Source organism: Serratia sp. TSA_7 (genome assembly GCF_052692135.1).
In genome coordinates this window covers 57672-170349 of record NZ_JBQZFU010000009.1, presented here as the reverse complement: position 1 = coordinate 170349, position 112678 = coordinate 57672, and the positions used below count along the sequence as shown (strand labels likewise).

At 57.3% G+C, this 112678-nt stretch carries 110 protein-coding genes, 1 tRNA gene, 1 other RNA gene and 1 riboswitch (2 of these 113 only partly in view); of the genes, 57 read left to right on the top strand and 55 right to left on the bottom strand.

Annotation, left to right across the window (positions count from 1 at the left end; translation table 11 throughout):
* From aaeB to ACUTQW_RS22035, 3 genes are all read left to right on the top strand, one after another.
* A protein-coding gene (gene aaeB, locus ACUTQW_RS22045; protein WP_064799201.1) for a p-hydroxybenzoic acid efflux pump subunit AaeB crosses the window boundary here: on the top strand, nt 1-1050 show its 3' portion. Its footprint begins 918 nt before the window's first position; only the last 1050 of its 1968 coding nucleotides appear in the window; the start codon falls outside the window, past its left edge; the stop codon is at nt 1048-1050.
* A gap of 253 nt (nt 1051-1303) precedes the next feature.
* A complete protein-coding gene (locus tag ACUTQW_RS22040) occupies nt 1304-1753 on the top strand; it encodes a ribonuclease (protein ID WP_004948611.1) in 450 nt (149 codons plus the stop codon).
* A 5-nt stretch (nt 1754-1758) separates the two neighbouring features.
* Entirely contained in the window at nt 1759-2058 is a 300-nt protein-coding gene (locus tag ACUTQW_RS22035; protein WP_004948609.1) for a barstar family protein, read from the top strand.
* A gap of 30 nt (nt 2059-2088) precedes the next feature.
* On the opposite strand, the gene yjgA is transcribed toward ACUTQW_RS22035, so the two are convergent.
* Complete coding sequence (yjgA, locus tag ACUTQW_RS22030; RefSeq protein WP_004948607.1) at nt 2089-2637, bottom strand: ribosome biogenesis factor YjgA; 549 nt, start codon at nt 2635-2637, stop codon at nt 2089-2091.
* A 177-nt stretch (nt 2638-2814) separates the two neighbouring features.
* Here yjgA and pmbA point away from each other — a divergent pair, with 177 nt between their 5' ends.
* Together pmbA and cybC are read left to right on the top strand one after the other, a co-directional pair.
* Nucleotides 2815-4155, top strand: coding sequence for a metalloprotease PmbA (gene pmbA, locus ACUTQW_RS22025; protein ID WP_004948605.1), 1341 nt, complete (start codon nt 2815-2817; stop codon nt 4153-4155).
* Between the two features lie 212 nt (nt 4156-4367).
* Complete coding sequence (gene cybC, locus ACUTQW_RS22020; protein WP_004948604.1) at nt 4368-4754, top strand: cytochrome b562; 387 nt, start codon at nt 4368-4370, stop codon at nt 4752-4754.
* Here the strand turns inward: cybC and ACUTQW_RS22015 are convergent.
* The gene (locus tag ACUTQW_RS22015; protein ID WP_037433689.1) at nt 4751-5536 is read right to left on the bottom strand and encodes an AraC family transcriptional regulator; all 786 of its coding nucleotides are present in this window, start codon (nt 5534-5536) and stop codon (nt 4751-4753) included. The genes cybC and ACUTQW_RS22015 overlap by 4 nt on opposite strands.
* A gap of 274 nt (nt 5537-5810) precedes the next feature.
* On the opposite strand from ACUTQW_RS22015, the gene ACUTQW_RS22010 reads away from it, so the two are divergent.
* The 3 genes from ACUTQW_RS22010 to ACUTQW_RS22000 are packed head-to-tail and all read left to right on the top strand — an operon-like array spanning nt 5811 to nt 8924.
* Nucleotides 5811-7265: an FAD/NAD(P)-binding protein gene (locus ACUTQW_RS22010; protein ID WP_020439861.1), complete on the top strand. Its 1455-nt coding sequence runs from the start codon at nt 5811-5813 to the stop codon at nt 7263-7265.
* Complete coding sequence (locus ACUTQW_RS22005) at nt 7262-8143, top strand: formyltransferase family protein (RefSeq protein ID WP_006328282.1); 882 nt, start codon at nt 7262-7264, stop codon at nt 8141-8143. Before ACUTQW_RS22010 ends, ACUTQW_RS22005 begins: the two co-directional genes overlap by 4 nt.
* Complete coding sequence (locus ACUTQW_RS22000) at nt 8136-8924, top strand: sulfite exporter TauE/SafE family protein (protein ID WP_006328281.1); 789 nt, start codon at nt 8136-8138, stop codon at nt 8922-8924. Before ACUTQW_RS22005 ends, ACUTQW_RS22000 begins: the two co-directional genes overlap by 8 nt.
* Nucleotides 8925-8965: 41 nt before the next feature.
* Here the strand turns inward: ACUTQW_RS22000 and rnk are convergent, their stop codons facing one another.
* A complete protein-coding gene (rnk, locus tag ACUTQW_RS21995) occupies nt 8966-9376 on the bottom strand; it encodes a nucleoside diphosphate kinase regulator (protein ID WP_004948590.1) in 411 nt (136 codons plus the stop codon).
* Between the two features lie 514 nt (nt 9377-9890).
* On the opposite strand from rnk, the gene ACUTQW_RS21990 reads away from it, so the two are divergent.
* The 10 genes from ACUTQW_RS21990 to ACUTQW_RS21945 all read left to right on the top strand — a co-directional run bounded on the left by ACUTQW_RS21990 (nt 9891) and on the right by ACUTQW_RS21945 (nt 18758).
* On the top strand, nt 9891-10238 hold the full coding sequence (locus ACUTQW_RS21990) for a glycine dehydrogenase (RefSeq protein WP_006328280.1): 348 nt from the start codon (nt 9891-9893) through the stop codon (nt 10236-10238).
* A gap of 35 nt (nt 10239-10273) precedes the next feature.
* Nucleotides 10274-10639: a glycine-rich SFCGS family protein gene (locus tag ACUTQW_RS21985; RefSeq protein WP_006328278.1), complete on the top strand. Its 366-nt coding sequence runs from the start codon at nt 10274-10276 to the stop codon at nt 10637-10639.
* Nucleotides 10639-10935, top strand: a complete 297-nt coding sequence (locus ACUTQW_RS21980) for a DUF4312 family protein (protein WP_004948579.1) — start codon at nt 10639-10641, stop codon at nt 10933-10935. The genes ACUTQW_RS21985 and ACUTQW_RS21980 overlap by 1 nt, the downstream gene beginning before the upstream one ends.
* A gap of 30 nt (nt 10936-10965) precedes the next feature.
* Nucleotides 10966-11742 (top strand): DUF4311 domain-containing protein, encoded by a 777-nt coding sequence (locus ACUTQW_RS21975; RefSeq protein WP_006317117.1) that lies wholly within the window; start codon nt 10966-10968, stop codon nt 11740-11742.
* 11 nt (nt 11743-11753) lie between these two features.
* Entirely contained in the window at nt 11754-12404 is a 651-nt protein-coding gene (locus ACUTQW_RS21970; RefSeq protein ID WP_006317116.1) for a DUF4310 family protein, read from the top strand.
* A 68-nt stretch (nt 12405-12472) separates the two neighbouring features.
* Nucleotides 12473-13612: an amidohydrolase/deacetylase family metallohydrolase gene (locus tag ACUTQW_RS21965; RefSeq protein WP_006328276.1), complete on the top strand. Its 1140-nt coding sequence runs from the start codon at nt 12473-12475 to the stop codon at nt 13610-13612.
* Nucleotides 13596-14714 carry a DgaE family pyridoxal phosphate-dependent ammonia lyase gene (locus ACUTQW_RS21960; RefSeq protein ID WP_020439858.1) on the top strand — a complete coding sequence of 373 codons (1119 nt, stop codon included), beginning with the start codon at nt 13596-13598 and terminating at the stop codon, nt 14712-14714. The genes ACUTQW_RS21965 and ACUTQW_RS21960 overlap by 17 nt, the downstream gene beginning before the upstream one ends.
* Nucleotides 14711-15451, top strand: a complete 741-nt coding sequence (gene dagF, locus ACUTQW_RS21955; RefSeq protein ID WP_004948565.1) for a 2-dehydro-3-deoxy-phosphogluconate aldolase — start codon at nt 14711-14713, stop codon at nt 15449-15451. Before ACUTQW_RS21960 ends, dagF begins: the two co-directional genes overlap by 4 nt.
* Before the next feature lie 123 nt (nt 15452-15574).
* Nucleotides 15575-16789: a lactonase family protein gene (locus ACUTQW_RS21950; protein ID WP_020439857.1), complete on the top strand. Its 1215-nt coding sequence runs from the start codon at nt 15575-15577 to the stop codon at nt 16787-16789.
* A gap of 52 nt (nt 16790-16841) precedes the next feature.
* A complete protein-coding gene (locus tag ACUTQW_RS21945; protein ID WP_006328272.1) occupies nt 16842-18758 on the top strand; it encodes a BglG family transcription antiterminator in 1917 nt (638 codons plus the stop codon).
* A gap of 200 nt (nt 18759-18958) precedes the next feature.
* Here ACUTQW_RS21945 and npr read toward each other — a convergent pair whose 3' ends face one another.
* The 11 genes from npr to ACUTQW_RS21890 all read right to left on the bottom strand — a co-directional run bounded on the left by npr (nt 18959) and on the right by ACUTQW_RS21890 (nt 27121).
* Nucleotides 18959-19231, bottom strand: a complete 273-nt coding sequence (gene npr, locus ACUTQW_RS21940) for a PTS phosphocarrier protein NPr (RefSeq protein ID WP_004948556.1) — start codon at nt 19229-19231, stop codon at nt 18959-18961.
* Entirely contained in the window at nt 19228-20082 is an 855-nt protein-coding gene (gene rapZ / locus ACUTQW_RS21935) for an RNase adapter RapZ (protein WP_004948553.1), read from the bottom strand. The genes npr and rapZ overlap by 4 nt, the downstream gene beginning before the upstream one ends.
* A gap of 131 nt (nt 20083-20213) precedes the next feature.
* Nucleotides 20214-20675: a PTS IIA-like nitrogen regulatory protein PtsN gene (gene ptsN / locus ACUTQW_RS21930; protein WP_004948550.1), complete on the bottom strand. Its 462-nt coding sequence runs from the start codon at nt 20673-20675 to the stop codon at nt 20214-20216.
* Between the two features lie 282 nt (nt 20676-20957).
* A complete protein-coding gene (gene hpf / locus ACUTQW_RS21925) occupies nt 20958-21245 on the bottom strand; it encodes a ribosome hibernation promoting factor (protein ID WP_004948547.1) in 288 nt (95 codons plus the stop codon).
* A 23-nt stretch (nt 21246-21268) separates the two neighbouring features.
* Nucleotides 21269-22702 (bottom strand): RNA polymerase factor sigma-54, encoded by a 1434-nt coding sequence (gene rpoN, locus ACUTQW_RS21920; protein ID WP_004948545.1) that lies wholly within the window; start codon nt 22700-22702, stop codon nt 21269-21271.
* Nucleotides 22703-22752: 50 nt separating this feature from the next.
* The gene (gene lptB / locus ACUTQW_RS21915) at nt 22753-23478 is read right to left on the bottom strand and encodes an LPS export ABC transporter ATP-binding protein (RefSeq protein ID WP_006317106.1); all 726 of its coding nucleotides are present in this window, start codon (nt 23476-23478) and stop codon (nt 22753-22755) included.
* Nucleotides 23479-23484: 6 nt separating this feature from the next.
* Nucleotides 23485-24024 (bottom strand): lipopolysaccharide ABC transporter substrate-binding protein LptA, encoded by a 540-nt coding sequence (lptA, locus tag ACUTQW_RS21910; protein ID WP_006328270.1) that lies wholly within the window; start codon nt 24022-24024, stop codon nt 23485-23487.
* Nucleotides 23993-24571, bottom strand: a complete 579-nt coding sequence (gene lptC / locus ACUTQW_RS21905; protein WP_004948534.1) for an LPS export ABC transporter periplasmic protein LptC — start codon at nt 24569-24571, stop codon at nt 23993-23995. The genes lptA and lptC overlap by 32 nt, the downstream gene beginning before the upstream one ends.
* The gene (gene kdsC / locus ACUTQW_RS21900) at nt 24568-25122 is read right to left on the bottom strand and encodes a 3-deoxy-manno-octulosonate-8-phosphatase KdsC (RefSeq protein WP_004948532.1); all 555 of its coding nucleotides are present in this window, start codon (nt 25120-25122) and stop codon (nt 24568-24570) included. Before kdsC ends, lptC begins: the two co-directional genes overlap by 4 nt.
* A gap of 18 nt (nt 25123-25140) precedes the next feature.
* The gene (gene kdsD, locus ACUTQW_RS21895; RefSeq protein WP_004948529.1) at nt 25141-26127 is read right to left on the bottom strand and encodes an arabinose-5-phosphate isomerase KdsD; all 987 of its coding nucleotides are present in this window, start codon (nt 26125-26127) and stop codon (nt 25141-25143) included.
* Nucleotides 26128-26143: 16 nt separating this feature from the next.
* Nucleotides 26144-27121: a calcium/sodium antiporter gene (locus ACUTQW_RS21890; RefSeq protein WP_004948527.1), complete on the bottom strand. Its 978-nt coding sequence runs from the start codon at nt 27119-27121 to the stop codon at nt 26144-26146.
* 313 nt (nt 27122-27434) lie between these two features.
* On the opposite strand from ACUTQW_RS21890, the gene mlaF reads away from it, so the two are divergent.
* The 7 genes from mlaF (at nt 27435) to murA (ending at nt 32248) form a co-directional block, all read left to right on the top strand.
* Nucleotides 27435-28250 carry a phospholipid ABC transporter ATP-binding protein MlaF gene (mlaF, locus tag ACUTQW_RS21885; protein WP_004948525.1) on the top strand — a complete coding sequence of 272 codons (816 nt, stop codon included), beginning with the start codon at nt 27435-27437 and terminating at the stop codon, nt 28248-28250.
* A 4-nt stretch (nt 28251-28254) separates the two neighbouring features.
* Nucleotides 28255-29037, top strand: a complete 783-nt coding sequence (mlaE, locus tag ACUTQW_RS21880; RefSeq protein ID WP_004948524.1) for a lipid asymmetry maintenance ABC transporter permease subunit MlaE — start codon at nt 28255-28257, stop codon at nt 29035-29037.
* A 4-nt stretch (nt 29038-29041) separates the two neighbouring features.
* Nucleotides 29042-29593 (top strand): outer membrane lipid asymmetry maintenance protein MlaD, encoded by a 552-nt coding sequence (mlaD, locus tag ACUTQW_RS21875; RefSeq protein WP_006328260.1) that lies wholly within the window; start codon nt 29042-29044, stop codon nt 29591-29593.
* 14 nt (nt 29594-29607) lie between these two features.
* Complete coding sequence (mlaC, locus tag ACUTQW_RS21870; protein ID WP_004948518.1) at nt 29608-30237, top strand: phospholipid-binding protein MlaC; 630 nt, start codon at nt 29608-29610, stop codon at nt 30235-30237.
* Nucleotides 30237-30539: a lipid asymmetry maintenance protein MlaB gene (mlaB, locus tag ACUTQW_RS21865; protein WP_004948514.1), complete on the top strand. Its 303-nt coding sequence runs from the start codon at nt 30237-30239 to the stop codon at nt 30537-30539. The genes mlaC and mlaB overlap by 1 nt, the downstream gene beginning before the upstream one ends.
* Nucleotides 30540-30679: 140 nt before the next feature.
* Complete coding sequence (gene ibaG / locus ACUTQW_RS21860; protein ID WP_004948511.1) at nt 30680-30934, top strand: BolA family iron metabolism protein IbaG; 255 nt, start codon at nt 30680-30682, stop codon at nt 30932-30934.
* Between the two features lie 54 nt (nt 30935-30988).
* Complete coding sequence (murA, locus tag ACUTQW_RS21855; RefSeq protein WP_004948506.1) at nt 30989-32248, top strand: UDP-N-acetylglucosamine 1-carboxyvinyltransferase; 1260 nt, start codon at nt 30989-30991, stop codon at nt 32246-32248.
* A gap of 74 nt (nt 32249-32322) precedes the next feature.
* Here murA and degS read toward each other — a convergent pair whose 3' ends face one another.
* From degS to zapG, 3 genes are all read right to left on the bottom strand, one after another.
* Nucleotides 32323-33381, bottom strand: coding sequence for an outer membrane-stress sensor serine endopeptidase DegS (degS, locus tag ACUTQW_RS21850; protein WP_004948503.1), 1059 nt, complete (start codon nt 33379-33381; stop codon nt 32323-32325).
* A gap of 89 nt (nt 33382-33470) precedes the next feature.
* Nucleotides 33471-34841, bottom strand: coding sequence for a serine endoprotease DegQ (gene degQ / locus ACUTQW_RS21845; RefSeq protein WP_006328258.1), 1371 nt, complete (start codon nt 34839-34841; stop codon nt 33471-33473).
* Between the two features lie 193 nt (nt 34842-35034).
* The gene (gene zapG / locus ACUTQW_RS21840; protein WP_004948498.1) at nt 35035-35436 is read right to left on the bottom strand and encodes a Z-ring associated protein ZapG; all 402 of its coding nucleotides are present in this window, start codon (nt 35434-35436) and stop codon (nt 35035-35037) included.
* A 231-nt stretch (nt 35437-35667) separates the two neighbouring features.
* On the opposite strand from zapG, the gene zapE reads away from it, so the two are divergent.
* From zapE to sspB, 5 genes are all read left to right on the top strand, one after another.
* Nucleotides 35668-36795, top strand: a complete 1128-nt coding sequence (zapE, locus tag ACUTQW_RS21835; protein WP_006328257.1) for a cell division protein ZapE — start codon at nt 35668-35670, stop codon at nt 36793-36795.
* Nucleotides 36796-37071: 276 nt separating this feature from the next.
* Nucleotides 37072-37500, top strand: a complete 429-nt coding sequence (rplM, locus tag ACUTQW_RS21830; RefSeq protein WP_004948491.1) for a 50S ribosomal protein L13 — start codon at nt 37072-37074, stop codon at nt 37498-37500.
* Between the two features lie 15 nt (nt 37501-37515).
* Entirely contained in the window at nt 37516-37908 is a 393-nt protein-coding gene (gene rpsI, locus ACUTQW_RS21825; RefSeq protein WP_004948488.1) for a 30S ribosomal protein S9, read from the top strand.
* Nucleotides 37909-38243: 335 nt separating this feature from the next.
* Nucleotides 38244-38885, top strand: coding sequence for a stringent starvation protein SspA (gene sspA / locus ACUTQW_RS21820; RefSeq protein WP_004948486.1), 642 nt, complete (start codon nt 38244-38246; stop codon nt 38883-38885).
* A gap of 5 nt (nt 38886-38890) precedes the next feature.
* The gene (gene sspB, locus ACUTQW_RS21815; RefSeq protein WP_004948483.1) at nt 38891-39388 is read left to right on the top strand and encodes a ClpXP protease specificity-enhancing factor; all 498 of its coding nucleotides are present in this window, start codon (nt 38891-38893) and stop codon (nt 39386-39388) included.
* Nucleotides 39389-39569: 181 nt separating this feature from the next.
* Here the strand turns inward: sspB and ACUTQW_RS21810 are convergent, their stop codons facing one another.
* Entirely contained in the window at nt 39570-40988 is a 1419-nt protein-coding gene (locus ACUTQW_RS21810; protein ID WP_004948480.1) for a glutamate synthase small subunit, read from the bottom strand.
* A 10-nt stretch (nt 40989-40998) separates the two neighbouring features.
* Nucleotides 40999-45459 carry a glutamate synthase large subunit gene (gene gltB / locus ACUTQW_RS21805; RefSeq protein ID WP_004948477.1) on the bottom strand — a complete coding sequence of 1487 codons (4461 nt, stop codon included), beginning with the start codon at nt 45457-45459 and terminating at the stop codon, nt 40999-41001.
* Between the two features lie 694 nt (nt 45460-46153).
* On the opposite strand from gltB, the gene ACUTQW_RS21800 reads away from it, so the two are divergent.
* The 4 genes from ACUTQW_RS21800 to mtgA all read left to right on the top strand — a co-directional run bounded on the left by ACUTQW_RS21800 (nt 46154) and on the right by mtgA (nt 51144).
* Nucleotides 46154-47080: a TIGR01212 family radical SAM protein gene (locus tag ACUTQW_RS21800; protein ID WP_006328250.1), complete on the top strand. Its 927-nt coding sequence runs from the start codon at nt 46154-46156 to the stop codon at nt 47078-47080.
* Nucleotides 47081-47184: 104 nt separating this feature from the next.
* A complete protein-coding gene (gene arcB / locus ACUTQW_RS21795) occupies nt 47185-49524 on the top strand; it encodes an aerobic respiration two-component sensor histidine kinase ArcB (RefSeq protein ID WP_006328248.1) in 2340 nt (779 codons plus the stop codon).
* 238 nt (nt 49525-49762) lie between these two features.
* Nucleotides 49763-50416, top strand: coding sequence for an isoprenoid biosynthesis glyoxalase ElbB (elbB, locus tag ACUTQW_RS21790; RefSeq protein ID WP_006328246.1), 654 nt, complete (start codon nt 49763-49765; stop codon nt 50414-50416).
* The gene (mtgA, locus tag ACUTQW_RS21785) at nt 50413-51144 is read left to right on the top strand and encodes a monofunctional biosynthetic peptidoglycan transglycosylase (RefSeq protein WP_006328238.1); all 732 of its coding nucleotides are present in this window, start codon (nt 50413-50415) and stop codon (nt 51142-51144) included. The genes elbB and mtgA overlap by 4 nt, the downstream gene beginning before the upstream one ends.
* Nucleotides 51145-51186: 42 nt before the next feature.
* On the opposite strand, the gene dolP is transcribed toward mtgA, so the two are convergent.
* From dolP to ACUTQW_RS21765, 4 genes are read right to left on the bottom strand one after another with little or no spacing between them, the layout of a single operon-like run.
* The gene (gene dolP, locus ACUTQW_RS21780) at nt 51187-51762 is read right to left on the bottom strand and encodes a division/outer membrane stress-associated lipid-binding lipoprotein (protein ID WP_004948464.1); all 576 of its coding nucleotides are present in this window, start codon (nt 51760-51762) and stop codon (nt 51187-51189) included.
* Nucleotides 51763-51771: 9 nt separating this feature from the next.
* Nucleotides 51772-52362: a DnaA initiator-associating protein DiaA gene (gene diaA, locus ACUTQW_RS21775; RefSeq protein WP_004948462.1), complete on the bottom strand. Its 591-nt coding sequence runs from the start codon at nt 52360-52362 to the stop codon at nt 51772-51774.
* A gap of 51 nt (nt 52363-52413) precedes the next feature.
* Nucleotides 52414-52767 (bottom strand): YraN family protein, encoded by a 354-nt coding sequence (locus ACUTQW_RS21770; protein ID WP_004948459.1) that lies wholly within the window; start codon nt 52765-52767, stop codon nt 52414-52416.
* Nucleotides 52764-54791, bottom strand: a complete 2028-nt coding sequence (locus ACUTQW_RS21765; protein WP_006328235.1) for a penicillin-binding protein activator — start codon at nt 54789-54791, stop codon at nt 52764-52766. The genes ACUTQW_RS21770 and ACUTQW_RS21765 overlap by 4 nt, the downstream gene beginning before the upstream one ends.
* A 62-nt stretch (nt 54792-54853) precedes the next feature.
* On the opposite strand from ACUTQW_RS21765, the gene rsmI reads away from it, so the two are divergent.
* Both rsmI and rnpB read left to right on the top strand, forming a co-directional pair.
* On the top strand, nt 54854-55717 hold the full coding sequence (rsmI, locus tag ACUTQW_RS21760) for a 16S rRNA (cytidine(1402)-2'-O)-methyltransferase (RefSeq protein ID WP_004948453.1): 864 nt from the start codon (nt 54854-54856) through the stop codon (nt 55715-55717).
* Between the two features lie 41 nt (nt 55718-55758).
* Nucleotides 55759-56137, top strand: an RNA gene (gene rnpB, locus ACUTQW_RS21755) — RNase P RNA component class A.
* An 84-nt stretch (nt 56138-56221) separates the two neighbouring features.
* Here rnpB and ACUTQW_RS21750 read toward each other — a convergent pair.
* Nucleotides 56222-56923 carry a pirin family protein gene (locus ACUTQW_RS21750; protein WP_006328234.1) on the bottom strand — a complete coding sequence of 234 codons (702 nt, stop codon included), beginning with the start codon at nt 56921-56923 and terminating at the stop codon, nt 56222-56224.
* Nucleotides 56924-57030: 107 nt separating this feature from the next.
* Here ACUTQW_RS21750 and ACUTQW_RS21745 point away from each other — a divergent pair, with 107 nt between their 5' ends.
* Nucleotides 57031-57936, top strand: coding sequence for a LysR family transcriptional regulator (locus ACUTQW_RS21745; RefSeq protein WP_004948447.1), 906 nt, complete (start codon nt 57031-57033; stop codon nt 57934-57936).
* Between the two features lie 108 nt (nt 57937-58044).
* Here the strand turns inward: ACUTQW_RS21745 and ACUTQW_RS21740 are convergent, their stop codons facing one another.
* The 11 genes from ACUTQW_RS21740 to ACUTQW_RS21690 form a co-directional block, all read right to left on the bottom strand.
* On the bottom strand, nt 58045-59031 hold the full coding sequence (locus ACUTQW_RS21740; RefSeq protein ID WP_006328233.1) for a glutathione S-transferase family protein: 987 nt from the start codon (nt 59029-59031) through the stop codon (nt 58045-58047).
* Nucleotides 59032-59105: 74 nt separating this feature from the next.
* Nucleotides 59106-59501, bottom strand: a complete 396-nt coding sequence (locus ACUTQW_RS21735) for a DoxX family protein (RefSeq protein WP_006328232.1) — start codon at nt 59499-59501, stop codon at nt 59106-59108.
* Between the two features lie 297 nt (nt 59502-59798).
* The gene (locus ACUTQW_RS21730) at nt 59799-60086 is read right to left on the bottom strand and encodes a YqjK-like family protein (protein ID WP_006328231.1); all 288 of its coding nucleotides are present in this window, start codon (nt 60084-60086) and stop codon (nt 59799-59801) included.
* A complete protein-coding gene (locus tag ACUTQW_RS21725) occupies nt 60083-60484 on the bottom strand; it encodes a phage holin family protein (RefSeq protein ID WP_006328230.1) in 402 nt (133 codons plus the stop codon). Before ACUTQW_RS21725 ends, ACUTQW_RS21730 begins: the two co-directional genes overlap by 4 nt.
* Before the next feature lie 2 nt (nt 60485-60486).
* Nucleotides 60487-60792, bottom strand: a complete 306-nt coding sequence (locus ACUTQW_RS21720) for a DUF883 family protein (protein ID WP_004948431.1) — start codon at nt 60790-60792, stop codon at nt 60487-60489.
* Nucleotides 60793-60956: 164 nt separating this feature from the next.
* Nucleotides 60957-61328, bottom strand: coding sequence for a DUF1090 domain-containing protein (locus ACUTQW_RS21715; protein WP_198640476.1), 372 nt, complete (start codon nt 61326-61328; stop codon nt 60957-60959).
* Nucleotides 61329-61539: 211 nt separating this feature from the next.
* Entirely contained in the window at nt 61540-61911 is a 372-nt protein-coding gene (gene mzrA / locus ACUTQW_RS21710) for an EnvZ/OmpR regulon moderator MzrA (protein ID WP_004948428.1), read from the bottom strand.
* A complete protein-coding gene (locus ACUTQW_RS21705) occupies nt 61911-62591 on the bottom strand; it encodes a DedA family protein (protein WP_004948426.1) in 681 nt (226 codons plus the stop codon). Before ACUTQW_RS21705 ends, mzrA begins: the two co-directional genes overlap by 1 nt.
* A gap of 139 nt (nt 62592-62730) precedes the next feature.
* Entirely contained in the window at nt 62731-63177 is a 447-nt protein-coding gene (locus ACUTQW_RS21700; RefSeq protein WP_004948424.1) for a hypothetical protein, read from the bottom strand.
* Between the two features lie 185 nt (nt 63178-63362).
* Nucleotides 63363-64139, bottom strand: a complete 777-nt coding sequence (gene exuR / locus ACUTQW_RS21695) for a transcriptional regulator ExuR (RefSeq protein ID WP_004948422.1) — start codon at nt 64137-64139, stop codon at nt 63363-63365.
* A gap of 112 nt (nt 64140-64251) precedes the next feature.
* Nucleotides 64252-65550 carry an MFS transporter gene (locus tag ACUTQW_RS21690; RefSeq protein WP_004948421.1) on the bottom strand — a complete coding sequence of 433 codons (1299 nt, stop codon included), beginning with the start codon at nt 65548-65550 and terminating at the stop codon, nt 64252-64254.
* A 385-nt stretch (nt 65551-65935) separates the two neighbouring features.
* On the opposite strand from ACUTQW_RS21690, the gene uxaC reads away from it, so the two are divergent.
* The 3 genes from uxaC (at nt 65936) to ACUTQW_RS21675 (ending at nt 69491) form a co-directional block, all read left to right on the top strand.
* Nucleotides 65936-67348 (top strand): glucuronate isomerase, encoded by a 1413-nt coding sequence (uxaC, locus tag ACUTQW_RS21685; RefSeq protein WP_004948418.1) that lies wholly within the window; start codon nt 65936-65938, stop codon nt 67346-67348.
* A gap of 20 nt (nt 67349-67368) precedes the next feature.
* Complete coding sequence (locus tag ACUTQW_RS21680; protein ID WP_020439855.1) at nt 67369-68859, top strand: UxaA family hydrolase; 1491 nt, start codon at nt 67369-67371, stop codon at nt 68857-68859.
* Nucleotides 68860-68933: 74 nt separating this feature from the next.
* Nucleotides 68934-69491, top strand: a complete 558-nt coding sequence (locus ACUTQW_RS21675; protein ID WP_006320511.1) for a YgjV family protein — start codon at nt 68934-68936, stop codon at nt 69489-69491.
* A 4-nt stretch (nt 69492-69495) separates the two neighbouring features.
* On the opposite strand, the gene sstT is transcribed toward ACUTQW_RS21675, so the two are convergent.
* The 5 genes from sstT to ACUTQW_RS21650 form a co-directional block, all read right to left on the bottom strand.
* The gene (gene sstT, locus ACUTQW_RS21670) at nt 69496-70731 is read right to left on the bottom strand and encodes a serine/threonine transporter SstT (protein WP_004948401.1); all 1236 of its coding nucleotides are present in this window, start codon (nt 70729-70731) and stop codon (nt 69496-69498) included.
* 268 nt (nt 70732-70999) lie between these two features.
* A complete protein-coding gene (locus ACUTQW_RS21665; RefSeq protein ID WP_006320513.1) occupies nt 71000-71974 on the bottom strand; it encodes a TerC family protein in 975 nt (324 codons plus the stop codon).
* Nucleotides 71975-72231: 257 nt separating this feature from the next.
* The gene (locus ACUTQW_RS21660) at nt 72232-72963 is read right to left on the bottom strand and encodes a glutamine amidotransferase (protein WP_004948394.1); all 732 of its coding nucleotides are present in this window, start codon (nt 72961-72963) and stop codon (nt 72232-72234) included.
* A gap of 1 nt (nt 72964) precedes the next feature.
* The gene (locus tag ACUTQW_RS21655; RefSeq protein WP_020439853.1) at nt 72965-73945 is read right to left on the bottom strand and encodes a Gfo/Idh/MocA family protein; all 981 of its coding nucleotides are present in this window, start codon (nt 73943-73945) and stop codon (nt 72965-72967) included.
* A gap of 100 nt (nt 73946-74045) precedes the next feature.
* Nucleotides 74046-74552 carry a M48 metallopeptidase family protein gene (locus tag ACUTQW_RS21650; RefSeq protein WP_004948389.1) on the bottom strand — a complete coding sequence of 169 codons (507 nt, stop codon included), beginning with the start codon at nt 74550-74552 and terminating at the stop codon, nt 74046-74048.
* Between the two features lie 149 nt (nt 74553-74701).
* On the opposite strand from ACUTQW_RS21650, the gene rlmG reads away from it, so the two are divergent.
* The gene (rlmG, locus tag ACUTQW_RS21645; protein ID WP_064799196.1) at nt 74702-75841 is read left to right on the top strand and encodes a 23S rRNA (guanine(1835)-N(2))-methyltransferase RlmG; all 1140 of its coding nucleotides are present in this window, start codon (nt 74702-74704) and stop codon (nt 75839-75841) included.
* 42 nt (nt 75842-75883) lie between these two features.
* On the opposite strand, the gene ACUTQW_RS21640 is transcribed toward rlmG, so the two are convergent.
* Nucleotides 75884-77905, bottom strand: a complete 2022-nt coding sequence (locus ACUTQW_RS21640; RefSeq protein ID WP_006328223.1) for an oxidoreductase — start codon at nt 77903-77905, stop codon at nt 75884-75886.
* Between the two features lie 427 nt (nt 77906-78332).
* On the opposite strand from ACUTQW_RS21640, the gene ACUTQW_RS21635 reads away from it, so the two are divergent.
* Nucleotides 78333-79952 (top strand): ABC-F family ATP-binding cassette domain-containing protein, encoded by a 1620-nt coding sequence (locus tag ACUTQW_RS21635; protein ID WP_020439852.1) that lies wholly within the window; start codon nt 78333-78335, stop codon nt 79950-79952.
* Here the strand turns inward: ACUTQW_RS21635 and pdxR are convergent.
* A complete protein-coding gene (gene pdxR, locus ACUTQW_RS21630) occupies nt 79939-81408 on the bottom strand; it encodes a MocR-like pyridoxine biosynthesis transcription factor PdxR (RefSeq protein WP_004948378.1) in 1470 nt (489 codons plus the stop codon). The two genes, ACUTQW_RS21635 and pdxR, sit on opposite strands and share 14 nt — an antisense overlap.
* Nucleotides 81409-81529: 121 nt before the next feature.
* On the opposite strand from pdxR, the gene ACUTQW_RS21625 reads away from it, so the two are divergent.
* The 3 genes from ACUTQW_RS21625 to ACUTQW_RS21615 are packed head-to-tail and all read left to right on the top strand — an operon-like array spanning nt 81530 to nt 85566.
* Nucleotides 81530-82795, top strand: a complete 1266-nt coding sequence (locus ACUTQW_RS21625; RefSeq protein ID WP_004948375.1) for a 4-aminobutyrate--2-oxoglutarate transaminase — start codon at nt 81530-81532, stop codon at nt 82793-82795.
* A 13-nt stretch (nt 82796-82808) separates the two neighbouring features.
* The gene (locus ACUTQW_RS21620) at nt 82809-84263 is read left to right on the top strand and encodes an NAD-dependent succinate-semialdehyde dehydrogenase (RefSeq protein ID WP_064799195.1); all 1455 of its coding nucleotides are present in this window, start codon (nt 82809-82811) and stop codon (nt 84261-84263) included.
* A 58-nt stretch (nt 84264-84321) separates the two neighbouring features.
* Nucleotides 84322-85566 (top strand): aromatic amino acid transport family protein, encoded by a 1245-nt coding sequence (locus ACUTQW_RS21615; protein WP_006328220.1) that lies wholly within the window; start codon nt 84322-84324, stop codon nt 85564-85566.
* 68 nt (nt 85567-85634) lie between these two features.
* Here the strand turns inward: ACUTQW_RS21615 and yfcF are convergent, their stop codons facing one another.
* Nucleotides 85635-86273 (bottom strand): glutathione transferase, encoded by a 639-nt coding sequence (gene yfcF / locus ACUTQW_RS21610; protein WP_006328219.1) that lies wholly within the window; start codon nt 86271-86273, stop codon nt 85635-85637.
* 171 nt (nt 86274-86444) lie between these two features.
* Here yfcF and ACUTQW_RS21605 point away from each other — a divergent pair, with 171 nt between their 5' ends.
* The gene (locus tag ACUTQW_RS21605; RefSeq protein ID WP_020439848.1) at nt 86445-87161 is read left to right on the top strand and encodes an HPP family protein; all 717 of its coding nucleotides are present in this window, start codon (nt 86445-86447) and stop codon (nt 87159-87161) included.
* A 426-nt stretch (nt 87162-87587) separates the two neighbouring features.
* Here the strand turns inward: ACUTQW_RS21605 and ACUTQW_RS21600 are convergent.
* Nucleotides 87588-87664: transfer RNA gene (locus tag ACUTQW_RS21600), tRNA-Ile, on the bottom strand.
* 148 nt (nt 87665-87812) lie between these two features.
* Between ACUTQW_RS21600 and mug the strand changes: the two genes are divergently transcribed.
* Nucleotides 87813-88301, top strand: coding sequence for a G/U mismatch-specific DNA glycosylase (gene mug / locus ACUTQW_RS21595; RefSeq protein WP_004948359.1), 489 nt, complete (start codon nt 87813-87815; stop codon nt 88299-88301).
* Nucleotides 88302-88371: 70 nt separating this feature from the next.
* Here the strand turns inward: mug and rpoD are convergent, their stop codons facing one another.
* From rpoD to rpsU, 3 genes are all read right to left on the bottom strand, one after another.
* A complete protein-coding gene (gene rpoD / locus ACUTQW_RS21590) occupies nt 88372-90210 on the bottom strand; it encodes an RNA polymerase sigma factor RpoD (protein WP_006328195.1) in 1839 nt (612 codons plus the stop codon).
* A 157-nt stretch (nt 90211-90367) separates the two neighbouring features.
* Nucleotides 90368-92116 (bottom strand): DNA primase, encoded by a 1749-nt coding sequence (gene dnaG, locus ACUTQW_RS21585; protein WP_006328193.1) that lies wholly within the window; start codon nt 92114-92116, stop codon nt 90368-90370.
* Nucleotides 92117-92252: 136 nt separating this feature from the next.
* Complete coding sequence (rpsU, locus tag ACUTQW_RS21580) at nt 92253-92468, bottom strand: 30S ribosomal protein S21 (protein WP_001144069.1); 216 nt, start codon at nt 92466-92468, stop codon at nt 92253-92255.
* A 326-nt stretch (nt 92469-92794) separates the two neighbouring features.
* Between rpsU and tsaD the strand changes: the two genes are divergently transcribed.
* On the top strand, nt 92795-93808 hold the full coding sequence (tsaD, locus tag ACUTQW_RS21575) for a tRNA (adenosine(37)-N6)-threonylcarbamoyltransferase complex transferase subunit TsaD (protein ID WP_006328191.1): 1014 nt from the start codon (nt 92795-92797) through the stop codon (nt 93806-93808).
* A gap of 34 nt (nt 93809-93842) precedes the next feature.
* Here the strand turns inward: tsaD and plsY are convergent, their stop codons facing one another.
* Nucleotides 93843-94481 carry a glycerol-3-phosphate 1-O-acyltransferase PlsY gene (gene plsY / locus ACUTQW_RS21570; protein WP_006328190.1) on the bottom strand — a complete coding sequence of 213 codons (639 nt, stop codon included), beginning with the start codon at nt 94479-94481 and terminating at the stop codon, nt 93843-93845.
* A 107-nt stretch (nt 94482-94588) separates the two neighbouring features.
* Between plsY and folB the strand changes: the two genes are divergently transcribed.
* Nucleotides 94589-94948: a bifunctional dihydroneopterin aldolase/7,8-dihydroneopterin epimerase gene (gene folB, locus ACUTQW_RS21565; RefSeq protein WP_006320572.1), complete on the top strand. Its 360-nt coding sequence runs from the start codon at nt 94589-94591 to the stop codon at nt 94946-94948.
* Nucleotides 94949-95079: 131 nt separating this feature from the next.
* The gene (gene bacA / locus ACUTQW_RS21560) at nt 95080-95904 is read left to right on the top strand and encodes an undecaprenyl-diphosphate phosphatase (protein WP_004948342.1); all 825 of its coding nucleotides are present in this window, start codon (nt 95080-95082) and stop codon (nt 95902-95904) included.
* Nucleotides 95905-95944: 40 nt separating this feature from the next.
* Here bacA and ACUTQW_RS21555 read toward each other — a convergent pair whose 3' ends face one another.
* Together ACUTQW_RS21555 and ACUTQW_RS21550 are read right to left on the bottom strand one after the other, a co-directional pair.
* Nucleotides 95945-97189, bottom strand: coding sequence for a multifunctional CCA addition/repair protein (locus ACUTQW_RS21555; protein WP_006328189.1), 1245 nt, complete (start codon nt 97187-97189; stop codon nt 95945-95947).
* Nucleotides 97190-97310: 121 nt separating this feature from the next.
* Complete coding sequence (locus ACUTQW_RS21550) at nt 97311-97931, bottom strand: TIGR04211 family SH3 domain-containing protein (RefSeq protein WP_004948337.1); 621 nt, start codon at nt 97929-97931, stop codon at nt 97311-97313.
* 279 nt (nt 97932-98210) lie between these two features.
* Between ACUTQW_RS21550 and ACUTQW_RS21545 the strand changes: the two genes are divergently transcribed.
* The 4 genes from ACUTQW_RS21545 to yjeH all read left to right on the top strand — a co-directional run bounded on the left by ACUTQW_RS21545 (nt 98211) and on the right by yjeH (nt 105200).
* Nucleotides 98211-99518: a CYTH and CHAD domain-containing protein gene (locus tag ACUTQW_RS21545; protein ID WP_006328188.1), complete on the top strand. Its 1308-nt coding sequence runs from the start codon at nt 98211-98213 to the stop codon at nt 99516-99518.
* A gap of 45 nt (nt 99519-99563) precedes the next feature.
* Entirely contained in the window at nt 99564-102401 is a 2838-nt protein-coding gene (glnE, locus tag ACUTQW_RS21540) for a bifunctional [glutamate--ammonia ligase]-adenylyl-L-tyrosine phosphorylase/[glutamate--ammonia-ligase] adenylyltransferase (protein WP_006328187.1), read from the top strand.
* A 93-nt stretch (nt 102402-102494) separates the two neighbouring features.
* The gene (hldE, locus tag ACUTQW_RS21535) at nt 102495-103925 is read left to right on the top strand and encodes a bifunctional D-glycero-beta-D-manno-heptose-7-phosphate kinase/D-glycero-beta-D-manno-heptose 1-phosphate adenylyltransferase HldE (RefSeq protein ID WP_006328186.1); all 1431 of its coding nucleotides are present in this window, start codon (nt 102495-102497) and stop codon (nt 103923-103925) included.
* 24 nt (nt 103926-103949) lie between these two features.
* Nucleotides 103950-105200 (top strand): L-methionine/branched-chain amino acid transporter, encoded by a 1251-nt coding sequence (gene yjeH / locus ACUTQW_RS21530; RefSeq protein ID WP_006328185.1) that lies wholly within the window; start codon nt 103950-103952, stop codon nt 105198-105200.
* A gap of 32 nt (nt 105201-105232) precedes the next feature.
* Here yjeH and ubiK read toward each other — a convergent pair whose 3' ends face one another.
* Entirely contained in the window at nt 105233-105511 is a 279-nt protein-coding gene (ubiK, locus tag ACUTQW_RS21525; RefSeq protein WP_004948322.1) for a ubiquinone biosynthesis accessory factor UbiK, read from the bottom strand.
* A 145-nt stretch (nt 105512-105656) separates the two neighbouring features.
* Nucleotides 105657-105818, top strand: a riboswitch (FMN riboswitch).
* 112 nt (nt 105819-105930) lie between these two features.
* On the opposite strand from ubiK, the gene ribB reads away from it, so the two are divergent.
* Complete coding sequence (ribB, locus tag ACUTQW_RS21520; RefSeq protein WP_004948318.1) at nt 105931-106584, top strand: 3,4-dihydroxy-2-butanone-4-phosphate synthase; 654 nt, start codon at nt 105931-105933, stop codon at nt 106582-106584.
* 67 nt (nt 106585-106651) lie between these two features.
* On the opposite strand, the gene ACUTQW_RS21515 is transcribed toward ribB, so the two are convergent.
* Both ACUTQW_RS21515 and zupT read right to left on the bottom strand, forming a co-directional pair.
* Entirely contained in the window at nt 106652-108184 is a 1533-nt protein-coding gene (locus ACUTQW_RS21515; RefSeq protein WP_445654965.1) for an alkaline phosphatase, read from the bottom strand.
* A 255-nt stretch (nt 108185-108439) separates the two neighbouring features.
* On the bottom strand, nt 108440-109207 hold the full coding sequence (gene zupT, locus ACUTQW_RS21510) for a zinc transporter ZupT (RefSeq protein WP_037431762.1): 768 nt from the start codon (nt 109205-109207) through the stop codon (nt 108440-108442).
* Between the two features lie 208 nt (nt 109208-109415).
* On the opposite strand from zupT, the gene ygiD reads away from it, so the two are divergent.
* The gene (gene ygiD / locus ACUTQW_RS21505) at nt 109416-110198 is read left to right on the top strand and encodes a 4,5-DOPA-extradiol-dioxygenase (RefSeq protein WP_006328180.1); all 783 of its coding nucleotides are present in this window, start codon (nt 109416-109418) and stop codon (nt 110196-110198) included.
* A gap of 57 nt (nt 110199-110255) precedes the next feature.
* On the opposite strand, the gene ACUTQW_RS21500 is transcribed toward ygiD, so the two are convergent.
* Both ACUTQW_RS21500 and ACUTQW_RS21495 read right to left on the bottom strand, forming a co-directional pair.
* Nucleotides 110256-111416 carry a glutathionylspermidine synthase family protein gene (locus ACUTQW_RS21500; RefSeq protein WP_006328172.1) on the bottom strand — a complete coding sequence of 387 codons (1161 nt, stop codon included), beginning with the start codon at nt 111414-111416 and terminating at the stop codon, nt 110256-110258.
* A gap of 3 nt (nt 111417-111419) precedes the next feature.
* A complete protein-coding gene (locus ACUTQW_RS21495) occupies nt 111420-112085 on the bottom strand; it encodes a DUF1190 family protein (protein ID WP_004948305.1) in 666 nt (221 codons plus the stop codon).
* 352 nt (nt 112086-112437) lie between these two features.
* Here ACUTQW_RS21495 and ACUTQW_RS21490 point away from each other — a divergent pair, with 352 nt between their 5' ends.
* Nucleotides 112438-112678, top strand: partial view of a glycerol dehydrogenase gene (locus tag ACUTQW_RS21490; RefSeq protein WP_004948304.1) — the start only. Its footprint extends 866 nt past the window's final position; only the first 241 of its 1107 coding nucleotides appear in the window; its start codon is at nt 112438-112440; its stop codon lies off the right edge, out of view.

Sequence of the window (112678 nt, the reverse complement as noted above, 5' to 3'; positions counted from 1 at the left end):
ACCATCACCAGTTGGGTCGGCGCGGCCACGCGTTACCTGCTGTTGGCCAAAGGCGTGCATACCAACAGCAGCATCAACGCAGTGGAAGAAGATGTGCTGAGCAGTGAAGTGGTGGTCAGACCGACCTCGGCGGAAGGGCATCACGCCATGATTAACGGCCTGCGCACCTTTGTGGCGACGACGTTTGGCAGCCTGTTGTGGCTGTGGACCGGCTGGACTTCCGGCAGCGGTTTTATGGTGATCATTGCGGTGATTACGTCGCTGGCGATGCGCACCCCGGCACCGCGCATGGTGGCTATGGATTTTGTGCTGGGCATGCTGGCGGCGATCCCGGTCGGTTCGCTGTTCTTTATGGTGATCCTGCCGGCGACCCAGCAGAGCATTTTATTGTTGTGCCTCAGCCTTGGCCTGCTGGCCTTTTTCATCGGCATCGAGGTGCAAAAACGGCGGTTGGGTTCGCTCGGCCTGCTGGCGGGGACCATCAATATTTTGGTGTTGAGCAACCCGATGACCTTTAACGTCACCCAGTTTCTCGATGGCGCGCTCGGCCAGTTCCTCGGCAGTTGCGTGGGGTTGATGGTGCTGCTGTTGATCCGTGACAACTCGCGTGAACGCACCGGCCGCACGTTGCTGAACCAGTTTGTCGGCAGCGCGGTCTCGGCGCTGACCACCAAGGCGTCGCGCCGTCGGCAGAACCACCTGCCGGCGCTTTATCAGCAGCTTAATCAGCTGTTGATGATGTTCCCGAACGATATCGCCAAGTACCGGCTGGCGCTGAACCTGATCATCGCTCACCAGCGCATGCAGCGGGCGGAAATCCCGGCCAGCGAGGAGCTTTCGGCCTTCCATAAGCAGATCCGCAATACTGCCGATCACGTGGTTTCAGCCAAGAATGACGTGAAACGCGCCTATTATTACGATCGGCTGTTGAGCGAGATGAACGACTATCAGCAGAAGTTGGTGGACTATCAGGCACCGCTCAGCGTCACCGGCCCGGTAAAACGCCTGGCCGACATGCTGCACCGCTATCGCCACGCGTTGATCGACTGATGCGCTGAGGCCCCTGATGCGCTCATCCGGGGCTATACTTGCCTGATAGAGCCTTGTTTCGGAGTTGCACTGAGTGCCAGGCATACGGGAAAATGGCATGATAAGCATGAATGGGTGATGCAGATTATTAAGGCATGGGTTCCCTGAAGTGAAAATGTTACCTGCCGGTCATCTCTGATTCATTCTTTTCATCTATAAATCCAACGGGCATGGGTGCTGATGCACCTCTGTCGGCACTCAGTCAGGGACAGTAATGAACAAGCGGATCCTCGTGGCGATCGTCATCGCCGTTGTGATAGCCGGTTTTAGCGCTTTGCGCGGTAACGATCGGGTGATTGCCAACGTGCCTGCGGTGGCCGAAGGCCAGAGCATCGACCAACTGACGCAGCAAAAAAGGGTGGTGAGCTACCTGCAGCAGCATCAGCGGCTGCCGGACTATTACATTACCAAAAAGCAGGCGCGTGAGCAGGGGTGGGATGCGCGCAACGGCAACCTGTGTTCGGTTCTGCCGGGCAAAGCGATTGGCGGCGATCGTTTCTCAAACCGTGAAGGGCAACTGCCTACCGCCCGCAGCCGGGTATGGCGCGAGGCGGACATCAATTATCAATGCGGCCGGCGCGGGGCCGATCGCCTGTTGTATTCCAGCGACGGCCTGATTTTTGTCACGCGTGACCATTATAAAAACTTCATTCGGGTGGAGTGAGCTTGATGGCAAAAGTAGAGTTCGATTTTAATCAGATCCACGATTTGCCGGCGTTCTATCGCGATTTTGCGCATAAGTTTGCGCTCGATGAAGCCTTCGGCGCCAATCTGGACGCGTTGTGGGACGTGGTGACCGTCGATATCGGGTTGCCGGTCGAGATTGAGTTTACCCATCTCGATGCCCGTAGCAAACGCCGCTTCGGCGCGATTATCCTGCTGTTTGAAGAGGCGGAGGAAGAGCTGGAAGGCAGCCTGCGTTTCAATATTCGCGAAAGCAGCGGTGAACCTGCACATCACCGGGGATGAAACGGGTTCATCCCATGGTGACGGCGGCGATCATTCGGCGGTCTCGGCCAGATCGCGCAGGTACTGGAAGATTTGACGGTAGGCTTTCGGCGGCTTGTTAGCGGCCTTCTCTTTCTGCGCGTTACGCACCAGTGCGCGCAATTGCTGGCGATCGGCTTCCGGGTACAGGGCCAGGATAGACGGGATCGCGTCATCGCCTTCTTCCACCAAACGGTCACGCAGCGCTTCCAGCTTGTGGAACAGCGAAACCTGCTGGTTGTGGCGGTTCTTCAGCTTGTCGAGCGCGGTTTGGATCGGCTCTACGTCGCGGGCGCGCAGCATCTTGCCAATCAGTTGCAACTGACGGCGGCGGCCTTCTTTCTTGATCTTCTGCGCCAGTTCAATGGCGGCGCGCAAATCTTCGTCCAGCGGGATGCGTTCCAGCGCGTTCTTACCCAGTTCGACCAGCTCGGTCCCCAGGTCTTTTAGTGCTTCGGCATCACGTTTAATTTCACTTTTACTGACCCAGATAATCTCGTCATCGTCCTCGTCTTTGTTCTCCGGGACATCGTCGAGCCAGTCTTCAGGCTGTTTGTTCATGGTAGGCTCCGTTAAAAAGAGGCTAATCCTAACAGGTTGCCGGCTTTATGCGAAATTCCACGCGGTTCCTGTTAGACTCAAAAGCATAAATCACATGATTTTTGCGCGTGACTCCGCGCGCAACCACGCCGCCACGGCACTTTTCTCAACGATTTTCTGATTAATTATGGCAGATTGATGAAAGTAGTCACTCAAGTTGCAGAACAGCGCAAGGCGCTGGAACAGGCCGTTTCACAGGCTCTGGAGCTGGCGCGCGCCGGTTCCGATGCGGCAGAAGTTGCCGTAACCAAATCTACCGGTATCAGCGTCAGCACCCGCTTTGGCGAGGTGGAAAACGTCGAGTTCAACAGCGATGGCGCGTTGGGCATTACCGTGTATCACCAGCAGCGTAAAGGCAGCGCGTCTTCAACCGATCTCAGCCCGGACGCCATTGCCCGCACCGTACAGGCTGCGCTGGATATCGCCCGTTATACTTCTGCGGATCCGAACGCCGGCCCGGCGGAAAAAGACCTGCTGGCGTTTGAGGCGCCGGATCTGGATCTGTTCCACCCGGCGGAGCTGGACGCGGAGCGGGGCATCGAACTGGCTGCCCGCGCCGAGCAGGCGTCGCTGGCGGCGGACAAACGCATCACCAATACCGAAGGCGGCAGTTTTAACAGCCACTACGGCATCAAGGTATTCGGCAACAGCCACGGCATGTTGCAAAGCTACTGTTCAAGCCGTCATTCGCTGTCGAGCTGCGTGATCGCCGAGCACGATGGCGATATGGAGCGTGACTACGCCTATACCATTGGCCGCGCTATGGGCGATTTGGCAAGCCCTGAATGGGTGGGCGAGGAGTGCGCCCGTCGTACCTTGTCGCGCCTGGCGCCGCGCAAGTTGTCAACCATGACCGCCCCGGTGCTGTTCGCTTCTGAAGTGGCGACCGGTCTGTTCGGGCACCTGGTTGGCGCCATCAGCGGCAGCAGCGTTTACCGTAAATCCACCTTCCTGCTGGACTCGCTGGGCAAGCAGATCCTGCCGGACTGGCTGACCATCGAAGAGCACCCGCACCTGCTGAAAGGGCTGGCTTCCACGCCGTTCGACAGCGAAGGCGTGCGTACCCAGCGGCGTGACATTGTCAAAGACGGCGTGCTGCAAACCTGGCTGCTGACCAGCTACGCGGCGCGTAAGCTCGGCATGCACAGCACCGGCCATGCCGGCGGCATCCACAACTGGCGCATTGCCGGGCAGGGCCATGACTTTGCCGGTATGTTGAAGCAACTGGGCACCGGTCTGGTGGTCACCGAGTTGATGGGGCAGGGCGTTAGCGGCATTACCGGCGACTATTCGCGCGGCGCCGCCGGTTTCTGGGTGGAAAATGGCGAGATCCAGTACCCGGTCAGCGAGATCACTATCGCCGGCAACCTGAAAGACATGCTGCGCAACATCGTCAGCGTGGGCAGCGATATCGAAACCCGCAGCAATATTCAGTGCGGTTCGGTGCTGCTGCCGGACATGAAAATCGCCGGCCAATAATACCTGCCAGGGCTGGCCGCTCCGGTTGCCAGCCTCTCTCCTTTCCCCCCGTTATAACCTTGCTTACAAATCTCTTGTTCCGGTTTTCAGCGCCCTTGCCTATGTTTAGGTTGAACAAAAACTTATGCCCTATGAATGTCGAGTTGCAGCCAACGACGCCGCAGCTCGAAAGGCGACGGGTAGATAAAATAATAACTGGAAGGTGAGCAAGCATGTCGAACAAACTGAAAGCATTGATGGCGTTGGCGCTGCTGGGAGCCAGTTCACTGGCGGTCGCGGCAGATTTGGCCGACGATATGGACACCATCGCCGGCAATTACAAAACGGTGCTGAGCACTGACTCAACGGACACTCTGAAGCAGAGTCTGCAGAACATGCGCGCCGCCGCGCTGGATGCGAAGCAATCCACGCCGCCGAAGCTGGAGGATAAAGCGGCCGGCAGCCCGGAGATAAAAGATTTTCAACATGGGCTGGACCAGCTTATCGGCCAGATAGACCAATCGCTGGCGCTGGCCAATCAAGGCAAGCTGGCTGAAGCCAAGCAGATCGCCCAGGGATTCAAGCAAACCCGCGACGTTAACCACAAGAAATTCCGCTAAGCCTTTTCGCGCCGTTCCGATCCCAGATAGCAGGACGGCGCCTGTCCCAACACGCGGCGAAACATGGTGGCAAAAGCCGCGCTGCTCTCATACCCCAACTCCAGAGCGACCTGCGTTACGCTGTTGCCCTCCGTCAACTGAGCCAGCGCCAGCACCACGCAGGCCCGTTGCCGCCATTGTGAAAATGACATCCCCGTTTGTGCGCGAAAGAATCGGCTGAAGGTGCGGATGCTCATATACAGGCGCGTGGCCCATTCCTGCGGCGAATCGTGCGCGTTGGGCTGAAGCAGGAACAGCTGGCACAGCTCGCCCAGCCGCCGATCGGCGGGAAGGGGGATGTGCAGCGGCAGGGATTGCAGTTGGGCAAGCTCATGCAGCAGCAGGAAAACCAGCGCGCCGTCGCGGCCGTCCGGATCGTACTCCAGCGGCATATCCACCGCCGCCATCAAGAGTTGGCGCATCAGCGGCGTAACGCTGACCACCTGACAAACCTGCGGCTGAGAGGCCAGCAGCGCGGTCGGTTCAATGTACAGGCTGCGGGTGGTGACGCCGACCATTCTCACTTCATGCGGCATCTGCGGCGGCAGCCACACCGCCCGCTGCGGCGGCACAATCCAGTTCCCCTGGTGGGTAAATACGTGCATTACGCCGGTAGCGCCATAGAGCAACTGAGCGCGGCGGTGGCTGTGCATGGGCAGTAAATGGCCCGACGGGTAGTCGGTGCCGATGGCAATCACCGACCTTGGCACATGGTCGATGTCATCAATGCGTACGTTGCGCATAATCCTTATCAGAGCAGTTTGGCCGAAATGCAATGATAGTTGGCCTTTCATGTAAAGCAAGCCACTGGTCATAGCTCTACTATCAGGGCAGAAAAATAACGCTGCCTTGGTGGCGAGGTATTTTTATTGTTGATTAACCCCTTTTTAATTTAAACGCCGGGGCCGGGCGGGTTATCTCGTCTGCATCATACAAGAAGTTAATAAGGAATTATTTTATTCCAACACCTGAAGCAATAGTTCTTCTTTTAATGCTGTAACTATAAGGTGATATTTCATGTATAAGATCGGTGTGATTGGTGGTGGGGCGGCAGGTATTTCTTTCGCTTACAACTTTATCAAGAATAAGTCTGTTAATAATTGCAATAAGCATCTTTCCCTGAAAGTGTTTGACAAACAGGGGTTCAATGGCGGTATGGCTTACAGCAGCGATTTTGACAGCCATATTTTAAATATGACGCCAGAGAATATGTCGGCGGATATTTTTGACAGCGCACATTTTTCCGATTGGATCACGACGCATTTTCGGCGATACAGTAAAGATCGCTACCCACCCCGCTGGCTTTATAAAGAATATCTCGATTTTATTCGCGACAGGGCGGTGTTTATGGCGGCTGCCAGCAACGTCACGCTGAATTTCGTGACCGCCGAAGTTGAGGAGATAGGTTCGCATCCAGGAGGATATTTGCTGACAACGGCCTGCGGGGCCGCGGAGCAGATGAATGCGGTAGTGCTGTGCTCGGGGCATAATGAGCCGGCGAGCCTCTACCCGATTGACGGGGTGATTGCCTATCAGGCCAATCGGGATCTGCCCGCCATCAATCCTGCATCGGCAGTTGGTGTGATTGGCTGTAGCCTGACGGCGATCGACGCCATTATTGAGCTGATTGAGCGGGTGGGGGCGAGCAATATTACCGCCCTGTCGCGTTCCGGGCTTTTCCCCAGCGTGCAGCCGGCGTTGATGCGCGCGCCACCGCCAGAATTCAGGCAGCGACTGAACCGTTTTGTCGCCGACAACAGCTATATTGATGCGCACCAGTGGGTTCAGGTGATTAACGCGGCGCTCGAAGAATATTACCCAGGGCAGGAACGGTTAACGGTGCTGTCTGCCATGGGCGCTGCCAGGGATTGCTATCGCGATCTGGCCGAAAGCCTGGATCGGGCGCGCTTTGCCCGTGAGCATATCTGTAGCTATCTGGCAGCGATTCATCCGGCCGTATGTGAAGCCTGGGTAAAAATGGATGAAAATAACCGACAGATCTTCATGCGCTTCTATAACTCTTCCTGGATGCGCCATCGGCACGCCATGCCACTAAAAAATGCCTATAAAATTATTGCGGCGCTAGAGAGCCAACGTTTGCGCGCCTTTGGTGGGGTGGTAAATATAGAAAAAGAGGGCCGGGGATTTAAAACCCTCTGCCACAATGCGGAGGTGCACAGCCAATATTTGCTTAATTGCACTACGCCCTCATACCAACTGAAGTTAAGTCGATTAAATAAAAAGATGCTTCAGGGCGGCCTGGTACAGGAAAATATCTTCGGTGGCGTAAAATGCAACCCGTTTACGTTAAAAGTGTCGGATGAAAAAGGCAATGAGCAGGATCTCTATTCCCTTGGAGCCCCCGCCAAAGGCGACCTTTTTTATACTTCCGCAATGGAATCCATCACCCGGGATATCAGCAAAATAGTTTTCAATAACAGCATATTTAATGGAAATAAGGCGGAAGCATGAAAAACGTAGCGCTATTTGTTGGCAACGATATTTTTTCCTGGCTGGCCTGTCAGGATGTTATTAGCGCCTTACACAAGGAATGCACCTTTACGGTTTATTTTCCACTGGCGAAAGCCGCCGGCCGGCTGCAAGAGCCTGAAATTCGCCAGCTTGCCTTGTATGAACGTGAAGTGCTGAATGACTTCGTTTTCCCCTTTGTCAGCAGAAATGCCGATGCCTGCGAGGGCGCTTACCAGCCGCCGCAGGTTTTCCTGGCTGGCGCAGGCATCACGGCGCACCGCATTGCAGACATCAATGACGCCACGTTTATCAGCAGCCTGGGTAATATGGACGCGGTGGTTTCTTTGCGCTGCTACCAGAAGTTTTCCGCGGATTACGTCCGGGCCTTCAGCCAGCGCGGCAAGCTGCTGTGGAATCTGCATCCGGGCGACTTGCCGCATTACCGTGGCGTGATGACGCTGTTCCGCGCCATGGTGAACGGCGAGAAAAACGGCGCGTTAACGTTGCACGAGATGGATGAACACTGGGATGCCGGGCCGGTGCTTGCCCGCTTGCCGATCGAATTGCGTTATGAGCTGTCGTTTTTGGAAAACATGATGCTGGCGGGCATGCGGTCCGGTGCATTTTTAGCGGGGCAGCTAATGCGCGCGGGCGAACGCAAGTCCCTTATTGTCGAGCGGCAGGGTAATTATCGCTATTGGGGATTTCCGGATGCGCTGACTCTGGCGCAGGCGGCGGAAGCCGGGATTGAGCTTATCGATCATGATGCCATTCGCCGGCATTATCTGGCGCTGTTTGTCGGCGACGAGTTCCATCCACTTGCCGGTCAGTTCTCTGCCGGTTTCGACGATTTCATCCGGGCGCATGGCCATGATTGAAACGTTGATTATTCTCGGTGCCGGTTTCATTACCGGCATCACCACCATCTTGTTCGGCTTTGGCGGCGGCTTTGTGGTGGTGCCCTTTGTCTATCATCTGGTGTCTTCCTCCGGCGAACAGCCGGGCCAGGCGATGCATATCGCCGTAGCGACCTCAACGGCGGTGATGATCCTCAATTCGGGTTACGCCACCCTAACCAACTGGCGCAGCGGCAACCTGCTGCGTGAAACCATCATCCCGCTGATCTTTTTCATCTGCATTGGCGCCGCACTGGGCGCTTTTGCCTCTACGCTTCTGGCGGACAATGTGGTCAGGCTGCTGTTCGTGATTTATATGCTGGTGACGATTGCGGATTGTCTGTTCAGGCAGGGTTTTTTGGTCAAACCGGCGCGCGCGGCGCTGTCAAAGATGACGTTGTGGGTCGGTGGCCCGCTGATTGGGGTGATCGCCACTATGCTCGGCGTGGGGGGCAGCGTGATGACGGTGCCTTTGTTGCGTCGGCATGGCTATGAAATGAAGCACTGCGTCAGCGCGGCCAATCCCTTGTCGATTCCGGTCGCTGTCATCGGCGCACTGATGTATATCGGTTTGGGCTGGCAGGAAATGAGCGAGCCGCACTATCTTGGCTACGTCAACCTGACCATTCTTGGGCTGCTGGTGGCGGCCGGCATTGCGGGGATCGTCTTTGCCAAAAGGGTGTTGCCGAAGGTCAATGACAAGCTGCACGCCAGAGTTTACGTGTTGCTGCTGGTGGTGGTACTGATCGCCATCAGCCTGTAAGGCTCAGAAAGGGCGGCATGTTCACCGCCCTGAATTACCGCTTAGCGGTGGTATTCACCTGCCGCTTCCGGCTGGTACAGCAGTTCCAGCACTTCGATCCGCGCTTCTTCGCCGTTCGGCAACTGCCAGGTAATCTGGTTGCCTACATGCATGCCCAGCAGCGCTGCGCCCAGCGGCGCCATCACTGACAACTGCTCGTGGCTGTCCTTCAGCGAGGCCGGGTATACCAGCGTGCGCACGTGCTCTTCTGCGGTATGCAGATCGCGGAAACGCACGCGGCTGTTCATGGTCACCACGTTGGCCGGGATCTGGGCCGGCGGCAGGATTTCGGCGCGATCCAGCTCGTCGTTCAGCGCGATGGCGACGTCGGTGTTGGCAAAGGCCGGTTGTTCCAATAGCGCATCCAGGCGTTCCGCATCCAGCTCATTAATAGTAATGGTTGGTTTGGTCATTCCACTCTCCAGTCAAATCAAAGGGCGCCCGTTTTCGCGCCCATAAATTCGGAAAAACAGCACAAAAGCAACGCCCCCGCGCCAGAGGAGCGGGGGCGTTGCTGATGTCGAATTGTCTTACCGATAGTAGGCGGTTAAGCGGTGAAAAGAAAGAGATCCCGATCACGAAGCTTTTCACTGCGGCGGGGAGAACCGGAAACCCTTTGTGGCATTAACTTTCTGTAATGTCATTAAATTATCTTAAAAGCGCTTATTTTGCGAAATGGATCCCTGACAATCATTGAATTTCCACTTTAAACTGGAAAAAAAGCGGCTACACAGAAATTCTCCCCGGGGTTAGGGTAAGACATCAAAGAAAGCGGGAAATACCCACCGCCTTTCAAGCTGCAGCGTTGTTGGCTGCTTTACAAGACCCACGAGCTGAGCGCCTGGCTGTAACTTGAAATTCATAGGGTATATTCAGGTGATGCATTCTGCGACTTACGAATAATGTTGGAACCAGGGGTATTGAAAAGTGAATGAAGGATCTGTTGCGATAGAAAAAAATGAGCGGTCTGACCTCGGCGAGGCCGGGGCGATCACCGATAAGGTGCTGGCCGATATTACCGCCATGCTGAATGCAGAAAACATTTATACCAATGCAGTACAGCAACAGATGCTGGAATCGCATATTCGTGCCATGGTACTGCGTTCAATGACCGGTGAACCCTTGCCGGAAGTCGATAAATCGCTTTTTGATGAGATTTCAGCGGAATCGATGCAAATGGCTGAGCGAGTTGTCGATAATTTTCCGGCTCTGCCGATCGAAGAAGCTTATTTGCTTTCTGTGCATTTTGAAGTGGCAAAAGACAATAACCAATAGCGATTAACGCATTCATATCATCAGGAGAAAATACCATGGGTCAGATTACCGTAGTGATTGGCGATCGTTTGGGCAAAGGCCAGAAAGTCGGCCAGGGCATTGAAACGGCTGGCGGAAAAGCCATCGTTATCCCTGGAGTAGCGGCGGATATGAAGCTGGGCGACGTAATGAAATCGGAAGGTGCGCAGTTGGGAATTTCCTTCTGCGGCAGCGGCGGTGCCGGAGCAATTACCGCGCAGACCAAATACGGCTACAAAGCGAAATACGGCATGCGCTCCATTGATGAAGGCGTGACGGCAATCAATGAAGGTTATATCGTGCTGGGTTTTGGCTTTATGGATAAAGAAGAATTGGGCCAAAGACTGGTGGAAGCCTACATCAAAAAACACGGCAACCCGTAATGAAAGAACACTATACCACATCGGTAAAGGTGGAGGGCAAGGGTGACAGCAAAGCGAAAGCTTTTGCTTCCGCCTTGGCTAATGTGCAGGGCACGGTATTAAAATCCACCAGCAATATTCTGCTGCGCATTGAACCGCAGGATGTCAGCGTATTAAAAGCGGAAGAGAAAATAACAAAAGAGAAATTTCTCTTTTTCTTTTTACCGCGAGAAAGAAAAACCTACACCGTGACTCTGGAAATAACCGTGAACGTGACAATGATTAATACAGAAAAGGTTGTCTTCGTCACGAAATAAAAACGTTAGCATAAATCTAAGGGTATACTGATGTTTTTAATCATCTTATTTAAGTCGCTTATTATTGGCGGACTGGTGGGGGTTGGCGTAGGGGCTGGCGCCGCACGCATGTTCCATGCTCCGACGACGCAGGGCATGGGCGCCTTCCGCACCTTGGGCGAGCTGAATTCTTGCGAAGGCGATCCGGCTTCCCACTTCTCATTCGGCCTGGGTTTCTTCTTCAACGCCTGGGCGTCTTCCGTGGCGGCGGGCGCCTTCACGCAGGACGTTGACCACCGCATCATCCCTCACTGGGGCGCGGCAGCCTTGATGGTCAAGAACCGCAACCTGGCGCAAACGCTGCATGACCCGAAAAAAATGGCTATCGCCTGCGGCGTTATCGGCATGCTGGTGGTGGCGTTCCTCAATACCACCGCTTCCGCAGTGCCCGCTGCGCTGCAGGTTACGGCAATCAAAGTGCTGGTGCCGGCGGCTAACCTGCTGGTGAACACCGTGATGCCGGTGATCTTCTGGCTGGCGGCGATCGACGCCGGGCGTCGCTCCGGTTTCTGGGGCACCATTTTCGGCGGCCTGGCGCAGCTGATCATGGGCAACGCCGTGCCGGGTCTGGTGCTGGGCATTCTGATCGGTAAGGGCGTGGAAGAGAGCGGCTGGAACAAAATCACCAAGATCATGATGGCGGTGATCGTGCTGCTGTTCGTGCTGAGCGGTTTCTTCCGCGGCTTCGACATGAAAGTCCTCGAGTCCTTCAGCCTCGGCGTGCCGGGTTGGCTGGACACCATTCACAACACCCTGAGCGGTAAATAAGGAGCGGGATGATGGAAGAACAAACCCAAAAAGGCTTCTGGTACGCCGACTGGTCATTCCCGATTTTTGTTGGCCTGCTCTCGTCCGGTGTGTTCGCCGGGACGCACATGTACTACCTGTATGGCATCGGCGCGTTTAACGAAGTGGCCTTCGTTTCCATGCTGCGTGCCGGGATGGACACCGGCGTTTATGGCGCGGTGGCGGCATTCGGCGCCAGCTTCCTGTTTGCGCGCATCATTGAAGGCTCGCTGGTGGGCATTCTGGACATCGGCGGCGCGATCCAGACCGGCGTGGGGTTGGGCGTTCCGGCGCTGTTGCTGGGCGCGGGGATCATCTTCCCGGTCGCCAACTTTGCCGCCTCGCTGGTGACCGGCCTGGTGATTGGTCTGGCGATTGGCTACCTGATCATTCTGGCACGCAAATTCACCATCAACCAGAGCAACTCCACCTACGGCGCAGACGTAATGATGGGGGCAGGTAACTCCTCAGGTCGCTTCCTGGGGCCGTTGATCATCCTGTCGGCGATGACCGCATCCATTCCGATTGGCGTAGGTTCGCTGCTTGGCGCGCTGCTGTTCTATATCTGGGGCAAGCCAATCACTGGCGGAGCGATCCTTGGCGCAATGCTGTTAGGGGCCATTTTCCCTGTCGCCATTGCTTAATCACTGTTCCAGAGCCGTGTGATAGTGGGGCGGTGCGCCGCCCCCTGCTGGAAAAGGAGTAGCGCAGTATGTATGACTTAGTAATCCGACGCGCCAGGCTGGCGGACGACCGACTGGTCGATCTGGCGGTTCAGGACGGTAAGATTGTCGTCGTTGGGCAGTTGGCCGATGACGTCAACGCCGGCAGGCAGCTGGATCTGGCGGGCAACTGCCGCCTCAGCGCCGGCTGGATCGACTCCCACGTGCACTGCTATCCTTCTTCGCCGATTTACTATGACGAACCGGACTTAGTGGGCGTAGCCAGTGGCGTGACTTCGGTGGTTGACGCCGGCAGCACCGGCACCGACGACGTTGACGAGTTCTATGCTCTGACGCGCCGGGCCAAAACCAACGTGTTCGCTTTCCTGAATATCTCGCGCATCGGGTTGTTACGCCAAAATGAGCTGGCCGATCTGGCGGATATCGACCCGCCGACGGTGAAAAAATCCATCGATGCCTACCCCGGTTTCATCATCGGCATCAAGGCGCGCATGAGCAGCAGCGTGGTGGGGCAAAACGGCATTGTGCCGTTGGTGCGCGCCAAGCAAATCCAGCAGGAAAACAACCGGTTGCCGCTGATGGTGCATATCGGCAATAACCCGCCGAATCTGGATGACATCGCCGATCTGCTGACCCGCGGCGACATCATTACCCACTGCTATAACGGCAAGCCGAACCGCATTCTGACCCCGGCGGGTACGTTGCGCGAGTCGATCCAGCGGGCGCTGAAACGCGGCGTGCTGCTCGACGTGGGCCACGGCACCGCCAGTTTCAGCTTTGACGTGGCACGCCAGGCGATTGGGCTTGGCATTCTCCCGCACACCATCAGTTCCGATATCTATTGCCGCAACCGCATGGCCGGGCCAGTACACAGCCTGGCGACGGTGATGTCCAAATTCTTCAGCATCGGCCTGTCGCTGCCGCAGGTGATTGCCTGCGTGACGGAAAATGCCGCTTCGGCGCTGAGCCTGACCCATAAAGGCCGGCTGGAGCCGGGTTATGACGCCGATTTTACCCTGTTCGATCTCCGCCAGGGGCCGCAGGCATTTGCCGACTCAGAAGGGCAATCGGTCGGTGGCGAACAGTTGTTGGTTCCGTTGGCTGCGGTGGTAGCCGGGGAAATTCTATTAACCGACGAAGGGAAAGCCCATCATGTCTTCGATTTATGAAAAATATAATTTAAAACAAGTGATTAACACTTCCGGCCGTATGACTATTCTTGGCGTATCTACCCCGCGTCAGGAGGTGATTGACGCCGTCGACTACGGCCTGAATCACTATTTTGAAATCAAGGATCTGGTTAACAAGACCGGTGCTTACATCGCCGATCTGCTGAATGTGGAAGATGCCGTGATCGTGTCTTGCGCCTCGGCGGGTATCGCTCAGTCGGTGGCGGCAGTGATCGTCAAAGACAACGCCAACCTGCTGGTGAACCTGCACTCGGCGCCAATCACCGTGCCGCGCGAGATAGTGTTACCGCGTGGTCACAACGTGAACTTCGGTGCCCCGGTCGACACCATGGTTGCCCTCGGCGGCGGCAAGGTGGTTGAGGCGGGTTATGCCAACGAATGCTCAGCAGAACAGCTTGAGGCCTGCATCACGCCGCAAACGGCGGCGATCCTGTACATCAAATCGCACCACTGCGTGCAGAAAAGCATTCTTTCCGTCGAGCAGGCGGTGGTGGTGGCGCGCAAGCATGATCTGCCGCTGATCGTCGATGCCGCCGCAGAAGAAGATCTGATGTGCTACTACCAGATGGGGGCCGATCTGGTGATCTACAGCGGCGCCAAGGCCATCGAAGGCCCAACCAGTGGCCTGGTGGTGGGTAAGCGGCAATACGTGGAGTGGGTGAAGCTGCAATCCGGCGGCATTGGCCGGGCGATGAAGGTCGGCAAAGAGGGCATCCTCGGCCTGACGCAGGCGATTGAAAGCTACCTGAAGCTGGAAAAAACCACCGGTGAGCAGATGGTGGCACGAATGACGCCGTTTATCACCAGCCTGAACTCGCTGACCGGCATCAGCGCCAAAACCGTCTGGGACAGCGCCGGCCGCGATATCGCCCGTGCTGAAATCACCTTTGACGAAGCGGTGCTGGGGCGCTCTACCACCGACATCGTCCAGGCGCTGAAAACCGGCGAGATCGCCATCTACTTCCGTGGCTATAAGGCCAATGAAGGCAAAATCGAAGTGGATGTGCGTAGCGTCGACGAGCAGCAACTGATGACCGTCTTTACCTGTATTAAAAATCTGTTTACGGAGAAACAAGCATGAAGCTGCAGCCAAACTATTACCGCGACCGTCTGTGCCTCAACGTACTGGCCGGCTCAAAAGACAATGCGCAGGCGATTTATGCGGCGGCGGAAGGGCATGTGCTGGTCGGGGTTCTCTCCAAGAACTATCCGGACGTCGACAGCGCGGTGGCGGATATGCAGCACTATGCGCAACTGATCGAGAATGCGCTGTCGGTGGGCCTGGGGGCGGGCGATCCCAAACAATCCGCGATGGTCAGCCTGATTGCCCAGCGCGTTCAGCCGCAGCACGTCAATCAGGTGTTTACCGGCGTGGGCGCCAGCCGTGCGCTGCTGGGCCAGAGCGACAGCGTGGTGAACGGGCTGGTTTCTCCGACCGGTCGCGTCGGCTTTGTGAAGATCTCGACCGGCCCGCTGAGCGCTGCCGCGCCAGACGGCATCGTACCGGTCGAGACGGCCATCGCCATGTTGAAAGATATGGGCGGCAGCTCCATCAAGTATTTCCCGATGGGCGGGTTGGCGTGTAAAGAAGAATACCGGTATGTGGCTCAAGCCTGCGCCGAGCATGATTTTATGCTGGAGCCGACTGGCGGCATCGATCTGGAAAACTTCGAACCGATCGTTGAGATTGCCTTGGCCGCCGGCGTGAAGCGAATTATTCCGCATATCTACAGTTCCATTATTGATTCTGCCACCGGTGATACCCGCCCGCAGGATGTGAAAACCCTGTTGGCGATGAGCAAAAAGCTGGTGGGTTAAGCGCAGCCAACAACGCTGCAGCTTCACGTAAGAAAGGTATATCGGATGACGTAAGGCAGGGAGGCTACCCTTCTCTCTCAACAGGCGCGGTATGCCGCGCCGTTAGCTACAATAAGGACAATCATGCGAAACTGGCAGGCTTCCCCCTTACGTACTGCGTTAACCCTGGCGCTGCTGGCTATCGCCAGCCCGGCGCTGCATGCTGAGGATGCAATGAACTCCACGTCATCTCATTTTGCTTATATCGGTACTTACAACCCTAACGGCGGAGGCGTTTACCGGGTGCAGGTCGATCCGGCCAGCGGCGCGCTGAGCGCGAAAACGCTGGTCAGCAACCAGCCTAATCCGGCGCAGCTTACCCTGGATGCCCAAGGCCGGACGCTGTATGTCGCCAGCGAAGTGGCCGATTTTAACGGCAGCAAGCACGGCGGCATCATCGCTTATCGCATCAACCCGGTAGATGGCGGGCTGACGCAGCTGAATCAGGTTGATTCGCAGGGCGCGGGGCCGGTTTACCTTTCCCTGACGCCGGACGGCCGCCATCTGCTGGTGGCGAACTACGTCAGCGGCACCGTGGCGGCGTTCCCGGTTGAGAATGACGGCAAATTGGGCAATGCCAGTTCAGTGCAACAGGATCAGGGGCCGGCAGGCGCGAGCAAACCTGCGGCGGCGGTGGAGGGCAGTTTTGCCGCCAGCGACCATAATGGCCCGCACGCGCATATGATCGCCTGCGATCCGAGCGGCAAGTTTGTGTTTTCCACCGATCTGGGGCTGGATCGCCTCTACCAGTGGCGCTTTGACGGCGCAAGCGGCCTACTGACGCCAAACGATCCGCCGTGGATCGCCGCTTCTTCCGCCGGTGCCGGCCCGCGTCACTTTGTGTTCCATCCGGACGGCAAGACGGTGCTGTTGGTGAACGAAGAGGCTTCGACGCTGACCAGCTACCGTTTTGACAGCCAAAAAGGTACTCTGAAACAATTACATACCCTTTCTTCGCTGCCTGCCGATTATAAGGGCACCAGCTTTGCCTCGGGGTTGGTCTTGAGTGAGGACGGCAAGAATCTGTATGTCGCCAACCGGCTGCATAACAGCATCGCGCAGTTCAGCGTTGGTGCCGATGGCGAATTGAAGCCGGTGGCGGAAATCTGGACGCGCGGTGACTATCCGCGATCGTTGACGTTGAGCCCGGACGGGCATTATCTCTATGCGATGAATCAGCGCAGCGATAACGTCACCCGTTTCAGCCTGGACAAGGCCAGCGGCAAACTCAGCTTTGTTGAGGGCTATACGCCGGTAGGCAGCCCCTCGCAAATGGTGTTCCTGCCGGTGACGAAGTAACTCGTTGCCCGCCTGGTTTCCCCAGGTGGGCACCTTAATTGACGGAAAGAGCATGGTACGATTTCCCTACCCGCGTTTGGCCTATCTGTTCGACGCTTTGCAGTCCGAGACCTTGCCGCAGGATGAGTTGGCGAAGCGCTTTGCGGTATCCACCCGTACCGTGCGTGCCGATATCACCGCGTTGAACGATATCCTGGAAAAATACGGCGCTCGCTTTGTGCATAGCCGTGGGGCGGGCTATCGCCTGCAGGTGGATGATGCCGCGCTGTTCAGCGCCTTGCAGCATAGAGAGCGCAAAAAGCACGCCACGCCACGCAGTGCGCAAGAGCGGGTGCACTATCTGCTGATTCGTTTTTTGACCTCAGCCTTTTCCCTGAAGCTGGAAGATTTGGCCGATGAATGGTTTGTCAGCCGTGGAACGCTGCAAAACGACATGGCTGAGGTGAGAGAGCGCCTGGCGAACTATCAATTAACCATTGAAACCAAACCACGCTATGGCATGAAGCTGTTCGGCTCGGAGATGGCGATCCGCGCTTGCCTGACCGATCTGTTATTCCAACTGCATCTGGCCGATGCCGAAAACCCGTTGCTCAACAATGAAATCCTGCTGCAACCGCAGGTGGCGACCTTCGCCGGGCTGCTGCATCCGCTGTTGTCGCAATACGCCATCCGCCTGACGGATGAAGGTGAGCAGTATTTGATTTTTTACTGCGCGGTGGCGCTGCGGCGCATCAGCGATGGCTACCCGCTGTCGGACTTTGACGTTGAAGACGGCGATGACGCGGTGCGCAAGGTCTCCACCTGGCTGGCGGGGGAACTGCGCAAGGCCAGCGGCAAAGAGGTGTCGATGGCGGAAGAGGCCTACCTCAGGGTGAATATTGCCGCGCGCAGGGTGCAGGACGTGCAGCCGACCGAGATTAACGCCGACGACGAAGAAGCGCTGGTGGACTACATTTTGTCGTACATCAACGCGCACTATAACTACAACCTGCAGGGCGACCGCCAACTGCGGGCGGACTTGCTCACCCATATCAAGACCATGATTACCCGGGTGAAATACCAGATCAATATTCCCAACCCGCTATTGGCCAACATCAAACAACACTATCCGATGGCCTATGACGTGACGCTGGCGGCGGTATCGAGCTGGGGAAAATACACGCCTTACACCCTGAGCGAAAACGAAATCGGCTATCTGGTGCTGCATATCGGCGTTGGGTTGGAACGGCACTACAACATCGGCTACGAGCGCCATCCGCAGGTGATGCTGGTATGCGATACCGGTAACTCAACGGTGCGCATGATCCAGGCGCAGATTGCGCGCAAGTACCCGCAGCTGGTGATGACGCGCATCGTTTCGCTGCGCGATTACGAGGTACTCACTCATATCGACGAAGATTTTGTCATTTCCAACGCGCGGGTCAGCGAAAAGAACAAACCGGTGGTGGTGATGTCGCCGTTTCCTACCGACTACCAGTTGGAACAGTTGGGTAAGCTGGTGCTGGTGGATCGTACCAAACCCTACATGCTGGAGAAGTTCTTCGACGCCGCGCATTTCTGGGTGGTAAATGAGCCGCTGACGCAGGCGGAGCTGTTCCGAAAAGTGTGCGTTCAACTGGAGCAGGAAGGGTATGTCGGCGACGATTTTTACCCGTCGGTAGTGGAGCGCGAAGCGATAGTGTCGACCATGCTGGGTGAAGGTATTGCACTGCCGCACTCGTTGGGATTGCTGGCGAAAAAAACCGTGGTGATGACGCTGCTGGCGCCGCAGGGTGTGGTGTGGGGCGACGGTGAGATAGCCCATGTGATTTTCCTGCTGGCGATCAGCAAAAGCGACTACGAAGAGGCGATGGCGATTTACGATCTGTTCGTCACTTTTGTGCGCGAACGTTCGATGAGCCGCCTGTTGGGCAGCGATAATTTCGACAGTTTCAAGGCGGTGGCGCTGGACTGTTTAAGCCGGATTTAAGCGATGAGCCAAAAATAGAGGTCGTCTTAAAGGGAATATTTCTAGGCACCTTTAAGAGTGCTAAAAACGGGCAGGGGATGAAGTCTCTTCAATTGCCGATAAACGCTAGATTTAATCTGAGTATACTGCTGAAGCTTCATAAATGTTAAACGCGCCATAAAGGGCGCGTTCCTGGGGTTTACTTCTTTGTTGCGGGGAAGTTAGTCTTCATCAAACCCGGAATTAATCAGTTCAATCACCGCATTCAGCGCTTTCACCTCATCCGGGCCGGTGGCTTCCACTTCGATATGCCGCCCCTGTGCGGAGTCCAGCATCAGCAGCGCAATCACGCTGCTGGCTTCGGCCTCGGTGCCGCTGTCGTTACGCAGCATCACTTCGGCGTCAAAACTCTGCACCAGCTCGAACAGCTTCATCGCCGGGCGAGCGTGCATACCGAGTTTGTTTTTGATTTCAACCGTTTGCTTGACCGTCATTGTTTGCGTTTTTCCAGCGTCCGGTGGCGCGATTGCACATTCTTGCCGCGTGAGCGGAAGTAGTCGGCCAGCTGTTCGGCTACGTAGACGGAACGGTGTTTACCGCCGGTACAGCCAATCGCCACCGTCAGGTAGCTGCGGTTGTTGGTTTCCAGCATCGGCAGCCACTGTTCCAGATAGCTGCGCGTCTGGTAGATAAAGTTATGCACTTCAGTGTGACGATCGAGGAACGAGGCGACCGGTTTATCCAGGCCGGTCATCGGGCGCAGTTTCGGATCCCAGTGCGGGTTCGGCAGGAAGCGTACGTCGAAGACGTAATCGGCGTCGATCGGGATGCCGTGCTTAAAGCCGAAGGATTCAAATACCATGGTCAGTTCGCGCTCGCGTTTACCCAACAGACGAGTACGCAGCATTTCGGCCAGCTCATGCACCGACATTTCCGACGTGTCGATGAGCAGATCGGCCCTTGAGCGCAACGGCTCAAGCAGATCGCTTTCTTCATCGATCGCGCTTTCCAGCGACAGGTTCTTGGTGGAGAGCGGATGCAGGCGGCGGGTATCACTGTAGCGGCGAATCAGGGTATTACGGTCGGCGTCGAGGAACAGCAATTGCGGAGAAAAGCAGTCCGGCAATTGGGTCATCGCATATTCAAACACTTCCGGCGATTCCGGCATGTTACGCACGTCGATGCTTACCGCTGCGGATATGTTGCGTTCCGCCAGCGTATTGGCAAGCTGCGGCAGCAGTACCACGGGCAGGTTATCAACGCAGTAAAAACCCATGTCTTCCAGCGCCCGCAAGGCGACGGATTTCCCTGAACCGGAACGGCCGCTGACAATCATCAGCACCATGTGGCAACTCCCCCTGGCATCTCAGTGGCGTTTATCGCCACCGTTAGAAACTTTATTATTCCGGCCTGAGCCGAAACCCATCATAGCTAAACAGTATCGTTATCCTGGCTGGAAGTCACGCCAGCCGGGCGTTACTCGGTAATGATCTGGTAAAGCTCTTCGTCGCTTTGCGCCGAGCGCAGGCGGCGGCATACGGTTTTGTCGGCCAGGCGCTTGGCGACCAGCGACAGGGTATGCAAATGGGTTTTACATTGGTCGGCCGGCACCAGCAAGGCGAACAGCAGATCGACCGGCTGGTTATCAATGGCGTCAAAGGCAATGGGTTGGTCGAGACGGATAAACACGCCAACGGCCCGCAGTGTGTCCTCTTCCAGTTTGCCATGGGGAATGGCGATACCGTTGCCGATACCGGTACTGCCCATGCGCTCCCGGGTGAGAACCGCGTCAAACACCACCTGCGATGGCAGGTTGAGCTGTTTTGCAGCCAGTTCGCTGATAATCTCCAAAGCCCGTTTCTTGCTGGTGCAGTGTACCGAGCTTTTGGTGCACTCGATGTTTAACACCGAGCTTAATTGCATTGTTTCGTTGTTCATCTCATCTTCACTTAAAACCACACCATCAAGCTGCCTTGTGAGGTGATTTTTCGCCTTGTTTAACCCTGATGGCTTATCGGCGCGGTACCCATACCCGTCATACTTGAAGCTGTCTCTGTGTTGGCTGCGCTGACTTACCCGAATCACTTACCTGTGTAAGCTCGCGGGATAATCGCTCATGCCACCTCGATGCAACGCCAATTATTCAGGGTCATACAGGTAACGCGCCGACGACCTGGGCTATGTTTGAGCCGTGCCCGCTGACGGAAACGGCCCAGAATGTCAGTGTTGTTTCAGTTTGTCTTTATGTTTGTTCAATTGACGCGCCAGTTTGTCGATCAGGGTGTCAATTGCGGCATACATGTTCTCGTCTTCCGAGGTGGCGTGCAACTCGCCTCCATTCACGTGCACCGTCGCTTCCGCAATCTGCTGCACTTTTTCCACGCTAAGCACGACATACACCTGATTTATGCGGTCAAAATACTGTTCGAGCTTGGCGAACTTGGTATTCACGAACTCGCGTAAAGGTTCGGTGATTTCGATGTGGTGTCCGGTAATGTTGAGCTGCATAGTGTCTTCCTTCTCTATTGAGGTCAAACCAACTGTTTACGCTGGTTGGACGGCGGGATGGACAAAGACTCTCGGTACTTGGCGACAGTACGCCGCGCCACGATGATCCCCTGATCGGAGAGCAGGGTGACCAGCTTGCTGTCGCTGAGCGGTTTAGCGGGGTTTTCCGCCGCAATCAATTTCTTCACTAACGCTCGGATCGCCGTAGAGGAAGCTTCGCCCCCGCTGTCGGTATTCACGTGGCTGGAGAAGAAATATTTCAACTCGAAAATGCCGCGCGGACTGTGCAGAAACTTCTGCGTGGTGACGCGTGAGATTGTCGATTCATGCATCTCCACGGCCTGGGCGATATCCGCCAGCACCATGGGCTTCATAAATTCAGCACCCTGTTCAAAGAATGCCTGTTGCTGCTCGACGATGCAGCGCGTGACTTTCAGCAAGGTGTCGTTACGGCTTTCCAGGCTCTTGATCAGCCATTTCGCTTCCTGCAGATTGCTGCGGATATACTGGCCGTCACTGTCGTTACGAGCGCTGCTGCCCATTGCGGCGTACTGCTGGTTGATCTTCAGCCGCGGAATGCTGTCGGCGTTGAGCTCTACCGTCCAACTGTTCTGCACTTTGCGTACCAGCACGTCCGGGATCACGTATTCCGACTCGCCAGTATTGATCGACTGGCCCGGGCGCGGATCAAGAGACTGAATCAGCAGCATCGCTTCTTTCAGTGTATCTTCTTTTAGCCGGGTTGTTCGCATCAGGCTGCGAAAGTCGTGATTGGCCAACAGAGCCAGATGTTCGCTGATGATCAGGCGCGCTTCAGCCAGATAGGGCGTATCTTTTGCGTACTGGGAAAGCTGGATCAGCAGACAGTCGCGCAGATCGCGCGCGGCGACGCCAACCGGATCAAAACGCTGTACGCGCTTCAAAACCGCTTCGACTTCGTCCATTGTCACACTCTCGTCACCCATGCTCTCCAGAATATCTTCCAGCGGCACGGTGAGGTAGCCGGTGTCGTCGACGGCGTCGACTATCGAGGTGGCAATGGCGATATCGGTATCAGAGAATGGCGTGAGATCCACCTGCCACATCAGGTAATCCTGCAGCGTCTGGGTGGTTTCGCCCTGATAGACCGGCAACTCATCATCGCTGTAATCGGTGCCGGTGCCGGACGGTGTACCTGCGGTGTAGATTTCGTCCCAGGTGGCGTCCAGCGGCAGCTCTTCGGGCATGTCCTTTTGTTCCAGCGCCTCGCGGGTATCCAGCCCTTCGGTTTCGGTAGTCTCTTTGGCGTCGATTTCTTCGTGCAGATCGGTCTGCTCAAGCAGGGGATTGCTCTCTAACGCCAGCTGTATCTCCTGCTGGAGCTCAAGCGTGGACAACTGCAGCAGGCGGATAGCCTGCTGGAGCTGGGGGGTCATGGCCAGTTGTTGGCTGAGCCTGAGTTGCAAACCTTGCTTCATAATCTTCAGTCTACTTCCGTTAACAGTCGTCCATCAGGACGCGCCGGCACTCAGAGGCGGAATTCTTCGCCCAGATAAACGCGTTTCACCTGCTCGTCAGCCAAAATGGCATCCGGCGTGCCGTGAGCAATCAGTTTGCCCTGGCTGACGATATAGGCACGTTCACACACGTCCAGCGTTTCGCGCACGTTGTGGTCGGTGATCAGCACGCCCAGGCCGCTGTCACGCAAGTGCTCGATAATTTTTTTAATGTCGATAACGGAAATGGGATCAACCCCGGCGAACGGTTCATCCAGCAGGATGAATTTCGGGTTAGCCGCCAACGCACGGGCGATCTCCACACGGCGGCGTTCGCCACCGGACAACGCCTGGCCCAGGTTATCGCGCAGATGGGAGATATGAAACTCTTCCATCAGCTCAACCGCGCGGTCCGCACGCTGCTCGCTGCTGAGATCTTCGCGGATCTCCAGGACGGCCATCAGGTTGTCATACACGCTCAGGCGACGGAAGATCGACGCTTCCTGCGGCAAATAGCCAATGCCGCGACGCGCACGGGCGTGCAGCGGCAGCAGGCTGATGTCTTCTTCGTCAATCACGATACGGCCGGCGTCACGTTGAACGATGCCGACCACCATGTAGAAGGTGGTGGTCTTGCCGGCGCCGTTTGGCCCCAGCAGGCCGACGATTTCGCCGGATTTCACTTTCAGGCTGACGTCTTCAACAACTTTACGGCCTTTGTAGGCTTTCGCCAGGTTTTCTGCGATGAGTGTAGCCATAAGTGATTAGTTACTCTTCTTTTGCCCGTTTTTGTCTTGCAACTGCGACGGTACCAGAACCGTAGTCACGCGTTTGCCTTTATCGCTGAACGCCTGCATTTGCTGCTGTTGCACCAGGTAGGTGATGCGATCGCCCTTCACGTTGCTGTCGAGCTGTTCCAGATAGGCGTTCCCGGTCAGGGTCACCAACTGCGACGCCACGTCGTAACGGACCTTCTGCGCATGGCCTTTTACCGGCTTGCCGCTGTCTTGCATCTGGTAGAAGGTGACCGGATTGCCAAAGGCTTCGATATAGGTTTTGCTCTGATCGCCGCCTGGACGGGTAACGACCACTTTATCCGCTTTGATGTCGATGGTGCCTTGCTTGATCACCACGTTATCGGTAAAGGTGCTGACGTTGCTCTGCATATCCAGAGACTGTTTCAGCGAGTCGATGCTCACCGGTTGGTTGGAGTCAGATTTCAGCGCCCATGCGGGGGCGCTGGCGGCCAAAATGAGGCTTCCGATCAACAGATTACGGCGTTGTTTTTTGGTTTTGAATTTCATAGTTGGTCTTAACCTTATCAATCAGCTCAGCGGTTTTGGCCCGCAGGTTCCCACGCATTTTCATGCCGTTCGAGGTAAAGTTTGTCCCGTAGAGGGTCACTTCATCATCCGAAGCGACATCCTGGGTCACCAGATTCACCTGAGCATTGTCCGTTTTAATTTTTTCCAGCTGTGAGGTGGTGGTCAGGCTGTTCACCTCAACGTGGCCGTAAAGATACAGCATTCTGTCTTTAGTCAGTTTGGCGCGATCGGCGCGAACTGACCAGGTGGCCACCGCGTTTTCATCAAACAGCGTCATCACCGGCTGGGTAAACCAGCTTAATTCATCGGCGGTATAATACTTCACGTCTTCCGCCACCAGCTTGTAACTCAGCTTACCGGCCGGATTGTACACTATGGTGACCGTGTGCTGGCTCTGATAAGTCGGGTCCTGATCATTAACGGGGCCTGGAACCGCATCATCACTGAAATCAGTCATGTTCCAGCCAATCAACGCCAGGGCGATCACCGCCAAAAGGAGGGTGATCCAAAGTTTGGTTTTGCTCATATCGACAGCCCTTTGGCGTCCTCCAGCTTATTCTGCGCCAACAGTATAATGTCGCACAGTTCGCGCACCGCGCCACGGCCGCCGGCAATACGGGTAACATAGTGGGCTCTTGGCGTCAGCAACGGATGTGCATCCGCTACGGCGACCGCCAGGCCAACCTGAGCCATCACCGGCCAGTCGATCAGGTCGTCACCGATATAGGCCACCTGATCCGCGTTTAACGACAGTGTATCCAACAGTTCGCGGAAGGCCAAAAGCTTATCGGACTGCCCTTGATACAGATGGGTGATGCCGAGGGTTTTCGCCCGATCTTCCAGCAGCTTGGCTGAACGGCCGGTGATAATTGCCACGTCGATATCCGAAGTCTTCAGGCAGCGAATGCCGTAACCGTCGCGCACGTTGAACGCTTTCAATTCTTCGCCGTTGTTGCCCATGAAAATCAGGCCGTCCGACAGCACGCCGTCGACATCGCAAATCAGCAGGCGGATTTTGCCGGCACGCGCCATGACGTCTTGTTCTACAGGCCCGTAGCAGGTTTCAACCAGACTCATTGAGTTCTATTCCTTTAATTAAACGACGCCGGCGCGCAGCATGTCATGCATATGTACCACACCCAGCAATTGGTCGCCATCGGCAACCAGCAGCGCGGTGATATGGCGCTGCTGCATCAGGTTCAACGCATCGACCGCCAGCAGGTTCGGGCGCACCCGTACGCCGCCGAGCGTCATGACATCGACGATCCGGGCTTCATTGAGGTTGATGCCCATATCAAATATCCGCCGCAGGTCACCATCGGTAAAGATACCGGCGATTTTCATCAGATCGTCGCAGATGACCGTCATGCCCAGGTTTTTGCGCGTGATTTCCAGCAACGCGTCGCGCAGCGATGCATCGGCGCTGACGTGCGGGATTTCGTCGCCGCTGTGCATGATGTCGCAAACGCGCAGCAGCAACCTGCGGCCCAGGGCGCCACCGGGGTGCGACAGCGCAAAATCTTCCGGCGTGAAACCGCGGGCTTTCAGCAATGCCACCGCCAGCGCATCACCCATCACCAGGGTCGCGGTGGTGCTGGTGGTTGGCGCCAGGCCAAGCGGGCAGGCCTCCTGCGGCACCTTGATGCACAGGTGAATATCCGCCGCTTTGCCCATCGAGCTTTCCGGATTGTTGGTCATGCAGATCAGCGGGATTTGCTGGCGCTTCAAGACCGGGATGAGCGCCTGGATCTCGTTGGACTCGCCGGAGTTGGAAATGGCGAGCACGATATCTTGTGCCGTCACCATGCCGAGGTCGCCGTGGCTGGCCTCCGCCGGATGAACGAAGAATGAGGGCGTGCCGGTGCTGGCGAAGGTCGCGGCGATCTTGCAGCCAATATGCCCGGATTTGCCCATGCCCATCACGACCACTTTACCGCAGCAGCCGGCGATCAATTCGCAGGCGCGGGTAAAGTCTGCATTGATGTACCGATCGAGCTGGGCCAGCCCGTCACGCTCAATCTGCAGCACTTCTTTGCCTGCCTGTTGAAAATCAAAGCCCGGTTGCAACTGAATGTTCGACATGTTCATTCCCGTCGGTTTAGCCGAAAGTACTGAAAGGATTAAAAAACAGCACCGCAAGATACGCAATAAAGCCACATAATAACAGAGCGCCCGCCAGATGACCGATACGATGTTTTCGCCCGATGCACAGGGCGCTGAGCACAATGCTGACCGCCAGCATGACCCAATAATCGCGGTGGAAGGCGGCAGAATCGACGCTGCCCGGGGACAGCAGGGCGGGAACGCCCAGCACGATCACTGTGTTGAAAATGTTGGAGCCGATGATATTACCAATCGCCATATCATCCTCACCCTTTAGTGCCCCGGCGATGGACGTGGCCAACTCCGGCAGGCTGGTGCCGATGGCGATGAGGGTCAAGCCGACCACCAGTTCGCTCATGCCAAAATAATGCGCAATTACCGTGGCGTTATCGACCACCATTTTGGACGACAGCGGCAGAATAATGAACGCCAGCACCAGCCACAGCACCGCCACGGTGTTGCTGCTGTCTTGCGGCAGCTCGGCGAGTTGTTCCACGGTCAGGCTGTCGCTGCCTTCGCGCTGCGCCAGCCGGGCAATTTTCAGCATCAATAAAATGAAGGCGGCGGCGGCGGCCAACAGCACCACGCCATCCAGCCGACTCAGGGTGCCGTCCATCAGCACGAAACCGCACAATACTGTGACCGCCAACATCAGCGGCAGTTCGCGGCGCAGTACCTCGGAGCGCGCCGCCAGCGGGTGAATCAGCGCCGCCACGCCAAGGATCAACAATATATTGGCAATGTTGGAACCTAATACGTTCCCCACGGCCATATCTATCTGCCCATTCAGCGCGGCGGTGGTCGACACGAACAGCTCCGGCAGCGATGTGCCGATGCCGACGACGGTCATGCCGATGATTAACGGCGGCACGCCAAGCGAACGGGAAATCACCGCAGCACCGTAAACTAAGCGGTCTGCGCCATACACCAGTAAAAATAAACCAACGATGAGTAAAGCTATCGCGAGAAACATGCAGGGTCCTTTGTTGGGTATCAACCCGGTTCGTTGGTTAAAAGCCGAAATTCGGCTATCTTGCTTTGCCCTCCGTTGCGCAGGCTAAAGCCGCAGCAACGGGTTTTCCCGGCTAATATATGAACAGATTCGTTTTTTTCGTTATATGGGCAATTTTGACCGGGTGGCGCGTAAAAGTAAAATCAGGTGCAGCCTTAGCGCACCATTGGTAGCGAAATACCGGTAAGTTTTTGTAAAGATGAGACGCGTTGCGTCCGTTGCTTTAACATCGTGGGTAGATTTGGCAAAAATGAGCCGTAAAGGATCCATTAACATGCACCAAAATGCAGAGAATCTGGTCGAAGTGCGCGACATGAGTTTCTCGCGCGGCGATCGACTGATATTCGAAGACATCAACCTGACGGTTCCCCGTGGCAAGGTCACGGCGATCATGGGGCCGTCCGGTATTGGTAAAACCACGCTGCTGCGCCTGATTGGCGGCCAACTGGCACCGGACCGCGGCGAGATCTGGTTCGACGGCGATAACATTCCCGCGTTATCCCGCCATCAGTTGTATGAAGCACGCAAGAAAATGAGCATGCTGTTCCAGTCCGGCGCGCTGTTCACCGATCTTACGGTGTTTGAAAACGTGGCCTACCCGCTGCGTGAGCACAGCCGTTTGCCGGAACCGATATTGCGCAGCACGGTGATGATGAAGCTGGAAGCGGTCGGCTTGCGCGGCGCGGCTGAACTGATGCCCAATGAACTGTCCGGCGGCATGGCGCGGCGTGCCGCGTTGGCGAGGGCGATCGCGCTCGACCCGGAACTGATCATGTTCGACGAGCCTTTCGTCGGTCAGGATCCGATCACCATGGGCGTGCTGGTGAAGCTGATCGATGAGCTGAATCATGCGCTGGGCATCACCTGCATCGTGGTTTCGCACGATGTGCCGGAAGTGCTGAGCATCGCCGACTACGCGTATATCGTGGCCGATCACCGGGTGATTGCCGAAGGGACGACGCCACAATTACAGAACAATCCTGATGCGCGCGTGCGCCAGTTCCTGGATGGTATTGCCGATGGGCCGGTACCCTTCCGTTATCCGGCCGGGGATTACCAGGCCGAGCTGTTAGGCTTAGGGAGTAAATAAGCTTATGTTATTACAGGCGTTAGCGTCGTTAGGGCGCCGTGGCATCAATACCAGCGCCAGCTTTGGGCGCGCGGGGTTGATGCTGTTCAACGCACTGGTCGGGCGGCCGGAGCCGCGTAAACAGTGGCCGTTGTTGCTAAAGCAAATGCACAGCGTGGGTGTGCAATCGTTGCTGATCATCATGGTTTCCGGGCTGTTTATCGGCATGGTGCTGGGGCTGCAAGGCTATCTGGTACTGACGACTTACAGCGCCGAGGCCAGCCTGGGCATGATGGTGGCGTTGTCGCTGCTGCGTGAACTGGGGCCGGTGGTTACCGCTTTGCTGTTTGCCGGCCGCGCCGGTTCCGCGTTGACGGCGGAAATCGGCTTGATGAAGGCGACCGAACAAATTTCCAGCCTGGAAATGATGGCCGTCGATCCGCTGCGACGGATTGTCGCGCCGCGCTTTTGGGCCGGTTTGATCAGCATGCCTCTGCTGACGATTATCTTCGTCGCGGTGGGCATCTGGGGCGGTTCGATAGTCGGCGTGGATTGGAAGGGCATCGACAGCGGCTTCTTCTGGTCGGCGATGCAGGGCGCAGTGGAGTGGAGAAAAGACTTGCTCAACTGCCTGCTCAAGAGCGTGGTATTCGCCATCACCGTGACCTGGATTGCCATTTTCAACGGGTATGATGCGGTACCGACCTCTGAAGGGATTAGCCGGGCAACGACGCGTACCGTGGTACATTCGTCGCTGGCGGTGTTGGGATTGGATTTCGTGCTGACAGCACTGATGTTTGGGAATTGATTCGATGCAAACGAAGAAGAGTGAAATTTGGGTTGGGGCGTTTATGCTGATTGCGCTGTGCGCCATCGTCTTTCTCTGCCTGCAGGTAGCAAACATTAAGTCTATCGGTAATGAGCCGACGTACCGCATCTATGCGACCTTCGATAATATCGGCGGCCTGAAAGCGCGCTCGCCGGTGAAAATCGGTGGGGTGGTGATTGGCCGTGTGGCCGATATCTCGCTCGATCCTAAAACCTATACGCCGCGCGTAGCCCTGGATATTCAGGACAAATTTAACCAGATCCCGGACACCAGCTCGCTGGCGATCCGCACCTCCGGCTTGCTGGGGGAGCAGTATCTGGCGCTGAACGTCGGTTTTGAAGATCCTGATATGGGCACCACCATTCTGAAGGACGGCGGTACCATTCAGGACACCAAATCAGCCATGGTTCTGGAAGATCTGATCGGCCAGTTCCTGTATAAAAGCGGCGGCCAGGACAATGCAGCCAAGCCGGGAGACGCGGCCGCTGAGCCGGCTGCCGGTACTGCGCCGCAATCTGTCGCCCCAAGTCATTAAGAGAGGAAACCTGCATGTTTAAACGTTTACTTATGGTTGCCCTGCTGGTGGTTGCGCCGCTGGCGAATGCGGCCGATCAAACCAACCCGTACAGCCTGATGCAAGATGCGGCTGAGAAGACCTTCACCCGGCTGAAAACCGAGCAGCCAAAAATCAAGCAGGACCCTAACTACTTGCGTTCAGTGGTGCATCAGGAGCTGATGCCGTTTGTCCAGGTCAAGTATGCCGGTGCGCTGGTGCTGGGCCGTTATTACAAAGAAGCGACGCCGGCACAGCGTGAGGCCTATTTCACCGCATTCCAGGCCTATCTGGAGCAGGCTTATGGCCAGGCGCTGGCGATGTATCACGGTCAGACCTACCAGATCGCCCCTGAGCAGCCGCTGGGTAACGCCGACATCGTCGCCATCCGCGTGACCATCATCGATAAAGATGGCCGTCCACCGGTACGTCTGGATTTCCAATGGCGTAAAAACAGCAAAACCGGCTACTGGCAGGCGTATGACATGATCGCCGAAGGCGTCAGCATGATCACCACCAAGCAGAACGAGTGGGCGTCTACCCTGCGAACTCAGGGCATTGACGGTCTGACCAAACAGCTGCAAGCGGCTGCGCAGCGGCCTATCACGCTGGATCAGAAAAACTGATGTCGGCCGCACTCAGCTTTGAATCGCAGCAGCAGACCCTGATCCTGCGCGGCGAGCTGGACCGGGAAACGCTGCTGCCGCTGTGGGAGCAGCGGGAAACGTTGCTGGCGGATAAAACCGCTCTCGACGTCTCGCAACTGCAGCGCGTGGACTCTTCCGGGTTGGCGCTGTTGGTGCATTTGCGTGAGCAGCAGCGCCAGCGCGGCGTTGAATTAAAAATTTCCGGCGCCACCGATCGCTTGAAAACGTTGATCGCGTTGTACAACCTGCAAGCAATAATGCCTGTCGATACCGCTGGTTAGCGATATTTTCAGCTGGCTGAATACGGTCATTCCCCAGAAAGCCCCTGTTGCACAGGGGCTTTTTCTTTAGTTTAAGAAAACGTCGTATTCCACTAAGATGTCAGGCTGATTATGATCCTTTTGCTGCAGAACTGGATACTATGGAAAATAACGAGATTAAAGACGTGCTGATGCAAGCATTGGCGCTGGATGAAGCACATGTCACGGGCGATGGCAGCCACTTTCAGGTGATCGTGGTCGGCGAGCTGTTTGCCGCCATGAGCCGCGTCAAGAAACAACAGACGGTCTACGCACCGCTGATGGAATACATTGCGGACAACCGAATTCATGCCTTATCGATCAAGGCGTACACCCCTGAAGAGTGGCAGCGAGACCGCAAACTCAACGGATTTTAAGGCTGTTTGCCCTCCAGGCGGGCAGCTTCAGATTAGATAACAGAGAGTAGTCAGATGGATAAATTTCGTGTGCAGGGCCGGACCCGCCTCAGCGGTGAAGTTTCTATTTCCGGGGCGAAAAACGCTGCCCTGCCGATCCTGTTCGCCGCATTATTAGCGGAAGAGCCGGTCGAGCTGCAGAATGTCCCTAAGCTGAAGGACATCGATACCACCATTAAGCTACTCAGCCAGTTAGGCACCAAGATCGAGCGCAACGGTTCGGTGTATGTAGACGCCAGCGGCGTGAACGAGTTTTGCGCACCTTATGACCTGGTGAAAACCATGCGCGCTTCTATCTGGGCATTGGGGCCGTTGGTCGCGCGCTTCGGCCGCGGTCAGGTTTCTCTGCCGGGCGGTTGTGCGATAGGCGCACGTCCGGTCGATCTGCATATCAGCGGCCTGGAGCAGCTTGGTGCGGAGATCAAACTGGAAGAAGGTTACGTTAAAGCTTCCGTTGAAGGCCGCCTGAAAGGCGCGCACATCGTGATGGACAAGGTGAGCGTTGGCGCCACCGTAACCATCATGAGCGCAGCGACCCTGGCGACCGGTACCACCGTGATTGAAAACGCCGCACGCGAGCCGGAAATTGTCGATACCGCCAACTTCCTCAACACGCTGGGGGCGAAAATCAGCGGCGCCGGCAGTGACCGCATCACCATCGAAGGCGTTGAGCGCCTGGGTGGCGGTGTGTATCGCGTTCTGCCTGACCGTATCGAGACCGGCACCTTCCTGATTGCCGCAGCGGTTTCCGGCGGCAAAGTGATGTGCCGCGACACCCGTCCGAATACGCTGGACGCCGTGTTGGCCAAGCTGCGCGAAGCCGGCGCGGATATCGAAGTGGGTGAAGACTGGATCAGCCTGGACATGCACGGCAAGCGTCCTAAAGCGGTTACCGTACGTACCGCGCCGCACCCTGGTTTCCCGACCGATATGCAGGCCCAATTCAGCTTGCTGAACCTGGTCGCGGAAGGCACCGGCGTGATCACCGAGACCATTTTTGAAAACCGCTTCATGCATGTGCCTGAACTGATCCGTATGGGTGCACACGCCGAGATTGAGAGCAATACCTTGATTTGTCACGGTGTTGAGCAACTGTCCGGCGCCCAGGTGATGGCAACCGATCTGCGCGCTTCCGCCAGCCTGGTACTGGCCGGCTGTATCGCCGACGGTGTGACCGTTGTCGATCGTATCTACCACATCGACCGTGGTTATGAGCGTATTGAAGATAAGCTGCGCGCGCTGGGTGCGAATATTGAGCGTGTGAAAGGCGAGTAATTTGTCAGATGCCGGGGCGACGCCCCGGCGGAAACACTGCGTTGAGGGTCCGGCTCACTTTGGCCGGGCCCTTTTTAATTGCTGTCTTCCGGGAACTCTCCCACCGTCATCTTCAGCGTAATGCGTTTGCCGTCGCGCAGCACGATGACCGGAATTTCCGTGCCCGGGCGGATCTCAGCCACCTGGTCCATGGTTTCCAGTACCGATATTGCCGGTTTGCTGTCTACGTTGGTGATTACGTCGTTGATATGGAAGCCGGCGTTACCCGCCGGTCCGTTCGGCGTAATTTCGGTTACGATAATGCCTTGCAGGCGGTCGATACCGGAATTGGACGAACGCAAAGGAATAATCTCTTTGCCCTGAATACCGAAGTAACCGCGGATAACGCGGCCATCACGGATCAATTTGTCCATGATCTTGGTGGCCAACTCGATGGGAATGGCGAACCCCAAGCCTTCCGGTGTTTCGCCGTCGGTGATTTTATCGTAGGTCAGGGTGTTGATGCCGATTAACTCACCCAGTGAGTTAACCAGAGCGCCGCCGGAGTTGCCGCGGTTAATCGAGGCATCGGTTTGCAGGAAGGTCTGACGACCGGTGGTGCTCATACTGATGCGACCCGTAGCGCTTAGGATCCCCTGAGTGACGGTCTGGCCGAGATTATAGGGATTGCCGATCGCCAGTACCACATCGCCCACGTGCGCGGCACGGGCGTTATTGATAGGGATTACCGGCAGATTGCCCGGATCTATCTTCAGCACCGCCAGATCGGTCAGGCTGTCGGAGCCGACCAGCAGCGCTTCGTAGCGGCGGCCGTCCTGCAGCACGACGGTAATTTGCTGGGCATCCTTGATAACGTGGCGATTGGTCAGAATATAACCGCGTTCGTTCATGATCACGCCGGAACCCAGCGACAGCACGTTGGCGGCGCCGCTCATATTACGGTTGTAGATATTCACCACGGCGGGCGCCGCGCGCCGCACGGCCTTGTTGTAGCTGACCGGCGTTTCGTCACGGGTATTGTCATGTTTTTCTGCGAACAGAGTATTGGAAGAGCGCAGCACAGGCAGCGCAGCCAGCAGCAGGCCGGCAACGATTAAACCAATAACGACAGAACGCAAGAGCTTAGCAAACATGGAGTTTTAGTACGTGAGATGAAGGATGCAGGGAGGATAACATGAGAATACCGGGCGCAGTATGTCACTGAGCCCGGTTTTTAAACAAATTAACGCAGCAGCAGATAAAGGGTTTCAGTGCCGCGCACGATGTTCAGCGCCATGACTGGAGGTTTGGCTGCCAATACTTTGCGCAATGTCGTGATGTCCTCAACGCGCTGGCGGTTGACGCCAATGATCACATCGTCTTTCTGCAGCCCAATCTGCGCTGCCGTAGAGCCTTTATCCACCTTATCGATCTTCACGCCTTTGTCACCGCTGGCAATGGTGCCGTTGCTGAGGGAAACACCCAGCAGGGCCGGTGAAAGCGTTTCGGCATTGGTGGAGGTGCCCTCGCTGTTATCCAGCGTAACGGCAACTTCCTGCGGTTTGCCATCGCGCAGCAGCCCGACCTTAATGGTTTTGCCCGGAGCGGTAGTGCCCACTTTGGCACGCAGTTCGGCGAAGCTGCTGACCGGCTTGCCGTCGACGGAGACCAAAATGTCGCCGGCCTTGATGCCCGCCTTGGCGGCGGCGGATTTCGGCAGCACTTCGCTGACGAAAGCGCCGCGCTGGGCTTCGGAATTAAACGCTTTGGCCATATCGGCGGTCATTTCGCTGCCTTTGATGCCTAGCAGGCCGCGTTTCACCTCGCCGAATTCGATCAACTGCTGGCTGAGGTTCTGCGCCATGTTGCTCGGAATGGCAAAGCCGATGCCGACGTTGCCGCCGCCCGGTGCCAGAATGGCCGTGTTGATGCCTATTAGCTCTCCGTTGAGATTAACCAGCGCACCGCCGGAATTGCCGCGGTTGATGGAGGCGTCCGTCTGGATAAAGTTTTCCAGCCCCTCCAGGTTCAGGCCGCTACGACCCAGGGCTGAGATAATGCCGGAGGTGGCGGTCTGGCCGAGGCCAAACGGGTTGCCGACGGCAACGGCGAAATCGCCGACCCTCAACGCATCGGAATCCGCCATTTTTATCGCGGTCAGGTTTTTCACGTCACTGAGCTGCAGCAGGGCAATATCGGATTGCTCGTCGCGGCCAACCAGCTTGGCGTCCACTTCGCGGCCGTCATTCAGCTGTACGCTGATTTTGTCGGCGTTGTTGATGACGTGGTTGTTGGTCAGCACATAGCCTTTGGCGGCGTCGATGATTACGCCGGATCCCAGCCCTTCAAACGGGCGCGAGCTCTGTTGCTGCCCTGGGCCGCCGGGGCCGAAGAAGCGTTTGAATTCCTCCGGAACTTGCTGGCGCTGCACCTGGGTCCCTTCAACATGCACGCTCACCACGGCGGGCAAAACTTTTTCCAGCATCGGTGCCAGGCTCGGCAGCGATTGCCCCTGAACAGCGACGGGCAATGCGGCGCTGGCTGCCGGTACGGAGGTGATCGTGAGGCCAATACTCATTGCCAATGCACTAAGAATTAACGACTTTTTCTTCATTGATAATAACTCTCTCAATACCTGACGATGAAATAGTGATGATAAAGCAGCAGCAATACCATAGTGAAGGGTAAGACCGTGAATTTGCGTGAAAAGTTCACTCAAGCACCAGCGTTAAGGATAGTTCAGGCGCGGGGGAGATAAAGCGGGCAAGATCAAAACCCGTGGGGCAGGCCCACGGGCAGGGTGAGGATCAGTCGCGGCGCGGACGCTCGCCACGCAGCAGGCCAGAGGCGCCTTCAGAATAGTCGCGCGGCATTTCTACCGGCGCCTGATCGTTATCGGCTTCGGCTTCGGTCAGGCGATAGCGGAACGGATTTTCCTGCATCGGCAGATCCGGCAGCAGGTTGTTGGAGCTTTTCGCCATGTGTTGATACAGCTGGCGATAGTCTCGCGCCATGTTATCCAACAGCTCGGCGCTGCGGGCAAAGTGGCCGACCAGTTCCTGACGATACTCTTCCAGCTCGGTTTTGCTCTTGTCCAACTCGTTCTGCAAAACTTGTTGTTGACGTAATTTACGATTACCAAAACGCATCGCTACCGCACCAATGGCGATGCCGACGACTAAACCAATCAGCGTATACTCCCAGGTCATGATGACTCCTTTTTGACTTCGTTGTTCCGCAGGGATTTTTCACTTAATAATATCCACTATAACCGTTAACCTTGTCCGAGTGGAATCCTGATAAGCCATAACCTGGCGTTTACAGGGTTTTTCAGTACGCCGCGACGCGGACATTTGTGGCGATAACGGTGCGAAGCAGCATCAACATGCCGCGAAAATTTGCTAAATAATTTCTACGGGTTCTAAGGGAACATCGAACAGATGCAGGCATTATCACCGTTATCACGCTACCAGCAGGCGCTGGATGCGGGGGAATATCAGGCCGACGAGGTTCAACGCCAGGCGGTTACCCGGCTGGAGGGCATTTATCAGGCATTGCAGCAGGCACCTGCAGCAAGCGTGTCGGCCAACGGCCTGCGCGGCAAGTTAAGCCGCTGGCTGGGCAAGGGCGCTGAAACGACCAGCCTTCGTCCGGTGCAGGGGCTGTACATGTGGGGCGGTGTCGGACGCGGTAAAACCTGGCTGATGGACATGTTCTTCCACAGCCTGCCGGGGGAGCGCAAGCTGCGGCTGCATTTCCACCGTTTTATGCTGCGCGTGCACGAAGAACTGACCGAGCTGCAAGGGCAGGAGAACCCGTTGGAGATGATTGCCGACGGGTTCAAGGCGCAGACCGACGTAGTGTGTTTTGACGAATTCTTCGTCTCCGACATCACCGACGCCATGCTGCTGGCCACGCTGTTGCAGGCGCTGTTTGCTCGCGGCATCACGCTGGTGGCGACGTCCAATATTCCGCCGGACGAGCTGTACCGCAACGGCTTGCAACGTGCGCGCTTTTTGCCGGCGATTGCCCTGATTAACGACTACTGCGATGTGATGAATGTCGATGCCGGCATTGATTACCGTTTGCGCACTCTGACTCAGGCGCATTTGTACCTGACGCCGCTCGACAGTCAGACCCGAGAGACCCTGGACCGGATGTTCCTCAAGCTGGCGGGGAAGGCAGGAGAGGAGGCGCCGGTGCTGCAGGTCAATCACCGGCCGCTGCAAGCGATCCGCGCGGTGGATGGGGTATTGGCGGTGGATTTCCATACCCTGTGCGAAGAGCCGCGCAGCCAACTGGACTATATTGCGCTGTCGCGGTTGTATCACAGCGTAATACTGTACAATGTCCAGGTGATGGGGCCGTTGAAGGAGAACACCGCCCGCCGCTTCCTGGCGCTGGTGGACGAATTCTACGAACGCCACGTCAAGTTGGTGATTGCCGCCGAAGCGTCGATGTTCGACATCTACCAGGGGGAGCGGTTGAAGTTTGAATATCAACGCTGCCTGTCGCGCCTGCAGGAGATGCAAAGTGAAGAGTATCTGAAGCTGCCTCATCTGCCTTGATCGCCCCCGGGGGTCTGGCCGCCAGGATCCCCGCTTTCCTCTCGCCGGCGATAAATTGCTTTTCCATTCAAAAAGCGTTCGATCTTTGTGAGCGACTTCTCTATAATCTTGCGACCCCACGTTACAACAAAGTTTTTTTCCCAAAAACTTTATAGTGCCGGCAATGGCTATTCGAAGGGGTAGGTTTGCTGGACTTGTATGGTCGTGTGAGCCTCAACTGTTTTCGAGCGTTTGGGTGTTCACCAACGTGTAACTAATTATTGGGTAAGCTTTCTAATGAAAACTTTTACAGCTAAACCAGAAACCGTAAAACGCGACTGGTTCGTTGTTGATGCGGATGGTAAAACTTTAGGCCGTCTCGCTACTGAACTCGCTCGTCGTTTGCGCGGCAAGCATAAAGCGGAATACACCCCGCACGTTGATACCGGTGACTACATCATCGTTCTGAACGCAGAAAAAGTTGCTGTAACCGGCAACAAGCGTACAGACAAGGTGTATTACCGCCACACCGGCCACATCGGTGGTATCAAGCAAGCGACCTTTGAAGAGATGATTGCCCGCAATCCTGAGCGCGTGATTGAAATCGCGGTTAAAGGCATGCTGCCAAAGGGTCCGTTGGGTCGTGCAATGTTCCGTAAACTGAAAGTTTACGCGGGCAACGAGCACACTCACGCGGCACAGCAACCGCAAGTTCTTGACATCTAATCGGGATTATAGGCAATGGCTGAAAATCAATACTACGGCACTGGTCGCCGCAAAAGCTCCGCCGCTCGCGTCTTCATCAAGCCGGGCAACGGTAACATCGTAATTAACCAGCGCAGCCTGGAACAGTACTTCGGTCGCGAAACTGCCCGCATGGTAGTTCGTCAGCCGCTGGAACTGGTCGACATGGTTGGCAAATTTGACCTGTACATCACTGTTAAAGGTGGTGGTATTTCTGGTCAAGCTGGTGCTATCCGTCACGGTATCACCCGTGCACTGATGGAATATGACGAGACTCTGCGTGGTGAGCTGCGTAAAGCTGGCTTCGTCACTCGTGATGCTCGTAAAGTTGAACGTAAGAAAGTCGGCCTGCGTAAAGCACGTCGTCGTCCGCAGTTCTCCAAGCGTTAATTTTTACTGCTTCGGCAGTGGAGTTTACGCCAAAAACCCGGTGCTTCACCGGGTTTTTTTATGCCTGAAAATTACCTTCTCACGACTAAAATCTGTGGTATATCAGACAATTCAACACGAAATCACCGCAGAGTCCCCACAAAACAAGCAAAATCTGGTAAACTATCATCCACTTTTGCGCCTGTTCGCCATGCAGCTGTCGTCAGTCTACCTCCGCGTCCTGTTTTAGACCCAGGGTTTATCTGTGTGCTGCTGGCCAGCGGTCAAGATCATTCAGGATAGCAGCCTGTTAGTTGGCTATTCGCAGTATTTTCTAGATAAACTTGGAGGTTTTCATGGCTGTCGCTGCCAACAAACGTTCGGTAATGACGCTGTTTTCTGGCCCGACCGACATTTTTAGCCATCAAGTACGTATCGTACTGGCGGAGAAAGGTGTCAGCGTCGAGATTGAGCAGGTCGAGTTGGATAACCTGCCGCAGGATTTGATTGACCTCAACCCGTACCAAACGGTGCCTACGCTGGTTGATCGCGAGCTGACCCTGTATGAATCCCGTATCATCATGGAATACCTGGATGAGCGCTTCCCGCACCCGCCACTGATGCCGGTTTACCCGGTAGCCCGTGGTGAAAGCCGCCTGATGATGCTGCGTATCGAGAAAAACTGGTACTCGCTGATGTACAAAATCGAGAAGAGCAACGGCCAGGAAGCAGAATCAGCCCGTCGTCAGCTGCGTGAAGAACTGCTGGCGATTGCTCCGATCTTTGGCCAGACGCCTTATTTCATGAGCGAAGAGTTCAGCCTGGTGGATTGCTACCTGGCACCGCTGTTGTGGCGTTTGCCGCAGTTGGGCATTGAACTGAGCGGTACAGGCTCCAAAGAGCTGAAAGGCTACATGACCCGCGTGTTCGAGCGTGATGCCTTCCTGGCCTCCCTGACCGAAGCCGAGCGCGAAATGCGCCTGCAGACTCGGGGCTAAGCGTCATGGATATGTCTCAAATGACCCCGCGCCGTCCGTACCTGCTGCGGGCGTTCTATGACTGGTTGCTTGATAATCAGCTGACGCCGCATCTGGTGGTGGACGTGACGCGCCCTGACGTGCAGGTGCCGATGGAGTTTGCCCGCGATGGCCAGATCGTACTGAACATTGCGCCACGTGCGGTAGGCAGCCTGGAATTAGGCAACGACGAAGTGCATTTCAACGCGCGTTTCGGTGGTGTGCCACGTCAGGTTTCGGTGCCAATGGCAGCGGTACTGGCGATTTATGCGCGTGAAAATGGCGCAGGCACCATGTTTGAACCGGAAGCCGCCTATGAAGCGGAAGGCACTTTTGAAGGCATGGACAATGAGACGATCCCATCGGAAAGCCTGATGTCGGTGATTGATGGCGATCGCCCGGACATGAGTGATGACCACGAGCCGGACGATGAACCGCCACAGCCGCCGCGCGGTGGCCGCCCATCGCTGCGCGTGGTGAAATAATCCCGCAACTACGAATAGCAAAAGGTCGCTCAGGCGACCTTTTTTATTGCCTTGATCCTGCCGAATAATCAAGTCATGCAATCGTTGTATCGGGGCAGAAGGTGGCGGTTGTCGCGTGTGCGGAAAAACAAAGGGCCCGGTATCGTGAACCGGGCCCCTGAAGCGTGAAGCAGAAGGGATATTACACTTCCAGGTAGCTCATGATGCCATCGGCAGCTTTACGGCCTTCGGCAATCGCCGTAACTACCAGGTCTGAACCGCGCACCGCATCGCCACCGGCGAAGATTTTCGGGTTGCTGGTCTGGAAGGCGTTATCGGTGCCTTCCGGCGCCACAATGCGGCCCTGCTTGTCGAGTTCAACGTCATGTGCCGCCAGCCAATCCATCTTGTGCGGACGGAAACCAAATGCCATCACTACGGCATCGGCATCGATCACGTGCTCGGAACCCGGCACTTGCTCAGCAACCTGACGGCCATTGGCATCCGGCTCACCCAACTGAGTGCGAACCATTTTCACACCGGCGACGCGGCCGGCGCTGTTCAGTTCGATGCTCAGCGGCTGCAGATTGAATTTGAATTCAACCCCTTCCTCACGCGCATTTTTCACTTCGCGTTTGGAACCCGGCATGTTGGCCTCATCACGACGGTAGGCGCAGATAACCTGAGTTGCGCCCTGACGGATGGAAGTACGCACGCAGTCCATTGCGGTATCACCACCGCCCAGAACCACCACGCGCTTGCCTTCCATGCTGACATACGGCTCGTGTGGCTCGGCTTCATAGCCCATCAGCTGCTTGGTGTTGGCGATCAGGAACGGCAGTGCGTCGTAGACGCCCGGCGCTTCCTCGTTCTCCAGCCCGCCGCGCATCGACTGATAGGTGCCGACGCCAAGGAACACTGCGTCGAACTCGTTCAGCAGTGCATCCATGGTGATGTCTTTGCCCACTTCGGTATTCAGCTGGAACTCAATGCCCATCTCGCTGAAGATGCCACGGCGTTTCACCATCACTTCTTTTTCCAGCTTGAAGGCCGGAATGCCGAAGGTCAGCAGCCCGCCGATCTCCGGATGACGATCGTAAACCACCGCTTTCACGCCGTTGCGGGTCAGCACATCGGCACAGGCCAGGCCGGCTGGACCGGCGCCAATCACCGCCACACGCTTGCCGGTAGGCTGCACGTGGGACATGTCCGGCTTCCAGCCCATTTCGATCGCTTTATCGCTGATATAGCGTTCGATGTTACCGATGGTCACTGCACCAAACTCATCGTTCAGGGTACAGGAACCTTCGCACAGGCGATCCTGCGGGCAGACGCGTCCGCACACTTCCGGCAGGCTGTTGGTCTGGTGCGCCAGATCCGCCGCCTCCATGATGCGGCCTTCGTTCGCCAGCTTCAGCCAGTTCGGGATGTAGTTGTGAACCGGGCATTTCCATTCGCAATAAGGGTTGCCGCAGGAAAGACAACGGTCCGCCTGCGCTTTCGCCTGAGTTTCCGAAAACGGCTCGTAAATCTCTACAAACTCAATTTTACGGATCTTCAGCGGTTTTTTTGGCGGATCAACGCGCTGCAGGTCGATAAATTGATAAACATTCTGACTCATTAATGACCTCTTACTGCGCCTGAACCCGCAGCTCGGCTGCGGAACGACTACGGTGACCCAACAATGCTTTGACATCACTGGACTTCGGCTTGACCAGAGCGAACTTCGGCGCCCATTCCGGCCAGTTAGCCAGAATCTCTTCCCCGCGCGCAGAACCGGTCGCTTGCACGTGTTCGGTAATCAAACCGCGCAGGTGCTCCTCATGAATGGCCAGTTGCTCGACATCCAAGACTTCCACCAGCTCCGGGTTAACGCGTTTGCGGAACACGCCATCTTCATCCAGCACGTAAGCGAAGCCGCCGGTCATACCTGCGCCAAAGTTGATGCCGGTTTTACCCAGCACGCAGACGATGCCGCCGGTCATGTATTCACAGCCGTTATCACCAATGCCTTCAACTACGGTGATAGCGCCGGAGTTACGCACCGCGAAGCGCTCGCCCGCACGGCCTGCAGCGAACAGCTTGCCGCCGGTGGCACCGTACAGACAGGTGTTGCCGATAATGCTCGCTTCATGGCTGCGGAAGGCAGAACCAATCGGTGGGCGTACGGCGATACGGCCGCCGGCCATGCCTTTGCCGACATAGTCGTTGGCGTCGCCGGTCAGGGTCAGCTCAACGCCGCCCGCATTCCATACGCCGAAGCTCTGGCCAGCGGTGCCGGAGAAATAGGCCTTGATCGGGTCTGCTGCCATGCCCTGATCGCCATGTACGGTAGCAATAGCGCCGGACAGGGTGGCACCCACTGAACGGTCGGTGTTACGGATATCGAAGTAGAAGGTCTTGCTCTGCTTCGCTTCGATATGCGGTTCCGCCTGCGCCAGCAGATCTTTGTTCATCGACCCTTTGTCGAACGGCGGGTTGCTGCTTTCGGTGCAGTACAGCGCCTTGCCTGGATGCGGCGTTGCGGTTTTCAGCAGCGGCGACAGATCCAGTTTGTTCTGCTTGGCGGAGATGCCGTCCAGCTCGGTCAGGAACTCAGTGCGGCCAATCAGATCAACCAATTGGCTGACACCCAGCTGCGCCATGATCTCGCGGGTTTCACGCGCGATGAACTGGAAGTAGTTGGTGACGCGTTCCGGCAGGCCGTGATAGTGATCGCGGCGCAGTTTTTCATCCTGAGTCGCCACGCCGGTTGCGCAGTTGTTCAGGTGACAGATACGCAGGTATTTACAACCCAGCGCCACCATCGGGCCGGTGCCGAAGCCGAAGCTTTCTGCGCCGAGGATCGCCGCTTTGACGATATCCACGCCGGTTTTCAGGCCGCCATCCACCTGCAGGCGGATTTTGTGGCGCAGGCCGTTAGCCACCAGCGCCTGCTGAGTTTCCACCAGGCCCAGTTCCCACGGGCAGCCGGCGTATTTCACCGACGACAGTGGGCTGGCACCGGTACCGCCGTCGTAGCCGGCGATGGTGATCAGATCGGCATAGGCTTTCGCCACGCCGGTAGCGATGGTGCCGACGCCCGGTTCGGAAACCAGTTTCACCGAGATCATCGCCTTCGGGTTGACCTGTTTCAGGTCGAAAATCAGCTGTGCCAGATCTTCGATCGAGTAGATGTCATGGTGCGGCGGTGGAGAAATCAGGGTTACGCCCGGCACCGAATAACGCAGTTTGGCGATATAAGGCGTCACTTTGTCGCCAGGCAACTGGCCGCCTTCGCCCGGTTTTGCCCCTTGCGCCACTTTGATTTGGATCACGTCGGCATTCACCAGGTAGGCCGGCGTCACGCCGAAACGGCCGGATGCCACCTGCTTGATGCGTGAAACCTTGTTGGTGCCGTAACGTGCAGGGTCTTCGCCGCCTTCCCCGGAGTTGGAGAAACCGCCGAGGCTGTTCATGGCGATGGCCAGCGACTCGTGGGCCTCCGGGCTCAATGCGCCGATAGACATTGCTGCGGTATCGAAGCGTTTGAACAGCGATTCTGCCGGTTCAACCTGGTCGACCGGGATCGGCGTGCCCTGCGGCGTAATGGCCAGCAGGTCACGCAGCATGGCGACCGGGCGTTCATTCACCAGTTTGGCGTAAGCCTGATAGTCGCTGTATTTGCCGCTGTGTACCGCAGTTTGCAAGGTGCTCACCACGTCAGGGTTGTACGCGTGGTACTCGCCGCCGTGAACGAACTTCAGCAGGCCGCCTTGTTCCAGCGGTTTGCGTTTCAGCCAGGCGCGCTTGGACAGATTCTGCAAATCCTGTTGGAAGTCGCTGAAGCTGGCACCGCCGATGCGGCTGACTGCGCCCTGGAAACAGAGATCGGACAGGTCGCGATGCAGGCCGACCGCTTCAAACAGTTTGGCGCAGCGGTAAGAGGCGATAGTCGAGATGCCCATTTTGGACATGATCTTGTACAGGCCTTTATTGATGCCGTTACGGTAGTTCAGCATCACGTCGCGGTATTTCTTGTCGATCGCCTGAGTATCCACCAGTTTGGCCAGCGTTTCGTAGGCCAGGTACGGGTAGATTGCGGTAGCGCCGAAGCCCAACAGCACGGCGAAGTGGTGCGGATCGCGGGCGCTGGCGGTTTCAACGATAATGTTGGCGTCGCAGCGCAGGCTTTTCTCTACCAAACGGGTCTGGATCGCGCCTACAGCCATCGGTGCAGGCACCGGCAGACGGTTGGCGGCGATGGCGCGATCGGACAGCACCAGCAGCACGGCGCCGTCGCGAACTTTACGTTCCGCTTCGTCGCACAGGGCGCGGATGGTTTGCTCCAGATCCTGCACCGCAGGATCGAAGGTCAGATCGAGCGTGTCAGCGCGATAATATTCGCCTTCCAGCGTGGTGAGCTGCTTGAAGTCGGAGTACAGCAGGATCGGCGATTTGAAGCTCAGGCGGTGCGCCTGGCCTTCGGCCTCGCAGAACACGTTCATTTCGCGGCCGATGCTGGTCGCCAGCGACATCACATGCGCTTCGCGCAGCGGGTCGATAGGCGGGTTGGTCACCTGCGCGAACTGCTGGCGGAAATAGTCATAAACGATGCGTGGGCGGCTGGAGAGCACGGCGAACGGGGTATCGTCACCCATCGAGCCGGTAGCTTCCTGGCCGATCTCGCCCAGCACGCGGATCACCTGATCCAGCTCTTCGCTGCTGTAGCCGAACTGTTTCTGGTAAGTCTCGAGCTGCGAGTCGTCGAGCTCACGACTGCCGACCTGATCTTCAGGCAGATCCTCGAACGGCACCAGGCGCTTGACGTTCTTTTCCATCCACTCTTTATACGGGTGGCGGCTTTTCAGGTCGTCGTCGGTTTCGGCGGAGTGCAGGATCTTGCCGCTGCGGGTGTCGATCACCATCAGCTCGCCAGGGCCAACGCGGCCTTTTTCCACCACTTCATCCGGCTGGTAATCCCAGATGCCGACTTCGGAGGCGCAGGTGATCAGTTTGTCTTTGGTTATTACATAACGCGCCGGGCGCAGACCGTTACGGTCCAGGTTACAGGCGGCGTAGCGACCATCGGACATCACGATGCCTGCCGGGCCGTCCCACGGCTCCATGTGCATCGAGTTGAAGTCGAAGAAGGCACGCAGATCGGTGTCCATGTCCGGGTTGTTCTGCCAGGCCGGCGGCACCAGCAAACGCATGGCGCGGATCAGGTCCATGCCCCCCGCCAGCAGCAGCTCCAACATGTTGTCCAGCGAGCTGGAGTCGGAGCCGGTTTCGTTGACGAAGGGGGCGGCGGTTTGCAAATCCGGGATCAGCGGCGTCTGGAATTTATAAGTACGGGCGCGTGCCCATTGGCGGTTGCCGGTGATGGTGTTGATCTCACCGTTGTGCGCCAGATAACGGAACGGCTGCGCCAGCGGCCAGCGCGGCACGGTGTTGGTGGAGAAACGCTGGTGGAACAGGCAGATGGCCGATTCCAGGCGCAGGTCCGCCAGATCGAGATAGAAACGCGGCAGATCCGCAGGCATGCACAAGCCTTTATAGATCGTGACCAGATTCGAGAAGCTGCAGACATAGAAGCTGTCGTCCTGAACGCGCTTTTCGATACGGCGACGCGCCACAAACAGGCGGCGTTCCATATCGCGCGGGCGCCAACCCGCCGGGGCGTTAACGAAGATCTGTTCAATGCGCGGCAGGGAAGAGAGGGCGATCTCACCCAAAACGTCCGGGTTGGTCGGCACTTCACGCCAGCCGACGACCGACAGCGTTTCATTTTGCAGCTCTTCTTCCACAATGCGGCGGCTGGCACGGGCTTCCTCTTCGTTCTGGCTGAGGAACATCATGCCAACGGCGTAGTTCTTGGCTAAACGCCAGCCGCGCTCTTCTCCAACCATGCGGAAAAAGCGATCGGGCTTTTGCAATAACAGGCCGCAACCGTCGCCAGTCTTGCCGTCAGCAAGGATTGCGCCACGGTGCTGCATTCGGGCCAGCGCGTGAATAGCAGTTCGCACCACCTTGTGGCTAGGTTCGCCTTCTATGTGGGCGATTAGGCCGAAACCACAGTTGTCCCTCTCAAGGGATTTATCGTACAACATATCAGTGAACCTCCCCAGGCTCTGCGTGACTCTTACAACCAACTGCGAGGGGGCTTCCCAACGTCAGGCGGAAGTCCAATCAGCAAGGTTCATATCGCCGATCTGCTTTTCCGCCCTCCATCAATGGCCTCTCGTGACGGTTCTCACAAGTGGTGAATGACTTGTTTTAAGAGGGAGTCTTAAATAACTGCATAAATATGACGAGACGTTTGCCCGTCCAGAAAGCTTCCAGCGGACTTCCAACTTAGCGAGAAAGAATACGCAGGTCAAATATAGGCTTAAGAGCGTTTTTTATTGAATTATTGTGGGTTATCTTTTTGAAAAATAAATATTTTTACATGAATTTACGGTGGTGATGAGGAGCGTCAGGGCTCGAGGAAATGTGAGCTGTCTCACTATAGTGCAACCTCTGAATCTCTGCACCATGCTAGTGCGGGCGGGAATGTCAGAATTTTATTCTATTAAGTTATGCTTTCTTGTTATTTGTAACTATTTTTAATCGCTTTGTCATACAGGCGTTAACGGTTAGGGGAGAATAAGAAAAATTCATCTTGGCTCGGGTGATTTTATTTGCATTTATAATGAATAGTTATGCCTGGTGAAGCCTTGAAGGGAAAGCGTTGATCTCTGTCATCGCGGGAAAAGCCGTTTCTTATTAGCATCACGGGCTTTGAGTACAGAGAAAGCCAAGATTATGCAGTTGCCGCAATTAGTCAATATGTTTGGCGCCGATCTCCAGCGTCGGCACGGCGAAAAGATTCATAAACTCACGCTGCACGGCGGTTTTAGCTGCCCAAATCGCGACGGTACCCTTGGCCGTGGCGGTTGTACCTTCTGCAACGTAGCCTCTTTTGCCGACGAACAGATGCAGCGCCAGAGCATTGCCGAACAGCTGAGGGTGCAGGCCGGCAGGGTCAACCGCGCAAAACGTTACCTGGCCTACTTTCAGGCCTATACCAGTACTTATGCAGAAGTGAGCCTGCTGGCGGACATGTATCGGCAGGCGCTGGCGCAGGCCGATATGGTCGGGATCTGCGTTGGCACGCGGCCGGACTGCGTGCCGCCCGCCGCGCTTGATTTGCTGGCGGGCTACCTTGAACAAGGTTATGAGGTTTGGCTCGAGCTGGGCTTGCAGACTGCGCACGATAAAACGCTGAAGCGCATTAATCGCGGCCACAATTTCTCCTGTTACCAGCATACCGCCCGATTGGCACGCGAACGTGGGCTGAAGGTATGCAGCCACCTGATCGTCGGGCTGCCGGGGGAAAGCTCGGCCGATCATCTGGCTACGCTGCGGCAGGTGGTGGACAGCGGCGTGGACGGCATCAAGCTGCACCCGCTGCATATCGTTACCGGCAGCACCTTGGCGCGGGCCTGGCAGGCAGGGCGCATGCCTGAATTGGCGCTGGAGGAGTACGCCGCCAGTGCCGGGGAGATGATCCGCCATACGCCGAAAGAGATTGTCTATCATCGCATCTCCGCCAGCGCCCGTCGGCCGACGCTGTTGGCACCATTATGGTGCGAAAACCGCTGGAACGGCATGCAGGCGGTCGGCGGCTACCTGCAGCGTTATGGCGGACAGGGCAGCGGATTGGATGAAAAGCGGCAATATCGCCCTTGATCGCTGTTTTGATTTGCAAACTTTCCCACACTTCGGTGTTTGCTTCCTTATCTCACCGAGGTTTTACGGTATGATTTAACCGATTCTGTCTTATGGGAGCCGCTATGAAGCAAATCCGGGTATTAGCCCAGTACTACGTTGATTTAATGGTGAAACTGGGGCTGGTGCGCTTTTCGCTGCTGCTGGCTTCGGCGCTGGTGGTACTGGCGATGGTGGTGCAGATGGCGGTGACCATGCTGCTGCGCGGCGAGGTGGAAAGCATCGACGTGGTGCGTTCGATCTTCTTCGGCCTGCTGATCACGCCCTGGGCGGTGTATTTTCTGTCGGTGGTGGTCGAGCAACTGGAAGAATCTCGCCAGCGCCTGGCGCGGCTGGTTGATAAACTGGAAGAAATGCGCCACCGCGATCTGGAGCTGAACCAGCAGCTTAAAGACAACATCAGCCAGTTGAATCAGGAAATCGCCGACCGTATCAAGGCGGAGCAAGATCGCCAGCAGGTGATGGACAAGCTGACGGAAGAGATGGAGCAGCGCGAATTGGCGCAGATTGAGCTGGGCCAGCAATCGGCGCTGTTGCGTTCGTTCCTCGATGCTTCCCCCGATCTGGTGTATTACCGCAACGAAGACAAAGAATTCTCCGGCTGTAACCGGGCGATGGAACTGCTGACCGGCAAAAGCGAAAAGCAGCTGATCGGCCTGACGCCGTTTGACGTCTACAGCCAGGAAATCGCCGAAAAGGTGATAGAAACCGACGAGAAGGTCTTTCGCCATAACGTCTCCCTGACCTACGAACAGTGGCTGGTTTACCCGGACGGGCGCAAGGCCTGTTTTGAGCTGCGCAAGGTGCCGTTTTACGATCGCGTGGGCAAACGTCACGGGCTGATGGGCTTTGGCCGCGATATAACCGAGCGTAAGCGCTACCAGGACGCGCTGGAGAACGCCAGCAGGGACAAGACCACCTTCATCTCAACGATCAGCCACGAGCTTCGTACGCCGCTTAACGGCATCGTCGGGCTGAGCCGCATTCTGCTCGATACCGATTTGAACGATGAGCAACTGAAATACCTGAAGACCATCCATGTCAGCGCCATCACGCTGGGCAATATCTTCAATGACATCATTGAGATGGATAAGCTCGAGCGGCGGAAAGTGCAACTCGACAACCAGCCGGTGGATTTTACCGGCTTCCTGGCGGATCTGGAAAACCTCTCCGGCCTGCTGGCGCAGCCAAAAGGCCTGCAGTTCGTGATGGAGCCGCAATCGCCGCTGCCGCAGCAAATCATCACCGACGGCACCCGCCTGCGGCAGATCCTGTGGAACCTGATCGGCAATGCGGTGAAGTTTACTCCGCACGGGCAGATTGTGGTGCGTGTGCGGCGTGAAGAGCAGGATCGACTGGTGTTTGAGGTGGAAGATTCCGGAATGGGTATTCCGCAGGACGAACAGGACAAGATCTTCGCCATGTATTATCAGGTGAAAGATCAGCACGGCGGCCGCCCGGCGACCGGCACCGGCATCGGGTTGGCTGTTTCCAAGCGCCTGGCGCAGAGCATGGGCGGCGATATCACCGTCAGCAGCGTACAGGGGCACGGTTCTTGCTTCACCTTGACCATCAATGCGCCGGCGGTGCAGGAGGCGGAAAGTGAGACGCGTGCCGAGGAGGATCTGCCGTTGCCGGCGCTGCATATCCTGCTGGTGGAGGATATCGAACTGAACGTGATTGTGGCGCGCTCGGTGTTGGAGAAGCTCGGCAATAGCGTGGAAGTGGCGATGAACGGCACCGACGCGCTGGCGATGTTCGATCCGGACGAGTTTGATCTGGTGCTGCTGGATATCCAACTGCCGGACATGACCGGGCTGGATATCGCCCGGGTGCTGCGCGAGCGTTATGCCGGGCAAACGCTGCCGCCGCTGGTTGCCTTGACCGCCAACGTGCTGAAAGACAAAAAAGAGTATCTCGACGCGGGTATGGACGATGTGCTGAGCAAGCCGCTTTCTGTACCGGCGTTGACCAAGGTCATTAAACATTACTGGGATCATCAACCCTCTCACACCACAAAGAAAACGGAGCAAAAGGCGATGCAGATTAATGAGTCGTTACTGGATACCACAATGCTGGAACAGTACATGGACCTGGTGGGGCCGCAACTGATTCATCAGAGCCTGGAGATGTTTGAGCAGATGATGCCGGGCTATCTGGCGGTGCTGGAGTCCAATATGACGGCGCGTGACCAGAAAGGCATCACCGAAGAAGGGCATAAAATCAAGGGCGCTTGCGGGTCGGTTGGCCTGCGTCATTTGCAGTTACTGGCGCAACAGATTCAGACCCCGACGTTGCCGGCGTGGTGGGATAACGTGCAGGACTGGGTTGATGAGCTCAAGCAGGAATGGCGCAACGACGTACAGGTACTGCGCGAGTGGGTTGCGAACGCTGAAAAAAAATGACCCCGACCTAGGCCGGGGTGCGCGAATATTGCGCCAACACCAGGGAAATTGTGAACCTGCGTATTGGTATTCAGTGTTCTGGTCGAGCAGGTTGTAGAGAATTCCTAAACATCATACAGCCAACAACATAGCAAATGTAAGCGCTCTTGTTAGAAGATTCATTAAAATGTGTGATGTAGATTAGTGTTTGTTAACTCCGAGCACTAACCAGTTGACAGTCTCATAAGGAGTAAGGGTGATGAAAAACGTTGGCGTTGTGCTGAGCGGCTGCGGAGTTTATGACGGTGCGGAGATCCATGAAGCCGTCCTGACGCTGCTTGCGTTGGACCGGGCGGGGGCACAGGCGGTGTGCTTTGCACCGGATAAATCTCAACTTCATGTTATTAATCACTTAACTGGCGATGAGATGCCGGAAGAACGCAATGTTTTGGTCGAGTCTGCGCGTATCGCCAGAGGGAACATTCGGCCGCTTTCACAGGCCGATGCCGGCCAGTTGGATGCGCTGATTGTACCCGGTGGATTTGGTGCGGCGAAGAACCTCAGCAGCTTCGCCAGTGAAGGGGCAGAATGCTGGATTGATAAAGATTTAGCTAAGTTAACGCAACAAATGTATAAGGCAAATAAACCAATTGGTTTTATGTGCATTGCCCCCGCACTGCTGCCGAAGCTGCTGGATCAACAAGTGCGGCTGACCATTGGCAACGATCCGGACCTGGGTGAAGTGATTGATGCCATGGGCGGCGAGCCGGTTATTTGCCCGGTTGATGACATCGTGGTGGATATTGAAAACAAAGTGGTGACCACGCCAGCCTACATGTTGGCGAAATCTATCGGCGAGGCGGCCGACGGGATTGATAAGCTGGTTTCACGGGTGCTGGATTTGGTTGAATGAGAAAGTCCGCGGGCAAATCGATTTTTTCCCGGCCCTGGTTTTGGCTGAAACGCGGAATAATTGCCCTGGTCGGCCTGTGGGGGCTTGGGATAGCCGTTTTTGCTTTCTTGCCGGTGCCTTTTTCTGCGGTGATGGTGGAGCGGCAGTTCGGTGCCTGGCTGAGCGGTGATTTTGGCTATGTGGCGCACTCCGACTGGGTATCGATGGACGATATTTCTCCGCAGATGGCGCTGGCGGTCATGGCGGCGGAGGACCAGAAGTTCCCTGAACACTGGGGATTCGACGTGGCGGCGATCGAAAAGGCGCTCAGCCACAACGAACGTCGCCCCACACGCATCCGCGGCGCCTCCACGCTGTCGCAGCAAACGGCGAAGAACCTGTTTTTGTGGGATGGCCGCAGTTGGCTGCGCAAGGGGCTGGAGGCCGGGCTGACCTCGGGGATCGAACTGGTGTGGACCAAGCGGCGGATCCTGACGGTTTACCTGAATATCGTTGAATTTGGCGATGGGGTATTCGGCGTGGAAGAGGCGTCGCAGCGCTTTTTCAATAAACCGGCTAAACGCCTGACCGCTTCTGAAGCGGCGCTGCTGGCGGCGGTGTTGCCAAACCCGCATCGTTTTAAAGCCAGTGCGCCTTCCGGCTATGTGATTCAACGGCAGCAGTGGATTATGCGCCAGATGCGGCAGTTGGGTGGGGAAGGCTTTCTGAAAGAAAATAATCTGGATTAGCGCGCCGGGATAAAGGCATCAGGCCTACCCCGGCGCAGCGGGTTATTTCACGAAGGTAAAGGCGGTGGTGACGTGTTTCACGCCGCTCACCTGGCTGGCGATCTGCGCGGCCGACTGCGCTTCTTGTTGTGTGACCAGGCCCAGCAGGAATACCTCACCGTTTTCGGTAGTGACCTTCACATTGGATGATTTCACCGTGTCGCTGGTGAGCAACTGCGAGCGGACCTTGGTGGTGATCCAGGTATCGGAGGACGCAGTGCCGAGGCTGATTGGCGTCCCTTGGCGGATCTCGTTATACACTTCGGCCGTGCCTTCGACGCCCATCGCTATTTGCTTGGCGCGGGCGGCGAGGTCGGTGCTCGGCGACTGGCCGGTCAGCAATACTTTACCCTGATAGGCGGTAGCAACCACCCGGGCGTCTTTCTTCAACTGTTGATCTTTACTCAGGGCGTTTTCAACCCGGGCTTCCAGCGTGCCGTCGTCTACCTGAGTGCCTACGCTGCGTGGGTCGGTGGCGCTCTTGGTGGCGACAGCCGCACTGCCGACGACAACGCCGGCGATACAGCCTTGTAACAGCAGGGCGCTGGACAGCACTGCAAATGTGGCTTTCAGCTTCATCTCAGTTCCTTATTCGTCCTGGTGGGGAAACAACGTACTATCTATCAGGTCGCATAGGCAATTTACTGTGAGCATATGCATTTCCTGAATACGAGCACTGCGATGCGATGGGATACGGATCTCGACATCCTGTTGACCGAGCAAACCGGCCAACTCCCCGCCGTCGTAACCGGTGAGTGCGACAATCGTCATGTCACGCGTCACTGCGGCTTCGACCGCTTTCACAATATCACGGCTGTTGCCGCGGGTGGAAATTGCCAGCAAGACGTCGCCGGCATGGCCGAGAGCGCGCACCTGCTTGGCATAAACCTCATCGTGCAGACGGTCGTTGGTGATCGCCGTCAGCACCACGTTATCGGCATTCAGCGCAATGGCCGGCAGGCTTGGGCGCTCGGTTTCAAAGCGGTTGATCATGCTGGCGGCGAAATGCTGCGCGTTGGCCGCCGAGGTACCGTTGCCGCAGCACAGAATTTTATTACCGTTAAGTAAGGATTGAACCAGCGTCATTGCCGCACGCGAGATGGCGTCGGGCAAGGCTTCCGCCGCCGCAATCTGGGTTTGGATGCTTTCGGTAAAACAGGCTTTAATTCTATCCAGCACGTTGTATTAATCCACTAAGTCAAAGGGCCGGTCTGCACCGGTAAACCATGATTAATCCGCATTGAAGGCGTTGGGTATCCATTCTAACTGGCTACCGGTGATGGCCAAAACATCAAAACGGCAAGACGATGTGTCAAAACTGGCTCCGCGCCCCGCCAACCAAACGGCGGCGGCATGCAGCAACCGCTGCTGTTTACGGTAAGTCACGCTGGCGGCCGCACCGCCAAAGGCGTCGCTGCGGCGGTAGCGGACTTCAACAAACACCCAGGTTTGACCATCGCGCATGATGAGATCGAGCTCACCGCCGCGCAGCGTAACGTTGGCGGCGAAGAAGGTGAGCCCGGCGCGTTCCAGATAGCGGCGGGCCTGTAACTCATAGCCCGCCCCCTTGGCGCGTTGACTCAAGAGACGGGAACCACCATTCCCTGACGGTATTGCAGCCAAGGCAGTTTCCTGTTGATCACGCAGCTTGGTGAAGCGGTCAGCATGCCGGTGGTGCCGGAGACCTGGAAGCCGGGCAACTGGCGCATTTCAGCAAAGTGATTGGCCAATGTCCAGGCATCCATCCCCATGGCGTACAGACGCACCAGCGAATAGTCGTTGCGGAACCGGCTGCTCGCCTGCTGCAACAGCTGCGGGTTGGCGCCGGCCAGCAACGGGATATCGCTGAACTGCAGGCCTTCCATTTCCAGACGGAAGTCAGGGCCTGCACCGGCCTGGTAGCTACGCGAGCTGGCGTACATGGCCGGTTTGCTGCGCGAGGTGGTGGCCATGTCGATCATCGGTTTGATCAGTGTCAGCTGGGACTGGGTCGCCACGATGTAGACTGCATCCACGTTGCCGCCGGATTCGGCAGGCACATCGCTTGGCGGCGCCGGAATGGTCAGCCCGGCAATGGTCACGGCCTGCGGAGCCGGTGCAGCGGAAATCGGCGTGCCGCTCATGCGGATGCCGCCGCTGTTCACCGCCTGACGCAGTTCGCCGGCAGAGCCGATACCTTGTTGCAGCACGGTCTGGCCGCCCAGTTTTTGCCATTCCTGGTTAAAGGCTTTGGCAACGCGATCGCCGAACGAACCGCGCGGGATCAGCAGCAGCGGCTGGCGCTTTTGTTGTTCCCAAATGTGGCGGGCAGCGTCGCGCGCTTCGTCTTCCGGCGACAGGGCGAAGTAACAAATGTTCGGATTGTCTTTCGGCGTTTCCGGCTGATTGAGCGCCAGCACGTTCAGCGTGGTATTGCTGCCGGACAGTTGATCGACGTTCTCTTTCAGCAGCGGACCCACCACCAGCGTTGCGCCGTCTTGCTGTGCCTGTGTCAGTAGCGCGGCCAGCGGTTGGCTGGTGGTATCATACACTTTAATTTGCGCATTGGTGGCCTGCGGCGGCGTAATCTGCGCATTGGACGCTGTAGAAGGCTGAGCCGCGGTCACGGGCGCGGCATCCGCAGACGGCGCCGAGGTGCTTACCGCACCGTTGGCATTGGCGTCCGCAGGGGCTGCTGCCTGAACGGGATTGTTGGCAGGCTGCTGCTGTTGCTGTACCTGCGCCGGTGCGGCCACGCCGTTTTTCGCCGCTTCAAAACCTTGTTGGATCGCATCGGCGAACACTTTTGCCTGGCCGTTCAGCGGCAGCAGCAGGGCGATTTTGGAGGTGGAAGCCTGGGTAAAGTTCAGCACCTGGTTCAGCTGCGTCGGCAACGTTTTCGCCGCCGGGTTCTGCGGGTAACGGTTTTGCCAGTCCTTGATGCCGGCCTTCAGCAGATCGGGATCCTGCTTGTTGTCCTGATAGACACGCAGCAGATCCAGCCAGCCTTGCAGCACGTTTTCATTGGCGTTGATCACCAGACTGTTCATGTCCTGCGGCGTCAACTGCAGCAGTGCCTGCCAGGTTTGATCCAGATTGGTTTGATGAGCCTTGCCGGTCAGCAGCGGTTCCTGCGCAACGTAGGCGCGGATCAGCGGCAGAGAGGGTTTACCTTGATTGGCGGCGATCTGCGCCTGGTAGAAGCGCACCAATTGGTTGGCTGACAGTGAACCGCTATCCAGATGGCCCAGCGTGCTGCGGGCGCTCACATAGCTTTTGTTAGCCACCTGCAGTTCTGCGGTCAGCAACTGGCGTTCAACCTGCTGAACGCTGCTGAGGTTTTTCGGCAGTTGGTTCAGTTGTTCACCGGCCTGCGGCAGTTTTCCTTCACGTAACAGCGCGCGAATAGCAAGTAATTGCCAGTCAGCCTTGTTATCATCGCTGCTTTGTTGCAGCTGCTTCAGATAGTAATCGGAGCTGGCGCTCGCTTCGTCCTGTATATTGGCGGGCGGCGTCTGCGGGGCCTGACTAGGACAGCCTGCAAGGAACAGGGCTGCCGCGATCACTGCGGTAAGTCGGACAGGCTTTGAACGCCCTGCTTTGGTACGAACGAATGTTGAGGAAAGCATACTGTATCCAGTGATGTTTTTTTCAAGATGCTCAATATTAAATCGGCAACCCGGATGAAACAATGAATCAACACCAACAATCAGTCATTTCTGCATCAACGCTGTATGTGGTGCCCACTCCCATCGGTAATTTGGGGGATATTACCCACCGTGCGTTAGAGGTACTGAAAAGCGTTGATCTGATTGCGGCCGAGGACACGCGCCACACCGGGTTGCTGTTGCAACACTTTGCGATTAGCGCGCGGCTGTTTGCGCTGCATGACCATAACGAACAGCAAAAGGCCGACCAACTGCTGGCGAAACTGCAGGAAGGCCAGAGCATTGCGCTGGTTTCCGACGCCGGCACCCCGTTGATCAACGATCCCGGTTATCACCTGGTGCGCCGCTGCCGCGAAGCCGGCATTCGCGTGGTACCGCTGCCGGGAGCCTGTGCGGCAACCACCGCACTGTGTGCCGCCGGCGTTGCTTCAGACCGCTTCTGTTACGAAGGGTTCCTGCCGGCGAAAACCAAGGGGCGTAAGGATACGCTGATGGCGCTGGCAGAGGAACCGCGCACGTTGATTTTCTACGAATCCACCCACCGTTTGCTGGAAAGTTTGCAGGACATGGTCACCGTGTGGGGGCCGCAGCGCTATGTCGTGCTGGCGCGTGAGCTCACCAAAACCTGGGAGTCCATCACGGGTGCGCCGGTGGGTGAGCTGCTGGCCTGGGTACAGGAAGACGAAGTGCGTCGCCGTGGCGAAATGGTGCTGATCGTCGAAGGCCATAAGGCGCAGGATGACGCATTGCCGCTGGAGGCGCTGCGCACGCTGGCGTTGCTGCAAAAAGAATTGCCGCTGAAAAAGGCGGCGGCGTTGGCGGCGGAAATCCACGGCGTGAAGAAAAATGCGTTGTATAAACACGCGTTAGAGCAACAAGAACAGTAAAGCGGTTGACCTGCCGTGAGCGCGACGCTACTATCCGCGCCGGAGTTGACCAGACAGTCGCCGCTTCACTGCCGTCCCTTTCGGGGGAGACAGGTGGAGGGGAGGAAAGTCCGGGCTCCATAGGGCAGGGTGCCAGGTAACGCCTGGGAGGCGCAAGCCTACGACTAGTGCAACAGAGAGCAAACCGCCGATGGCCCGCGCAAGCGGGATCAGGTAAGGGTGAAAGGGTGCGGTAAGAGCGCACCGCGCGGCTGGCAACAGTTCGTGGCACGGTAAACTCCACCCGGAGCAAGGCCAAATAGGGGTTCACATGGTACGGCCCGTACTGAACCCGGGTAGGCTGCTTGAGCCAGTGAGCGATTGCTGGCCTAGAGGAATGACTGTCCACGACAGAACCCGGCTTACCGGTCAACTCCCTCTATAAAGAAAACCCCGCGTGACGCAAGTTACGCGGGGTTTTTTCCATTGGTATTCATCGAGTTCGACATGTTGCACCCGCTTGATTCACACCGGTAAATCAATCAGCAGCGCGCGCAGCGGCGTTTCGGCGCGGATCGTCAGGCGGTTCTCTTCATGGATAAAAGCCCCGTCGCCGCAGGTCAAGCGTTGGCCTTCGTTACGATCGCCATTGGCTTCGATGGTGCCGTGGATCGACTGCAGGTAAGCCCGTTGCCCGTTCAGCGCAAACGTCTGCTGTTCGCCCGGCTGTAAATCCAGATGATGGATCCACACCTGCTGGCGCAGTTGCAGGCTGCCCTGGGCGCCGTCCGGTGACGCCAGCAGCGTCGAGCCGTTATCCGGCAGCGTCAGACGCTGTACTCGATCGTTGTTGCGGTCCGGGCAGGCATCCAGCCACAGCTGCAGACGGGTCAGCGGCGTATCGCTGCTGACGTTCTGTTCGCTGTAACTCAGCCCTGGCTGCGTGGCCAACAACAAGGCTTCACCGGCCTTGGCGCGCACGGTATTGCCGTCGTTGTCGCGGTATTCGGCTTCCCCCTGCAAGATCAGATTCAGGATATCCACGCTGGGATAGGTGCGTGGCTGGAATGACGCACCCGGTGCCAGCACCTCCTGGTTCAGCACCCGCAACGAGGCGTAGCCCATCAGTTTGGGATCGAAATAATGTCCAAAAGAAAAGGTGTAGCGAGCCTGCAGCCAACCAAAGTCAGCTTGCCCGCATTGTTGTGCTGTTCTGCATGTAATCATGGCAATCGGCTCTCTAAATTCATTATCCAAATGGTAAGCATCTGGACGCCGGATTGTTAGCCAGTTAATCTGGTCGGCATATTCAAATTTCCTGACAGAGAGATTCGATGGCCAGAGATCGGGCGTTAACGCTTGAAGCGTTAAGGGTTATGGATGCGATCGACCGACGTGGCAGCTTTGCTGCGGCAGCCGATGAACTGGGGCGGGTGCCCTCGGCGCTCAGCTACACCATGCAAAAATTGGAAGAAGAATTGGACGTGGTGCTGTTCGATCGCTCCGGCCACCGCACCAAGTTCACCAACGTTGGGCGCATGCTGCTGGAGCGCGGGCGGGTGTTGCTGGAGGCTGCCGACAAGCTGACTACGGATGCCGAAGCGCTGGCGCGCGGTTGGGAAACTCACCTGACCATCGTCAGCGAAGCGCTGTCGCCGGCGAGCAAACTGTTTCCGCTGGTCGACAAGCTGGCGCTGAAGGCCAATACCCAGGTATCGATTTTTACCGAAGTGCTGGCCGGTGCCTGGGAGCGGCTGGAGCAAGGGCGAGCCGATATCGTCATCGCTCCGGACATGCATTTCCGTGCTTCCTCGGAGATCAACACCCGCAAGCTGTACAAGGTGATGAGCGTTTACGTCGCCGCGCCGGATCACCCCATTCATCTGGAGCCGGAACCCTTGTCCGAACTGACTCGCGTGAAATACCGCGGCATTGCGGTGGCGGATACAGCCCGTGAACGGCCGGTATTGACCGTGCAGTTGTTGGATAAACAGCAACGCCTGACGGTCAGCACCATTGGCGACAAGCGCCTGGCGCTGCTGGCCGGCCTGGGCGTGGCGACCATGCCTTACCCGATGGTGGAAAAAGACATTGAAGAAGGGCGGCTGAGGGTGGTGGGGCCGGAATACAGCCGTGAGGCCGATATCATCATGGCCTGGCGGCGCGACAGCATGGGGGAGGCGAAAGCCTGGTTCCTGCGCGAAATTCCACGGCTCTTCGCCCAGCAGGAACGGCAGTAACCGGACTGTGTGCCGCTATTGAGCGCCTGATCGCCAACGGCCCGCAGGTGCAAGCACGGCGGGCTGTTTTATTGTTCCCCCTGACCGTTAAAGAGAGGGGGAAATGGGCTAACCGAAACGTTTGTCGCGGCCGTGCGGCTCGTCCAGATCCTGCGCCGGCCCAATGGAAATAATGCCGTGCGGATTGAGAGTGGTGTGGCTACGGTAATAGTGGTTGCGGATGTGCGGTAGGCTAACCGTTTCGGCGATGCCTGGCATCTGGTAGATGTCGCGCAGGAAGCCGTACAGGTTGAGATAATCGCTGATGCGGCGTTTATCGCATTTAAAATGGGTGACATACACCGGATCGAAGCGCACCAGCGTGGTCCACAGACGCAGGTCGGCCTCGGTCAGGCGATCGCCGGTCAGGTAACGGTGTTGGCCCAGGATCTGCTCCAGCCGCGCCAGTGCGTCAAACAGCGCATTCACCGCTTCGTCATAGGCTTCCTGACTGGTGGCGAAACCGGCCTTGTAGACACCGTTATTCACCTGGTCATAAATCCAACCGTTCAGCTCATCGATTTTGCCGCGCAGGTCGTTGGGATAATAATCCCCCGCGCGAGCGCCGATGCCATCAAATGCACTGTTGAACATGCGAATGATATCGGCAGATTCATTGCTGACGATGGTCTGCTGCTGTTTGTCCCACAGTACCGGCACCGTCACGCGGCCGGTGTAATGTTCATCGGCGCGCAGGTAAAGCTGATAGAGAAAGTCTGAGTGATAAAGGCTGTCGCCGGTCGTTTCAGGGAAGTCCTGGCCAAAGGTCCAGCCGTTTTCCAACATCAGCGGATGCACCACGGAAACCGGGATAATCTGCTCCAGCCCCTTCAGTTTGCGCATCAGCAACGTGCGGTGCGCCCAAGGACAGGCGAGTGAAACGTACAGGTGATAACGGTCTTTCTCCGCTTTAAACCCTCCGGTGCCGTGTTCGCCCGGTTGGCCGTCTGCAGTCACCCAGTTGCGGAACTGAGAGGTTGAGCGTTTGAAACGGCCTCCGGTAGATGATGTGTCATACCAGATGTCTTGCCAAACGCCATCGACGAGTTGTCCCATGATGATCTCCTTCGTGTCCGAGTGAAAAAGCAGAAGGGTCCGGCATGCCGGACCCCTGATTCGGTATTAGAAGCTTACCACTTTTTGTTCAAAATACGGTCGATGCTGAAACCGCCTGGGCCGGCAACGGCCAGTACGATATAGCCACCGGCGATGGTCAGGTTCTTCATGAACATCAGCTGGTTTACGCCTTCCGCAAAGTTAGTATGGAACAGTACCGCAGTCAGAAGGGTGAAACCGGCAGTGAACAGCGCCACGGTGCGGGTCAGGAAACCGAACAGAATCGCCAGGCCGCCACCGAACTCCAGCAAAATGGTCAGCGGCAACAAGAAGCCAGGTACGCCCATCGATTGCATATACTGCTGGGTGCCGGCATAGGCGTCGCCCATTTTGCCGTAACCTGCCACGATAAACAGGATTGGCATCAGAATACGAGCAACCAGCAAACCTGTATCTTCTAATTTTTTCATCATCAACTCCAAAGTGATTTTTAGTTCGCCAGTCTTGGCGTTTACCGCTGTTAGCGGGCGGTATGCCGGGTCTCTGACCCTGTCCTGCCCGTTACGTGTTTGATGGAGTGAATGTTAATCGGGAAGTGATTCCGTTGTTAGCAAGTAAAACTGTCGTATTTTTTCAAAAAAACTGAATCTGTAGCCTGCTAACAAATGATGGCGAATCAGAAAGTTACCCAGCCGTCATCGACAGAAAGAATAAATTTCTGTGAAAAACTGGGCATAACGACGGAAGAATTGAAGAAATCAGTAGGGTTATTTGGTGGAAAAAGTTTTCTGGATCAATCGGATAGTGCCAAAGACACCAAAAGCGCGACGTGACCAGCGAATCAGTTTGCTTGGGTGGCGGATACCGTAAAGCGCCATCACGCTGGAGCCGACGACCAGGTATTTGCGCAGACCGAAAAGAGTTTGCCAACCGCGATCGATGCGCTCGGTTTTTTCCAGCCACAGGGTTTTGTTTTCGGCCAGATCCAGCCGTTGTTGCTGGATCTGCCGAATCAGTTTCTCTTTTCTCCATTCCAGGTAGCGACGGCGATTCATTTTTCACCCTCCAGCTCGGAACGGTCGATCTCCAACTGTTTGCGTGTAGCGCCCAACAGGGTGGAGCGGCGCGCTTTGACCAGCGTCCAGATGGCGCCGAAAATAGCCAGGAACAGCAAGATGCCCGTGGTGGCGCCTAACGCCATCAGGCGGTAGATAGGGTCAATGGCCCAGAAAATCAGGATCAGCAGGCTCATCAGGCCAAATGCGGTGAATAAAAGGGTCATACCGGCCATGATCAGCAACTGAATGAGGTTGGCTTTCTCCTCTTCCAGCTCGACAACCGCCAGGCGCACCCGCGTTTCGACCATACTCACCAAAATAGTGATGATGCGCTGGCCGACATCCAGGACCCCTTTGGCGGGGCCCTGTGCACGAACTTGTGGTTGTTCTGCCATAATTAGCGGCGCGCTAACAGAACGCCCAGCACTACGCCAACCGCAGCGCCGATACCGATACCTGTCCACGGATTATCACGCACGTAATCATCCGCCTGGCCGGCGATTTGCTTGGTCTGGGAAGCAATTTTGTCCCCGGCGTCGCTCAGGCGAACGCGGGTATCTTTCAATGCGCTTTCGGCTTTGGAGCGCAGCTTTTCCAGTTCGGCTTTTGGTTTATCGGTGGAAGAGTTCAGCACTTCTTCCAGCGTATCGGCTAAGGATTTAAGTTCAGCGCGTAAGTTTTCTGCATTTGAATCATGTGCCATGTGATTATTCCTTAACGTTAACTTCGACAGACTTTCAACATAGCGGATTTTTTCGCCGGAGCAAAGGGTGAATGAGTAGCCGATATCACTAAGCATTCATTCTATATGCAGTAAAAATCCCGCATGACGCGGCTCTCAGCGATAAATCCGCTGGTGTAAAAAAATTATTCCGCCTGGGCCTGTTTAAGCTCGGCCTGTGCTTCCGTCAGTTTTTTCTGCTTCTTGGCAACTTTATCCAGGTTGCCGGTTTGCTGGGCTGTTTTCAGCTCTTGCTGACGTTCGGCGACCTTGCTTTGTTTCTCTTCGATTTTTTTCTGGCGATCGGCCTGCAGGCTCGCTTCGGTACAGTTCGCCTGTACTTCGCTCAGCGCCTTTTTCAGCCCGGCTATACGGTTATGATTACCATGTTGGGTGGCGTAATCAATCTGCTGCTGGATGTTTTGCGCCTTGGTCGCACAACCGCCTTCGGCAGCAAATGACAGGGCCGGCAATGCACATAACGGGAGGAGCAGTAAGAGTGAGTGGCGTAATTTCATGCTATCGGTTCCTTGTTAATGGGACGCATTGGCACGCATCCGCTTTTCCTGACTGCTTGCAAAAACAGTGCGACAGGAGTTTACGCAGCTAGCTTTCAGCATAGCCTTGAATCGCGCAGACCCCCAAAGAATCAGCCGCAGTTCGATGGCGATTGGTGATTAATTGAACGGGGCGTAAAAACGAAAGGAAAACCCTTCATTCGAAGGGGTATTATCCCAGATTGAGCGGGGCGCGTGCAAATTCACGGACCCAATGGCTTGGAACAGGGGATTCGCTCAGAGCGATGATATAACCCGGCGGTAAAATCGTTTGCAGCGCTTCGCGCGCCAACAGCTGTTGTTCCGGTGAATCCAGACGGATCACCAGACCATCACCTTCGGGGGTAATGCTTTTGATGCGAATACCGCGCTCATCCAGCCGCTGATAGACAAAAAAGCCGTCAGGCAGCGAAAGGCCTTGCTGACTGGCGCGGATGCGCAACTCGCTTTCGGTGCGCACCATACAGGGAACCAGCAGCGTCGCCAGCGCCAACAGGGCGAGTGCAATCAGCAAAACATACTGCCAGCGCGGGCGCTTTGCCATCACGCCCCTTTCCCCTGATTCTGGCTGTCGGCGCGTTTCTTGCGCCACAGCACGATCAGCGATCCCACCAGCCCAACCACCAGCAGTACCAGCGGTAGCAGCATCAGGCAGAACATCAGTTGGTCTTCATACTTGCGGAACACCGGGGTTTTGCCCAAAGCAAAGCCCAGTGACGTCAGGATCACCACCCACAGCAGGCCACTCATCCAGTTAAAGAATTGGAAACGGGCATTACTCAGGCCGGAGAGACCGGCAATGGTAGGCAACAGGGTGCGGACAAACGCCAGGAAACGACCGACCAGCAGGGCGGAAAGCCCGTGGCGGTGGAACAATTGGTGCGCACGCTGGTGATAATGCGCCGGCAGATGCGACAGCCAGCCCTGCACCGTTCGCGTATTGCCCAGCCATTTGCCTTGTATGTAACTGACCCAGCACCCCAGGCTGGCGGCAACGGTCAGGATCAGGATGGTGAGCGGGAAATTCATGGTGCCTTTGGCGATCAAAACGCCTACCAGGATCAGCAGGCTGTCGCCGGGTAAAAATGCTGCCGGCAGCAGGCCGTTTTCCAGAAATAAAATCAGAAACAGCAGGACATAAAGCGTCCAGACCAGCGATGGGTTCGCCAGCGTCTCAAAATCCTGCTGCCATAAGGCATGTAACAGTTCTTTAATGATGTCCATCCGGTGTTCCTAAAACGTCATTGTTTGTCTTTATCTCAGCGGCGGATCAGAAGTGGGCTGAAAGCGCGCGGGCGATCCTGGCTGCTGATAACGATGAAACGGTGTTGCTTTTAGTGAGTTCTCGTCGGTGCGACACCGGTCATGAGTGGTAAGTCAGCGTGCCACGATAAAGCATATTACTTTCTTTCCAGCCACCGAGCCTGTTTTGCTGCTGTGGGGTGTGCAGCATCCAGTTGGCCTGAACAAGCTGATTGGGTACAGATAAGTGCTGACGCGGGAATCTGGCATTATGGCCCAGCTCAGAGGCCAACGTATAGACCGGCTGCAATTGGGCGGAGGCCGGCAGTGAGCCGGGGTAAGAATGCACACGCGGCAACAGCAGCGGCAATTTGCCGGGCGCTTTGCGCTGCAACTCTGCTGGAGACCGATAAACCTGGTCATAAGGGGACAGCGCCGGGTTATCGAGCGAGGGCAGGCTACTCAGTGCCGTGGGGGTTGCTTTGGAGGGAGCCGCGCATAGCTTTTGGCCGGAGACCGAACCGGTCCAGCAAAAAAGAGCAATAAGCATGGCAAACAACCAGCGCATGTATTCGTGTTCCGCCCCGCAGCAAAGGGTAAAAAAGTGGCCTAACTTTACCAAAATAGCACGATTGGCAACAGGGAAATCTACGTTGCCTCCGGTGAAATACTACACGGCAAACGGCGGTTCAGGCATCGATTCGGAGGATTTTACATTACCTGACATAAGCCAACGGTTTTTGACCGCGTGCGCTATTTGTTTTCGGCGGTCATGCCATCCAGATGCACCACCGGGTTTTCGGCGAACAGATAGCGGTCGGCGTTATATTCGAAATCGTCGCTGGTGGCGTTGAACAGCATTTGCTTGGTGTTTTCCAGGTGCTGCCACATCGCCAGTTTGGCGGCATAAGGGTCTTTACGTATCAATGCCTTGAGGATCTGATCGTGGTCGTCGCACCAACTGGCGATAGATCGCTCGTCGATATGTTCGTGCAGCTTGATCCAGTAAGGGTTATTCACCCGCTGGCTCCACATTTTTTCCACGATGGTCGCCATCGCGGTATTTTGCGTAGCCAGCGCCACCTGCACGTGGAATTTCAGATCCCACTGCGAATCACGGAACCGGTCTTCCTTGCGTGCATGTTCCTGGATCTCCATCAACTGGACGATATCTTGTTTGGTGACCTGGGTGGCGGCGAATTCGGCGATGTTGCTTTCGATCAACTGGCGCGCCTGCAGCAGTTCGAACGGCCCGGCGGTGGCGAACTCAATGCTGTCGCCCGGCACCACCAGATGCTTTTGCTGGTTGGACATCACGTGGATCCCGGACCCCTTGCGTACGTCAACGTAGCCTTCCACTTCCAGCATGATGATGGCTTCGCGTACCACGGTGCGGCTGACGTTCATCTCTTCAGCAATATAGCGCTCGGCCGGCAGCTTATCGCCCACCGGGTAGCGGCCGCTTTCAATGCGCTGCTTAAGCTCGGCGGCCAGTTGCTGATACAGGCGTCTGGTTTCAGTGAATTCCATAATGAATGCTCTTAGGGTAAGAAGGGGCGTGGCTGTCGGATTTGTTATACCACTTATTCGGCAGGGCTGCCAGTGGCCGCAGGGGACGCCCGGCGCGTAGCCGGGCGGGGGGTTAACTGCGTGCCGGGACAGGCTGTGGAGCCTCTTCCGTGGGGGGTAAGGCCGGCCGGTTTTGCAGGACGGTCCAGATAACGATGGCGCCGAGAATATCGAATACCGACAGCGCGGCGAACAGCGGGCTGAAGCCCAGGGTATCTGCTAACGCGCCGACCACCAGAGCAAACAGGGTGCTGGCGGTCCAGGCCGCCATGCCGGTCAGGCCGTTGGCGGTCGCGACCTCGTTACGGCCAAATACGTCTGAAGACAGGGTGATCAGCGCACCGGACAGCGCCTGGTGAGCAAAGCCTCCGACGCACAGCAGCGCGATGGCGGCGTAGGGGCTGGTGAACAGGCCGATCATACCGGGGCCAATCATCAGCACCGCACCCATCGTGACCACCAGCTTGCGTGAAACGATCAGGTTTACCTTGAAGTGTTTCTGGAAAAACGGCGGCAGATACCCGCCGACGATGCAGCCGAGATCGGCGAACAGCATCGGCATCCAGGCAAACATGGCGATTTCCTTCAGGTTAAAGCCATAGGCTTTGAACATGAATAACGGGATCCAGGCGTTGAAGGTGCCCCAGGCCGGTTCTGCCAGAAAACGCGGCAGAGCGATGCCCCAGAACTGGCGGTTGCGCACGATCTGCCAGGCGGACATTTTCTTGGCGTTGCCGGTCTGGTGTTGCGGTTCCTGGCCCCCGAGAATGTAATCCCGCTCTTCCTGGCTGAGTTTCTTTTGATCTTTCGGGTGCTTGTAGAAGATCAGCCAGCAGATGGCCCAGATAAGGCTCAGCACACCGGTGATAATAAACGCCATTTCCCAGCTGTGGGCGACGATGGCCCAGACGACCAGCGGTGGCGCGATCATCCCGCCGATCGACGAACCCACATTAAAGTACCCTACGGCGATGGAACGCTCTTTGGCCGGGAACCACTCGCTGCTGGCCTTCAGGCCGGCGGGGATCATTGCTGCCTCGGCCATGCCCACGGCGCCGCGCGCCAGCGCCAGCCCGCCCCAACTGTTAGCCAGCGCAGTCCCCATGCAAAACAGCGCCCACAAGACGGCGAACATGGCATAGCCTACCTTGGTGCCCAAGACGTCCAGCACGTATCCCGCCACCGGTTGCATCACGGTGTAGCAGGCGGAATAAGCGGCGACGATGTAAGAATACTGCTGCGTGGTGATATGCAAGGTGCCTTCCAGCGTCGGTGCCGCCACGGCAATGGCGTTGCGGGTCAGGTAACCCAGCACGGTGCCGATGGTCACCAACCCAATCATGTACCAGCGTAACCCTTTAATTTTACGCATCCGAAATATCTCCCAGTCTTGAATATGCGCAGCCGAGGTGGCGGCGTGTAGGGGTGTGATTCCTTTTCGTTGATCTGCATCGGCCCTTCCATCACTGACGCATTCCCAACGCACCAGCGACGGGGTGGCGAGACAATAACTTGTCATACAGATTTAAAAGTTGAGTGATATCACAAAAGCCAAGATTCAATTGGGCAATGCGCTTTGGCCGGTAATTACGTGATTCAGGCCGTCTTTTGCTGCGAAATCACGCGTTAATTGCCTTTTTCGAGGGAAAAAGGCCGCAGGCGGGGGTAAGATTTTGCTGGACGCTTCATGTAATTGGTGTGATAACTTTGTCGTATTGAACACTGTGCCGAACGGTCAGCAAGGTGAGGAGCCTGATATGGCGACGTTTTTAAACGAAGATTTTTTGTTGGGCAGCGAATTTGCCCGGCGTTTGTATCACGACTATGCGGCGGATCAGCCGATCTTTGACTACCACTGTCATTTGCCGCCGGAACAGATCGCCGAGAATACCCGCTTCAAAAACCTATATGACATCTGGTTAAAGGGCGATCACTACAAATGGCGGGCGATGCGCACCAACGGCGTGGCCGAACGTCTGTGCACCGGCGATGCCGGCGACCGCGAGAAATTCGACGCCTGGGCCGCCACAGTGCCACATACCATCGGCAACCCACTGTATCACTGGACTCATCTCGAACTGCGCCGCCCGTTCGGCATCACCGGCACGCTGCTTTCCCCGGCGACGGCGGACGATATCTGGCATCGCGGTAACGCGCTGTTGGCGCAGGACGATTTCAGAGCGCGTGGCATCATGCAGCAGATGAAGGTGAAAATGGTCGGCACCACCGACGATCCGATCGACGATCTGCGCCACCATAAAGCGATTGCCGCCGACGACAGTTTCGATATCAAGGTGCTGCCAAGCTGGCGGCCGGATAAGGCGTTCAATATCGATGCGCCGGGCTTTAACGATTACCTGAAAAAGCTGGAGGCGGCAGCGGATATCAGTATCAGCCGCTTCACCTCGCTGTGCGACGCGCTGAAAAAACGCATGGACCACTTCGCCGCTCACGGCTGCAAAGTGGCCGACCATGCGCTGGACGTGGTGGTGTATGGCGAAGCTAACGAAGCCGAGCTGGACGCCATTCTGGCCCAGCGCCTGAGCGGCAAGCTGCCTGGGCCGGAGCAAAGCGCCCAGTTCAAAAGCGCAGTGCTGCTGTTCCTGGCCGCTGAATATCAACGTCGTGAATGGGTGCAGCAGTATCACATCGGCGCATTGCGCAATAACAACAGCCGGATGCTGGCAAGCGTTGGCCCGGATATCGGCTTCGACTCCATTAACGACCGGCCGCTGGCGGAGCCGCTTTCCCGCCTGCTGGATGCTCAATCCCGGCAGGGAGGATTACCGAAAACCATTCTGTATTGCCTCAACCCGCGCGATAACGAAGTGATCGGCACCATGGTGGGTAATTTCCAGGGCGAGGGCACGCCAGGCAAAATGCAGTTTGGTTCAGGCTGGTGGTTCAACGATCAGAAAGACGGCATGCAACGCCAGATGACGCAGTTGGCACAGCTTGGCCTGCTGAGCCGTTTTGTCGGCATGCTGACCGACAGCCGCAGCTTCTTGTCGTATACCCGCCATGAATATTTCCGGCGCATTCTCTGCCAGATGATAGGTCGCTGGGTGGAGGAGGGGGAAGCGCCGGCGGATATCGCGCTGCTCGGCGAGATGGTGAAAAACATCTGCTTCGACAATGCCAAAAATTATTTCGCCATTGAACTGGCGTAGCCGCTGCCCGAGGTTGGTTTATGCAAAGCATCGTAAAAATTCATTCGCAGGATAATGTGGCGGTGGCGCTGCGCGATCTGGCCGACGGCGAAACGCTGGCGCTGGAAGCGCTGACGATTCGGCTTTCGCAGCCGGTGGCGCGTGGACACAAGTTTGCGCTGCAGCCGATCGCAGCCGGCGAGGCGATCATCAAGTACGGGCTGCCGATCGGCCATGCGCTGGTCGCCATAGCGCCGGGCGTGCACATCCACTCGCAAAATGCCAAAACCAACCTGAGCGATCTGGACAGCTATCAGTACCAGCCGGAATTTCCCGCGCTGCCGCCGCAGGCTGCCGATCGTGAAGTACAGCTCTATCGCCGCAGCAGCGGCGAGGTGGGGATCCGCAACGAACTGTGGATCGTGCCGACCGTCGGCTGCGTCAACGGCATTGCCCGGCAGATCCAGCAGCGTTTTCTGAAGGAAACTCAGGATGCGCAGGGGATCGATGGCGTACATCTGTTCAGCCATCCGTTCGGCTGTTCGCAATTGGGGCAGGATCATGAAAACACCCGAACCATGCTGCAAAATATGGTGCGCCATCCGAATGCCGGCGCGGTGCTGGTGATTGGCCTGGGGTGCGAGAACAATCAGGTAGATGTTTTCCGCAGCACGCTCGGGCCGACGGATGAGCAGCGGGTGCGCTTTATGGTGTGCCAGCAGCAGGACGATGAGGTGGAAGCCGGGCTGGAGCAACTGCATGAGTTGTACCGGGCCATGCGCGACGATCGTCGCCAACCGGGCAAATTGAGCGAATTGAAGTTCGGCCTGGAGTGCGGCGGATCGGACGGGCTGTCCGGCATCACCGCCAACCCGTTGCTGGGGCGGTTTTCCGATTATGTGATCGCCAACGGCGGCACCACGGTGCTGACCGAGGTGCCGGAGATGTTTGGCGCAGAACGGATCCTGATGAGCCGCTGCCGCGATCGGGCGACCTTCGAGAAAACCGTCAGCATGGTCAACGATTTCAAACAGTATTTTATCGCCCATAACCAGCCGATTTATGAAAACCCTTCGCCGGGCAACAAGGCGGGCGGCATTACCACTTTGGAAGAAAAATCCCTTGGTTGCACGCAGAAAGCCGGGCAGAGCCAGGTAGTGGACGTGCTCAAATACGGCGAACGGCTGCGGCAGCCAGGGTTGAACCTGCTCAGCGCACCCGGCAATGACGCGGTGGCGACCAGCGCGCTGGCCGGCGCCGGCTGCCATATGGTGTTGTTCAGTACCGGGCGTGGCACGCCCTACGGTGGCTTTGTTCCCACGGTAAAACTGGCGACCAACAGCGAACTGGCGGCGAAAAAACCGCACTGGATCGATTTCGACGCCGGGCAATTGATCCACGGCACGTCGATGGATCGCCTGCTGGAACAGTTTGTCGATCTGATCGTGGCGATCGCCGATGGCAAAGCGGCGCGCAACGAAGCGAACGATTTCCGCGAGTTGGCGATTTTTAAAAGTGGGGTGACATTGTAAAGCACCGGCAGCGGGAGTAGCATAAAACAGCGTTTCACTTTTAACGCTATTGTCTCCCGCTTCAGGATCCCCTAATGACGTTTTATTGGTTTGCCCAGGCCGTGGGCGTGCTGGCTTTTCTGGTAGGCATCACCAGTTTTTTCAATCGCGACGACCAGCGTTTCAAGCTGCAACTGTCAGGATACAGCCTGATTATCGGCATCCACTTCTTCCTGATGGGGGCGAGCGCCGCCGGCAGCAGCGCGTTGCTCAGCGCCTGCCGCAACCTGGTTTCAATGCGCACTCGCAGCCTGTGGGTGATGTGGCTGTTTATCAGTTTGACGCTGACCATCGGCCTGACGCACTTCCAACACCCCATCGAACTGTTGCCGATCTTCGGTACTTCAATCAGCACCTGGGCACTGTTTCGCACCCGCGGGCTGACGACCCGTTGCGTGATGTGGTGTTCCACCGCCTGCTGGGTCACGCATAACATCTGGCTCGGGTCGATAGGCGGTTCGCTGATAGAAGGCAGCTTCCTGCTGATGAACGGCTTCAACATTATCCGTTTTCGTCGCCTGCAACTGCGCGGCATCGATCCTTTTGCGGTAGAAAAAAAGGCGCCCATTGGGCGCCTTGCTGACGATCGTTAACCGCTTAACGCACGTTCAACGGGTCTTCATCCGCCAGACGTTGATCTTCCGCCTGGCAGGCCGCGGCGGTGAACAGCACGTCGGTGGATGAGTTCAGTGCGGTCTCTGCGGAGTCCTGCAGCACGCCGATGATAAAGCCCACCGCCACGACCTGCATGGCGATATCGTTCGGGATGCCGAACATGTTGCACGCCAGTGGGATCAGTAACAGCGAACCGCCGGCCACGCCGGAAGCGCCGCAGGCGCAGATCGCCGCCACCACGCTCAGCAGCAGCGCGGTCGGGACGTCAACCGGAATGCCCAGAGTGTGCACCGCCGCCAGCGTCAGCACGGTAATGGTGATCGCCGCGCCGGCCATATTGATGGTTGCGCCCAACGGGATAGAAACCGAGTAGGTGTCTTCGTTCAGATTCAGCTTTTTGCACAACTCCATATTCACCGGAATGTTGGCGGCCGAGCTGCGGGTGAAGAACGCGGTCACGCCGCTTTCACGCAGGCAGGCGAACACCAGAGGATAAGGGTTGCGGCGGATTTTCCAGTAAACGATCAGCGGGTTCAGCACCAGCGCGACCAGCAGCATACAGCCGATCAACACCATCAGCAGTTGCGCGTAGCCCCACAGCGCACCGAAGCCGGTTTCCGCCAGCGTCGAAGCCACCAGACCGAAGATGCCGAGCGGCGCACAGCGGATCACCGCTCGCACCACCAAGGTGACCGCATGCGACATGTCGTTAATCAGCGATTTGGTGGTTTCCGAAGCGTGGCGCAGCGCCAGCCCCAGACCAATCGCCCAGGCCAGGATGCCGATATAGTTGGCGTTAATCAGCGCGTGGAATGGGTTGGCGACCACGCTCATCAACAGGCTTTTCAGCACTTCAACAATGCCGCCCGGCGGGTTGATGTCCGCGTTGCCGGCAACCAGCGCCAGATTGGACGGGAACATAAAGCTGACCACCACCGCCACCAGCGCCGCAGCGAAAGTCCCCAGCAGATAGAGGAACAGGATCGGGCGAATATTGGTTTTCTGCCCGTGCTTGTGGTTGGCGATCGAGGCCATGACCAGTACCAGAACCAACAGCGGCGCCACGGCTTTTAACGCGCCGACGAACAGCGCGCCAAGCAGCCCGACGGCGGAGGCCGTCCCCGGTGAAACCAACGCCACGATAATACCGGCCACCAGGCCGACCATAATTTGCTTAACCAGGCTGCCCTGTGTGATCCGTTTTAACAGTTTTTGCATAGTGCTTTTCTTCCCGGTGAGGTTGCGCACAGACTGACTGCCTCGACAGGAACGCTGCCGGGCAATTTTTATTTCTATCTGTAACTAAGTATGTTTGCCAAATCAGTATTCAGTAAACAAAGGGGGTTGGAAAGGGGAGGAAGTGAAATTCTGAGGGCGGATCAACTCTTGATAACATACTGGTTACATTTGTGTGATCGCAATAACGTTTGGCGTTTTGGACGAATTGCCAAACAATCGCGGGGCGGCTAGCGCCCCGGATAACAGATTATGGCGCTTTATTCGCCAGGCGATCGTTGCGGCGGTTAACCCAGGCATTGATCAGCAGCGTTAATGTCAGAATACCGGCTACCACGCCGAGCGAAACGCCGATCGGGATATGGAAGAAGTCGATAATCAGCATCTTGACGCCGATAAACATCAGGATGATCGACAGACCGTATTTCAGCATCGAGAAGCGCTCCGCCACGTTGGCCAGCAGGAAATACATGGCGCGCAGGCCCATGATGGCAAACAGGTTAGAGGTCAGGACGATAAACGGATCGGTAGTAACGGCAAAGATGGCCGGAATGCTGTCGACCGCGAAAATCACGTCGCTCAGTTCCACCAGGATCAATACCAGTACCAGCGGCGTAGCGAACAGCAGCCCGTTGCGGCGCACGAAGAAACGTTCGCCTTCGAGGTTGTCGGTCATGCGCAGATGGCTGCGCAGCCACCTTACCAGAGGTTTGTCGCCAATCGCCGAATCGTCTTCTTTCGCCAGCGCCATCTTGATGCCGGTGAACAGCAGGAAGGCACCGAACAGATACAGCAACCACTGGAACTGAGTCACCAGCCAGCTACCGGCGAAGATCATGATGGTACGCAGCACGATCGCGCCCAATACGCCGAAAATCAGCACGCGTCGTTGCAGGTTAGCCGGAACGGCGAAATAGCTGAACAGCATCAGCCAAACGAAGACGTTATCGACCGCCAGCGCTTTTTCGATCAGGTAACCGGTGAGGAAGGCGAGCGCCTGCGTATCGGCGACGGCGCGCCCGGCGGTTTGGTTCAGGTAGTACCAGAAACCCAGGTTGAACAGCAGGGAAAGGCTGACCCACACCAGCGACCAACTGGCGGCCTGCTTCAGCGTCATGGTATGCGCGCCTTTGCGGCCTTGCAGCAATAAGTCGATTGCGAGCATCACAACTATGATGGCGGCGAAACTGCCCCATAACCAAGGTGTGCCAACGGTATTCATCATCAGAGATATCCTTCAAAAACAAAAACGGCCAACGTCGGAAGACGCCAGCCGCTCTGTGAACGCTGCAAGCAAACCTCGCCTTCCGGCAAGGTCTCACTTACAACGTTGATGAAGGTGCACCTGCAGTGCCCGTCACATCATGTTGCCCGGTAACCGGATGCTTGCGCATCGTAATGACGATTAACCGGCAATGAAGTTACTCCCCTTTGCACCGCAGAAAGTAATGCAAAATGTGTCAGCGGTCAACGTTTATCACGCTAGCCGGCCAAGGCCTTTTGCGCGCCGAGGCTGACGACGAAACCTTGCAGCAATAACCGACTGAAGGGCGTATCGCTAACCTGCTGTTGCTTAAGCCGATACTGCGCTTGCTGCTCGGGGTAAAGTTCGCCGAGCCAGCTCAGGTATTGATGCATCACCGCGCCGTTAAATTCCGGATGGAACTGGGTGGTCAGTACGTGATCGCCATAGCTGAGGATCTGGCAGGCGTCCTGCTGTGAACGCGCCAGCACCTTCGCGCCCACAGGCGGCGTCAGTACGCTCTGCGAGTGGATCAGATTGGCCTTGAAATGCGGCGGCAGCATCGCCAGACGCCGATCGTTGGCAGCGGCAGGCAGCAGTTCAATATCCAGCGTACCGACCTCCATGCCCTGCGGGTGGTAGCCCACTTCACCGCCGAGCGCGTAGGCCAGCAGTTGGTGACCGTAGCAGGCGCCGAAAATCGGCAGCTTGATCTGCATCGCCTGACGCAGCCACTCGGCGGCCTGCTCGCTCCACGGCAATTGTTCGGTGACCATCGCCGCCGACCCGGTAATCACCACGCCGGCGTAGTTTTGCGGAGCCGGCAGCTGTTCGCCTGAGGGAAGGTGCACGATCTGCACGCGATCGGCGTCAATGTTGCCCTGTTGCAGGAACATTTCGTCGAAGTTGGCCTTTTCCCTGCGGATAATCTCCGGCGCATCGCCGGTTTGCATCAACAATAGCGGTTTCATGTCATTCTCCGTCGGCAGGGAATACTACGCCGGTCTGGCGGCGGATTTCGGTCAGCAACTGGGCGACGATCAGCGAGTTTTCCAACCCTGGATGTTCCACCTGCCGTTTTTCAACCAGGTCGGCGAACGCTTGCGCCTCATACAGCATGGTATTGATATGCTGCGGTTGGGTCAGATCCTGACGATTGCCACCGCGCGGCGTCAGCGCCACACCCTGACACTCCGAAATTTTATCAATGACCAGCGTTCCTTCCTCACCCTGGATCTCGCTCGGGATATCCGAATTGCTGACCTTGGAATGAGAAACGGTGACGTCAAAATCCCCGTAGTTGAGGCAGGCGGTGCCATGCGCATCAACGCCGGTGTCCAGCAGCGCGGCGCTGGCGATCACGGATTTTGGTGCGCCAAACAGCGCCACGGCACTGGCCAGGCAATAGTAACCAATGTCCATGATAGAGCCATTGGAGAACTGCGGGTTAAAGGTGTTTGGGTTCTCGCCGGCCAGATAGCGCGGATAGCGCGAAGAATATTGGCAGTAGTTGATAAAGGCTTTGCGCAGCCGGCCGATTTTCGGCAGAGCCTGCTTAAGGGCCAGGAAGTTCGGCAGGTGGGCGCTTTTGAAGGCTTCGAACAGCACCACCTGGTTTTCCCGCGCGCAAGCGACCAGTCGTTCCGCTTCGCGCAGGGTGGAGGCCAGCGGTTTTTCGCAGATCACGTGCTTTTTATGGCTAAGGAACAGCAGCGATTGCTGGCAATGCAGGGAATTGGGGCTGGCGATGTACACCGCATCGATGGCGTCGGATTGGGCCAGCGCCTCCAGGGAATCGAAAAACAGACTGACGTGATAGTTGGCGCCAAACGCTTGCGCCTGCTCGAGCTTGCGCGAATAGATGGCGGTCAGCTTCAGCTTGCCGCTTTCATGTGCGGCGTCGATAAAGCGTTCCGTAATCCAGTTGGTGCCAACGACGGCAAAGCGAATCATAGATATCTCCGGTTCCCAAGCCCTATACCCTATGAATTTCAAGTGCTGCATAGGGTAGAAAGAATCAGATTATCACGGCAATTACCGAAGGCGAATCCCGCTATGCATACAGATCGCCAAATACGGAGAGGTGGGTCAGGTACAGCCGGGTGTCGAATTCCAACTGATGGTAATTCGGCTCCATATGGCAGCAAAGGCTGTAGAAGGCCTTGTTGTGATCCTTCTCTTTCAGGTGCGCCAGTTCATGCACCACGATCATGCGCAGAAACGGCTCCGGCGCCAGCTTGAACACCGTCGCCACGCGGATTTCCGCCTTGGCCTTCAGCTTGCCCCCCTGCACGCGTGAAATGGCGGTGTGCATGCCAAGCGCGTGTTTCATCACCTGTATTTTACCGTCGTAGGCCACTTTGCTCAGCGGCTGGGCGTTGCGCAGATACTGGTTTTTCAGATCGACGGTATACTGATAAAGCGACTTGTCGGTGGTGCAATCATGCACCTGCGGATAGCGCTGCAACAGCACATCCCCCAGCCGCTGCTGGTCGATCAACTGCTGCACCTGGCTTTGCAGATGTTCAGGGTAACCCTGCAGGTAAGTCAGTTCGGACATCATCTTCCCGTATTGGCGGCAATTCAGCGGGCTATTCTATGACGTTTTTTCGCGCAAAGCCCGCAAAGGGCAATTTATCCGAAAAAACATTTTACTGATGGACGTTTTTAGGGGATAAACAGCCCAAATTTTATCAGTCAGGAGGGGCAATGAGCCAACTCGATCTGGGAACACAGCAACTTGAGCTGGAGCGTTATCCCCAACAGGAAGAATCCACCCAATTGCAGGCGTGGGAAGCGGCAGACGAATATCTGCTGCAACAGCTTGAAAATGTAGACATTGGCGGTCGGCCGGTGCTGATTTTCAACGACAACTTCGGCACGCTGGCCTGTGCGCTGCACGGCCATCGGCCTTACAGCATCAGCGATTCCTACATGAGCCAGCTGGCTACGCGCCATAACCTGAAGCTCAACGAGCTGGATCCGGAGCAGGTTACGCTGCTGGATAGCCTCGCCGAACTGCCTGCATCACCGGCAGTGGTGTTGATCCGCATTCCCAAGGCGCTGGCGCTGCTGGAACAGCAACTGCGTTCGCTGCGCAACGTGGTGGCGCCGGACACGGTGATCATCGCCGGAGCCAAGGCGCGCGACGTGCACACTTCAACCATGCAGTTGTTTGAAAAGGTACTGGGGCCGACGCGTACCAGCCTGGCGTGGAAGAAAGCGCGCCTGATCCGCTGCGAAGTGGCGGACATCGTGCCACCGGCGGCGCCGGAAACCACCAACTGGACGCTGGACGGCACCGATTGGCTGATCCACAACCATGCCAACGTGTTCTCACGCGGCAGCCTGGATATTGGCGCTCGTCTGTTCCTGGAAAATCTGCCGCACGATCTGGACGGTCACATTGTCGATCTCGGCTGCGGTAACGGCGTTATTGGCCTGGCCGCGCTGGTGCAGAACCCGCAGGCGCAGATGAGCTTTGTCGATGAGTCCTATATGGCGGTGGCTTCCAGCGAGTTGAACGTGGAGCACAACCTGCCGCAGGAACTGGATCGCTGTCAGTTTGAAGTGAATAACTCGTTGGCGGGGATTGAGCGTGAAAGCGTGCAGGCGGTGCTGTGCAATCCGCCGTTCCACCAGCAACATGCGATCACCGATCATACTGCCTGGCAGATGTTCTGCGACGCCAAGCGTTGCCTGCAGGTGGGCGGCGAGCTGCGCATCGTCGGCAACCGTCATCTGGATTACCACCAGAAGCTGAAGCGTCTGTTTGGTAACTGCACCCTTGTGGCATCCAACAAGAAATTTGTGATCCTGAAAGCGGTGAAATCCGGCGCACGTTATTGAGTCACCGGGGGCGCAATGCATGCGCCCCTTAAGGGTTATTTATTACAGCGCCATCGCCAGCCGCGTGCCCTGATCGATTGCGCGGCGGGCATCCAGCTCGGCGGCTACGTCCGCACCGCCAATCAAATGCACGGTTTTTCCCATCGCCAGCAGTGGCTGCTGCAGTTCGCGGCGTGGCTCCTGCCCGGCGCAGATAATCACCGTATCCACCGGCAGACAGCTTTCCTGCTCTGCGCGCGAGATGTGTAATCCTTCCTCATCAATACGTTGATAGTTCACGCTGTTGAGCATCTTGACGCCGCGCATCAATAGGCTGGCGCGGTGGATCCAACCTGTGGTTTTCCCCAGCCCTTCACCCACCTTGCTGGTTTTGCGCTGCAGCAGATAGATTTGCCGCGGCCCGCGTTCCGCCACCGGCCCTTGCGCCGCCAATCCGCCGCGTTGGCTGAGCTGGCCATCGATACCCCATTCACGGTTAAATTCTGCCTGATCCAGGCTGCTCGACACGCCGTGCTGACTGAGGTACTCGGCGGTGTCGAAGCCGATGCCGCCGGCGCCGATAATCGCCACCCGTTGGCCGACCGGCTTTTTGTCGCGCAATACGTCCAGGTAGGTTAGCACCTTGGCGTTATCAATCCCTGGAATTGCCGGCGTGCGCGGCACAATGCCGCAGGCGAGGATCACTTCGTCGAATTCCGCCAGATCGGCGGCTTCTACCTGCGTACCCAGTTTCACCGTCACCTCAAGCAGTGCCAGCTGGCGGCGGAAATAGCGCAGGGTTTCGTGGAATTCTTCTTTACCGGGGATCTGCTTGGCGATATTGAACTGCCCGCCAATCTGATCGGCGGCATCGAACAGCGTCACCCGGTGGCCGCGGCTGGCGGCGGTGGTGGCAAACGCCAATCCGGCCGGCCCGGCGCCGATCACCGCCAACTTTTTCGGCTTTTCGGCCATGGTCAGCGGCATTTCGGTTTCGCGGCAGGCGCGCGGGTTCACCAGGCAGGAGGTGAGCTTGCCTTCAAAAATCTGATCGAGACAGGCCTGATTGCAGCCAATGCAGGTGTTTATCTCGTCGGCGCGCCCTTCGGCGGCCTTTTGCACAAAAGCGGCATCGGCCAGGAACGGGCGGGCCATCGACACCATGTCGGCGCAGCCGTCCGCCAACACCTGTTCTGCAACCGCCGGGTCATTGATGCGGTTGGTGGTGATCAGCGGAATGCGCACTTTGCCCATCAGCTTGCGGGTCACCCAACTGAAACCGGCGCGCGGCACCATGGTGGCGATAGTCGGGATCCGCGCCTCATGCCAGCCGATGCCGGTGTTGATCAGGGTCGCGCCCGCCTGTTCGATCGCCAGCGCCAGCTGTTCGATCTCCTGCCAGCTGGAGCCGTCTTCCACCAGATCGAGCATCGACAGGCGGTAAATCAAAATGAACTCGCGGCCAACCGCCTGACGCACCGCCCGGACGATCTCCACGGCAAAACGCATGCGGTTGCTGAAACTGCCTCCCCATGTGTCCTCGCGCTGGTTGGTGCGCGCCACCAGGAATTGGTTGATCAAATAGCCTTCCGAACCCATCACTTCTACGCCGTCGTAGCCGGCCTGCTGAGCCAGCAGTGCACAGTGGGCAAAGTCGGCGATGGTCTGTTCGATCTCCGCCTCGCTCAGCGCGGTCGGGGCGAAAGGGTTGATCGGCGCCTGCAGCGCGGACGGCGCCACCGGCTGCGGTTGATAGCTGTAGCGGCCGGCATGCAGGATCTGCAACGCAATTTTGCCCCCGGCCTGGTGGACGGCGTCGGTGACGATCCGGTGATGATCGACCTGATCCCGGCGGCTGAGAGTGGAACCGCCGCGATACACCACGCCTTTTTCATTGGGGGCGATGCCTCCGGTCACGATCAGCGCCACACCGGCCGCTGCGCGTTCGGCATAGAAAGCGGCCATGCGTTCCGGGCCATCGGGAAGTTCTTCCAGGCCGGTGTGCATCGATCCCATCAGCACCCGGTTTTTCAGGGTGGTGAAGCCGAGATCCAGCGGTGCCAGCAGGTGCGGGTAATTGCTCATTGCAGTCTCCATCGTTCATCCCCTTCATCTTTCAAACCGCAGCGTTGTTGGCCGTGTTCGGTCACCCCAGTCACTTACTGGAGTAAGCTCCCGGGGATTCCCGAACTTGCCGCCTAACTGCAGTCTGAAAGCTATTGGGTATGGGAAATCGTTATTATTATGTGCGACCCAAGTGGTCGGATGAGATAAATCTAGCCGTTGTCAGTGCCGTTGGGAATCTGCGTTGCGCTGAATGTGATAGATGTCATGAATCTTTGTGGTTGTTTGCATAGTAGACAAGTTATCGGGTAACCTTTGTCTGCGGCATGTCCATGCCTTCTTTGCGGAGCCATCACCGAAAATGAACAAACACGCCTGTTGATATCTTGTCCCATGCTGAGCACGCCAGTGCCGGATGGGGATGTTTTGATTTCATTCAGGAGTGCTTATGGCTCATTTTGCGCAATCCCCTTATTTTGTTTTACACCAACTGACCTGCCAGTTTGCTGACGGCGAAACGCTGTTCGGCCCGCTGGATCTCACTTTCGATCAACAACACTGTGGCCTGGTTGGGCGTAACGGCGTCGGCAAAACCCGTTTGCTGCGCCTGATCGCCGGCCTGGATCAACCGGGGAGCGGACATGTGGAAACGCATGCTTCTCTGGCCTATGTGGCTCAACAGCCGGATATCGCAGCGCAGATCACGCTGGCGCAATTGCTGGGCCATGGCGAGGTGTTTGCCGCGCTGGCCCGCATTGAGCAGGGGCGTCCGTTGGCGGACGATATCGATCGTCTGGAAGGGCAGTGGGATCTGATCGATCGTCTGCACGCTGCCTTCGCTGCCGCCGGATTGCCTGAGTTCGATCCGCTGCGACCGGCCGGGTCCCTGAGCGGCGGGGAGCGAATGCGCGCGACGCTGTGTGGTGCGATGCTGGGCGGTGCGGATTGTTTGCTGCTGGATGAACCGACCAACCACCTTGATGCCGATGGGCGCGACTGGCTGTACCGGCAGTTGGCGCAGTGGCGCGGCGGGCTGCTGGTTGCCAGCCACGATCGGCAACTGCTGGCGCGTATGGCGCGCATCGTCGAGCTGACGCCCGATGGGCTGCATAGCTATGGCGGCAACTACGATGACTATCGCCGGCAGCGCGATTTGGAGCGGCAGGCGGCGCGAGCAGGCTGGGAACATGCGCGGCAGGAACGCAAACGCACTCGCGCCCGGCAGCAGAAAGAACACGACATCAGCCAGCGGCGCTCAGCCCAAACGCTGAAAACCGTCGATACGCTGAATATCGCCTCTTTCGAACGCGTGGCCTACAAGGCGGCGGCCAAAGAGAGCCTCGGCACGCTGCGCAAACAGCATCAGGACCAAAAAGGCAGCCTCGATGCCGCCGTGCGCGAGGCGTACCAGCGGGTGGAAGAAGACAGCCCGGTGATGTTGACCCTGCCAGGCAGCACGGTGATGGCGGGCAAGCAGGTGCTGGTGCTCGAGCGACTGCAACTGCCTTTTGTCAGTGCGCCGCCGCTGGATATGCGCATCGACGGGCCCATGCGCGTAGCGCTGACCGGCCCGAACGGCTGCGGAAAATCCACGTTGCTGAAGGTGATCCTCGGCCAGTTGGCTGCGGTGTCCGGTCAGGTTCACTGCCCGCTGCCAATGGCTTACCTCGATCAAACCCTGTCGCAGTTCGATTCGCGGCTATCGGTGATGGCGCTGCTGGGGTTGCAGGATTCTCCGCTGGCGGAGGGGGCATTGCGCACCCAACTGGCGCAGTTGCAACTCGGTGCGGAACGGATCACGTTGCCGTTGGCGGCGCTGAGCGGCGGAGAAAGGCTGAAGGCGGCGCTGGCCTGTGCGCTGTGGCGTAAGGAGCCGGCGCAATTGCTGTTGCTGGACGAGCCGACCAACCATTTGGATCTGGCTTCGTCGCTGGCCATCGAGGCCGCGCTGGCGGAGTTTCCCGGTGCGATGCTGGTGGTCTCGCACGATGAAGCCTTCCTGCGGGCGCTGAAACTGACTCATCGCCTGCATTGGCAGGATGGGGGCTGGCAGTTCAGGGCGCTGTAATGCATTGCAGCAGCAGGGTAAAGGCGGCGGCCATCTGTTCTTCCGGCACGCAGGCAAAGCCCATCAGCAAGCCGCGGCGGTGGTTGGGCAGCATGTAGTAACGCGACAGCGGCCGCACCAGCACGCCGCGTGCGCTGGCGGCGGCGGCGATCGCCACGTCGTCGGCTTCGTCCGGCAGGTTCAGGATCAGGTGCAGCCCGGCGTTGTTGTTGAATTCGCTCAACGCCTGCTTGCCCAGATGCTGCTCAATCAACGCGGTCAGAAACGCCCGCCGCCGGGCATACAGCAGCCGCATGCGGCGAATATGCGCGGTGTAGTGGCCTTCCTGAATAAACTGCGCCAGCGCGGTCTGGATCAGCAGGTGACCGCCGCGATAGAGTTCGGCGTGCGCGGTTTTCAGCGCCGTCATCAAGGGTTTTGGCAGCACCACGTAACCCAGCCGCAGCGCCGGGTACAGCGTCTTGCTGAAGGTGCCGATATAAATCACCGGCGCATCGGCTTCCAGCCCTTGCAGCGCCGGGATGGGCTGGCCGGAAAAGCGGAACTCGCTGTCGTAGTCATCTTCGACAATCCAGCTGCCGCCGTTGCGCGCCAATGCCAGCAACCGCTGCCGCCGCGCCAGGCTCATCACCGATCCCAGCGGATACTGGTGCGAGGGGGTGACGAAAATCAGCCGTGGCGCGCCGGTTGGCTGCTCCGGCGGCACCATGCCGGCCTCATCGACCCCCAGCGGGCAGATATTCACGTCGTTCATCCGCAGAATATTGCGGATCCCCCAATAGCCCGGTTCTTCAATCCACGCGTCGTCGCCCGGATTGCACAGCATGCGCGTCACCAAATCTATCGCCTGATGAATGCCTTCGGTAATCAAAATTTGCTCCGGAGAGCAGCGCACCGAGCGCGCCACGCGCAGATAGTCCACCAATGCATGCTGCAACTCCGGGCTGCCGCCCTGATTACTGTAGGTCAGCCGCTGTGGGACGGGGCGGCGGCTGATGCGCGCCTGGATCTTGCTGAACAGCTGGTGAGGAAAGGCGTTGACGTCGGGGACGCCGGGGATAAACGCGCCCCACTGTTTGGGGCTGGCGCTGGCGTGATGCAGCAGGGTGGATCCTCGGGCCGACAGCTCAATGCGCCGTTGTTCTCCGTCACTGCCTGCGGGGGCGCTGACGGTAGATAAACAGCTGTCCGGCACGGTTTCGGCGACGAATGTGCCACTGCCTGCGCGTGCCAAAACATAGCCTTCCGCCAGAAGTTGTTCATAAACGGTTAATACGGTGTTGCGGGACAGCCTGAGTTCCTGCGCCAAATCGCGTGAGGCGGGCAGGCGGCTGGAGGGCGGCAAACTGCCGTCCAAAATGCTGGTGCGGATCGCGTTATACAGCCGCTTGTGCAGCTTATCATCGGGCTGTTCGCCGAGGCGCTGCAATAACAGGTCACCACTCAGTGAGCGCAATTGGATCCCTCAATTAATCGTAACTGGCACTCGATTATAGGGCCACATCCTGTGTAAATAAACGTCATTGTTTCACGAATGTGAACGAAACGTACAACGGACACCGACCGGAGAGAACAGCATGAAAAACGCAGAACTGAATCAACGTCGCCAGGATGCCACCCCACGCGGGATTGGCGTGATGTGCGGTTTTTACGCCGAGCGTGCGGAGAACGCCACGCTGTGGGACGTAGAAGGCAATGAGGTTATCGATTTCGCTTCCGGTATTGCTGTCCTGAATACCGGACACCGGCATCCGAAGGTGATCGCCGCCATTGAACGGCAACTGAAGGCCTTCACCCACACCGCTTACCAAATCGTTCCTTACGAAAGCTATGTCGCGTTGGCAGAGCGCATCAACCAGCGCGCACCGATTGAAGGCCCTTGTAAAACCGCCTTGTTCACCACCGGCGCAGAAGCGGTGGAAAACGCGGTCAAAATCGCCCGTGCCTATACCGGTCGGCCGGGCCTGATCACCTTTGGCGGCGGTTTCCATGGCCGCACTTACATGACCATGGCGCTGACCGGCAAAGTGGCGCCGTACAAGCTGGGCTTCGGGCCCTTCCCCGGTTCGGTGTTCCACGGCCAGTATCCGAATGCGCTGTATGGCGTGACCACCGAAGACGCGATGAACAGCCTGGAACGCATCTTTAAGGCGGATATCGATCCCAAACAAGTGGCCGCCATCGTGCTGGAGCCGGTACAGGGCGAAGGCGGTTTCAACATCGCGCCGGCCGATTTTATGCAGGCGCTGCGCGAACTGTGCGACCAGCACGGCATTTTGCTGATTGCCGACGAAGTGCAGACCGGTTTTGCCCGTACCGGCAAGCTGTTTGCCATGGAACATTACGCGGTGAAACCGGATCTGATCACCATGGCGAAAAGCCTGGCGGGCGGTATGCCGCTGTCGGCGGTAGCCGGCCGTGCCGACGTGATGGACGCCCCGGCGCCGGGCGGGCTGGGTGGCACCTATGCCGGTAACCCGCTGGCGGTGGCTGCGGCACTTGCGGTGCTGGACGTGATCGACGAAGAACAGCTGTGCCAGCGTTCCCAACGTTTGGGCCAGCATTTGGTTGAAGTGCTGCAACAGGCGCGCAAAACCAGCCCGGCGATCGCGGATATTCGCGCGCAGGGTTCAATGGTGGCGGTAGAGTTCAAGGATCCGGCGACCGGCAAGCCTTCGGCGGAGATCACCCGTCAGGTACAGCAAAAGGCGCTGGAAGAGGGCCTGCTGCTGTTGAGCTGTGGTGTGAACGGCAACGTGATCCGCTTCCTGTATCCGCTGACCATCCCTGAGGAACAGTTCACCCAGGCGCTGGGCATTCTTTCCCGCGCGTTGGCCCAATAAGGAGTGACCGGCAATGAAACTGAATAATCCCGAGCTGCTGCGCAGCCAGTGCCTGATTAACGGTGAGTGGTGCGACGCGTTGAGCGGCCAGCGTGAAGCGGTCATCAACCCGGCGACCGGTGCTGAGCTGGCAAGCATTCCGTTGGTCAGCGAAGAAGAAACGCAGCAGGCGATTAACGCGGCGCAGTTGGCGCAGCAGGGCTGGAAACAGCTGACCGCCAAACAGCGCTCCGTGCTGTTGCTGGCCTGGGCCGACAAGGTGCTGGCGGCCCAGGAGGATTTGGCGCAGCTGATGACCGCCGAGCAGGGTAAATCGCTGGCGGAAGCGCGCGGTGAAGTCGTCTATGCCGCTTCGTTTATTACCTGGTTCGCCGAAGAGGCCAAACGCGTCGACGGTGCCGTGTTGCAGGCGCCGCTGGCCTCACAGCGCCTGGTGGTAGTGAAACAGCCGATCGGCGTTTGCGCGGCGATAACGCCGTGGAACTTCCCGGCGGCGATGATCACCCGCAAGGTGGCGCCGGCGTTGGCTGCGGGCTGCGCGATGATCGTCAAACCGGCCGAACAGACGCCGCTGACCGCGTTGGCGTTGGCGAAGCTGGCGCAGGATGCCGGCATTCCGCCGGGCGTGTTGCAGGTGGTGACCGGCGACGCGGCGCAGGTGGGCAAGGTGCTGTGCGACAGCCCGGTGGTGCGCAAACTGAGCTTTACCGGTTCGACCGAGGTCGGCCGCATTCTGATGGCGCAGTGCGCGCCGACGATTAAAAAGCTGTCGCTGGAGCTGGGGGGCAACGCGCCGGTGATCGTTTTCGACGACGCCAATCTGGACGCGGCGGTGGCGGGCATCATGGCTTCCAAGTTCCGTAACAGCGGCCAGACCTGCGTCTGCGCCAACCGCATCTACGTGCAGGACGGCATCTATGACCGTTTGGTGGACAAGCTGGTGGCGGCGGTTGAGCAACTGAAGGTCGGTGACGGCAGCCATGAAGGCACCACCCAGGGGCCGCTGATCGACCAGGATGCGGTGGATAAAGTGCAGAGCCACATTGACGATGCGCTGATCAAAGGCGCGCAGATTGCTATCGGCGGGCAGCCGCACGAGTTGGGCGGTACCTTCTTCCAACCGACGGTGGTGACCGGCGTGACGCAAAAAATGCGCTTCGCCCGGGAAGAAACCTTTGGCCCGGTGGCGCCGCTGTTCCGTTTCCATGATGAAGCGGAAGCGATAGCCATGGCCAACGACACCGAATTCGGTCTGGCCGCTTATCTGTTTACGCAGAGCGCCTCGCGCCAGTGGCGAGTGCCGGAAGCGCTGGAATACGGCATGGTCGGCATCAACACCGGGCTGATCTCCAATGAGGTCGCGCCGTTTGGCGGTGTGAAACAGTCAGGACTCGGACGTGAAGGATCGCGTTACGGCATTGAAGAATATCTGGAGCTGAAATACCTGTGTATCGATGTGAGCTGTTAACCACCGGGAAATTAACCTGTCCCGGTGGCCGGAGCCGCCGGGCAACAAAGGATGCTGCATGTCTTCTGAAAACATCTCTATTTCTCCGGCGCTTGCCGCCGGGGTGCGAACGTCTGCACCCGCCAAATCACTGAGTTTCCTCGAAGGGGTGGCGATGATTGTCGGCACCAATATCGGCGCCGGCGTATTGTCCATCGCTTATGCCTCCAGTAAAGCCGGTTTTTTACCGCTGCTGTTCTGGCTGGTGCTGGTGGGGAGCCTGACCACCATCACCATGCTGTACGTCGCCGAATCCACCCTGCGTACCCGTGCCCACCTGCAATTAAGCGGGCTGGCGAAACGCTATGTCGGCGGTATTGGCGCCTGGCTGATGTTCGCTTCGGTGTGCGTCAACAGCGTCGGGGCGTTGACCGCGTACATGACCGGCAGCGGCAAGCTGCTGCAATCTCTGTTCGGTATCTCGCCGGCCATCGGCAGCCTGCTGTTTTTCGTTCCCGCTGCAGGGGTGTTGTACCTGGGGCTGAAGGCGATTGGCCGCGGCGAGAAATTTATCAGTATCGGCATGGTGGTGATGTTGACCGCGCTGGTGGCGGCCACACTGCTGAAAGACACCACCCAGATGCGCAACCTGCTGGACGGCGACTGGCGCTTTATGGTGCCGGTATTCAACGTGGTGGTGTTCTGCTTCTCGGCGCAGTACATAGTGCCGGAAATGGCGCGTGGCTTCTCGGATAAGCCGGAACAGCTGCCGAAGGCGATTATCGTCGGCATGGCGGTAACCTTCGTGCTGCTGGCGGCGGTGCCGATGTCGGTGATTGCCCTCAGCGGGCTGAATAATATCTCCGACGTGGCGACCATCTCCTGGGGGCAGGCTCTTGGGCAGTGGGCGTTCTTCTCCGCCAATATCTTTGCTTTGTGCGCGATGCTGACCTCTTACTGGGGGCTGGGCGGCAGCTTCCTGACCAATATTTTCGACAAATTCAGACTGGGCAATGACGAGCAACCGCTGCGCCGTTTCGGCGTGTTGTTGCTGGTGGTGGTCCCCCCGTTCGCGCTGGCTTACAGCGGCCTGGTATCGTTCGTTAACGCGCTGTATTTCGCCGGGGTGTTCAGCGGGGTGATCCTGTCGATTATGCCGATGCTGATCCTGCGAGGGGCGCGCAAGCACGGTGACCAAACGCCGCGCTGGCAGTGCAACTGGATCACCCATCCGCTGTTGCAGATCAGCATCGTGCTGCTGTATCTGGCCAGTGCGGTATACGCTGTTGCGTCGTTGTTAGGCTATCTGCCCTCTGGATGGTGACCTGCCTTCCTTCAGGAAGTGATGTTGTTTCTCAGTTGAGAACGGCGGCGTCGTGGCCGCCGATTTTTTTATTTTCCGCGTATTTGCTCCGGCAGCGCCAGCCAGGCCTGCACCGAAGGGCGTTGCCACTGTTTTTGCGCGTAGTGGCGAAGGTTCTCCGGCACGTCATCTCCGTTCATCACCAGCCGATTCAGCATCAACGCCAGGTCGGTATCGGCAATGCACCACTCCCTGAACAAATTATCCTGGCCGTGGCTCAGCAACTTTTCGACTGCGGCGATCAGTGTGTTGGCAGCGGCCTCGGCGGCGGCGGACAACGGCGGGAATTTTTCGTTGCCGAATACCGCCTCGGTTGGCCGTTCGACGCGAATTGGCAACAGATCGCTGCGCAGCCAGGCTTGAATTTCACGCGCTTTGGCGCGTAGCTTGACGTCGCGCGGGTAGACCGCATGAGCCGGATGAATATCCTCCAGATACTCGGTAATCGCCGAGGACTCGGACAGCTGGAACTCACCGATCACCAGCGTAGGCACCCGACGAGTTAGCGACAGTGCCGCATAGGCAGCGCCTTTATTTTCTTCCTGCGCCAAATCGACCGGTTTCACGGTGAAGGGGATGCTTTTCTCCGTCAGCACAATAAATGCGGACATGGCATAAGGGCTGAAAAATTGGCTGTCGGTATAGAGCTCGGCAATCGGTTGAGACATCGGCTTTTCCTCAAGGCTAAGGGGAGAACATTGATCATTACCGAGGGGTGGAGAAAAATCAATCTGTTAGCGGAAAGTTGTTGCCGGGTGCAGGCGGGGCTGCGGTTATTCCGCCGGGCATGATGTGATATATTTGTTGCTATTACGTTGAATTTGGCAGTGCGAAGTAACATGAAGAACCCGTTAGTAACAAGACTCAAGATCGGCTGTGCGCGCCTGTGGCCGCATCCGTTGGCCATGGGCAAAAAAGAGATTTTGCTTTCCAGCATCGGCGCCGGGCTGGGGTTGATGATTACCGGTTGGATCAGCCATTTTGTGTTGGGGGAGGTAAACCTGTGGTTTATCGCGCCGATGGGAGCCTCCGCCGTTTTGCTGTTTGGCGTACCGAACAGCCCGTTGGCGCAACCCTGGTCGATCGTGGGCGGCAATATGTCGGCTGCGCTGGTGGGGGTCAGCACCAGCCTGCTGATTGCCGATCCCGGGCTGGCTTGCGGCGTGGCGGCCGCAGTGGCCATTGGATTGATGTTCAAACTGCGTTGCCTGCATCCGCCCGGCGGCGCGGTGGCGCTGACTGCGATCCTCGGCGGGCCGGGCATTCACCAACTGGGTTACAGCTTTGTACTGTACCCGGTGCTGCTTAACTCGGTGTTGCTGGCGGTACTGGCGATTATCTTCAATAACCTGGCCGGGCGCCGTTATCCGCACCAACTGGCTCCGGCCGAGGCCAAGCCTGCCGGCCTGCCGATTGATGCGGTATCGATTACCCGGGCGGATCTGCATGAAGCGCTGATGCAGGGCGAACTGTTTGACATCGACGAGGATGATTTGCAGGAGATCCTGCAGCGTGCGGAGCAGGTCGCTCATCGGCGGCAGAACGGCGCAGCCTGATGATGTCGGTGATCGGCAAGACGGCAACCGGTACACAAACCCACTGTTTTAACCATACAGAATCACAGAACGTCGATCTGTGTGGTTTTGATTGTTAGTCGTTGAATCTGTCTTGTGTTTGTGACCTGAGTCACTCTATTACTTTGCGTGTAATTGGGGTGACGTGATGGAAAAAACACTAGATTTACCCGCTGACCGCGAAGGCTTGTGGCGCAAATTATGCCGGTATTGCCGCCGTGGGTATTTTACGTATATCCGTAGAAAGTCTTTGTGCTCGATGAGCCGTTGTCAGTTGCGTGACATTGGGCTGCGGCGTTGCGACGTGCATCAGGAGGGGCGGGATTCGCTTTGGCAGCGTTGAGTGAGCGGAAACAAAAAACCACCTGCAGAGAGGTGGTTTGATGCGCTGTTATATCAGCTAAAATTTGGTGGCCCCTACTGGACTTGAACCAGTGACCAAGCGATTATGAGTCGCGTGCTCTAACCAACTGAGCTAAGGGGCCAAGCGGCGAGATTATACGGTAATCCTCCGGTGCAGGTCTACTGTTTGCCGCCTGTATGTTGTTTTTCTGCGCAGTTGTAGTCTGTTGTAATTGCTGGTGGATTTTGCGATAACCGGTGTAAATCCCTTTTATCGGACCTCACAGACCCATGAATCTTTTGGCGCCAAACTTGCGGGTGGTGTTTTGTGGCATCAATCCCGGCCTTTCCTCCGCCCACCAGGGCTATCCCTTTGCCAATGGCAGCAACCGTTTCTGGAAGGTGCTGCATCAGGCCGGTTTCACCCAACGCCAACTGGCGCCGGAGCAGTGGCAGCAGTTGCAGGATACCGGCTGCGGCATCACCGCTTTGGTGGCGCGCCCGACGGTAGCGGCCAGCGAAGTGACGCGTGAAGAATTACGCAGCGGCGGGGAGGCGTTAAAAGACAAAATTCTGCAATTCCAGCCGCGTGCATTGGCGGTTCTGGGCAAGCAGGCGTTCAGCAGCGCCTTTGGGGTGAAAAATGCACCCTGGGGGCGGCAGGAGATGACGATCGGCAAAACCGAGGTGTGGGTATTGCCTAATCCCAGCGGGTTGAACCGCGCCACGCTGGAGCAGCTTACCGAAAGCTACCGCGAGCTGTTCCTGGCGCTGGAGTGATTCCTCAGGATTTCAGGCAATAAAAAACCCCGGCAGGCCGGGGTTTTTTGTTTGCAGCTAACCGCTGGTCTTAGTCGTCCAGGAAGCTGCGCAGCACTTCGGAACGGCTTGGGTGGCGCAGTTTACGCAGTGCCTTGGCTTCGATCTGACGAATACGCTCACGGGTAACGTCGAACTGTTTGCCCACTTCTTCCAGCGTGTGGTCAGTGTTCATATCGATGCCGAAACGCATGCGCAGCACTTTCGCTTCACGGGCGGTCAGGCCGGCCAATACGTCGTGCGTTGCAGAGCGCAGGCTTTCGGAGGTGGCAGAATCCAGCGGCAGCTCGAGGGTGGTATCCTCGATGAAATCGCCCAGATGTGAATCTTCATCATCACCAATTGGCGTTTCCATGGAGATCGGCTCTTTGGCGATCTTCAGCACTTTGCGGATTTTGTCTTCCGGCATCAGCATACGTTCAGCCAGCTCTTCCGGCGTCGGTTCGCGGCCCATCTCTTGCAGCATCTGGCGTGAAATACGGTTGAGTTTGTTGATGGTCTCAATCATATGCACCGGAATACGGATGGTACGCGCCTGGTCGGCGATAGAGCGGGTGATGGCCTGACGGATCCACCAGGTGGCGTAAGTTGAGAACTTATAACCACGGCGGTATTCGAACTTGTCTACCGCTTTCATCAAACCGATGTTGCCTTCCTGGATCAGATCCAGGAACTGCAGACCGCGGTTGGTGTATTTCTTGGCGATAGAAATAACCAGACGCAAGTTGGCTTCAACCATCTCTTTCTTCGCACGGCGGGCTTTCGCTTCACCGATAGACATGCGACGGTTGATGTCCTTCACCTGCTCGATGGTCAGGCCGGTCTCTTCTTCGATCTGACGCAGTTTCTGCAGGCTGCGCTGCACGTCGTCCGTTACGTCTTTCAGCTTTTCTGACCATGGCTTGGCCATTGCCAGCGCCGCTTCGAACCAGGAATTGCTGGTTTCGTTGCCGGCGAACAAAGTGACGAAGTTTTTCTTCGGCATTTTGCACTGTTCAACGCACAGCTTCATGATGATACGTTCCTGGGTACGAACGCGGTCCATCATGATGCGCATGCTGTTGACCAGGAAGTCGAACTGTTTTGGCACCAGGCGGAACTGCTTGAACACCTCAGACAGCTTCAGAATTTCTTCTGCTGCGCTGGCGTGGCTACGGCCGTTCTTTTTGATGACCAGACGGGTCGCTTCATACTGATCGCGCAGGTCGGTGAATTTCTGACGTGCCAGTTCCGGATCGATGCTGTTGTCGTCTTCAGCGTCGTCGTCTTCATCTTCGTCTTCTTCGTCGTCGTTCTGCTCTTCGGTCGACAGCTCAGAACCGACGTGCGTTGCGGTTGGGGCGATGTCCTCTTCCGCATTAGGATCGACGAAGCCGGTGATCAGGTCGGACAGGCGAGCTTCGCCGGCTTCAACGCGATCGTACTGCTCCAGCAGATAGGTAATGGCTTCCGGGTATTCGGCAACCGAGCACTGAACCTGGTTGATACCGTCTTCAATACGCTTGGCGATGTCGATTTCGCCTTCGCGCGTCAGCAGTTCAACGGTACCCATTTCGCGCATGTACATGCGCACCGGGTCGGTGGTACGGCCAATTTCAGATTCAACGCTGGACAGGACTTGAGCGGCAGCTTCTTCCGCATCTTCGTCTGTGCTGTTGGAGTTTTCAGCCAGCAACAGGTCATCGGCGTCCGGGGCTTCTTCCATCACCTGGATGCCCATGTCGTTAATCATCTGGATGATGTCTTCGATCTGATCGGAGTCGACGATATCTTCCGGCAGATGGTCATTGACCTCAGCATAGGTCAGATAGCCTTGCTCCTTACCACGTTGGACAAGAAGTTTAAGCTGTGACTGCGGGTTTTGCTCCATAAGACGGTATCCACACTTCAGAGTATTTAGGTTGGTGTCGGTCGGCGAAACCGCCAACAATAGCATTTGGGGCGTTTTTGTTGTTGCCGCGGCCCACTGTGGCGGCATATTGCAGGGCTCTGCCCTCGCATTTATCGGCACTTAAGCCGTTTGGTATTCAGTTTTTCTTCGCTAAAACCTGATTGAGAGAACGGACTTCTTCACGTTCTTCCGGGCTCAGGCCGTGCGTTCTGGCCTGCGCGATCAATGTCTCCAGCCGCTGCTCCAGTACGGAGTCGTACAGGCTGGCCAAGGTATCCAAAAATGTCTGCTCGACCCTGTCCTCAACGATCATATGGTTCCATGTCGCCAAGGTTTCAAGCTGCTGGCTCAATTTGTTGTCGCGATACTGCTCCAACAATTGGCCGGTCGTCAGCCCCGGCTGGGCCAGGCAGGTCTGCACCAGCTCGACAAATAGCGGTAAACCCGCCTGTTTGGTCTGCTCCAATCCCTCGAGTGAAGGGATAAGTGTAGCCAGTTGCGGATTTTGTACCAGTAACCCTATTAGTATACGCATGGTTGTGCGTTTTAGCTGGGGCGCCTGATAAGTATTCGCATTTTCAGCCTGTTTGGGCATCAGCTTGTCGAGCTGGCTGTCATCGAGCAGGCCAAGCTTGCTGCCGAGCTGTTGGCGCAGGTACAAGCGCAACGTTTCGCCCGGCACCTGAGTAATCAGTGGCAGTGCCAGCGTGCTCAGCTTGGCGCGGCCGTCCGGGCTGCTCAAATCTACCTGTGGCATCAGCGTTTCGAACAGGAAAGTGGAAAGCGGCTGCGCCAGCTCCATCCGCTGCTCGAAGGCGTCTTTGCCTTCTTTTCGGACCAATGTGTCCGGGTCTTCGCCATCGGGCAAAAACATAAACCGCAGTTGGCGCCCGTCGTTCAGATAGGGCAATGCGGTTTCCAATGCGCGCCAGGCCGCTTCTCGACCGGCTCTGTCGCCGTCATAGCAGCAGACAACGTTATCGGTAGCGCGGAACAGCAGCTGAATATGTTCAGCCGTCGTTGAAGTTCCGAGCGAGGCGACGGCATAATCGATGCCGTATTGCGCCAGCGCTACCACGTCCATATAGCCTTCTACTACCAGCAAACGTTGCGGGGTAGGGTGGTTCTGCTGCGCTTCATACAGGCCGTACAGCTGACGACCCTTGTGGAATACTTCGGTTTCCGGCGAGTTCAGGTATTTCGGCATGCCGTCACCCAATACGCGCCCGCCAAAGGCGATCACTCGCCCGCGTTTGTCGCGAATAGGGAACATCACGCGCTCACGGAAACGATCGTACGAGCGGCCTTGATCGTTAGTCACCAGCATGCCGGCATCGTTCAATGCGAGACGCGAGTCGGCGTCACGACCAAAACGCTTCAGTGCGTTATCCCAACCGGCGGGTGCAAAGCCGATGGCAAAATGGCGGATAACGTCGTCACTGAGCCCGCGCTGTTGCAGGTAATTGCGCGCCGGCGTGCCGGAAGGCTGATGCAGTGACTGTTGATAGAACGCGCTGAGCTGTTCCATCAGTTGATACAGGCTTTGACGCTGATGGCGTTCAATCTGGGTCGGCCCGGTTCCTGCCTCGTAAGGCACTTCCAGCCCGTGCATGGTCGCCAGCTCTTCGATGGTTTCGACAAACTCGAGTCTGTCGTAATTCATCAGAAAGTCGACGGCGTTACCGTGCGCACCACAACCAAAACAGTGGTAAAACTGCTTTTCGCCATTAACCGTAAATGAAGGCGTTTTTTCGTGGTGGAACGGACAGCACGCGTGATAGTTCTTGCCTTGCTTCTTGAGCTTTACACGCGCGTCGATCAGATCGACGATGTCGGTGCGAGCCAGCAAGTCATTGATAAATACACGCGGGATTCGTCCAGCCATAAGCCCTTACTTTACTAGCCTATAAACGAGAACAAGCCGCGCATTCCTTTCGGAAAGCACGGCCTTCGTATGCAACTACACGGTCTGCGCGATTTTTAAAATCAGAAATTCACGCGGCGGGGTTACCCCCGAAGAATTAATACAGACGAGTGCGGCGTGCGTTTTCGCGAGCCAGTTTCTTCGCGTGACGTTTCACAGCAGAAGCTTTAGCGCGTTTACGTTCGGTAGTCGGTTTTTCATAGAACTCACGACGACGAACTTCAGCTAAAACGCCTGCTTTCTCGCAAGAGCGTTTGAAACGACGCAGAGCAACGTCAAATGGCTCGTTTTCACGTACTTTAATTACCGGCATGTGCCTCTCACCTCAATAAAATTCGGTTTGCTGCTGGCCAAGCGCCAGCCTTTTCAAAATGGTGCGGAATTTTACTTCAACGGATGCTGCTTTGTAAAGCACCACAGCAAATTGAAACCTGCGCCGCCCTGGTAAAACGTGCGCAATTTTGCATCGGGCGCTGATTATAGTCTAATCAGAAAAAAATGCTCGTTTTTAATCAAACCGGCATTTATGGCTGGAATCATCGACATAGCTTCCGGCCGGCGACAAGATGTACCCTGCTGGCGGTAAATAGGCATGATTGTGGTAAACTGCAGGCCGCACGTGAATGATGGGAAAGGGTAATGCGAGTACTGGGTATAGAAACCTCCTGCGATGAAACCGGAATTGCAGTGTATGACGATCAGACCGGTTTATTAGCGAATCAGTTATACAGCCAGGTGAAGCTGCATGCCGATTACGGCGGTGTAGTGCCGGAGCTGGCCTCCCGCGATCACGTGCGTAAAACCGTGCCGCTGATTCAGGCGGCCTTGAAAGAAGCGAACCTGACTGCCGCGGATATCGACGGCGTCGCCTACACTGCCGGGCCAGGCCTGGTGGGGGCGTTGCTGGTCGGTGCCACCATTGGTCGCGCGCTGGCGTTTGCCTGGAACGTGCCTGCGGTGCCGGTGCACCACATGGAAGGCCACCTGTTGGCGCCGATGCTGGAAGACAATCCGCCGGCATTCCCGTTTGTCGCGCTGCTGGTTTCCGGCGGCCACACGCAGTTGATCAGCGTGACCGGCATTGGGCAGTATGAACTGCTGGGCGAGTCGATAGACGATGCGGCCGGTGAAGCCTTCGATAAAACCGCCAAGCTGCTTGGGCTGGATTACCCTGGCGGGCCAATGCTGTCGAAGATGGCGCAACAAGGTGCCGCGGGCCGTTTCACCTTCCCGCGTCCGATGACCGATCGTCCGGGGCTGGATTTCAGTTTCTCCGGGCTGAAGACGTTTGCCGCCAATACCATCCGCTCTAACGGCAATGATGACCAGACGCGTGCAGACATAGCCCGCGCGTTCGAAGATGCGGTGGTGGATACGCTGGCGATAAAATGCAAACGTGCGCTGGAGCAGACTGGCTTCAAACGCCTGGTGATGGCCGGCGGCGTCAGCGCCAACCGCACTCTGCGCAGCAAAATGGCGGAAATGATGCATAAACGCGGCGGTGAGGTGTTCTACGCCCGTCCGGAATTCTGTACCGATAACGGCGCGATGATCGCCTACGCGGGTCTGGTGCGGCTGAAGAGCGGCGCCAACCCGGAACTGAGCGTTTCGGTGCGCCCGCGTTGGCCGTTGGCAGAGTTGCCTGCGGTATGATAGACATAAGGCCGGAAATTTCCGGCCTTTCGCTTCACGATTCTTTCTTTTCTTCCGGCTCCGCCGCATCCGATTTTTTCTTGCGGAACTTGTCCCAGATTTTCCCTTCCTGCCCACGCCACAGGCGTTGGATGTTGTCATGGTGCCGCATCAAAATCAGGCAAGACAGCATCGCTACCGGGAAGGTGAACTGCGGTTTGAACCACCAAACGTAAAACGGGGCAATCAAGGCGCTGATAATTGCGCCCAGCGAGGAGTAACCGCTAAGCAGCACGGTCAGCAGCCAGGTGCCGGTCATCAGGCCGGTAAGATCCCAACCGATCGGCGCGATGGCGCCAAAGGCCGTCGCCACGCCTTTACCGCCGCGGAAATGGAAGAATACCGGATAGATATGCCCCAGGCAGGCGGCTATCGCCGTCAGGCCCAGATACAGCGGCGGTATTTCAAGCTTGTACGCCAGCCAAACCGGCAGCATCCCCTTGAGAATATCGAACACCAGCACCGCTGCCGCCGCCAGGCGACCGCCGATGCGCAGGACGTTGGTGGCCCCTGGATTCCCTGAGCCATGTTCACGCGGATCGGGCAGCCTGGCGATCCGACAAACCAGGATCGCACTGGAAACTGAGCCACACAGATACGCGAAGATAATCATGCCAAGCGCGGTAGCACTCATAACGCGGTTCCGTTTAATAATGGTCGTTTTACTAGCAACATCTATGGATAATACGCATATTCCGCTGGAAGTGGTATCCGGCAAGGCCAAAAACAGAGAATGACGTGATGGATATCGTATTTATTGAAGAGCTTACCGTTATTACTACCATTGGCGTTTATGATTGGGAACAAAACATTCGCCAGAAGCTGGTGTTCGATATCGAAATGGGCTGGGACAACCGCCAGGCCGCTGCCAGCGATGATGTGAACGACTGCCTGAGTTACGCCGATATCAGCGAAGCCATCATCCAGCACGTGGAGCCGAATCGTTTTGCGTTAGTGGAGCGGGTGGCGGAGGAAATATCTGAAATTTTACTCCAGCGCTTCAATTCCCCGTGGGTCCGTATTAAGGTCAGCAAACCGGGCGCAGTTGCACACGCCAGCCGGGTTGGGGTCATTATTGAACGTGGTACCCGGCCGGTGTGACTTCCTGTCATACGCGTGCAACTAAAGACCGTTAACCTGGTCTGAACCAGAGAACTGTTTTAGCGGCAATGTATTGAACACTGCCGCTTTTTTATGTTGGTAGTCGCAAATTTATAGGGTGAGCGAAACACATGGCGGACATGCATTCACTGTTTATCGCGTTTGTTCTTGGGGTGGTCGAAGGGTTAACTGAATTCTTGCCGGTATCCTCTACCGGGCACATGATTATCGTGGGCGAGTGGCTGGGCTTTACCGGCGACAAGGCCAAAACCTTTGAAGTCATTATTCAGCTGGGATCGATTCTGGCGGTGGTGGTGATGTTCTGGCGCCGTCTGTTCGGCCTGATCGGCATTCACTTTGGCGGCAAGCCGGTTGAGCACGAAGGCAAGACCGCAGGGCGGTTAAAACTGGGCCATATCCTGTTGGCGATGATCCCGGCGGTGGTGCTGGGGCTGTTACTCCATGATTTCATCAAGTCGCTGTTCGCACCAAAGAACGTGATGTATGCGCTGGTGGTCGGTGGTTTCCTGCTGCTGGCAGCGGAATGGCTGAAGCCGAAAAAACCGAGCGCGGAAGGGCTGGATGACATCACCTACCGTCAGGCGTTTATGATTGGCTGTTTCCAGTGTCTGGCGCTGTGGCCGGGCTTTTCCCGTTCCGGCTCCACCATTGCCGGCGGCATGTTGGTGGGCGTGAACCGTTATGCGGCTTCTGAGTTCTCGTTCATTCTTGCGGTGCCGATGATGATTGGCGCCAGCGGCCTGGACCTGTACAAGAGTCTGCATTTCCTGACGATGGGCGATCTGCCGATGTTCGCCGTCGGCTTTGCGACCGCTTTCGTGGTGGCGCTGATTGCGATTAAGACCTTCCTGTCGCTGATTAAGCGCATCTCGTTCGTGCCGTTCGCCATCTACCGCTTTATCGTTGCCGCCGTGGTTTACATGGTCTTCATGTAAGCGACCGCGCCAATAAAAAACCCCGCACCGCGGGGTTTTTTTATGCCTGATCGAGAGGGATATCCTGGGTGAGTTTCCAGTCGGCCAGTTCCTGCTGGCGGCGGCGTTTTAGCTCATCGCGGATAGCCAGCCCCTGCAGGCCGCTGGCGACCACCTCTTTTACCGAGACCGCATTTGCCACCTGGAAAGCCTGGCGCAAATAGTCGCCCTGTGGGTAGGGATTGTTTTCAAAGCCGGTACGGCCGCGTGCGTCCGCCTCGCTGGTCAGGATCATCTGTTCCAGCCGCTGCGGTTTGCGCCAGACGTCTATCGCATCGAAAAGCTTCAGCAGAGTCTCCGGACGCAGCTTGTTTACGGTATGAATCAGATCATGGTATTCGGCCACCAGTTTGGCCAAATCGCGCACCGGGTTGGGCACCCGTAAACGTTGGCACAATGCTTCGACCAGCTTAACGCCGGTCAGGCCGTGACCGTGATGGTGCGGCCAGAGTTCTTGTGGCGTCAGCCCTTTACCGAGATCGTGGCACAGTGCCGCAAAGCGTACGTCGACGTCAGGGCTGAGCTGGGCGGCGATAGCCAGCGTCATCAGGGTATGAATGCCGGTGTCGATCTCCGGGTGCCACTTGGCCGGGGCCGGCACGCCGAACAGGGCGTCAATCTCGGGGAACAGTATCGCCAGCGCGTCGCAGTCGCGCAGGACCTGGAAATACACTTGCGGGCTCTGGCTTTGCAGCGCTTTTTCCGTTTCCTTCCATACCCGTTCGGCGGTCAGCGTCGCCAATTCACCGCTGCGCGCCATGTGGCGCATCAGCTCAGCGGTTTCCGGGGCTAGGGTAAAGCCCAGATGAGCAAAGCGGGCGGCAAAACGGGCCACGCGCAGCACGCGCAACGGATCTTCACCGAAGGCATCCGAAACGTGGCGCAACACGCGCGCTTGCAAGTCGGCCACGCCGTGGAAAGGGTCTATCAGCTCACCGTCGCTGCCGCGAGCGATGGCGTTGATGGTCAAATCGCGGCGCTGCAAATCTTCTTCCAGCGTCACATCCGGCGCGGCGTAGCAGGTAAAGCCGGTATACCCCTGGCCGGATTTACGCTCGGTGCGCGCGAGCGCATATTCTTCATGGGTCTCAGGGTTGAGAAACACCGGGAAGTCTTTACCGACCTGTTGATACCCCTGCGCCAGCAGTTCGGAAGGCGAAGCGCCCACCACCACCCAGTCGCGGTCGAAAACCGGTATCTCAAGTAAACTGTCGCGGACAGCGCCGCCGACCAGGTAGATCTTCACTATTATGCTCCTGCATGATTCTGGGACTCTGTTGACCAGATTACCTCAATTAGCCGGGCCGTGCCGAAGCCAATAAAAAAGGCGCCCGCAGGCGCCAATCTCACACTGAACGATACTGAAATCAGTTCATCCAGCGATTGCTGTTCTTGCGACGCGGGATCAGGTGCGGCAACAGCAGGCCGAGCAGCAGGCCAACGCCGGCGACGCCGCCGCCGTACATGAACCACTGCAGGATAATGGTGCGCTGTTTGTCGTCGAGCTGCAGGTTAACCGCGTTAACCTTCTTCTGGGCTACGACCAGCTGGTTTTTCAGATCTTGATTTTCCTGCTGCAGGCCGCTGATGGTGCCGTCGCTGGCAGCCACTTTTTGCTGCATTTCCGCCGTGCGCTGGTTCCAGCTGTTGTCGATGTTGGCCAGCTTGTCGGTCAGGGTTTTCACCTGTTGTTCCAGCGCAGGTACGCGAGTGCGCAGGCTTGGCGTCTGGCTGAGCTGATCGAGCGGGATCCAGATATTGCGGCCTTTCGGATCGCGGATTTGGCCATAATTGGTGCTTTCATTTACGCTCAACAGGGCGACTTCTTCACCGGCGTTCAGCGTCCCGACAATACGGTACTGGTTACCTGGTCCGCTGTGGACGTAAGTACTTAATTCATCGGAGATATAGCGCTTATCTTCGGCATGTGCGCCCCAAGTGATGCTGAAGCTCAGCACGGCAAGGCAAATTAGGCGTAATTTCTGCATTAGTTCATCGTTTCTGTGTGAATTTATGGAACGATAGTAGAGCGTTCAGTCTGACGACGCAACGCAAAAACCGGAATGAGAACTATCTTACTGTGGCAGATTCTGTGAGTTGCGCAGCGTTTTATAACGTAACAGGTTTTTTCTGCAGTTAGCAGGGTTAAGGCGCCGGGAATCGCGGTAAGATAACGGCAACTGTGCGTCATCGGGCAGAGCGTGGCAGGCAGAGCTCGCCGCCGTGAAGGCTGACGCGAACGCGTAACTTATTGGTGTAAAAGACTTATGACCGTTGAAATAGAATTGAAATTTATTGCTACCCCGGATGCCGTCGCCGCGTTGCCGCAGCAACTGGCCGCCTGGCCGCATCAGCATTCGGCGCCGCAAAAGCTGACCAATATTTACTTTGAAACCGCCGACAATTTTTTGCGCAGCCATGATATGGGGCTGCGCATTCGCGGTTTTGACGACAGTTACGAAATGACCATCAAAACCGCCGGCAAGGTGGTGGCGGGTTTGCATCAGCGTCCGGAATACAACGTGGCGATCGCCAAGCCCGAGCTGGCGCTGGATTTGTTCCCGGCGGATATCTGGCCGCAGGGCTGCGACATCCAGGCGCTGCAGCAGCAATTGCAACCGCTGTTCCGCACCGATTTCGTGCGTGAGAAGTGGGTGGTCACTTACGGTAAGAGCGAGATTGAGGTTGGTCTGGACCAGGGCGAGGTGAGCGCGGGTGAACTGAACGAAGCGCTGTGCGAGATCGAACTGGAGCTTAAAGAAGGCAACACCGCCGATTTGCTGGCGTTGGCCAACGCGCTGGCAGAACACGGCGGCTTGCGTCAGGGTAGCCTGAGCAAGGCGGCCCGCGGTTATCATTTGGCGCAGGGCAACCTTCCGCGTGAACGCCACCCACTGGCGGTATTGAAAACGCCAGCCAAATCCAGCGTTGAGCAGGGGATGGTTGCCGGCTTTGAACTGGGGCTGAGCCATTGGCAATATCACGAAGAGCTGTGGTTGCGCGGTGATAACCAGGCTCGCCGTTCGGTGATGGAGGCGATTGCTCTGATCCGCCAGGCACTGGTCGTCTTCGGCGGCCTGGTGCCGCGCAAGGCCAGCGCCGATCTGCGCGCCCGGCTAACGGCCCTGGAGCCGTTGCTGGTTGATAAGACCACCAAACCGCAGGTGCTGTGCTACAGCGCGGAATACCTGCAATGTAAGTTGGCGCTCACATCGTGGTTGGTGACCGGCGCCTGGCGGCCGTTTATCGACGCAAAAGCACAGACCAAGCTGGACGGTTCCTTCAAACGTTTCAGCGACATTATGCTGGGGCGCAGCGCCGCCGAGCTGAAAGAAGCCTTCACCCGCACGCTCAATGACGACGAGTATGAAGAACAGCTGCCGCGTCTGACGCGCCAGGTCTCGGCATTTATTCTGCTGTCGGGCGCATATCCGGACGACGAAACCGGCCCGTATATCGAAAGCTGGCGCGAGCTGCAGCTGGCGGTGGCTGAACGGCGTCAGGGCTGGTACGAAGCCACCCGCAAACAGGCCTTATCGCATGCGCCATTCTGGTTAAACGGCGCGCTCCGCTAATCAAGCCGGCCTGCGAGGCGCAGGCCGCAGGACGGATCATTCACTATGTTGCCACTCTCATGCGCGTTACAGGCTCAGGCACAGAACATCGTGCAGCGTTTTCAGGAAACTCAGGGCGCGGATTGCGCGCTCAGCAGTCAGGAACAGTGGGTTTTAGCGTCAAGTGACTTTGTCAGCGACATGTTGCTCAACCAGCCAGCATGGCTGGAGACGCTGCGTAAGCAACCGCCGGTGGCGAATGAGTGGCAACACTATGCCGCCTGGTTGCAGGACTCTCTGGAAGAGGTGCGTGACGAAGCGCAACTGATGCGCGTGCTGCGCCTGTTCCGCCGCGAGACGCTGGTGAGGATCGCCTGGGCGCAGGCGCTGAACCTGTGCAGTACGGAAGAAACGCTGCTGCAACTGAGTGGGTTGGCGGAAACGCTGATTGTCAGCGCCCGCGATTGGCTGTACCAAACCTGTTGCCGCGAGTGGGGCACGCCTTGCAACGCGCAGGGCGTTCCGCAGCCGCTGCTGATCCTCGGCATGGGGAAATTGGGCGGCGGTGAACTGAACTTCTCGTCCGATATCGATCTGATCTTCGCCTACCCGGAAAACGGCCAGACCCAGGGCGGGCGGCGTGAGCTGGATAACGCCCAGTTCTTCACCCGTCTGGGGCAGCGGCTGATCAAAGCGCTGGACCAGCAAACCATTGATGGCTTTGTCTATCGCGTGGACATGCGGCTGCGGCCTTTCGGCGACAGCGGTCCGCTGGTGATGAGTTTTGCCGCGCTGGAAGATTATTATCAGGAGCAGGGCCGTGACTGGGAGCGTTACGCCATGGTAAAGGCGCGGCTGATGGGCGGGTCTGAAGACGCTTACAGCCAGGAGTTGCGCAAAACCCTGCGGCCGTTCGTGTTCCGTCGCTATATCGATTTCAGCGTGATCCAGTCGCTGCGCAACATGAAAGGGATGATCGCACGTGAAGTGCGCCGCCGCGGCTTGAAAGACAACATCAAACTGGGCGCCGGCGGCATTCGCGAGATTGAATTTATCACCCAGGTATTCCAGCTGATCCGTGGCGGGCGCGAGCCGATGCTGCAAGGGCGTTCGCTGCTGCCGACCTTGCAAGCGGTGGGTGAACTGGGGCTGCTGGAGCCGCAACAGGCGCAGGCGCTGAGCGCCAGCTACCTGTTCCTGCGCCGGCTGGAAAACCTGCTGCAGGCGATTGCCGATCAACAGACCCAAACGCTGCCGCAGGATGAGCTCGATCAGGCACGTCTGGCCTGGGGCATGGGGTTCAGCGACTGGCCGGCGCTGCTGGCGGCGCTGGAAACCCACATGGAGGCAGTAAGGGCGGTATTTAACGACCTGATTGGCGATGATAGCCCCGATGTGGGCGAAGATCCCGATTATCAGCACTATCACAGTCTGTGGCAGGACGCGCTGGAAGAAAACGAACTGGCGCCGCTGACCCCGCATCTGGATGAAGACGCGCGCAGGCAGGTGCTGCGTATCATTGCCGAATTCCGCCATGACGTAGACAAACGCACCATTGGCCCGCGCGGCCGCGACGTGCTCGATCAACTGATGCCGCGCTTGTTGGCCGAAGTGTGCCCGCGCCGGGATGCGCCGACCGCTCTGCTGCGTTTGACCCAACTGCTGCTGAGCATTGTGACCCGCACCACCTATCTTGAGCTGCTGGTGGAGTACCACGCGGCGCTCAGCCACTTGATTCGCCTGTGCGCCGCTTCGCCGATGGTCGCCAATCAGCTGTCGCGCTACCCGCTGCTGCTGGATGAGCTGCTGGATCCGGCGACGTTGTATCAGCCGGTGGCGCCGGACGCCTACCGCAGCGAGCTGCGCCAGTACCTGCTGCGAGTACCGGAAGACGACGAAGAACAAAAGCTGGAAGCGTTGCGCCAGTTCAAGCAGGCCCAGCAACTGCGTATCGCCGCCGGGGATATCTCCGGCGCGTTGCCGGTGATGAAAGTGAGCGATCACCTCACCTATCTGGCAGAGGCGATCATCGACGTGGTGGTGCAGCAGGCGTGGAGCGACATGGTGGCGCGCTACGGCCAGCCAACCCATTTGCAAGAGCGGGAAGGGCGTGGTTTTGCGGTGATTGGCTACGGCAAATTGGGCGGTTGGGAACTGGGCTACAGTTCCGATCTGGATCTGGTGTTTATCCTCGATTGCCCGCCGGACGTGATGACTGACGGCGAACGTTGCATTGATGGCCGCCAGTTCTATCTGCGTCTGGCGCAGCGGGTGATGCACCTGTTCAGTACCCGCACTTCGTCCGGCATTCTGTACGAAGTGGACGCTCGCCTGCGGCCTTCGGGCGCTGCCGGCATGCTGGTCAGCACCGTTGAGGCGTTTGCCGATTACCAGCAGAACGAAGCCTGGACCTGGGAACATCAGGCACTGGTGCGGGCACGCATCGTGCACGGTGATCCGGCTTTGCATCAACAGTTTGACGTCATCCGCCGTGAGATCCTGTGCAAACCGCGCGATCCTGAAACCTTGCGGAAGGAGGTGCGCGAGATGCGCGAGAAAATGCGCAGTCACCTCGGCAGCAAGCAGCGCGATCTGTTTGATATCAAAGCCGACGAGGGCGGCATCACCGATATCGAATTTATCGCCCAATATCTGGTCTTAGGCTATGCGGGCGCCGAGCCGCGCCTGACGCGCTGGTCGGATAACGTGCGCATTTTCGAGCTGATGGCCAATTACGACATCATGCCGGAAGAGGAAGCGCGCGCGCTGACCCAGGCTTATGTCACCATGCGCGATGAGATCCATCACCTGGCGTTGCAAGAGCATTCCGGCAAGGTCAGCAGTGAGCTGTTCGCCGCCGAACGTGAGCAGGTTCGCGCCAGCTGGGCGAAATGGCTGGGCTGACAAGGCCGGTTGCGCAATACGTTTTGCAGGTATTACGGACGTCTGTGGTAATATCTGCGCCACTAAAATTTTGGACTTTTTTGGAGTTATCGGATGAAAGTTACGCTGCCTGATTTTCGCCGCGCCGGAGTATTGGTGGTGGGTGACGTCATGTTGGATCGCTATTGGTATGGCCCGACCAGCCGCATTTCACCGGAAGCGCCGGTGCCGGTGGTCAAGGTCGATACCATCGAAGAGCGTCCGGGCGGTGCGGCTAACGTGGCGATGAACATCGCTTCGCTGGGCGCTAACTCACGTCTGGTGGGCCTGACCGGCATTGATGACGCGGCGCGGGCGCTGAGCGCCAAGCTGAACGAAGTGAACGTGCGCTGTGATTTTGTTTCGGTGCCGACGCACCCGACCATCACCAAGCTGCGCGTGCTGTCGCGTAATCAGCAACTGATCCGTCTCGATTTCGAAGAAGGTTTCTCCAACGTCGATCCGCAGCCGATGCTGGAACGCATCCAGCAGGCCCTGCCGCACATTGGCGCGCTGGTGCTGTCTGACTACGCCAAAGGCGCATTGAGCCAGGTGCAGAGCATGATCCAACTGGCCCGCGCCGCCAAGGTGCCGGTGTTGATCGATCCAAAAGGCTCTGATTTTGAGCGTTATCGCGGCGCGACGCTGCTGACGCCAAACCTGTCCGAGTTTGAGGCAGTGGTAGGCCACTGCAAAGACGAAGCCGAATTGGTTGAACGCGGCATGAAACTGGTGGCGGATTTTGACCTTTCCGCACTGCTGGTTACCCGCTCCGAGCATGGCATGACGCTGCTGCAACCGGGTATTGCGCCGCTGCATCTGCCAACGTTGGCGCAGGAAGTGTTTGACGTGACCGGTGCCGGCGATACCGTGATTGGCGTGTTGGCTGCCGCATTGGCCGCCGGTAATACGCTGGAGGAATCCTGTTTCCTGGCCAATGCCGCCGCCGGTGTGGTGGTGGGCAAACTGGGGACCTCGACCGTTTCGCCAATCGAACTGGAAAACGCAGTGCGCGGCCGTGCCGAAACCGGCTTTGGCGTGATGACCGAAGCCCAGTTGAAAACTGCCGTGGCCCAGGCTCGCCAGCGCGGTGAGAAAGTGGTGATGACCAACGGCATCTTCGACATTCTGCATGCCGGCCATGTTTCTTATCTGGCTAATGCCCGCAAGTTGGGCGATCGCCTGATCGTGGCGGTGAACAGCGATGCGTCCACCAAACGTCTGAAAGGCGAAACCCGTCCGGTCAACGTGCTGGAAAACCGCATGATTGTGCTTGGCGCTCTGGAAGCGGTGGACTGGGTAGTGTCGTTTGAAGAAGACACCCCGCAGCGCCTGATCGCCGACATCCTGCCGGACCTGCTGGTGAAAGGCGGTGACTACAAGCCTGAAGAGATCGCCGGCAGCGCCGAGGTGTGGGCCAACGGCGGCGACGTCAAGGTACTGAACTTTGAAGACGGCCTGTCGACCACCAACATCATCAAGGCAATCAAAGACGGGCGTGGTTAAGCCTGCTGAAAATGGCGGTGGTCAGTGAGTGGGCTGAAGCAGGAACTGGGGTTGGCGCAGGGCGTCGGGTTATTGTCCACTTCGTTGCTGGGTACCGGGGTGTTTGCCGTTCCGGCACTGGCGGCACAGGTCGCGCAAGGCGATAGCCTGTGGGCCTGGCCGGTGCTGATTGCGCTGGTATTTCCTATCGCCATCGCTTTTGCGGCTCTGGGCCGCCACTTCCCCAGCGCCGGCGGCGCTGCGCACTTTGTCGGTATGGCTTTTGGCCCGCGCATGGCGAAGGTCACCGGCTGGCTGTTTCTGTCGGTGATCCCGGTCGGCCTGCCGGCCGCCTTGCAAATTGCCGCCGGGTTCTGGCAAGCCACGCTCGGTTGGAGCGCCAACGGCCTGCTGTTGGTGCAGATCGCCACGCTGCTGGCGATTTGGCTGCTGGGGACGCGCAGCGCGGGCTCCAGCGCCAATATTCAAACGCTGATCGCCATTCTGGTGGTGGGGTTGGTGGCCGCTATCTGGTGGCGAGGCGATATCTCGCCTGCCCAAATCCCCTGGCCTGCGATAGACGAAATTTCTCCTCCCAATTTGTTCCATGCGTTGGCGGTGATGTTCTGGTGTTTTGTCGGCCTTGAAGCGTTCGCGCATTTGGCGACCGAATTCCGTAACCCCGAGCGCGATTTCCCGCGTGCGCTGTTGCTTGGCATGTTGGTCGCCGGGGCGGTCTATTGGGGCTGCACCGTGGCGGTGCTGCATTTCCACGCTTACGGCGAGCATCAGGCTGCCGCCGCGTCGCTGCCCGGCATCGTGGTGCAACTGTTTGGGCAGCATGCGCTGTGGGTCGCCTGCATCATTGGTTATCTGGCCTGCTTCGCCAGCGTGAATATCTATACGCAGAGCTTTGCCCGGCTGGTGTGGTCGCAGGCGCAGGATCGGCCGTCCAGCGCGTTGGCCAAGCTGTCTGCCGGGCAAGCACCGGTCAATGCATTGAGCGCGGTAGTGGGGTGCTGTCTGCTGTTCACCTTGCTGATTTATACGCTGAAGCTGCCGCTGGATACGCTGCTGGTGTATGCCAATGGCATCTTTGTGCTGATTTATCTGCTGTGCATGCTGGCGGGGTGCCGAATTTTGCACGGGCGTTCACGGCTGATGGCGGTGGCGGGTTTGGTGCTGTGCCTGTTACTGATGGTGATTATCGGCTGGAAAAGCCTGTATGCGTTGGGGATGTTCGCGCTGATTTGGCTGGTGTTGCCGCGCAGGCCGCAGGCGGCGATTGGCTCCTGATAAGGGCGCGGTATCGCGCCCTTGGCGACATCTTATTCTGCGTCTGGCTGTTGCGCTGCCGGCGCTGCGTTCAGCTTGCTTTCCAGCTCGCTCATACGCTGTTCCAGCAATGCCAGTTTTTCACGGGTGCGCAGCAGCACCTGGGTTTGCACGTCGAACTCTTCGCGGTTGACCAAATCCAGGCGAGTGAGCTGCGACTGCAGCACCTGACGGATTTTCTTCTCGACGTCTTCCCCGAATTCACGAACGCCTTTAGGCATGGACTCATGAACCTGGCGTGCGATCTGTTCAATTTTTTTCGGGTCAATCATGGCGTATCCCTTTCAGAGTTTAATAGCTGTCGCCTAGTGTAATGCGAGTTGCCCGCCGGATAAACCAATAACCGCATTCTCCGCAGGGGGCCGAATTGTGCTTTTGCCAATTGCCCTGATTAATCATTAGCGTTATAGTCAGAATGCTTATTCTCAGGGCGGGGTGCAAGTCCCCACCGGCGGTAAATCACCTTCTACGGTGAAAGCCCGCGAGCGCTCAGCCAGTCTCTTGTAGTTTGGTTAGAGGTCAGCAGATCCGGTGTAATTCCGGGGCCGACGGTTATAGTCCGGATGGGAGAGAGTAACGGTATCTGCCGGGTTTGCGCCCGCTTGCGTTATTTTTTTAGCTATTGTTGTAGCTACTCCTCAAGATCGCCCTGGTTCTGGTAATCCATAATTTTCTAATGAGGTTTTTTACCATGAATCAGACGCTACTTTCAGATTTCGGCACGCCGGTAGAACGCGTTGAACGCGCTCTTGAAGCATTGCGCAATGGGCGCGGTGTGATGGTGCTTGATGATGAAAATCGTGAAAACGAAGGTGATATGATCTTCGCCGCAGAAACCATGACCGTTGAGCAAATGGCGCTGACCATTCGCCACGGCAGCGGTATCGTGTGCCTGTGCATCACCGAAGACCGCCGTCAGCAGCTTGAGCTGCCGATGATGGTGACCAACAACTCCAGCCAGTTCCAGACTGCCTTCACCGTGACTATCGAAGCGGCGCAGGGCGTGACGACTGGCGTTTCCGCCTCCGACCGCCTGACCACCATCCGTGCGGCGGTGGCCGACAACGCCAAGCCGAGCGATCTGAACCGCCCTGGCCACGTGTTCCCGCTGCGTGCGCAGCCGGGTGGGGTGCTGAGCCGCCGTGGCCACACCGAAGCGACCATCGATCTGGTGGCCATGGCCGGTTTCAAACCTGCCGGCGTGCTGTGCGAGCTGACCAACGACGATGGCAGCATGGCACATGCTCCGGAAGTGATCGAGTTCGCCAGGAAGCATGATATGACGGTGCTGACCATCGAGGATCTGGTGGCTTACCGCCAGGCCCAGGAGCAGAAAGCCAGCTGATTCAGCCGGGTCTTCGCCGATAAAAAAAGCCGCGTAATGCGGCTTTTTTTATCGGCTTAACAAAGGGCTACAGATTTGACAGACGTTCGCCGATACGGCTGGCGTAGTTCATCACATGAAACGTGTAGTTTTCCTCGACCGTGCCCTGGAACAAATGCGACCAAGGGCCGATGGCGTAGATGCCAAGATCCTCACCCCCATGCGTTTCGCTCTTCATCGGCACCAGCGCCGGCTGGATAAAGTCGGGTGCGCTGGCCTGCTCCATGGTGAGTGCCGGGCGCTCCGGCAGCGGAATGACACCGCCGGGGCCGTTGGCGAAGCTGATCGTGGTATAAGGCTTGCCGTCGCTGCCCAGCAGCGGTTTGCCGTTGACGCCAATTGAGATGCCGAGGATTGGATTACCCCGTTTGGCATAGCCGGCAAGGGTGAGCGTATGGCTATGATCGCCGGTCACCACCACCAGCGTCTCGTTCAGGTCAACTTTGCCGATAATGGTTTTTACCGCCTCATTGAGGGCCACCGTATCGGTTAAGGTGCGATAGGCATTGCCGTTATGGCTACCGTGGTCAATGCGCCCGCCCTCAACCAACAACAGATAGCCCTCGGGGTTCCTGGCCAGAATATCGATGGCCTTGCCGGTCATTTCGGCCAGCGAAGGCTCACCTGCGGCATCTTCCCGCCGATCGTGGTCGAAGTTCATATGCGACGGTTCAAACAGAGCCAACAGATGATCAACCTTCGCGGGGTCGATCCGATCGAACTGCGATTGATTCCACACGTAGCTGCCGCGTTCCCCATAGCGTTTTAGCCAGGCTTGCGTCAGGTCACGACCATCCTTCCTGTTGCCTTTTTTAGCGGCATATTCAGGATCGGTTGCACTCTCCGGCAGGAAGTTGGCGCGCCCGCCGCCCATGGCGACGTTGAGGCCGTTGCCGTATTTCATCTCAACCAACTGGCGAGCAATATCGCTGCAGCCGGCGGCCAGGGCTTCGGCCGGCATTTTTGCATCGGATTCCCAGTCTCGGTTAGCGATATGGGCATAGGTGGCGCCGGGAGTGGCATGGGTGATGGTCGCGGTGGTGACGGCACCGGTGGACATGCCGAGGGAGGCGGCCATCTCCCACAGGGTGGTGACCGTTTTGGTTTTCTGATCCTCGCAGTCGTTAAGGCTCGCCGTATGGTCCAGCCCCATCAGGTCATTGAGGGTTTTGATGCCGGTGGTCATGGCGACTGCGCTGGGGGCGGAGTCGGTTATCTGAGCATTGGCAGAGTAAGTCTTGGCTGCGGCCAGGTAGGGGAAGGCTTCCCATGCCAACACGTTAGATTCGCCGTCGACGCCGCGTTGTTGTCCTTCGAAAATACGTGCTGCGGTAACGGTTGAAAACCCCATCCCGTCGCCAACGACCAGAATGACGTTTTTCGCCCGATGGGTGTTTTTAGGCTGTGCCAGCCTTTGTTGCAGCTGTTCTTGCGCCTGTTTGAAGTAAGGATCTTCGCGCTGTACCAGTTGCGCTTTTTCCTCTGCGCAGACGGTTGCTACCCACCCGGTGCATAAGGTAACGGAAAGAGCCAGGTGGGTTGCCAGTGTGGATCTGAACATGAATTCCTCCTTGTTGTGCTTGAGTTCCGTGTTGCCGAGCGCGGAGGGTACGACGTTTTCACCGTAGCGCCGGAACCTGCCGACGGGGAGCCGGCAGAGAAATTCATTGTATATTTTGAATTAACAAATCATATGCAAATTGCTCACAATTTAGACCTGTGTGGCAGTAATGCTTTGATATTCATATAGGTTATGAATTGATTGGAAGGCATTCGATTTGGCGGGGGTGGGTGGCCCCGCCAGTCAGAATCGGCGTTAACCGATGCCGCCGCTTTGCAACAGCGTCAGGCTGAACCCCATGACCGCCATCCCGCATAACACGCCGTAGCTGGGGTTGTTGTGCGGATCGATCTCTTTGGCCAGCGGCATCAATTCATCTACCGACAGCGCCACCATAATACCGGCCACGGCTGCCATAATCGACGCCATCACCACCGGCGAGATCATCGGGCCGAGCAGCAGGAACGCCAGCACGCCGCCGAGAATTTCCGCCATGCCGGAAATGCCCGACCACAGCAGCGCTTTGGTTTTTGAGCCGGTGGCGGCATACACCGGTCCGGCAACCGCCAACCCTTCAGGAATATTGTGGATGGCGACCGCCAGCGCAACACCCATCCCCAATTCCAGATCGGCGCTGGCGGTGACGAAGGTAGCGATGCCTTCCGGGAAATTGTGCAGGCTGATGCCGAGCGTCAGCAGCATTGCGGTGCGTTTCAGGTTATAGGGAGTGAGCGGCTTTTGCTGCAAATCCTGTGGATGCTGATGCGGCAGCATACGGTCCAGCGCAAAATACCCCAAGAGGCCGAGCATGAACATGCCGTAGCCCAGCATCGGCGACATACCCTGGGTGTGCAGCGCCGCAGGCAGCATTTCCATCAATGAAATCAGCAGCATAATCCCGGCGGCAAAGCCGAGGGCAAAGGCCAGCATCCGGTTGGACGGTTTTTGGCCGATGATGCCGAACAGGGCACCGACAAAGGTGGCACCGCCGGCCAGCAGGGTCAGGATCAGGGGTACTGACAGAATAGCCTCCTTATATGCCGATAATTATTGTTTATTTTCTGATACTAACAGAGTCACAGCTGAAATCGAGCGGGTTTGACGGATGACTTCGATTGTTCAAACCATTCAAATTTATTGAAGATGATCATCATGGTTATCCGGCTGTGTTGCCGTGGCAAACGGCGTAATCTGCTTAGCAGAACCTATGATGACTAACCAAGGATTATGTATGAACACCTCTCGTATGCCTGCTCTTTTCCTCGGTCACGGTAGCCCGATGAACGCGCTGGAAGAAAATCGCTACACCCTGGCATGGCGTACGCTGGGTGAAACGTTGCCGCGTCCAAAAGCCATCGTCGCCGTGTCCGCGCACTGGTACACCCGTGGCACCGCGGTGACCGCGATGGAAAAGCCAAAAACCATCCATGATTTTGGCGGTTTCCCGCAGGCGCTGTTTGATACTCGCTACCCGGCGCCGGGCTCTCCTGAACTGGCGGCGCAGTTGCAGCAGTTGCTTGCGCCGATTGAGGTCACGGCGGATGTCAGCGAATGGGGGCTGGACCACGGCACCTGGGGAGTCTTGATCAAGATGTACCCCGACGCGGATATCCCGATCGTACAACTCAGTATCGACGGCACCAAACCGGCTGAATACCATTACCAACTGGGCCGCAAACTGGCGGCGCTGCGCGAGCAGGGCGTGATGATTGTCGCCAGCGGCAACGTGGTGCATAACCTGCGAATGGTGAAATGGCAGGGGGATACCACCCCTTATCCGTGGGCGGAGTCCTTTGACAAGTTCGTGCGCGATAATCTGAATTATCGGGGGGATAACCATCCTCTGGTGAATTTCATGCAGCATCAGGGGGCGGCATTGTCGAACCCGACGCCGGAACATTATCTGCCGCTGCTGTATGTGCTGGGCAGTTGGGATGGCGAAGAAGCGATATCCGTGCCTGTGGACGGCATCGAGATGGGCGCTTTGAGCATGCTGTCGGTGCAGGTCGGTTAAATAAAAAACGCCAGTCTCAGACTGGCGTTTGCATTTCAGGTATCTGACAAGTCTTCGTCAGCCGAGGATGATGTGCGGGTAGAAACGCGACAGATCCTGGGTGATCAGCTCGCGATCTTCACGCAGGCCGATACCGCAAGGTTGATCGTCCACCAGCCAACTGCCGATCAGCGTATAGCTGCCCTCGAACTGCGGCAATGGGTGGAACTGTTGCACAATCATGCCTTCTTCGCCGTACGGGCCGTCAACGCGCGCCACTTCCTGACCGTTCTGCACGATCTGGATATTGGCGCCTTCACGTGAGAACAGCGGCTTGGTGACGTAGTGATCGAGCTGCGGATGTTCATCCTGCGCGAAGTAGGCAGGCAGCAGGTTCGGGTGATCCGGGAACATTTCCCACAGCATCGGCAGCAGCGCCTTGTTGGAGATAATGCTTTTCCAGGCCGGCTCCAGCCAGCGCACGCCGGCATCTTCCAGCTTGGTGGAAAACATCTCGCGCAGCATAAACTCCCACGGGTAGAGCTTGAACAGATTACCGATAACCTGGTCTTGCAGATCGGTAAACTGGCCCTTCTCGCCGAGACCAATGTCTTCCATAAACAGGAACTCGGTCGGCACGCCGGCTTCCAGTGCGCAGTCCTGCAAGTATTGCACCGTACCGCGATCTTCTTCGCTGTCCTGGCAACAGGCCAGATGCAGCAAACCGAAGCCGTGGTGCGCTTTCAGATCGGCAAAACGCTCAATCAGCTTTTCTTGCAGGCTGTTGTATTGATCGGACTCCGGGCTGAGATTGCCGGCGTTGATCTGGTCTTCCAGCCACAGCCATTGGAAGAAGGCCGCTTCATACAGCGAGGTTGGCGTATCGGCATTGTTCTCCAGCAACTTGGGTGGATTGACGCCGTCGTAGGCCAGATCGAGGCGCGAATACAGCGAAGGTTGGCTGGTGCGCCATGAGCTGCGCACGAAATCCCAGGTGTGCTTCGGGATCTGGAATTTGGCCATCAGCGCATCGCTGCTGACCACTTTCTGCACCACTTGCAGGCACATCTGATGCAGCTCGGCGGTGGCGCTTTCAATCTCTTCGATTTGCGCCAGCGTAAACTGGTAATAGGCATCCTCACACCAGTACGGCTCGCCATACATGGTATGGAATTTGAAGCCGAACTCGGTCGCTTTTTCGCGCCAGTTCGGGCGCTCGGTAATCGCAACGCGTTTCATGCCTTAACCGCCCATGCTGCGTGAGCTGCCGGAAGTCGCGCTGCTGCGCTGCATGCTGGTCTGCTTGGCCACGGATTCGCCAAAGCCACCGCGGGTAACGGTGTTAGTTACCGCCGGTTTTGGCGCCATCGCGGTTTTCGGCACCGTCATGGTGCGACCGCCTGCGGTGGCCGGGCCGTAGCTCTTGCCGGTGGCGTCAACGAACTTGCCGTTGGCCGGGCTGGCGGCGTTTTTGGAGGTGAACAACGGCTGTTGGGCAAAGCCGGAGCCGCCCATCATGCGGCCCATCATGTAGCCTGCCATCAGTGGCATCCAGAAGCTGCCGCTGCTTTGCGATTCAGCCGCCATGCCGGCCTGCGCCGGAGCGGGGGCCTGAGTACACTGCGCTTCACCGAACTCGGCGACGCAGTCTTCGCGGGTGGCGTATTTAGGCGCGGTTTTTTCGGCTTCTTTCAGGGCGTTGTTATAGGCGGTGGTGCACTGCTCGCTCATGGAAGGGTTAGTGCGCGAACACTCGTCGGCATTTTGATACATCGAGACCGTTTCATCCGCTTTCTCACAGCCGGCCAGCATAAAGACTCCGCTGATTGCCAAGGCTACGGGCGCAACGCGATAGGTGCGCCAGGATTTGCGGAACGTCTCTTGGTTGATGTTTTTTGTCCGTTTCATCGTTATTAATCCCATCAGTCGGGCTGTTTTCGCCCTTTCCCAGTAGTGGCGGTAAGAATAGGGGAAAGATGGTCAAAATTAAAGCTGAAACGCCCGTAGAATCCACTCTTTACGCAGTTATACGTTAGGCTGTGCGCCAGCTCGCTTTACCGGCTGGAAAAGCGGCGGCAGAGTTTCATTATGAAACGGCGGAGAGGCTGTTATGTTCCATAATGGAACAATAATGCGGTCTGTCGCAAAGCTCTCCGTTAGCCCTATAGTCAGTGCATAACAACGCGACGGCACAGACCGGACGCATCATCACCTGATATCTGAACGTTACCATCGCCAATTTCCCTACAAGGATCCGGTTATGTTGAGAATCATCCAGTCTCCAGGCAAGTACATTCAGGGCGCCAATGCGTTGGTCGCCGTGGGCCAATACGCTAAAGCGCTTGCCGACCATTATTTCGTGATTGCCGACGACTTCGTCATGAAGCTGGCGGGCGATACCCTGATGGGCAGCCTGCAACAGCACGGGGTGAAACATCACGCCTGCCTGTTCAACGGCGAATGCTGCCATAAGGAAATCGACCGGTTGGGGCGCGAACTGA

Bases quoted from the DNA above. Each gene is read 5' to 3' on its own strand.
- rlmG (WP_064799196.1), top strand. From the start codon at position 74,702: ATGAGCCAACTCGATCTGGGAACACAGCAACTTGAGCTGGAGCGTTAT.
- rpoD (WP_006328195.1), bottom strand. From the start codon at position 90,210: ATGGAGCAAAACCCGCAGTCACAGCTTAAACTTCTTGTCCAACGTGGT.
- cybC (WP_004948604.1), top strand. From the start codon at position 4,368: ATGTCGAACAAACTGAAAGCATTGATGGCGTTGGCGCTGCTGGGAGCC.
- ACUTQW_RS21650 (WP_004948389.1), bottom strand. From the start codon at position 74,552: ATGTCCGAACTGACTTACCTGCAGGGTTACCCTGAACATCTGCAAAGC.
- bacA (WP_004948342.1), top strand. From the start codon at position 95,080: ATGGCGGACATGCATTCACTGTTTATCGCGTTTGTTCTTGGGGTGGTC.
- ACUTQW_RS22010 (WP_020439861.1), top strand. From the start codon at position 5,811: ATGTATAAGATCGGTGTGATTGGTGGTGGGGCGGCAGGTATTTCTTTC.
- ACUTQW_RS21965 (WP_006328276.1), top strand. From the start codon at position 12,473: ATGTATGACTTAGTAATCCGACGCGCCAGGCTGGCGGACGACCGACTG.
- npr (WP_004948556.1), bottom strand. From the start codon at position 19,231: ATGACGGTCAAGCAAACGGTTGAAATCAAAAACAAACTCGGTATGCAC.
- yjgA (WP_004948607.1), bottom strand. From the start codon at position 2,637: ATGAACAAACAGCCTGAAGACTGGCTCGACGATGTCCCGGAGAACAAA.
- ACUTQW_RS21680 (WP_020439855.1), top strand. From the start codon at position 67,369: ATGCAAAGCATCGTAAAAATTCATTCGCAGGATAATGTGGCGGTGGCG.
- lptA (WP_006328270.1), bottom strand. From the start codon at position 24,024: ATGAAATTCAAAACCAAAAAACAACGCCGTAATCTGTTGATCGGAAGC.
- ACUTQW_RS21715 (WP_198640476.1), bottom strand. From the start codon at position 61,328: ATGAAATTACGCCACTCACTCTTACTGCTCCTCCCGTTATGTGCATTG.
- dagF (WP_004948565.1), top strand. From the start codon at position 14,711: ATGAAGCTGCAGCCAAACTATTACCGCGACCGTCTGTGCCTCAACGTA.
- rsmI (WP_004948453.1), top strand. From the start codon at position 54,854: ATGAATCAACACCAACAATCAGTCATTTCTGCATCAACGCTGTATGTG.
- ACUTQW_RS22015 (WP_037433689.1), bottom strand. From the start codon at position 5,536: ATGCGCAACGTACGCATTGATGACATCGACCATGTGCCAAGGTCGGTG.
- rpsU (WP_001144069.1), bottom strand. From the start codon at position 92,468: ATGCCGGTAATTAAAGTACGTGAAAACGAGCCATTTGACGTTGCTCTG.
- degS (WP_004948503.1), bottom strand. From the start codon at position 33,381: ATGTTTGCTAAGCTCTTGCGTTCTGTCGTTATTGGTTTAATCGTTGCC.
- ptsN (WP_004948550.1), bottom strand. From the start codon at position 20,675: ATGAACAACGAAACAATGCAATTAAGCTCGGTGTTAAACATCGAGTGC.
- hpf (WP_004948547.1), bottom strand. From the start codon at position 21,245: ATGCAGCTCAACATTACCGGACACCACATCGAAATCACCGAACCTTTA.
- zapG (WP_004948498.1), bottom strand. From the start codon at position 35,436: ATGACCTGGGAGTATACGCTGATTGGTTTAGTCGTCGGCATCGCCATT.
- ACUTQW_RS21635 (WP_020439852.1), top strand. From the start codon at position 78,333: ATGGCTCATTTTGCGCAATCCCCTTATTTTGTTTTACACCAACTGACC.
- ACUTQW_RS21985 (WP_006328278.1), top strand. From the start codon at position 10,274: ATGGGTCAGATTACCGTAGTGATTGGCGATCGTTTGGGCAAAGGCCAG.
- dolP (WP_004948464.1), bottom strand. From the start codon at position 51,762: ATGAAGCTGAAAGCCACATTTGCAGTGCTGTCCAGCGCCCTGCTGTTA.
- sspB (WP_004948483.1), top strand. From the start codon at position 38,891: ATGGATATGTCTCAAATGACCCCGCGCCGTCCGTACCTGCTGCGGGCG.
- mtgA (WP_006328238.1), top strand. From the start codon at position 50,413: ATGAGAAAGTCCGCGGGCAAATCGATTTTTTCCCGGCCCTGGTTTTGG.
- ACUTQW_RS21655 (WP_020439853.1), bottom strand. From the start codon at position 73,945: ATGATTCGCTTTGCCGTCGTTGGCACCAACTGGATTACGGAACGCTTT.
- ACUTQW_RS22005 (WP_006328282.1), top strand. From the start codon at position 7,262: ATGAAAAACGTAGCGCTATTTGTTGGCAACGATATTTTTTCCTGGCTG.
- ACUTQW_RS21980 (WP_004948579.1), top strand. From the start codon at position 10,639: ATGAAAGAACACTATACCACATCGGTAAAGGTGGAGGGCAAGGGTGAC.
- mlaD (WP_006328260.1), top strand. From the start codon at position 29,042: ATGCAAACGAAGAAGAGTGAAATTTGGGTTGGGGCGTTTATGCTGATT.
- ACUTQW_RS21800 (WP_006328250.1), top strand. From the start codon at position 46,154: ATGCAGTTGCCGCAATTAGTCAATATGTTTGGCGCCGATCTCCAGCGT.
- rpoN (WP_004948545.1), bottom strand. From the start codon at position 22,702: ATGAAGCAAGGTTTGCAACTCAGGCTCAGCCAACAACTGGCCATGACC.
- uxaC (WP_004948418.1), top strand. From the start codon at position 65,936: ATGGCGACGTTTTTAAACGAAGATTTTTTGTTGGGCAGCGAATTTGCC.
- sspA (WP_004948486.1), top strand. From the start codon at position 38,244: ATGGCTGTCGCTGCCAACAAACGTTCGGTAATGACGCTGTTTTCTGGC.
- ACUTQW_RS21765 (WP_006328235.1), bottom strand. From the start codon at position 54,791: ATGCTTTCCTCAACATTCGTTCGTACCAAAGCAGGGCGTTCAAAGCCT.
- mzrA (WP_004948428.1), bottom strand. From the start codon at position 61,911: ATGGCAAAGCGCCCGCGCTGGCAGTATGTTTTGCTGATTGCACTCGCC.
- ACUTQW_RS21745 (WP_004948447.1), top strand. From the start codon at position 57,031: ATGGCCAGAGATCGGGCGTTAACGCTTGAAGCGTTAAGGGTTATGGAT.
- lptB (WP_006317106.1), bottom strand. From the start codon at position 23,478: ATGGCTACACTCATCGCAGAAAACCTGGCGAAAGCCTACAAAGGCCGT.
- ACUTQW_RS21740 (WP_006328233.1), bottom strand. From the start codon at position 59,031: ATGGGACAACTCGTCGATGGCGTTTGGCAAGACATCTGGTATGACACA.
- mlaE (WP_004948524.1), top strand. From the start codon at position 28,255: ATGTTATTACAGGCGTTAGCGTCGTTAGGGCGCCGTGGCATCAATACC.
- glnE (WP_006328187.1), top strand. From the start codon at position 99,564: ATGTTGCCACTCTCATGCGCGTTACAGGCTCAGGCACAGAACATCGTG.
- ACUTQW_RS21640 (WP_006328223.1), bottom strand. From the start codon at position 77,905: ATGAGCAATTACCCGCACCTGCTGGCACCGCTGGATCTCGGCTTCACC.
- ACUTQW_RS21945 (WP_006328272.1), top strand. From the start codon at position 16,842: ATGGTACGATTTCCCTACCCGCGTTTGGCCTATCTGTTCGACGCTTTG.
- exuR (WP_004948422.1), bottom strand. From the start codon at position 64,139: ATGGAATTCACTGAAACCAGACGCCTGTATCAGCAACTGGCCGCCGAG.
- rnk (WP_004948590.1), bottom strand. From the start codon at position 9,376: ATGACCAAACCAACCATTACTATTAATGAGCTGGATGCGGAACGCCTG.
- ACUTQW_RS21730 (WP_006328231.1), bottom strand. From the start codon at position 60,086: ATGAATCGCCGTCGCTACCTGGAATGGAGAAAAGAGAAACTGATTCGG.
- ACUTQW_RS21960 (WP_020439858.1), top strand. From the start codon at position 13,596: ATGTCTTCGATTTATGAAAAATATAATTTAAAACAAGTGATTAACACT.
- ACUTQW_RS22000 (WP_006328281.1), top strand. From the start codon at position 8,136: ATGATTGAAACGTTGATTATTCTCGGTGCCGGTTTCATTACCGGCATC.
- hldE (WP_006328186.1), top strand. From the start codon at position 102,495: ATGAAAGTTACGCTGCCTGATTTTCGCCGCGCCGGAGTATTGGTGGTG.
- folB (WP_006320572.1), top strand. From the start codon at position 94,589: ATGGATATCGTATTTATTGAAGAGCTTACCGTTATTACTACCATTGGC.
- ACUTQW_RS21675 (WP_006320511.1), top strand. From the start codon at position 68,934: ATGACGTTTTATTGGTTTGCCCAGGCCGTGGGCGTGCTGGCTTTTCTG.
- ACUTQW_RS21690 (WP_004948421.1), bottom strand. From the start codon at position 65,550: ATGCGTAAAATTAAAGGGTTACGCTGGTACATGATTGGGTTGGTGACC.
- ACUTQW_RS21620 (WP_064799195.1), top strand. From the start codon at position 82,809: ATGAAACTGAATAATCCCGAGCTGCTGCGCAGCCAGTGCCTGATTAAC.
- tsaD (WP_006328191.1), top strand. From the start codon at position 92,795: ATGCGAGTACTGGGTATAGAAACCTCCTGCGATGAAACCGGAATTGCA.
- ACUTQW_RS21950 (WP_020439857.1), top strand. From the start codon at position 15,575: ATGCGAAACTGGCAGGCTTCCCCCTTACGTACTGCGTTAACCCTGGCG.
- kdsD (WP_004948529.1), bottom strand. From the start codon at position 26,127: ATGTCGAACATTCAGTTGCAACCGGGCTTTGATTTTCAACAGGCAGGC.
- ACUTQW_RS21545 (WP_006328188.1), top strand. From the start codon at position 98,211: ATGACCGTTGAAATAGAATTGAAATTTATTGCTACCCCGGATGCCGTC.
- rplM (WP_004948491.1), top strand. From the start codon at position 37,072: ATGAAAACTTTTACAGCTAAACCAGAAACCGTAAAACGCGACTGGTTC.
- ACUTQW_RS21700 (WP_004948424.1), bottom strand. From the start codon at position 63,177: ATGCGCTGGTTGTTTGCCATGCTTATTGCTCTTTTTTGCTGGACCGGT.
- elbB (WP_006328246.1), top strand. From the start codon at position 49,763: ATGAAAAACGTTGGCGTTGTGCTGAGCGGCTGCGGAGTTTATGACGGT.
- yfcF (WP_006328219.1), bottom strand. From the start codon at position 86,273: ATGTCTCAACCGATTGCCGAGCTCTATACCGACAGCCAATTTTTCAGC.
- ACUTQW_RS21550 (WP_004948337.1), bottom strand. From the start codon at position 97,931: ATGCAGAAATTACGCCTAATTTGCCTTGCCGTGCTGAGCTTCAGCATC.
- ACUTQW_RS22040 (WP_004948611.1), top strand. From the start codon at position 1,304: ATGAACAAGCGGATCCTCGTGGCGATCGTCATCGCCGTTGTGATAGCC.
- ACUTQW_RS21810 (WP_004948480.1), bottom strand. From the start codon at position 40,988: ATGAGTCAGAATGTTTATCAATTTATCGACCTGCAGCGCGTTGATCCG.
- mlaF (WP_004948525.1), top strand. From the start codon at position 27,435: ATGCACCAAAATGCAGAGAATCTGGTCGAAGTGCGCGACATGAGTTTC.
- ACUTQW_RS21665 (WP_006320513.1), bottom strand. From the start codon at position 71,974: ATGATGAATACCGTTGGCACACCTTGGTTATGGGGCAGTTTCGCCGCC.
- ACUTQW_RS21515 (WP_445654965.1), bottom strand. From the start codon at position 108,184: ATGTTCAGATCCACACTGGCAACCCACCTGGCTCTTTCCGTTACCTTA.
- ACUTQW_RS21500 (WP_006328172.1), bottom strand. From the start codon at position 111,416: ATGAAACGCGTTGCGATTACCGAGCGCCCGAACTGGCGCGAAAAAGCG.
- rpsI (WP_004948488.1), top strand. From the start codon at position 37,516: ATGGCTGAAAATCAATACTACGGCACTGGTCGCCGCAAAAGCTCCGCC.
- gltB (WP_004948477.1), bottom strand. From the start codon at position 45,459: ATGTTGTACGATAAATCCCTTGAGAGGGACAACTGTGGTTTCGGCCTA.
- degQ (WP_006328258.1), bottom strand. From the start codon at position 34,841: ATGAAGAAAAAGTCGTTAATTCTTAGTGCATTGGCAATGAGTATTGGC.
- ACUTQW_RS21725 (WP_006328230.1), bottom strand. From the start codon at position 60,484: ATGGCAGAACAACCACAAGTTCGTGCACAGGGCCCCGCCAAAGGGGTC.
- ACUTQW_RS21705 (WP_004948426.1), bottom strand. From the start codon at position 62,591: ATGGACATCATTAAAGAACTGTTACATGCCTTATGGCAGCAGGATTTT.
- arcB (WP_006328248.1), top strand. From the start codon at position 47,185: ATGAAGCAAATCCGGGTATTAGCCCAGTACTACGTTGATTTAATGGTG.
- zapE (WP_006328257.1), top strand. From the start codon at position 35,668: ATGCAGGCATTATCACCGTTATCACGCTACCAGCAGGCGCTGGATGCG.
- rapZ (WP_004948553.1), bottom strand. From the start codon at position 20,082: ATGGTGCTGATGATTGTCAGCGGCCGTTCCGGTTCAGGGAAATCCGTC.
- ibaG (WP_004948511.1), top strand. From the start codon at position 30,680: ATGGAAAATAACGAGATTAAAGACGTGCTGATGCAAGCATTGGCGCTG.
- ACUTQW_RS21890 (WP_004948527.1), bottom strand. From the start codon at position 27,121: ATGTTTCTCGCGATAGCTTTACTCATCGTTGGTTTATTTTTACTGGTG.
- ACUTQW_RS21660 (WP_004948394.1), bottom strand. From the start codon at position 72,963: ATGAAACCGCTATTGTTGATGCAAACCGGCGATGCGCCGGAGATTATC.
- ACUTQW_RS21750 (WP_006328234.1), bottom strand. From the start codon at position 56,923: ATGATTACATGCAGAACAGCACAACAATGCGGGCAAGCTGACTTTGGT.
- ACUTQW_RS21615 (WP_006328220.1), top strand. From the start codon at position 84,322: ATGTCTTCTGAAAACATCTCTATTTCTCCGGCGCTTGCCGCCGGGGTG.
- ribB (WP_004948318.1), top strand. From the start codon at position 105,931: ATGAATCAGACGCTACTTTCAGATTTCGGCACGCCGGTAGAACGCGTT.
- lptC (WP_004948534.1), bottom strand. From the start codon at position 24,571: ATGAGCAAAACCAAACTTTGGATCACCCTCCTTTTGGCGGTGATCGCC.
- sstT (WP_004948401.1), bottom strand. From the start codon at position 70,731: ATGCAAAAACTGTTAAAACGGATCACACAGGGCAGCCTGGTTAAGCAA.
- mug (WP_004948359.1), top strand. From the start codon at position 87,813: ATGAATCTTTTGGCGCCAAACTTGCGGGTGGTGTTTTGTGGCATCAAT.
- pmbA (WP_004948605.1), top strand. From the start codon at position 2,815: ATGAAAGTAGTCACTCAAGTTGCAGAACAGCGCAAGGCGCTGGAACAG.
- ACUTQW_RS21975 (WP_006317117.1), top strand. From the start codon at position 10,966: ATGTTTTTAATCATCTTATTTAAGTCGCTTATTATTGGCGGACTGGTG.
- dnaG (WP_006328193.1), bottom strand. From the start codon at position 92,116: ATGGCTGGACGAATCCCGCGTGTATTTATCAATGACTTGCTGGCTCGC.
- mlaC (WP_004948518.1), top strand. From the start codon at position 29,608: ATGTTTAAACGTTTACTTATGGTTGCCCTGCTGGTGGTTGCGCCGCTG.
- plsY (WP_006328190.1), bottom strand. From the start codon at position 94,481: ATGAGTGCTACCGCGCTTGGCATGATTATCTTCGCGTATCTGTGTGGC.
- ACUTQW_RS21605 (WP_020439848.1), top strand. From the start codon at position 86,445: ATGAAGAACCCGTTAGTAACAAGACTCAAGATCGGCTGTGCGCGCCTG.
- mlaB (WP_004948514.1), top strand. From the start codon at position 30,237: ATGTCGGCCGCACTCAGCTTTGAATCGCAGCAGCAGACCCTGATCCTG.
- ACUTQW_RS21495 (WP_004948305.1), bottom strand. From the start codon at position 112,085: ATGAAACGGACAAAAAACATCAACCAAGAGACGTTCCGCAAATCCTGG.
- ACUTQW_RS21720 (WP_004948431.1), bottom strand. From the start codon at position 60,792: ATGGCACATGATTCAAATGCAGAAAACTTACGCGCTGAACTTAAATCC.
- kdsC (WP_004948532.1), bottom strand. From the start codon at position 25,122: ATGAGTCTGGTTGAAACCTGCTACGGGCCTGTAGAACAAGACGTCATG.
- ACUTQW_RS22035 (WP_004948609.1), top strand. From the start codon at position 1,759: ATGGCAAAAGTAGAGTTCGATTTTAATCAGATCCACGATTTGCCGGCG.
- murA (WP_004948506.1), top strand. From the start codon at position 30,989: ATGGATAAATTTCGTGTGCAGGGCCGGACCCGCCTCAGCGGTGAAGTT.
- ACUTQW_RS21625 (WP_004948375.1), top strand. From the start codon at position 81,530: ATGAAAAACGCAGAACTGAATCAACGTCGCCAGGATGCCACCCCACGC.
- ygiD (WP_006328180.1), top strand. From the start codon at position 109,416: ATGAACACCTCTCGTATGCCTGCTCTTTTCCTCGGTCACGGTAGCCCG.
- ACUTQW_RS21970 (WP_006317116.1), top strand. From the start codon at position 11,754: ATGGAAGAACAAACCCAAAAAGGCTTCTGGTACGCCGACTGGTCATTC.
- ACUTQW_RS21735 (WP_006328232.1), bottom strand. From the start codon at position 59,501: ATGAAAAAATTAGAAGATACAGGTTTGCTGGTTGCTCGTATTCTGATG.
- ubiK (WP_004948322.1), bottom strand. From the start codon at position 105,511: ATGATTGACCCGAAAAAAATTGAACAGATCGCACGCCAGGTTCATGAG.